This window comes from Paenibacillus allorhizoplanae, from assembly GCF_927798215.1.
Lineage (GTDB): Bacteria > Bacillota > Bacilli > Paenibacillales > NBRC-103111 > Paenibacillus_E > Paenibacillus_E allorhizoplanae.
Genome location: NZ_CAKMMW010000020.1, coordinates 1 through 115343 on the forward strand (window position 1 = coordinate 1; position 115343 = coordinate 115343).

A 115343-nucleotide genomic window follows, 5' to 3' on the forward strand; every position below is an offset into this window, starting at 1 on the left:
ACAACAACAACAGTCGAGTGACAATAACTTTATCTCATTAATGGCCGCGCAAATCTGCGACACCAATTCACCTATTTATAGTATATTTTTAAATTTTGGATCGAATCACAAAAAAATCTCCGTTTGCCGACAGACGTAAAGAATATAATAAAGGTCTTATAAAAAGAGACACACAGCCCGTTGTTGTGTGTCTCTTTTTGTTATTAAGCTAATGGTCAGGATAACGTAGTTAACAAGCCGTATTAGCTTTAGTAGGAAGTAGTCTATAGGAAAAGGAGTGTTTGGAATGTCTACTACACATACACTCAACTACAGCGGGACGATGAAGTGACCCAATTCAGAGCTCCAATTCCGTATAAATCCGCCGATCACGATAAAGCAACGGATCAATTTAACGATGACCTGCTCAAAATTTATCAATTAATCTACAATTTAGGAACTGACGCTACGAGCGTTAATTGGACATGGAGGTAATCGATAAATTCTCGATATTAGAAACTTTTTCGATTTAACGAACAACTTTAATGTGAATTGATTGAAGTTGTTTGTAACAAGTGTTATTCTAACAACGGTAAACTCGAAATCTGTGCTATTCAATACATCTACTAATGGTCACTAATTTAGTTATAAAGAAAGGTAATACTATGATAAAAGTTGAAAACTTGTCCTTCTCATTTCCGCAAAAAGAATTATATAAAAACATTTCATTTACGCTTGAAGAGACACAACATTGCGCTTTTATAGGAACAAGTGGCAGTGGGAAAAGTACACTGATCGATATACTGATGGATCCAGAAAGATATTTGTTCGAGGGCATGTTAGAAATAGATCCGACTTGCAAAATTAGGCATGTAAGTCAATTCCCACAATTCGACAAAACGAAAGAAACAACCGTTTTTGAATATATTGGGGAAGAATTTATTAAGCTACAAAATGAAATAACATCTATTTGTACGGAGATGGAAACATCATCGGATATGGATGCGTTATTAGAAAAGTATCAATTAGCTTTAGACACATTTGATTCAATCGGTGGGGCTGATTTTGAAAGCAACATTAATAAGAAACTAAATTTCGCAAACCTCATGAAGCTAAAAGATCTTAGGGTATCCGACCTGAGTGGTGGGGAATTCAAACTTATTCAAGTGATGAAGGAAATGCTTAGTAGTCCAGATTTATTGATTATGGACGAACCCGATGTATTTTTAGACTTTGAAAACCTAAATGCGCTTAAAAATCTGATTAACTCTCACAAAGGAATGCTGCTAGTCGTTACGCACAACCGATATCTATTGAATCATTGTTTTAACAAAATTCTACACCTTGAAAACATGGAGATCCAAGAGTTTGATGGGCGGTATATTGCGTATAATTTCTCATTACTTCAGACAAAAATTGAGTTGCAAGAAATCGCAGTCGCTGAACAAGAAGAAATTGAGAGATACGATAACATTATTGATAATCTTAGAGCTATTGCAACGTATAATTCAGAAGCATCTAGAGGTAGAGCATTAAAAGCTAGAGTTAGGTTTCAAGAAAGATTAGAAGCGCGTAGAATTAAAGCGCCATTTGTTGATATTAAGCAACCGAATATTAGTTTTGGTATTGAAAATGAGATTGAAGACACCATTGTTGTAAATGTCAATAATTATCAAGTTTCGTTTGATGAGTTGCTTCTAGACAATGTTAACTTTGAGATAAAATCTACGGATAAAGTAGCCATTATTGGTCCAAACGGTACCGGGAAAACGACTTTACTTCGAGATATCTTTAACAATAATCATGCTTCAATTGAAATAAATGCTGATGTTAAAGTAGCTTATCTATCTCAAAATCAAGGAGAAGTACTAAAGGATTCTAATACAATACTAGAAGAATTCATCGATGCTGGGTTTAAAACGTATGATGAGGTCAGATCGTATATGTCAAACTATGGCTTTGAAGGAGAAATCGTTAATCAAAAGATAGCCTCTTTATCTGGCGGAGAAAAAAACATGCTTCAATTGGCTAAAGTATCTGCCAGTAAAGCAAACGTATTGCTTCTTGATGAACCGACAAGCCATTTGGACACCTATACACAAATAGCGCTGGAGAAAGCCATTGAAGACTATAAAGGTGCGATTCTCATGATTTCTCATGATTTCTACTCTGTTGTAAATGGTATGGATTATGTGTTAATCATTGACGATAAGACGATTAGAAAAATGAGTATGCGAAAATTTAGACAGATGATTTATGCTAGTCATTTTGATAGAGACTATTTAGAAAATGAACAAAATAAAAAATCGCTTGAAATGAAAATAGAATTGGCTTTAAAAGATACTAATTTTGAACTTGCAAAAGTATTGGTTGATGAGCTAGAAAAGCTGATTAAGTTGCTTTAAATCCTTACGCTCGATTAAATCGATCCTGCAAACTAATTGTCGGTCGACAAGAACGTTGTCCGAATGAAGTCCGTGTAAACCGCGGGCTTTTTTAGTTATCCGATTGCAAACTAGCAGTAGACTGTCCTGTAAGTTTGAACTTGAGGGTATTTGGTGCTGCTTATTTTTGGATACTTTAAGCAGCTATTCTAAAGGTGTCATTCCTTTAAAAGGGAAATATATAATGGAGGCACATAATATATGAGTGAGAATAAAATGCGTTTAAGTAGGCAAAAATGGAGAATAAGGAAATGAAGGTGTACACATGAGACAACGAAATAATGAAATGTTGCTCCACGAAAATGACGCAATTTTAGCAGGAATAGTACTTAAGCATATCCGTCAAGGAAGTTACGAATTGAAGGCATTTTCAGAAGCCGCCGAGCGATTAGGAAGCAGTATCAGTGCGTGTTCATTCAGATGGAATTGTGTGGTTAGAGCAGAACATGAAGAGGCAATTGATGCAGCTAAAGCTGAACGTTTACAACAAAGAAATAGCATGCGAAATAAATCAGGATCCTTAATTCTAATAAGTAATCGGGGATAAGGTTTTAATGATTACAAAGCCACTTGCCAAAGTGGCTTTTTTCGTCTGACTAAATGGGAATTGATAGTTCCCCAATATCCATCATTACTGTTTGGTTGATTGACAAAATTTAAAATTATTTGTATCATTAATACAAGTAAACCAATCGGAATTAAAAGAAAGTGAGGTTGATTTCTATGTTATTTGTTAAAGAAATTATTTGCAGTTTTTTGTTATGCGTCGCATTCGTTTGTTACATTAAAGAGTTTAAACAAGGTGATTGGCGATCGGAAGTTTAATGGCAAGAGTGAGGCTGTTTTAAAACGAAAAAACGGCATACCATCAGATTGACGGCTACCGTTACTGTCGAACACCATTTGTAATTATAGATGAAAAGAATTAGTAAAAAACGGATACAAGTACCTGCCCCAATATAGTCAACGCTACAAATCCCACAATAGCCAAAACAATCGTGTTTCTTCCTACTTTTTTGAAATCCGTCATGTTGATACTCAGACCAAGTCCTGCCATTGCAATAGACATTAAGAAAACGCTTGCCGTAATTAAGAAGTGAATAAACGACGAGGGCAATAGACCAGTCGTATTTACCATACTCATAGCTAAAAAGCCGAAGATGAACCAAGGAACGGGTAGGTTTCTCCAACTTTTTTTAACCGCTTCTGTTCGCTCACCGGTACGATAGAAGTAACTCAATAGAAGAGCAACAGGGATCAGAAGAGCCACTCTGCCAAGCTTGACCAGAATAGCTGTCTCACTGCTTATATCTCCGCCGGGAACTCCAGCTGCTATGACGTGTGCTAGTTCATGCAGCGTAGAGCCTGCGAAAACTCCGTAAGTATAAGGATCAAGCCCAAAATAAGGGTATAAAAAAATATAAAAAACAGCGCCAATAGTCCCCAAAATTGCTATGCAAGCGACAGAAATTGCCGTTTGTTCTTTTTTTGCGCCTATTAAAGGTGCAACAGCGACAATGGCAGCCGCACCGCAAACCGCGGTACCAACGGCAATCAAAACCCCTAACGTCTTATCAACCCGTAACCATTTGCCCAAGAAGATCATAGTAATTAGAGTAAATGCAATCACGATGATGTCGATCAAAACGACTCGCATTCCAGCATTCAAAATTTGATTGAAATTTAAGCGAACTCCCATCAAAATAATCCCTGCGCGAAGCAAAAACTTGCTGCTAAACGTTATCCCGATACTGGCACCTACAGGAACATCCATCACGGATTTCCATAGGACACCAAGCATGATGGAAATAATCATAATACCCATTATGGAAAAGAAGGGGGCTTCTGCAATACGGCCCGCCAAAACAGCGAGCGTAGCTGTTAAAGCGATACCTTTTAGGGGCTTTTTCCAACTAGCCATATCACTTACAGCGGTTGTTCCGAGAGGACTCGGCTGTATATTAGGAATCTGCAATACTAACATCTCCCATCGCCAAATTTCTTTCAACAAAATAACTAAAGCGGCTTCATAGATATGTCTGTAGGTTCTTCGCTTTCATCCTTTAAGCTGACCGGTATTCCTGCAAGTTCGAGTTCAACGAGGAGTGTTCTTTCGACACTGCTTAGATGTTCGAACATTCTCGAGCGTGCTAGCTTTGCGTTGCGATCTTTAATGGCCTCTGCAATAAGCATATGTTCCTTTAGTGATTGCTCAACCCGCCCCGGAATTTTCATGGATTGCATCCTGCTTTCCCGCAGCAAATCAATCAAATTAGTCATGACCCGCATAACAACTTCATTACCTGCTGCCTCAGCGACTGTCAAATGGAACTGTTGATCGGATTCAGACATAAACTTATCACGTTCTTCTTTGGTTTGAAACTCTTGCTGCACGATGACTTTATTGTAACAATCGCGTGTCGTTTCGTAGATTTGTTCCAAGAAGTCAGACGTTCCTCGCTTAGCTGCTTTTGCGGCACTCTCCGTTTCAATCATCTTTCGAACTTCGAACAATTCATAGATCGTGTCGGTCTGCAAAAACAAATAGGAGGCTAAATTGTCAAGTCGCGCGCTTTGGTCTGCAACAAAAACGCCATGACCCTGGCGAATGTTAAGTAAATTCATTGCTGATAAAATTTTGAATGCTTCTCGAATGGTTGGTCGGCTGACATTCATCATTTCCGCCAATTCACGTTCGGAAGGAAGTTTATCACCGGGTTTAAGCTGACCGGAAGCGAGTAGTTCATGGATATGTTCGACCACTTTGCGCGAAAATGTTTTGCGTTCTTCATTTATCGATTTAAACACGCGTACCAACCTTCTTTCTCTTAACCCTCTACAAGGGACAGACTTCGTGAATGAACGGATTTATTATAGCAAAATAGTGATCTAAAGACATCCATTTCACGATTTTCGGAAGGATGAAGCTAACAAATACATGTATAGTTGGATACCCCGAAGGGCATCCAACTATGATGAATTGCTGCGTATTTGAACTCAGGGGTCTTAAGCACTTCGATACAGCTTGGTCATAACGAACTCTTTATGTCCAAGCGCTTCTGCTGCAGTCAAACGGCCGTTTACAACACGGCAGAGGTAATCCATCAGCAGATCGCCAGCTTCAGTTAAATTGATTTCACGGGATAATAGTCCACTGCAGTCAACATCGATATGTTCACTCATGGTGTTTACTGTTTTTGGATTTGCTGTAACTTTGATAACGGGTTCAATCGGATTGCCGATAATGTTCCCTTGACCTGTAGGGAAGAAATGTAGAACCGCTCCACCGGCGGCCATCAGTGTAATGCACTCAGCGGCTGCGGACGATGTATCCATAAAGTAGAGTCCAGGCCCATTTTGAGGCATTTCGCCTGGTTCAAGAGCACCAATTACTGGCTTACAGCCTGTTTTCTCGATATTGCCAAGAGCTTTTTCCTCAATCGTTGACAGTCCTCCAGCAATGTTACCTTGCGTAGGTTGAGAACCGAGTAGATCGACACCTTGGGATTTTATTTCAGTAATATAATCATCGTAAATGGACATAAACTTATTGCGGACTTCTGAAGTTGCACAGCGATCCGCAATCAGATGCTCGCCGCCTGTAAGCTCTGAGGTTTCCCCGAAGAATACAGTTGCACCGGCATCAACCAAACGGTCAACGGCCTGACCTACAGTAGGACAAGAGCCTAGTCCTGTTGTTGTATCGGACTCACCGCATTTAATGCTAACCTTTAGCTCTCTTAATTCGATAGGTTCACGCTGCAATTCAGAAGCCCATTGAACGAATTCTTTTGCTTTCCATGAAGCTTGGCGAATAATTTCCAGATCACCTGTTCCTTCGATGGAGAAAGAAGCGACTGGCTTACCGGTTTTGGCAATTCCATCAGCAATGACCTTCGTCCAATTCGGCTCAATACCAATGACGATCACGGCAGCTACGTTTGCGTTAGAACCTGTGCCGATCATAGTACGGAAATGAAGCTCAAGATCCTTCCCATATTGAAGGCGCCCATAGGCGTGGGGAAGGGACATCACACCTTGAATATTGCGAGCTACAGCTTCACAAGCCGTATTGGAAATATCGTCTACTGGAAGAATGATTACATGATTGCGAATGCCTACATCACCGTTTTCTCTACGATAACCATAAAGTTGTTTTGTCATCTTCTACCACCTCAAAGTTTTAATATTGTGGGTATGAACATAATCGCCGATTTTGAAACCGTCTGGCGCATAACCGATTGGCAAGCCGTATTCCAGAACATGAGCTTTAGGAGCCAATTGAGCAATGGATACTTTGTGACCAAGAGGGATGGAGCTATTGGCTATAACCTCAATGGTTGTTTCGTCATCCATATAGACACCGATCACTTTCTCGCCGAATTCAATGTCCGATGTAGCCACACCGACATGATCTCCTTGCTTGTGAATTAGAAACTTGTGCATCGTGTAAGCCTCCTTGAAGGTTAATTTTTGGTACCTATCATAAGGGTAATAGGTAAGTGGTATTACCAATTATGAACTCAGTATAATCTGACAATTCTATTTTGACAATAACAATTTCAAAATTTTGGTACAAGCCCATAAACGTGAAGCAGATCCGCCCAAAGTTTAATCGAAACGAGAATGAGCGCAACGGACATTACGGATTGAAGGGACCTAGATTTCATTCTATTTGCGAGTCGTGATCCGATTAGTCCGCCAGGGATAGCACCTATGGCTAAAATGAGACCTTCGATCCATGGGAAGCCAGTTCCAGCACTTCCAAACGTTTTTCCGATGAGAGCACCGACCACAAGAAGTAGTCCTAACGCCAGTCCAGTACCCACGGCTGTTCTAGATTCGATTTTAAATACATTCATCAAAACCGGTAACAACAAAAAACCAGCACCTAAACCAAACATACCGCCTAATAATCCGATACCGAGGCCTAAACTGACAGCCCATGTTTTATTTTGGTATGGAGGGGAGGTTGCTTTAACCCGCTGCAGAAACATGGAGGCCGTTGCAATCAGCGCAAGTATGGCAAAAATGGCGGTTAACAGCTCATGGCTCATCTGATTCGATAAAACACTGCCAATTGTACCGCCAATCAATGAGGGAGGTCCCATATATCGAAGCAGATACCAATCAATGAGATGGTTTTTCCAATACGTAACCAGACCCGAGCTTGAAGAAAAAAGAGTCTGGACGATTACCATCCCAGCAATCATATGCATACTGTATTCCTGTCCGAACAAAGGAGGGGTGAGCAGTAATAGAAAAGTGAGAATTAATCCTCCTCCAACTGACATCAGCCCCGTTAATATGCCACCGATTAATCCAATGAGAACCAAAGCAAATGACATGGTATCATCTCCGCATATGTTACTTATTTTTCCGGTTTCCTAATTCCATCAACTAAGAAGGAATTGCCTGGTACATTCATGTTCAGCTCACACAAGTCAGACCTCAAATAAAGCTTGATATGCTCGATTGGTTTTTCCTCTGCGGTAAAGCTAGTTCGCGACAACTGGATCAAAGGTTCCTTAGGATCAATTTTCAAGAGTTCAGATTGCTCTTTATTAGCAGAAAGGGCACGGATGGTTAGGTTAGCATTTTTCAATGTGTATCCGCCATGCTTTGTGAGAAGTGTGTAACCGGCATTCTGTTCGGCCAATTGCCAGGTTACGGTAGAAGCTAGTTCCCCTGGCAAATACATAAGGCTGAAACCATAAATCTCTTCGTCCCGGTAGTAGATCCGTTTTAAGAAAAGGGATTGTGTAAATTGTTCCCCTAATTGGCTGATGACATCATCAGGCGTATCCGTGAGTTTCATTTCAATGAGCTTAGGCTCCAAGTCTTTTTGCAAAAATGAATCATAAAATGCCTCCATGCCTCCTAACTCTTGTTTAAGCATTGGACCCGTGACGAAAGTTCCTTTCCCTTGCTTTCTGACAACTAACCCTTTTTCATGTAGAATTTCAATGGCCTGTCGGGAAGTCATTCGGCTAACATTGTATGTTTCCATAAGCTCTGCTTCCGTAGGAATCTTTTGATCGGGTTGAAGCTCTCCTAATTGAATGGCAGACTCGAGAATGGCTGCAATTTGAGCATACATGCTGATGTGACTAGTACGATCTATCATATGAATATAAGCCTCCTAAATTTAGAAATTAATGATTGACGTATTGTTCTATAACATTATAATACATATTATAACGATTGAATACATTTAAGGGAGAAAAGATTTTGAAATTGGGGGGATCCATGTGGCGGATGTGAAAATCAAAGTGCTTCGTTATCATCCAGATGTCGATACGGAGGCCAGGTATGATTCTTATATTGTGGATGCAAGAGAGAATATGACGGTATTAGATGCGCTATTTATTATTCTTACCGAACAAGATCAAACGATTTCATTTCGCTGTTCCTGCCGCCTTGGCATGTGCGGATCCTGCGGAATGATCATGAATAATAAAGAAGGACTCGCATGCCGGACGAAAATTGCAAAACTTGGTTCGGAAATTACAGTGCGTCCTCTGCGGAATTTGCCGATTATTAAAGATCTTGCCGTTAATATGGATCCTTTCTTTAAACAATGGCAGCGAATAAAACCTTATTTTGTTCCAACTGAAGAAGCAGCCAATGACTTTGCCGTTATTCCACCAGAATCGGACCGACGTGAAATAATTGATCAGAATATCGACTGCATTACCTGTGGAGCCTGTTATTCGGCTTGTACGTTAGTCTCTTTGGACGACAGCTATATTGGTCCGGCTGCATTAAATCGTGCTTATACACTTGTTGCGGATGAACGCGATCAAGGGACAAAGCAGCGGATGGAGGTGGCTGCAGGCGAGGATGGTGTTCTCCGTTGTCATACCCTTTTTAATTGCATGGAAGTTTGCCCGAAAAAGCTAGCACCTACTTGGTCCATTCAAAAGCTAAAAACGCGCGCAGTTACCGCTGCATTTAAAGGAGGGAGCAAATAATGGAACGTGTCCAATGTGATATTCTCATTCTTGGAAGCGGTGGTGCAGGACTATTTGCCGCCCATCATGCTTACGACAGTAATCCCAAATTGAAGATCATTGTAGCTGCAAAAGGACTGGTAGGGAAAAGCGGTTGTACCCGTATGGTTCAAGGCGGTTATAATGTCGTTCTGAATCCGAACGATTCCCTCGATATGCATTTCAAAGATACCCTTAAAGGCGGCGGTATGATTAATAACCAAGAATTGGCGTGGACGTTAGTCAGCGATGCACCCAAACGAATTCGCGAGTTGGAAATGAAGATGGGATGTTTCTTTGACCGCAATCCGGATGGAACGATACATCAGAAGGCATTTGCCGGACAATCGTTTGACCGCACGGTACATAGAAAAGATTTAACGGGAATAGAAATTATTAACCGATTAAGGGATCAACTTTATGCCAAGGAAAGTGTCATTTGTTGGGATGAAGTACGTGCTGTCGAGCTTTTATATAATGACAATCAGAGTGTTGTGGCAGGATGTCTAATGTTAAATTTACGTACAGGAAAATTTATTGTGGTAGAGTCTTTAGCTGTCATTATCGGAACTGGCGGCGGAGCAAGTATGTATCGAATAGCTGCTCCATCCCTGGAAAAAGCGGCAGACGGCATGGCAATGGCCTATCGGGCGGGCGCAAATTTCATAGATATGGAAATGATGCAATTCCACCCAACAGGATTGCTAGCGGAAAACTCGCGACTGAATGGCGGCGTATTGGAGGAAGGGCTGCGAGGAGCAGGCGGCCATCTATATAATTCACTCGGTGAACGATTTATGCAAAAGTATGATCCGGAACGGATGGAACGTTCAACGCGGGACCGTGTAGCGCGAGCAGCCTACATGGAGATTATGGCCGGACGCGGGACTCGATTGGGTGGCGTACAAGTATCGGTTGCACATTTGGGCCGTGAAAAAGTGTTGCAAATGTTCCCGGGCATGGTTGATCGATGCAAAGATGTTGGTCGCGATCTAAGTATGGAACCCGTAGATGTAAGTCCAACCGGACATTTTCATATGGGTGGAGTCACGATTAATAAGGATTGCTTTAGTGGGATACCCGGATTGTTTGTAGCCGGTGAGGATGCAGGTGGGATTCATGGTTCCAATCGACTTGGAGGGAACGGAGTTGCCGACTCCACGGTATTCGGTGCACGAGCGGGAGATGCAGCTGCTGAATATGTGATGGGAGTGAAACGTCATAGAATTTCTGAAAGCCAGGTGAATCTAGTTGTTGACCAAATGATGCAGCCTTTTAAACGGGAAAAAGGTGAGAACCCATTTCAATTGCGTAAAGAAGTTGGCGACTTGATGTGGGAGAAAGTAGGACTAGTACGAAATGGCCCGGATCTCAAAATTGCTATTGAAAAGTTAGCGGAATATGCAGATCGAGTGAAACGAATTAGCGTAGCTGGGGTAAGAGATTATAATCTCGCATGGCATGAAGTGTTGAATGTTAAAAACATCGTGGAGATCGGACAAATGATCGCGTTAGCTTCCTATTTGCGGACAGAAAGCCGAGGTTCGCACTTCCGAACTGATTGTCCGGTAACCGATAATGAGAATTGGTACAAAAATATTTTCATGAAAAAAGGTACGAAAGGGCCTGAGACAGAGATTCACCAAGTTCAATTTACTCATGTCCAGCCAGAGGAGATATTTGGGGAAGTTGCCAGAGTTAAGGTCGCAGCAAGTTAACTCAGCATTTGTTAGGAGAGTGAACCAGATGAGTGAAGTAAAAATAACGAAAGATCACAAATTAATTGATGTAGACCCGCGAATTTCTAAGGTAGATGTCTTGCGACGCCATTCTGTAGGGATGAAAGCTTGGCTTGTTCACCGCATTTCCGGTGTAGGGTTATTACTATATTTACTAGCACACATTGGTACAATGGGAACTGCTATGTTCATGGGGGAAGGAGCCTTCGATGGGGTCTTTCGGGTTCTGTTTCATAATCCGGTCTTTCTCTTTTTCGATTTAATCATACTTGCTGGTGTTATTATTCATTCTTTAAATGGTATTCGATTGGTGTTATTGGATATGGGTTTTTTTGTTAAAAGACAAAAAGAGTTGTTTGCGCTCATTTGTTTTCTTGCTGTAGTTATATTTATATGGCTGTTTACTCGAGCATTCCTTTAAAAAACCCAATAAAGTTATGCTTTTTAGCTTATCCCTATTACTTTTCGGGAACCCCATACCTAATTAGGAAGGAGATATAACCTTGGATTCGACATCTAAAATAAGAAGAAATGTTCTCACTTGGTTTTTTCAAAGAGTCAGTGGTGTCGCTCTTATTTTCTTGGTAGTGATTCATATGTGGAACTTGCATTATGCTCATCCTGACGTGCATCCAAGTTATCCAAATTTAGTAGATCGATTACGTACATTTGGGTATATCGCTTTGGATTTTAGCTTGCTTGCTCTTGCGTTATTTCACGGGTTAAATGGCGTACGCAATATCGTTCTTGACTATACAAGCAACAGTCGTATTATTAAACGCTGGAGTCTTAGTTTGATGATAGTAGGAATTGTATTTTCCCTTTGGGGCGGTGCAGCTTTAATCAAAATTATGACCATGGGTTAACAAAATGAGGGAGGCTATGGGAATGAGCAATATGCAAACGAGTTGGCAAGTCGAGGAAAGCACTTATAAGGAAATAGAGAACGCATGTAAAGAAATTTATATTCGGTCATTAAAAGATCTTCCTCCTGATATTCGGGCAGCCGTACAGCGGGCTTATGATAAAGAAACATATGCAACCGGAAAACAAATTTTGAGTACGATCTTAAAAAATATTGATGTGGCTGATGAAGAAAATATGCTAATTTGCCAGGATACGGGCATACCTGTTTTTTTCATTAAAATCGGCAGAAATGTTCGTTTCGATGGGATTCGACTGGAAGAAGCCATTCGCGAAGGCACGAAAAGGGCCACCTTGGAGCATCCTTTACGCTCAAGTGTATGCGATACGATTACCCGTAAAAATACAGGAACGGCAATCGGCAAGAAAGTTCCAGTGCTCAATTGGGAATTTGTGGAGGGATCGTCCATCGAGCTGATGGCGCTACCCAAAGGTTCTGGATCTGAAAATATGAGTTATCTCAAAATGTTATATCCAGCTGAAGGGCTTAACGGCGCGAAAAAATTCATTATCGACTGTGTCATCAATTCAGGAGCGAATCCATGTCCACCAACCTTAGTTGGGGTGGGAATGGGGGGGACGGCAGACCTCTGTACGGCATTGGCCAAGAAAGCAGCGGCCAGAGAGATTGGTAAGCCTAATCCAGATCCAACCATTGCGGCGCTCGAAGAAGAATTACTGGACGCGATCAATCTAACTGGAATCGGACCGAACGGATTAGGTGGGGCTGTTACAGCTCTCGCAGTTCATATCGAGACGGCTGATACACATATTACAATGAATCCAGTTGCCGTCAATATGATGTGCTGGCCAGCACGCCGGATAAGAGCTACATTTGAAGAAAGTCAATCGGTTGTAATTAGTTATTAAAGAGAGGGGGATTCCCATGGCACACCATCTTCTTCAAACGCCTATGACAGACGAATTCGTTAAACAGCTTCGAGTAGGAGATACCGTTACAGTCAACGGACATATCTTCGGTATTCGCGATGCAAACCTAATCCGAATATTCGATCATAAGACCGATCCGCCGGAGGATTTAATACCTCAACTTAGAGGTGCCGTAACGATTCATACAGCACCTGGGGTCAAGAAGCTGGAAAATGGTAAGTACGAAAAGGTATGTATTGGTACAACAACAAGTACGCGAATGGATCGTTTTGTAGAAGGTTTATTCGATCAATTTGGCGTTAAAGCGATCACTGGAAAAGGCGGTATGCTTGAACCTGGTGCACAGGCTTGTGTTGATCTTGGAGGCGTTTACTTCTCCATTGTCGGAGGAGCTGCAGCGCTCGAGACCATACAGATTGAAGAAATTGAAGATGTATGGTGGGAAGATCTAATGCCTGAAGCGATATGGAAGCTGCGAGTTAAAGATTTCGGTCCGCTGCTCGTTTCAGTAGATAGCTATGGTGGGAATCTGTATAAAGATGTAAAAACCCAAGCCATAAATAATCTCGATAAGGTTTATGGGCGTTTAGGTATAAAATAACGACAAACACGGAGCCTAGCGAGTTTACAGGCTCCGTTTCAACTTACTCCGTAGTATCCAGATTTTACCTATATGGAATGGGGTGCTTAGTATGCGAATTGTCGTTGTGGAAGATCAACAGGAATTGTGCAACGTATTGGCCAAACGAATTTCAAGGCTGCATGATGACTATGAGATTGTTGGCAAGGCGTACAACGGTTTGGACGGTTTGAAGATGATTCAAGTAACACGGCCAGATGCAGCCTTTATCGATATCCGTATGCCTTTTATGGATGGCTTGGAGCTATTGGAGCGGTTAAACAAGGAAGAGAAGCAGCAAACGAAATGCATTATTTTATCGGCTTATGCCGATTTTCCGTACACACAACGAGCTATTCGCAGTGGCGCATTCGATTACTTATTGAAGCCTATATCCAATTCTATTCTTGAAGAGGTGCTGGTACGGCTGGCGGATGATATGGATGCGCGAATCGGATTGATGACAACCGGCATATCAACAGTATACGGGTTTCCACAATATCCTTTGGGATCTTATGCAGAAAAGCAAGTAAATTTATTAATTCATGAGAAGAAAATTACGGATGAGGTCGTCCTACAAGTGCTAAGAATTATCAGTACTGAGTACATGCATGCAATAACACTAAACAGTTTGGCTGACAGATTACATGTTAGTGAGAGTCACTTGTGCCGCATATTCTCTAGAAAGGTAGGGATGAACTTAATTCAATTTCTAAACAGTTTTCGCATCAATCTTGCTAAAACCCTTATGGATGATACGGAAATGAAAATCGGCGACATCGCTAAAATGATAGGTTTTGGCAATATCACCTACTTTGGCCGGTTATTTCGTAAACTAACGAGTTTAACCGCTTCGGAATACAAACAAAGATTAATTAAACCCAATGAGTTTTCGATATGAGGGATTCCATATATCCATCCCATATGAAGTCGTCCCTACGCAAAAAAATTGTGATTGGTTTTATTGTTTTTATTAGCATTCCTCTCCTATTCTTTGAATTTGTCCTGTTTCAATCTTGGCTAGGCATTACTCGGGGGATTGTTGTTCATCAATATGAAACGATTCTAGGGGATTCCATACAAATTCTTCGTCAAAACCTCGTTTCCATAGAGAAAATGAACGATACCATTTACCGGGATTATCAGAGCGATAACTTGCTTTTCGACAAGCTGAAATTATTATCGGACAACCCTTCTCTAACAAATGACTCCTATGTGAACGCTGTATTTACGCAACTAAGCAATCAGTTCTTCAGTCAAATGAATGCTCAGATCATGTTCACCTACCTCTCTATGCAGGGTAATATTATTTATCAACGCTCCAATCAATCCGCGCAAGTATATGTTTCAGACTTCTTGTCATCCTACAAGGAACAACCCTGGTTTCAACAAATTAAGGCAAACGGTCCGGTCAATTCGGTGTTCTCTGCTCATGAATCCTATTTTCAAGCTGTTGATCCATCCACTTACATCTCATTTGGTCAAGTGATTCGTAGTCCTGTCGATCTGCGGCCCTTGGGTATTAGTTTGATATCCGTAAATACCTCCATATTCGAGCAATTATTAAAGTCGCCTTCAGATAACGAGTTGATCAAAACATTTGTAACCGACTCGCAAGAGAAGCCCATATATTCAAATGACCATATCGAGCGAATCCCGGTAGATGCTTCCCATATATTTAAACAAACGATCCAACCTTACAACTGGGAAGTCAGGGCCTATCTCTCTAGTGAGCGTCTTTCACGGAGTTACATCGTGCCTTTAATCCAGAACAACGGGTTATTTGTGATTGCAAATTTCCTCATGCTGGCTGTGATTATCGGGTTTGTAACTCGTCAACTAAAACCTTTGTACATATTGGCGGATAAGATGGAGAAAGCCAAGGAAGGTCATTTTCATGTGAAAATCGGAAAATATTCAACCGACGAGCTCGGGATGTTATGTGATATTTTCAATGAAATGACGACAGAGATTCAGCGTCTATTCGAAAATCAGAAGAAGGATTATCAGGAAAAGCTTTACTTCCAGATGAAGTCACTGGAGTCGCAAATCAACCCTCACTTTATTTATAATATGCTCGATTTGATCCAATGCCGTGTATACGAGGGAGATCCAGATAAATCATCCGATTTGATTGTAGCTCTGTCCGTAATACTACGGTATACGACGACCCGTCCTGGTGAGAAAGTGACATGTGCGCAAGAACTCACATGGTTGAGAGATTATATCTTTTTACAGCAGCAGTTGATTGGCAAGCAGGTGGGCGTTCAGATTGAATTTGAGGATCGGATTATGTCATTTAAGGTAAATAAGCTCATTCTACAACCCATTATCGAGAATGCATTCATTCACGGGTTCGAACAAATCAACATAAATGCCAAACTACTGATAAAAGTCTATGTGGATGCCGGCCGGCTTTGCTTTGAAGTTAGGGATAACGGCAGAGGCTTTTCGGAGCCGATCGATCTGCAATTGACCCGGGACAACGTAGACGAGTTGAAAGATTGGGGAACAGGGCTATACGTAACAGCACAACGTTTCTTACTTCAGTCTGACAATGCAACTTTCCATTTACACAGTGTCCCCAGTGAGGGTACGTACGTCGTAATGAAGCAAGATTATCTATCTCAGCAAATTTGTACGAATGATATGCTAATTCCGTAGGATAGTACGAAAAATGAAAGCCTTTTATAATAAGGATAATATATAAAAGGAGGTTGTGCCTTTGTTCCGTAAATCTATTTCATGGGGTGTCATCTGTGCGCTGCTGCTAGTGTTGTCGGTAGGGTGCTCTAGCAATGAATCGTCCAATCTCAGCACAGACAAGCCGCTGCCGCAAAGCAGCATAAAGCCCGAGGTGAAGAAGGATCCGGTTACGCTCACAATGCAGATCGCTGAAGGTTTGATCGTCAACAGGGATATGGTATTAGGCATGATTAACGAATTCAAGAAAGTGCACCCGGAAATCAATGTGGAACTGGAGACGCTTCCCGCCGATCAAAGAAATGCAAAGCTACAAACTATGATCACGACGGCTGAAATGCCAGACATATACCAGCTTAATGCTCTACAAGAGTTGACCGCACTGTCTAACAAGGCGGGATATCTATATGATATGAGTCAGTTAGAAGCAGCCAAAAATTTCTCTGATGATGTTCGCAGTGGTGTTACTGTAGACGGGAAAATGGCGGAGTTTCCAACTGGTCTAGGTTTCGTGGGATTTGCGTACAATATCCCCCTCTTAGAGTCCATCGGCTATTCGAAGCCTCCGCAAACTTGGGAGGAGTTGATGGATGCCGGAGAAAAGCTGAAAGCGAAGAACGTACCACTACTTGTTTACGCAGGCAAATGGGCTACGGCCATCGGCAATGTGTTCCACTGGACGTTCGGAAATAAAGGGCTTACAGATAAGGATTTCCAGACCGCCTATTTAAACAATAAAGTAGATTGGACAAAATACAGGGATGTCTTGTTAGAAGGCTATGATCGATTCAATAAATTGAATAAATACGTGCTGACCGGAAGCTACACATATGCCATCGAACAGGGTTATCAGGCTTTTGCAAAAGGCCAGGCGGCTATGGTGCTTGGTGGTACGTGGTCCATGCCGAATATCGAGCAGAATAACCCGAACTTCAAATGGGGCTTCATGAACTTGCCTTACTCGTCAGATAAGGATAACAGTTATATTTATACGATTGAGGACGGTTTGACGATTAATGCGAAGTCGAAGCATCTAGAAGAATCCAAAACGTTCATGAATTGGTTCTTTAGCAAAGAAAATTTTGCCAAGATTATTAAGGCTAAACAAAACATGTCGGCGATGCCTGGCATTGGCGAGGTTTCACCGGTATTTGCGGATACGCAAAACTGGCTGAAATCCGGAAGAGTCATTACATTCGCCAACCTGAAACCGATGACGAATCCGGTTTTCATCAAGTTGGCCGAGACGGCGCAAGGCGTTACATTCGGCAGTGATGTGAACAAAGCGGCAGACGAGTGGATCAAGGAATACAACGATAAAATCAAAAAATAAACCGTTGTTTCGGTTGGAGGGAAGACTTCATGTTTCTCTCCTTTTTTGCTAAAAGTTTGGAGGAATGCGCACATGCGAAGCAAAGGATCATTAAACCTCAAAACGTTTTGGATCGGCATTCTATTCTTGCTTCCTATTTCTATTATGATTGTCACATTTATGCTCGTCCCCGTATTTCAAACCATGTACTACAGCTTTACAAATTGGGACGGATTGGGCGAGTACCGTTTTATTGGCTTCAGAAATTATCAGCGAATATTTTCGGACGCGTCTTTCGTCAGGACAATGTATCGAACACTATGGATGGGAGTTGCAATTGCCTTACTGACGAATGCAATCGGTATGCTGCTAGCTCTCGCCGTCAATCAGGCATTCAAGACGAAAAATGTGATGCGGACGCTGTTTTATTTCCCTAAACTACTTCCAATCGTTTTAGGGGCTTACGTGTGGGGCTATATTTTGGACACGAACAACGGGTTAATGAACAAAATCCTCAGCAGTCTAATGGGAAAACCAATAAAAGTTTTATGGGTTGATTCACCCGACTTTGTGGCTTACACAATCATCCTGGTAGCGGTTTGGCAGCTGACCGGACCAATAATGATTGTCTACTTGGCTGCCCTGCAGTTCGTTCCCAATGAGATAAAAGAAGCGGCCATCATGGATGGGGCTTCACCCAGTCGAAAATTTTTCAGCATCATCCTGCCGATGATTGCACCAGGTATAACGGTAAACACCCTCATCGGATTGGCGTCCGGGCTCAAGCTATTCGACCTACCGTTTGCCTTGACGGGTGGAGGCCCTGCACGAGCTAGCGAGACGCTCGCGATCCGAATTTACAGAAACGCTTTTCAATCGCTTGATTTGGCTTACGGAATGGCGGCCGCTTGCGTATTGGTCATATTTGTACTAGCCATTACGCTGCTGTTCGTCGTTGTGACCAAGAAATATGAGGGGAGGGCATATGAATGAATCCGCGAATGAAAAAAAGAATGTTCGAAGGATCCGTCCTATTGTTAGCTCTTTTATACAGCATCCCATTGTATTTAATTGCGGTAAATTCTCTGAAGTCCAATAATCAAATTCAACAGCACCCATTAGGTTTCCCAGATTTCAGCATTGGGCTGGATAACCTTATTAGAGCATTTAAAGCAATGGAAATACTTAAAGCATATGCCGTCACTTTTTCCATTGCCATAATGAGTTTGACGTATATCATTTTCTTTTCTGCCATGGCCGCGTACGCCATCGCTAGGATCAATCATTGGTTTTTTCAGTCCGTTTATTGGTTTTACGTATCGCTCATTTTGATGCCAATTCAAGCGGCCTTCATCCCACTTATCTTTGTTTTGAAAAAATTCCATCTGTATAACAACTTGTTCGGCATCTCAGCAGTTTATATCGGGGTTCTTTCCTCGTTCAGCATATTTATGTTTGTCGGCTTTATCCGGGGAATATCTATTGAGCTGGAGGAAGCCGCCAAGATAGAAGGATGTTCAACGCTCCGTTTGTTCGTTCAAATAGTCTTCCCACTGATGAAGCCGATCAGCGCCACACTATTTATTTTTCAATTCGTACACATATGGGATGACCTGTTGTTGCCCCTTGTACTACTAACCTCGAATAAATATCCCACAGTTACATTGAGTTTGTACAAGTTTTTCTCAGACCTAGGCCAGACCGATCTAAGCTTGTTGTTTGGCGGATTTATACTCGTATTGGCCCCGGTTATCGTCATGTTCTTATTTTTGCAAAAATACTTTGTCAGCGGGCTGCAGGCGGGTGCTTTAAAAGGATAAGGCCAATGGAAGTGGTGTAAGGAAGCGATAAGTATCAAATGAATTCACGATAATTGGAAAGAGCAGCATGCCGAGAAAAGTTGGCAGCTGCTCTTTTTATACTGGAATTAACGTCCCAGTTCGTATTGATCCGAGATTTCGGTACTACTTAGTGCACGATTAAATACTTGAGTATCATCGATCCAGCCTTTCCAAAGGTTTCCGAAAGTTTTACTTGCGCCAATGATTATACCACTAGCTTCGGAAGTGACGCTTCTAGCAGCGGAATTCTCCAGAACACCGTTCATGTAGACTTTCGCCGTCGTACCATCGTAAGTTACTGCAAGGTGGACCCATTGATTAACTGGAATGTTGGTAGTACCAAGTAGCGGTAACCCGCCGAGGTAGGTTCCGACAACGCCTGTGCTATCACGATACAACCAAATTTTTCCATTTGTACCATCCTGCTGTATTACGTATTTAGCAGTACTGGCAGCACCATCATGTTTCACCCAAGCCGTTGCCGTGAAACTGCTTGTGCCTGGATTTGCAACGTTAGGTGTAGTAGCATAATCGTCTATGCCATCCAAGTAAAGGGCATTGCCAACTCGACCTGAAGCGAAGCTTGCGCCGTTAGTCAGAGTAGCTGATTGGCTATAGCTTGCTGAGTCGCTGCCTACAAAACCGGAAGTCTCGTTGAACTTCCACCAGGTGCTATTGTACTGGTCCTTCATTTCTGTTGCAGTGAGTTGGCGATTGTAGATGGAGACTTCATCGATCCCACCATTCCAGAGGTTACCGAAGGACTTACTCGCACCGAAAATCATTCCGCCCGTAGGCTCTGAATCAAGAGCAATAGTCCGGGATCCATCCTGCACCCCGTTCAAGAAAAGACGGAGGGTAGCACCATCATAGGTTACTCCGACATGTGTCCACGTACCAACCGGAATTGTACCAGTAGAGAACGTTCCAACGCCACCGAGAAAGGTTTCTAGTCGACCGTCAGAGTACCGATTAAGCCAAATCTTACCGTTAGTACCATCCTGTTGGATGATATACTGTGAGCCTGAGGCAGCATCTAACTTCACCCAAGCCGTTGCACTAAATCTGCCGTAGCCAGATGGAGAAACTGGGTTCAATATGTGTGGGGCCGTAGCATAAGTAGTTGTTCCGTTAAACTGTAAGGCATTATTTATTTGGCCGCTGATCCAACCCCCGCCATTTACTACGGTAGCATTGCGCGCATATTCCGTACTGTCAGCTGCGACCGAGCCACTTGTTTCGTTGAACTTGTAATAAGCTTGACGTTCCAAGTCCGTCACATTCAGTGTTGTAAAGACTGCAAAACTTTGCGGATTTAGACGTACTTGGGTATGCCCGATGAAGTCAGCGGAAACTGTACCTTTGTCGGTAATACCACCATCACCATTCTCATTCCAAACGAACAATCGGAACGCTGTATTTGCGCCAACGCCGTTAAACGAAATAGTTGTCGTAGCACCAGTGTCGTTCAGTGCATAGACTGCCAAATTGCTTGAGTTTGGATCCTTCAAGGCATTCACGATCTTGCCAGTAACCGTACCTGTTACACTCACAAGATTCCAGTGGCTGTTAGCTGTGTGTGTGAACAACCGAGTTGCATTGTACACTGGCTTCAAGGGATAGCCATCAGTCCCACTGCCAATTTCGCTGTGGTACTGTGTACCATTATCATACTTCGCTTTGTAAGCATCCCATTTCGTCAGGGCAACGAACTTCCGCTTCATGGCATTCATCGTAAATTCGGCATGCTCATAAGCACTGACTACGGTATCTGTGATAGGGATAGATGTGCCGTTCAAGCAACCTGGGTCGTAAGTGCAAGTGCTCTTATCACCACGCACACCATACTCCATGATGTACACTGGTTTCTGCCCAGCTGCTGATAAACCATTAATAATGGTGCGTACACCATCTAAACGATCTATCCCATACTGAACATCATCATAGTCCCAGTAAATGTGAATGGAGTAACCATCAAGGATATCGGTCATGTGGGCATCCATGTAATCGAACCAGGACTGTTGATTAGTAAGTAACAGATCGCCACCGATAAACTTGATACCGCTCTTAATCCCAAGCGCTGTAAGCTGAGTGTTCAGAGTTCGATAGAACGTCTCATAATCGCTTTGCGTAATCGAGGTTGAGTTGACTTCGTTCTGAATCGTTACGTACTTGACATTGGAATAACCCAGCGTGACTTTCAGACGATACAACTCATTCGCAAAAGTCTGCATCTGCGTCGTGATATTCGTGTAAGGACCATGCCAATAGGTGATATTAACTTCAGCACCGGAGCTTTGCGCCAACGCCACAGTTTGCTCGAAGGATGCCATGTAATCCGGATAAGTGACGGTATCTTCACCTTTGGAATCGTAGAAGATTCGAACGATCTGCGAATCAAGAGCCTTTACTTTACGCTCCAACAAACCAATGTTACTAGTAGTTATTCCGTCTACAGCGCTGATTGAAGCGTATAGGTTCTGATTGTACTCCGTACCGCTGCCAACAAAATCGGATTGCAACACGGTACCTGTATTTACTGTGAATTCGGATGCAGCAAGTGCGTTTTGAGAGGGGAGAGTTAGGACAGCGGAAGCAACAATTAGAAGAGTAACAGCAGCGGATATTATGGTCTTCTGAAACAACTTAACAGACATCAAACTCATCACCGTTTCACACTCCATTTCCGGATTTGTGATCGGGACATCCAGATGCAATCATCTCTAGATGGCAGTCAGTATAAATATACGATGACTACATACTTGATAAGCATCCGACCAGAAGGTAAATGGTACATTTGAAACCTTACCTTCAAAACTAGTTGTATTGCTGGAATTCTGATTCCTAATTAAAGACCTCCTTTATATAAAATGGGTTCCCTGCATCTCTAGATATAGAGGAAATGGAATGACATGTATATGTGTTTTTTTATAAATTTATGGCGAAATCAATTGTGGACGATGCAATCATAAAAACACATGATTTTTGATGTCTGTACATATTTCTTTTTTATCGCTCCCAGTACAATTAAGATAAGTGATTGATGAGGCGGAGCGCATGCAAATAGGAGTTGATACTTTTGAAATTAGCGGTCGTAAAACAAAGCATTACACCCGATACGCCTGTTTTTCTAGCCGGCTTCGGAACTAGGGATCGAAAGAGCGAAGGGGTGCTAGATGACATCTTCGTTAAAGTTGCATGGCTCGAAAGTATGGAGTCGCTTGTAGTAATTACTTTGGATGCACTTGGCGGGGATCGCAGCTTTGTAACAGGCATCAAGGAAGCTTTAAGAGAAGTCTTCGGGTTAAAGTCCGAGCAGGTGTTAATTAATTTTTCCCATACACATTGCTCTGTATTTTTGACAGGAGAGGCTAGTGAAGGGCGTAGAGGCGGGTACAGCCTTGGGCAGTCACAATGGCCAGAGAAGGACAAGGATATCAATTATGCGGAGGACATCCGCTATTTTCGCTTTATACGCGATACGATAATCAGCCTGTTGCAGCATTGTTCGCAAAATCTAACAGAAGGCACTCTTCTACTATTGAAAGGAAATTCCAATGCAGGGGTAAGTAGACGGCTCATGACGGAAGAAGGCCTGATGTTCAAACCGAATTTCCAAGCAGAAACAGATCAAGACCTTTTCGTGCTGCAATTGCTTGACTCACAAGGCGAGCTTAAAGGACTTGTGTTCAGCTACGGTTGTCATCCGACCTGTATTGGACCGAATATGATTTCAGCGGAGTTTGTTGGTCAAGCCTGCACGGAATTGGAAGCTTCGTTTCCTGACAGCATCGCGATCTTTTTACAGGGCTGCGGGGCGGACATTAAACCGCTGAAAACCGTAATCGACGACCGCTTTAAGTCATGCACGGTAGAAGAAATGCGAGAAGCTGGGGTGGAATTGGCGGAAGATGTTATGCGGACACTATCCAAGAGTGGAGCTCTGAAGCTTACAGGTTCCATGCAAACTGCTGAGGTTGGAGTAAGACTTTTCACAGAGCCTTGGGGGCTTACCGAAATGCTCTCCATCGTAGGGGACGAAACGAAAACTGATTACAGAAGACGAGCGGCCAGACGAACGGCTGATGCCATTAAAGAAGGCAGTGTGCGCCAAGTTCTTCCTTTTACAATCACAGTGTGGGGTTTGGGAGATGGTTTCCGGATCATTGCATTGGAAGGAGAAGTTCCCTCTTCATATGCCATATCTATCAAAAGGATATTTTCAACTATGAACGTCATGGTATTAGGCTACAGCAACGGGGTTCCTACCTATATTCCTACGGGTCAAATTCTGAAAGAAGGCGGATACGAAGCGGAGGCATTTGTTCTTCATGGGTATCGTGGTCCTTTCGTACCGGAGAATGAATGGATTATCCTTGGTGCCGTTAAAGAGGCAGAGGAAAGGCTTCATATACCAAAGGAGGAGTAAACATAGTAAATAAGTCATAAAAGCACATAACATGAACTATTTCTTCCATATTCGAATGTCTCTATTTCTTTTAAGCTAGAAGAAACGTAAAACGTTTAAGTATAGCCAATATGAAGTAAGGTAAAGGGGGAAAACGCATGAAAAAGTGGTTACCCGCAGCACTCTCAGTCACGGTAAGTATTTCCGTATTGCTTACAGCATGTAGCTCTAATGATGCGCCTTCAGCTACAGATACTAAAGCAACTGCAACAACAGAAACATCCAAGGCAACAGAGGCACCCAAGGTTCAGGCTACGTTTAACGTTATATCCAACGATGGTGGTTACGCATACTCCAAGACGGCGACAAAAGAGGATCCGTATCATACGGAAATGGCAAGATTATTTTCCGAATTTTCAGGTCAGCCGACTACGATTAAGTATGAATTCATCCCATCGGCCGATTATACACAGCAAGTGACTGTTCGTTTCGCGTCTGGTGACATTCCAGAAGTTGTAACATCGGACTCCATTCTTAACTCTGCACATGCTACTGCGGTGGAGAATGGCATATTTCTTCCATTGAACGATTTGATTGACAAGTACGGTAAAAATATTAAGGCAAAAGTTCCAGAAGCGACTTGGTCCCTTCCCGCTTTGAGCAAAGATGGCAAAATTTACGGGATTCCTAAACTGTTAACGCCAATCAACCCTCAAGCACTTCTGATCCGAAAGGATTGGCTCGATAAATTAGGCATGAAACAACCTGAGACGATGGAAGAGTATCTTGCTTTCTTCGAAAAGGTAAAAACAACTGATCTAAATGGTAATGGAAAAAATGACGAAGTCGGATATGAAATTCGTGGTATGTTTGGATTCAGTAACTTCTTCTTCTATGCTCAAGGCATTTCACCGGGTGAAAATGGTGCGCTTGTTTGGCATGATGTAAACGGCCAGTTCATCCCGGATATCATTAATCCGAAAATGAAAGAAGCTATGTTGTTTTACAAAATGCTATACGATAAAGGCTATATTAACAAAGACTTTATTAACGTGAAAGACGCGGACTGGGTTAAAGCGATTCAAGACGATAAAGTTGCGACTTGGAGTCATGATTTGCGGAATTTGAATAGTTGGACACCAGATAAATTTGCTGGAAAAAGCGCGAAAATCGACTTACTGCCAGGTGTGAAGCAAGCCGATGGCAAATATTTACTCGGTCCAAAAGGAACGGGTATCGCAAAAGTGTATATTCTGACCAAAAACGCGAAAAATCCAGAGCGCTTCATCCAATTCCTTGACTGGACCTACTCGGATAACGCGAAAAAGGACACTTTCTTCCGTTACGGTATCAAAGACCGCAACTACACAGAAGCCAACGGTCAAATTACTTGGGATCCTAAGCTACCTGCTAACGCGAATGAAAAACTGCAATACCAAACAATGGTGAATCCGTCAGGCGATACACGGATGGATCCTGAAGTGATTAAAAGAGAAGGCGTAATTGATCCTGAGTTAGTTAAAAAAGGCATGGGATACGAAGAGAAGAACTTGTTCGAGATCCCAAGTATGAGCATGCCAACGCCGGATTCGATCAAAACAAAACCAGAACTTGGTTTCGCTGCTGGTTCATTGTTCCTGGATACGCTTACTCAAATTATGATTGGCAAGATTGATCCTGACAAAGCTTTTGACAATTTCGTGGCTGATTGGAAAAAACGCGGCGGAGATCAGGCGATCAAGGAAGCAAATGACTGGTATGCTAAAAACAAAAAGAAATAATGTTGATTAACTTGAGGGGGGAAGTGAAAACTTCCCCTTTCATCTATAATTTCTATCATTTCGAACAATACGTTATACGCTGCTGAGTAATCAAGTAAAGGTGGTTTTCTGATGAGCAACACTTCCTTAACTAAAAATATCGCTCCAAATCGGAAGCTGTCACGTTTTAACATCACGTTACTAATTAACAAGATCGGTTCCAATCGCAAACTGGCTCTATTCCTTATTTGCTTGCCAGGGTTATTACATTTTGCAATATTCAAATATATCCCTTTGTTTGGGAATATCATTGTTTTTCAAAAATACGACATTTTCAAGGGTATTTTCGGCAGTCAATGGGTAGGCTTTTTGCACTTCAAGAACATGTTTTCATTGTATGATTTTTACCATCTCCTTAAAAATACCCTTATTATCAGTTTTTATAGGTTGTTTTTTAGTTTCCCAGCACCCATTATTCTCGCTTTGTTTCTGAATGAGATCAGGCACATGCTGTTTAAACGTACAATTCAGACCCTGTTGTATTTCCCTCACTTCTTGTCATGGGTAATCGTTGGAGGAATTTTCTATCAGCTGCTTGATCCTCAAGGGATTATTAATGATCTCCTCGCATGGTTCGGTATGGATAGAATTATCTTCCTGCAGGATTCACGGTTTTTCAGAGCCATTGTAGTCAGTTCTGCTATATGGAAAGAAGTTGGCTGGGGCATGATTCTTTATTTAGCAGCTATTGCTGGGATCAACCCTAATATCTATGAAGCTGCTACTGTTGACGGTGCGAACCGCTGGAAGCAAATGTGGTACATTACGCTGCCTAGCTTAATGCCCACACTTGTCATCTTGCTCCTGTTGCGGATCGGACACATCCTGGATACCGGTGTTGAAGAAATGTTGATTTATGCCAACTCACTAAACCGTAACGTTGCGGATGTGTTTGATGTCTATATTTATCGGGTTGGTATTCAAGGGGCCCAATACAGTTATACGACGGCCCTTGGCTTTTTCAAAGCAGTCGTGGGACTTATATTGATTTTTGGAATGAACAAGTTAGCTAAACGCGTAACTGGAGAGAGTATCTATTAAGAGGTCTTTTGGCGAAAGGAGGGACTATACATTGCCAATTTATAAATCTGAACGATTGTTTCATTTTATTAACGGTTTGTTTTTTACAGTGCTTAGCCTCTCTATGCTTGCTCCTATGCTGCATGTACTTGCAGTTTCTCTAAGTTCTAACGAATATGTGAAATTAAATCAAGTCTTCATTTGGCCTAAAGGGTTTAATACGTCTGTATATCAAATAATTTTTACTCAAGCCCATATGTGGAGGGCTATGGCCGTTACTTGCTTCATTACGATTATGGGGACTCTTGCCTATTTGTTTTTTACCTCAACGATGGCTTATTCGCTTTCAAGATCAATGATGCCTGGACGTAAACTAATATTGAAACTCATTATTGTTACCTTCATTTTCTCAGTGCCGCTCATACCTAAATTTCTAGTCATCAAAAACTTAGGAATGATCAACACGTACTGGGCTCTCATTCTTCCAGGAGCAGTGGGCGCGTTCGGCGTCATTATTATGAAAACATTCTTTCAGGGAATCTCATCCGAGTTGTTCGATGCTGCATCCATTGATGGATGTTCGGAATTCGGAATTTTTGCCCGAATTACGATCCCGCTGTCTCTGCCCGTGTTTGCGACTCTAGGACTTTTTCATGCAGTAGGCGAGTGGAATTCCTATTTTGATGCTTTGATCTACATTCGAGACAAACAGATGTATCCGCTGCAAATTATTTTGCGAGGCATCGTTCAGGATAGTCAACTTTCCCTTGAATTCGACCAATCACAAATTCTCGAACACACCGTCGAATCAATGAAGTCAGCTGTCATTATATTTGCAACAGGCCCCATTATTTTCGTTTATCCATTTATACAAAAATATTTTGTCAAAGGTGCCACAGTGGGCTCCTTAAAAGAATAGGAGGACTATCTACTCATGGTATTGAACAAAGAACATGTTAAAACAATGACGATTTCAACGTTACATGATCAACCTACAATCCATTTTGCCATTGAAGAGCTTTTGAAATATCTACTTCTCATGTCCCCCGAGTATCAAATAGATACACGCAAAGAACCTTTTTATACCGAGAGCGAAGCTGCTTACCTTTGGGTAGGCTTATTCGGTGATTTGGACATTTCCATGCCTGAATTGGCTAATCCCGAGTTGGACGATGCTATTTACATTGATGTCAAGGATGCGAAGGGACATATCGCCGGTTCCAATCCACGCAGCGTTCTGCTTGGTGTGTATAGGTTCCTCGAAGAGGCAGGATGCCGATGGCTGCGACCCGGAGCAGATGGAGATTATGTGCCCAGGAAAGCACTTGAGACCATCGATGTAAAAGTTAACGAAAAAGCAACCTATCGGCATAGAGGGCTTTGCATCGAGGGAGCCGTCAGCATCGAAAATATGCTGGACAACATACATTGGGCGCCGAAGGCAGGTTTCAATTCCTACTTCTTGGAATTCAAGACTCCTTATACATTCTTTGATCGTTGGTATGGTCATCGGCATAACAAGTACAAACAACCCGAGACCATTACCGTGGATCAAGTAGATGCTTTTACCGTCGAAATGGAGAAAGAAATAAAAAAGCGTGGTCTTATCTATCACGCTGTAGGCCACGGCTGGACAGGTGAACCGCTTGGACTTCCTTGTTTAGGTTGGGATGCAGTAGATTATGCGGTGGATGAAGATAAATCCCGTTTCTTTGCCTTAGTGGAGGGCAAGCGGGAGCTTTGGCACGGTGTACCTCTGAATACAAATTTATGCTTCTCTAATCCGGACGCAAGAAGGTTGATTGTCCAATACGCTGCAGATCATGCGCAAAATAACCCCCATATCGATATGCTGCATTTTTGGTTAGCTGATGCGTTCAATAACCATTGCGAATGTGAAAATTGCCTAAAGGCCTTGCCGTCAGATTTTTATATCTTGATGTTAAACGAATTGGACGAGGAATTGACTGTAAGAAATCTGAGCACGCGAGTCGTGTTCTTGCTTTATTTGGATCTATTGTGGGTACCCGAGAAGGAAACATTGACAAATCCGGGTCGATTCATGCTTTTATTCGCACCCATTAGCCGAACCTACAGCCGAAGCTATGATTCGGATACAACGGGTATCGAAATCCAACCTTTTGTTCGAAACCGTCTAAAGTTCCCGACCAATATCCGTGAGAATGTAGCTTTCTTGAAAGCGTGGCAGCAACTATTTGATGGTGATGGCTTTACTTACGAGTATCATCATATGTGGGATCATTATCTTGATCCTGGATATTTCCAAATCGCGGATATGATCAGCCAAGATGTCAAAAATTTAAAGATGCTTCGATTAAACGGAATCATCAGTGATCAAACTCAGCGTTCCTTTTTCCCAACTGGCCTCGGCATGTATGTCCTTGGAAAAACGTTATGGAACGATGAAGCAGATTTCAGGCAATTAGCCAAAGAATATTTCATTGCTTCATTCGGAGACGAAGGCGAAGTTTGTTTACATTATTTGGAGACAATCTCTGACCTTTTTGATCCGCCTTATATGAGAGGAGAGAAGCCGAGGATCAGCAGCGAAGCAGCTGACAAGCTGCGGTCTGTACAAGAGATAGTAAGCGATTTTCGACCTGTTTTGGAGAGAAACCTAGGCTCTGCGCTTCATCCGACTATTGCAAAATCATGGGAATATTTACTAATCCATGCGGAAATGATATGTCTTCTTGCTTCTGCGTTAGAGGCCAGGGCGGATGGTAGGGCGGAGGAAGCGCGACAACTTTGGGCACAGACGTCCGATTATGCTCAGCGGAATGAAGATTTGTACCAGACGGTTTTTGATGTTTTTCTGTATATTCAAACGCTGCACAAGATGTTTGATGATGAAACAAAAACTCATTTCGGCGGCGAAGTTACCTAGTGTTTGTTCGACGAAGTATTTTAAATCGAATAAACGCCTAAGACGTGAAAAGGTTGTCCAAAGTGAAACGCTTCCATGGTATAATAAGTTTTAAATGCTATTAGGTGGGATAAGGATGGTCCGAATTAGGAAACTATCGATGCATGTGAAATTGGCCATCCTGGTACTTGGCTTTGTTCTAATCCCTTTTTTAGTATCTGGCATGATCTGGTACGAAAAGTCTACCCAAAGTATCGAAAACAACGCGATAAACTACAGTCGTCAAATTGTGGAACAAATTAATGACAACCTCGACTCTTACTTCGTGGAGCTTGGCACCATCACATCACCCGTTTTAACTTCTCCATTAGTGAATCAGTTTTTAAATTCAAAAAATGCAGATTCTTACGACATGTACGTTATGAAAAGAAAAATAGATAATGAGTTATTTTTAAATATATTGTCAGTGCGAACAGACATTATAAATCTCTCCATTGTATCAGATGATGGTATGATCGTTAGCAGCTACGAGGACCGTGGTTCTCTTGAAGCTTTTAACGAATATAAGGGAAATCGTACAACAAACAGGACATTCAAAAACTTTAACATCGAAGGCGTTCGGAAAGTTAACTCCACGAATGTGCTTACAATCACGCGCGATTTGCGAGATATTTCAAAAAACAAAATAAGAGCAATGCTCATTATTGACGTAAACTATAAAGTGATACCCCGTTTGCTGGAAAACGTAAAGCTAGGCAATACCGATTTGATCTGGGCAATGGATTCGGAGAATCGAATCATCTATCACCCGGATGAACATTTGTGGGGAAAGTACATTAATGAGGCAGTTCCAACTTACACGGGTCTACAAGGAGAAGAGAAGAACGGCTATTATATTGATCAGTCATCAGGCAAGAAGAATCTTGTTATTTACGATGATCTAAAATCGACAGGCTGGACCATTGTGGATGAGTTACCGCTAGAGGAACTCATCGGCAGCTTGATGAATCTGCGTTATCTTACCCTTGCTATTGGTATCGTCTTAGTTGCTTTGGTTCTAGTTGCAGTCGGGACTTTTACACTATCCTTAACACGTTCACTGCTCCTTCTACAGAAACTAATGCGTAAAGCTGAAGATGGTAATTTGGATGTTCGTGCGCCAGTTCATAAAGGTAAAGAAATTGGCAGCTTGTTCGGCAGCTTTAACAACATGGTATCTGAAATAAAAAGGCTAATTGAAGTCGTACATATAGCAGAGTTGAAACAAAAGGAAAATGAAATCAAGCAAATGGAGTCCAGCCTCCTTATCTTGCAATCGCAAATCAATCCACATTTCCTATACAACACATTGGAGGTAGTGAATTCGTATGCCATTGAGGCTGGAGTACGGCCGATTAGTAAAATGGTGACCTCCATTGCCAAGATGTTCCGTTATAATGTCGGAAATCCACAAAAAACGGTCACACTTTTAGAAGAAATTGAGCATATGCAGACATATTTGTCTATTCAAATAGAGCGCTATGAAGGATTAAAAGTGGAGTGGGATGTTGATGAGGTTGAAGCGATGCAAGTTTCCACCGTACGTCTCATTTTACAACCACTTGTGGAAAATGCCTTTCAACACGGTTACGAAGATCATGATCGCAAGCCTGAGTATTTGAGAATCTCTGGATGTTTTACAAATGATCGGGCGTACGTCATTTCTTTAATTGACAAAGGGAATGGTATGACAGAAGAGACGTTGAACAGGTTGAACCGATTATTTACGGAGGTTACTATTCAGCAAATGGTTCGCGAGCATCAGTTTCAAGAGAAAAATCTTGGATTGTGGAACGTGCACAGCCGCCTTCGACTTACATTCGGAGAACCTTTCGGACTATACATCCGTGAGTCAGGGCGAAACGGTACGCATATGGAAATTACATTGCCAGGGAGGTAAAGGCATGTATAAAGTGATCATTGTTGATGATGAGCCATCTGTGAAACGCAGTTTAAAGACAATCATTGAAAAGGAAACTTCTTCATTTGTAGTAAGTGCATTTGCTGAGAACGGACAAGAAGCGCTGGATCTCATTAGCGAGTTCTTACCGGACGTTGTGATTACAGATATTCGAATGCCGGTAATGGATGGGTTGCGACTGGCTGAGGAGATCGGAAGCCGTGGATTCCAAACCGAAGTAATTATCATTTCCGGTTACAGCGATTTTAGCTATGCCAAACAGGCACTCCGACATGGCGTGTCCGATTATTTGCTTAAGCCGCTTGATGTTGACGAAGTACTAAGAGTGCTTTCTTTAACTGAGAAGAAACTCGGCAATGAACGTAAAGGCATCGTTGAGCGGAGTGAATGGATCGCTGTGTGTAAGGTAGAAGCGGAGTCGATGGCGAAGCACATGTGGGTCCTCAATATGACCGCTGTTTGGGAGCAGCTTGAAGGAATACACGAAAGATTGCAAACGTATCGAGCAAACTCAGCGAGACTCAAAGAAATGTATATTCACTTGTTTTACTTATTGCAAGCGGAAATTGCGGGTCTGAGTGGCAACAGAATACAATTAAAAGCTCTTCCCGACTATGAATGGAACGGTCAAGCCGAGCTATTGACTAGACATATTAAGCTAGTACTGCAATGTGCTATGGAAGAAATCCGACATATTCGGAATTGGGGTTCGCATAAGAATATGTTGGAATCCGTAAAACAGATTAATCAGAATTTTTCGAACGAATCATTTTCCATGATGAATGCTGCTGAACTTGCAGGGATGTCGCCTACGTATTTCAGTAAATCATTCAAAGAAGAAGTGGGCGTAAGCTACACCCAATATATAGCCAAATTGCGAATGGACAAGGCAATCGAGTTATTGAGTGATCCAAACAATAAGGTGTATGAGGTTGCTTATGCGGTCGGCTATAATGAATACGCTCATTTTGCTAAAGTGTTCAAGAAGTATTTCAAGTTTTCTCCGACGGAGTATCGTCATTCCTTAGAAATATGCCAAAACGGGCTTAATTAAGGATGAGGAGGTTGGAAATGCGAACGATGAAGCTAAGTGCTAGCCATTTGGAAGGCGTTTGTGAACTCTGGAATCGGGAGATTGGGAGTGATTTTCCGCTCCGCTCTCGTCTATTGTATCAAAACAGTTTGAACCACCCGGATTTTTTATCGGAGGGTTCTTTTGTCGTTGAGGGAACATCGTCCGACTATACGGTGGGGGTTGTCATAAGTAAAGTTCAGCAACTTGGTAAGGGTTATATTTCAGTGCTACTCGTTGATTCTTCCTATAGAAATTTAGGTATAGGCGGTACATTGTTAAAATTAGCTGAAAAAGCAATAAAAGATGCTGGAGTAAGCTCTATTTCCCTAGGCGGGGATTCTGGACACTTCTTTCCCGGAGTACCCTCCCAGTTTATGAATGTCAAACGCTGGCTTGAGAATCGTGGGTTCAATCAACGGGGAAACACTTACGATCTGTTAGGTGATTTTCGGGATAAGGTGATCGTAGAAGACGATATTGGTCCGGAAGTAAGGCTATCTGTTGCTGAAGAAGCAGATCTTGAAGATTTGCTCGCTTTCCTGAATCTATACTTTCCTGGGCGTTGGGAAGAGTCAACAAACCGGTATGTTACATCAGGGGGGACAGGCAGAGAATTTATCCTCATGCGAAAGTTGGGTAAGATAATCGGCTTTTGCCGTATTAATGACGAGTATTCACCCATTCTGGCTGGCAATCAATTCTGGAGTCCATGCTTTCAAGAGCGATGTGGTGGCATCGGTCCATTAGGCATTGCGGCTCCCTTTCGTGGTAATGGGTACGGAAAGGCCATTCTACTGGCAGGTATGCGGGTATTACAGGAGAGGAATCATCATCTGATGGTCATTGATTGGACGTCAGAAGTCGATTTCTATGCCAAAACAGGGTTCTCCATTTGGAAATCCTACCAGCTTTATGCCAAAGAAGATTACTCATGAAAAGACATATTTCCATATAAAATACCATCCCGATTCTGGGGAAAATAGAATAAAGTTAGGATATCTCCCAATGGGTAAAAAGGAGGAGTACCGGTGTTGAAAATGAAAGTATCCTGCCATTTAATTACGTGGGAAGAAGATTTCGTTAAAGGGATGGAGGAAGCGTCGTCTCTGGGCTACCGTGCTTGTGAAACTTTTACAAGAATCGCGCTGAAATGCGAAGATCGAAGTGATGAATTTAAAGCATTATTTGAAAAATATGGTCTTGTTTTATCCGCATTATACGGTGGGGGCCGATTCAGTGATGCATCACAATTTCATGAAACAGTGGCATATAATGCGCGTGTCGCTAGATTTGCCGCTCAGAACGGCAGCGATCGGATCGTTCTTGGACCACGAGGCCCGCGAACAGCAGGAGGTACGACATTAGAGGAGTTAAAGACCGCGGCTAGAGTGATTAATGAATCCGCCAAGCGATGCTTCGATTTAGGGGTAAAAGCCTGTCTACACCCGCATCTGAATACGGAAATTCAAGATGAAAACGAACTCGATGCCATTATGGAAATGACAGACCCGAACTTCGTTTTCTTTTGTCCAGATACTGCCCATCTAACGAAGGCAGGAATGGATCCTGTCACCGTAATGAGGCGATACAAAGATAGAATTGCTTATATGCATATCAAGGACGTCACTCCAGAAGAACCGGATCGCACTAAATTTCCTATTTTATCCGGAGATGAGGCACTTCCGATATTTTGCGAACTGGGGCTTGGATCCATTGATTTCCCGGCTGTCGTGCGACTTTTGGAGGAAATCCAATACGACGGCTGGATGACGATTGAAATAGATCAGTCAACAAGCACCCCTCGGAATAGTCTGATGGTCTGCAGGGACTATGTCGAGCAGAAACTCAGCATACCCATAAGTAACCGGATGTAAATGAAAGGAACGAACAAACCATGATGGAATGTGGCTTATGCGAAATAGATATTACACCCCCGATGGGTTTTGCCATACCAGGTTATTTTACACCGAGACCTGCCCTCGGGATTAAAGACAACTTGTACGTCAAAGCCGTAGTAATCGGTGACGGGCATAACTTCACGGCCATTATCGTACTTGATACGATAGGGATCGAGAAGGAGGAAGTGGATGCCATCCGCAATCGAGTAACAGAAGCTACTGAAATTCCTGCATCCCATATTTTAGTTGCCGCTACACATACCCATACAGGTGGACCTATATATAGGGATCGTGATTCAAATGGTGACGAGTATACGGCTTACTTAGTTAAAAAGGCTGCGGATGCAGCGGTTTTGGCTTATGGGAACAAGCGAAAAGCTCAAATTGGTTTCGCCAAAGGTAAAGCGGAAGGAATATCTTTCAACCGCCGTTATTTCATGCAAGATGGTAGTCTGAGGACGAATCCAGGCTTTAACAAACCGGACATTGTGAAGCCGGCAGGTCCCATTGATTCAGATGTATTCGTGATTCGACTAGATGCCGAGGACGGAAGTCCACTTGGAGTCATCACGAATTTCGCCTGTCATCCTGACACGATCGGTGGAAAACGCTATAGCGCAGACTTTCCTGGAGAAATTAGCCGTGTATTGAAAGCGGTTTACGGCGAATCGTTCATAAGTCTTTTTCTTAACGGGGCTTGTGGGAATATTAATCATCTTGATTTTATGCATAACGTACGACCCGAGCCTGACGCCTTCCGCCAATTGGGGAGAGTGTTAGCGGGTGAAGTTATCAAAACGAGAGAAAAAGCCATCAAGGAGAATTCATTTCATATAGAAGGAAGATCCAAGTTGCTTTCGCTAAATGTTCGTAAACCGTCACCAGAAGATCTCCTGAAAGCTAAAGAACTGATTCATGCGTCTGAACATCCTGAGAATAAGAAAGCAATACCGGAGGTGGACATCTTTTTTGCCAAACAGCTTCTAGCCCTCAGTGAACGGCAGGAAACGGAAGCATTCGTAGAAATTCAGGCTCTTCGAATTGGAGCGTCTGCAATCGCAGCCTTTCCATGTGAATTATTCGTCGAATTCGGTCACGACCTAAAACAAAGATCACCCTCCCCCCATACATTAATTGCTACTTATGCGAACGGTGTCAACGGATATGTAGCAACCCGAGAAGCATTCGTTCATGGCGGATACGAGACGCGTTTAACATCTCGAACTCGGCTAGCCCCTGACTCCGGAGAACGGATGGTCGAAACGGCGCTTGGGCTTTTACAACAACTATGCAGTTCGGATGGAGGGATTAAGATTGAGTAAAGTAATACTAATCGATCAAGATTTAGAAAACTGGGTACAGAATCAAAGAGACAATCTGGTGAAAATGCTATTGGAAATGGTTTGCATACCAAGTGAAAATAAACCTCCCAATGGGAATGAATTGCCTATGCAGAAATACCTTGAGAATGCGTTAAAGGGTCTCGATTTCGCTACTGAGCTATACGCATTATCTGATGTAGATGGACTAAGAACCCATCAGGCATTCTGGGGGGATCGCAATTATACGGATAGGCCCAATTTATATGCATCCAAAAAGGGAACAGGCGAAGGCAGGTCGCTGCTCTTCGCCGTTCATGCGGACGTCGTACCAGGCATTCCTGGCAAAACAGCGGAGGATCCCTTCCAACCTGTTATTATTGGAGGTCGTTTGTATGGTCGCGGTGCAAATGACATGAAAGGCGGTACCGCTGCCGTCTTGCTTGCTTTTCAATATTTGCAGGAAAAAGGTATCAACTTGCTCGGTGATCTCAGCTTCGAGAGCGTAGTCGATGAAGAAATGGGTGGTGCCAACGGAACTTTGGCGGGTCGCGTTCGCGGGAATCGCGCTGATGCTGCGATCATTCCCGAACCTACGAATTTGCGGGTCTGTGCTTCACATATGGGTGGAGTAGCTTGGAGGATCGCAGTTCGGGGCAAAGGGGGCATGGGATTTGGCGGTGAAGAGCTGCGAAATCCGGTTTATGGAATGGCGCACCTTATCCGAGCCATTGAGAGCTACCAGAATGATATGCAGATGCGAAAATCTTTCGTTACACCGACTGGAGAGTCCCAAAGTCCTGCGGTCGTGCTTTCGATGATCCAAGCAGGGGGCTTTGAGCCTGGGATGGCAGACGGGATCCCGGACACATGCATGATTGAAATTTGGGTCGAATGTTTACCAGGCGAGTCATTTGCAGCTTTGGAGTCCGAATTTATGGGTGTGATTCGCACCTTAAGTACACAACCGGAACTGGCTGGGCTTGAGGTCGATTGGGAGTTGATCACCCGTTTTATTCCCGGAAGCAGTACGGAAACACCTCTTACTACCATTTTGCTGCAACAAGCAGAAGAGGAATGGGGAATGCCAGTTGGAACCTATACAGCACCATTCGCTTGCGACGCTTTTATGTTCAATTGCCATTCAGATACGCCAGCAGTCATCCTTGGCCCAGTCGGCGAGAATGCCCATGCGGCAGACGAGTTTGTAGACATTGAGAGCTTGATTAAGCTAGCCAAAATTTATATTACCGCCATTGTTGAATGGTGCGGAGTAGAATCCGGGAGGTAAATTCAAATGGTAAACAAGTGGGTCAAAGTAGAGATAAACACAACCGGAGCGCCACAAAATACAGGGCCTTATTCACAAGGGATACGGGTAGGTAATCTTATATTTACATCGGGAGAGGGTCCGTTAGATCCCTTAACTGGAGAAATTGTGGAGGGTTCGATTGAAGAGCAGACAAGACTTGTGTTTCGCAACTTGGAAGCGATTCTACATGCAGCTGGCGCATCTTTGCAAGATGTCGTTAAAGTAACGGCACATCTTGCAGATTTAAATGATTTTGAACGATTTAATCATGTGTATAAAGAAATTTTCCCAGGACCCGTTCGCCCAGTTCGCACGACGGTCGGCAGCCAATTAACCGTACGCGTTGAAGTGGATGTTGTAGCTGTCTTACCGGAGGGGTAAGAATCGGCGGGATTAGGTCTTGACTAGGAGGAATTGCAATGAGGCTTGAAGGAAAAGTGGCGATCATTACTGGAGGTTCGCTCGGCATTGGACTGGAAACGGCCATTCGTTTTGCGAAAGAAGGTGCCAAGGTGGCGATTGCAGGACGTGGCCTTACCGCACTAGAAGAAGCGGCGAGCCTTATTCGAAATGTAAGCAGCGAGGTAATGACAGCCCAGGTTGATGTTCAGGCGAAGAGTCAAGTTGACAGGTTGGTAGATGAAGTCATCGAACGTTGGGGTGCTGTACATATATTGGTTAACAATGCAGGCATTTGTGGATTAAGCTCATTCTTAGACATCACCGAAAAAGATTGGGATGAGCACATGAACGTGAATTTGAAGGGCGCTTTTCTTGCCGGTCAGCGAGTCGCTCGAGAAATGATGGAACGGGGGACGGGCGGCTCTATCATTCATATGTCAAGCGTAAATGGCATTAAAGCTGAAGCCATGCAGGCACATTATAATGTGACAAAAGGCGGCATGAACCTGCTAAGCATGTCCATGGCGCTTGAGCTGGCACCATACGGAATCCGGGTGAATGCGTTATGTCCTGGTTTTATTGAAACCCGACTTACGAAGTCATTGATTGACGATCCTCGGGCCATAGCTGATTATGTCAAGACAATACCGATGGGCCGAGTCGGACAGCCAGAAGAGATAGCGGATGCTGCATTGTTTTTAGCATCAGACGAATCTCGTTACATGACAGGCCACAACCTTGTTGTGGATGGCGGCCAAGTCATCAAACTTGCGTAAGGGGAGGATCGATCATGACAACAACGGTCAACGCTTATCCTATTTATTTGGTACATGAACGCAACAGCTTCTTCGAAGCTCCCCGATCGGAGAAGTTTAAGGTTGCCGATCTGGGCTTCCGTGCGAAGATTGATAAACTAAAGGACTCAGATCACGCTATTGAGTTCCGTGCGTATACGGAATTAGATAAATTCTGTCTGAATTTGCGTTATGAGTCTGTCCCTCCCGAAGCCGACGGCGAAGTCGTGCTTTCTTTCGATTTTGGCCATACGCGCAGGAAACGCCATGGGGCATTTTCGATAAAGTTTAAACAGGATGGCAGCGTTATGTATGAGGAATTCCTCTATGAAATTGAACAACTGGAGATTCCTCCCGACATTGAATATTCAATTTCGACTTCGAAAGGGTTCGCAAACCTAACGTTACGAATGCCGCTCCGTCTCTTGCGTATCGAGTCATCAGAACAGCGAATCCTTGGGTTTAATGCGGTTCGCACGCTAAAAAGCGGAGATGAAACCACGCTGATTACATGGTCGGGTATTCCAGGTGATAGGCCGACGATGGGTTTAGGGATGGGTGATTTGCTGCTGACCCGAGGGCTGAAAGAAGAGGAGATCGAGACAAGAAAGCACCAGGTTCAATCGGAAAGCACGTTCTTTTTTACTCGATGGGAGAAGTGGAAGATTCCTCAGGAAATATACGGCTATGTAACGGAGAAACGTAAGGGCTTTACGGCTAGATTATCTAGAGACGACGTCGACCAAGCTCGAAAGTCTGCAAACACGACACTTTGGGGCGGACGAGTGAAAGAAGAGATCCTTCAAATTGCAGATTACTGGGCTGCCAAAAGTGATGATGAGCTGTTCGAGTTGGTACCCGTAGGTAACCCTAGAGCGCTATCAGTTGGCCAATATTTCGGGGATCCTCTCGCAGGCGGCAAACGGACTGCTTATCAGCTTTGTCTAGAGCGGCCTTATCAATATTATAACCCTGCTACCCAAACATGGTGGTATAACGGGATGAAGCTGCACAACCCAACAACGGGCGAAGAGATCGTAATGGATGACGACGGCCAAGGATTTCTGGCGCCAGAAGGATTTCCAAATCCAGGCGTACGGTATATGTTTACGGCCTCGTACCGTCTATTTATCCTTTCCATGTTGATGGGAAATCCGTATTGCTCCGTGTTGGAGGATAAAAATGTCTGTGAAGAGACAACCGGCATGCAAAACGCGGGTGCTATCAATAACTTGGCTTATGCTTATCTGCTGACTGGCGAAACGAAATATGCCTTCAAAGCGCTACTTTTAATTGGGCGAATTGCCGAGTTGGTTCCGTATATGAACGGAAACTATGGATCGGGGTACTACGATACGGTGCAAATATCGGAGCCGACAACGACGGAGTCCCACTGGCTTTCTAACTTCTTTGAAGCAGCAGACCTGCTTTATGAAGCAGGGGAAGTGTTTCGTCCAGATTTAGAACGCTTTTTTGCAGCCAAACCCGATGCAGAAAATAAGACGAGAAAGGTTCCATTCCATGTGAACACCGCAGTACACGAAATGATTCCTTACATTTTATATAGTTGCGAAATTGAGAAGACTCGCGATGCCGACTGGTCTCTGCGTTGGATTTATTTACAACTGCTTATCGCCTCGTATATGGGAAGCGGCAAGTTAATGCGTCATATTTTATATGGTGGAAAATATAGCTTGGAATCGAAGTTTCGTAATAACTTTTTCCGAGATGGCCGTTATATTTACGATTCATTGGGCTATATTGCAGCCATTTGCGAGCAAGTGTCAATGATGGCGAACAATAACTACAGGTTTACGGATGAAGAGCATTTTCCTATCGGAATCGATCTGTTTGAAGACTCAGATTTCAGTCTGAAGCAGGTGATCGGACTGTTTGCGAAGCTTCGTTCGGGAAGCCTGATCCCCATGTTTGGCGACACTCTCGCGGATAATGTAGAGCCGATATCCGAAGATCGTCGGAAAGGCAAAATCGCTTATACACCGTCCTATGAAATTATTTACCGCCGTTCGCCATCGCTTCGTTCGGTCATAGGCGGGCTTCTATCCCGATATGATCAGGAGGAGTTAACCGCCTATCGGCTCAGGAGCGTTCGAGAGACGAACAATAAGCACTCGTTTTTACTGCTCGCAACGGCAGCCGAATGGGAGGAGTACCAGCAGTATGAGGTGAATGCCGATCAGCTTCAACCTTCTTTCCTGCTACAAGACTCTGAAACGAGTATGTTCCGTGTTGGGACGAATGCTCACAATTGCAAGCATGTGATGTTATACGGACAGCCGTCCGCAGGACATCGTCATGGCGATAAGCTGGGACTTTGGATCGGGGGCTACGGGTATCATCTGCAAACCTCAGCCGGCAGATATCCGTTCACTTGGCTCAGTCCCAAATATGAGGCATGGGAAACTCATTCAGCGGCTTGTACAGTTGTAGTAGTCGATGGTAAGGATCAGGTGCCTTCCTATTCACGTCAAAAAAGCCACTACGAGGGTGACATACTTCAAATGGCGGGACTTGATAATACAATGGCTTACCCAGGAACGCTTTACGAACGTTGGTGTTGGATCGTGCAAGCTCCTGATCAAGAGAACGCTTATATTGTTGATTTTAATGGATTATCTGGCGGGAATACGTTCGATTATAACACGGTAGGAATGGACTGTAAGTCCGAATCCGTGCTATTCGAAGGCATTGAAGAATCAGACTGGCTGCCAATGGAAGGCACACTGGCAGGTTCGAATGTTCCTTTATACAGCAAGCCTGGCTACGGTTGGATGAAAGCTTTGCGCAAGGCTAAAGTGAACAGACCCATCTCATGGACTTTTCCATATGGTGCTGCATCCTTGAAAATCCATACGGTTCCAAAAGGAGAGCAGCGCGAACTCATCCTGTGCCTTGGAGAAAAGGGCGGGGAGGAAATGCGGAAATCCCATTGGGAACCCTTTGTTTTATGGCGGGATGAAGACAAATTGGACGCTGCCACTCATTCAACAGGCTTTATAAGCGTGTTGGAGCCCTTTGAGGGAACGTCGTTCTTGCAATCTGTTCGTCCACTAGAGCCGGACATGGACTCAGCCCCTTGTCACCCTATGTCGACTGGCATGGAAATTCGGTATGGGGACGGTAAGCATCGCGATATTGTGCTCAGTTCTTATACGGAAGGGGAGAAGGTACGTTACTGTGATTCCCAAGGTCGCATCTTTGAAACGGATGCTAAGGCATTGGTGCTGCGCTATCGGGATAACCAGCTTATTCAACTTGAAGCTGTCCGTTATTCACAAATACGAACTGCGGAGGGTGAATGGAAGGCAGGCATTTCTACGTATCGAGGGCTTGTAACTGAAGTCGATGCAGAAACCCGTACCATCGGAGTTAAGCTAGACCGAGTAAACGATAGCTTGGAACAAGCATTTCTAGGGCAGGCAGCGCTAATTGACTCAGCGGATTACTTGAAACCATCTGCTTACTACCTGTATGATCCGCAGATTGTTGGAGATTTACTGAAATTTCGCTCAGACATGTCGCTTATTAAATTGGAAGAAGGTTGGCCATCTCCGCATAAGCGGCTTGGATTGGGAAATAAACAGGTCATCGAATACCGTGGTAAAAAGGTGCACATGGACGTGAAGCTCGGGGATTCATTCGCGCTTTCTAATGTACTTCGCCTTGACTTAAGCTAGAGCGAGTTATCGGGAACATCGGAAGGCAGGAGCATTGCTATGGAGGGAACCGCATATGAACATCGCTAGAGTCGGAATTTTACTGGATCGACGCATAGAGGAACAACGGTTGAAATACGGTTTAAACGTGTTCGAACGGTACATTGGAGAAGTTCTCTCCCACGTTGGCATTCCGTTTGAATGGTTGGACAACGTACATCATATGATGGAAAGATTCTATGATTTGATTATCGTAGCAGCAGCTCCAAATGATGAAGTGACATCTCAATCGATTTGGGCTTACGCGGAGCGTGGCGGGATCGTAGTTAGTTATGCGGGGATCAACCCATTGGCGAAGCGGCTCGGCTATATGAAATCAGTCCCGCTCCCGACAGGGTACGCCGAATTGCCAGAGAGCCTCGGGGATACCCGACCGCTCCGATTTCTCGGCGCTGTTCCTTGGGTGCAACCCCAAAAGCATGCGGAAGGGGGCGATTGGGGACCCGGTGTCCGTGAGACGAAAGGATCGCATCACGGAAGTATGGAATGGGGCTCGATCGCCTGCGAGCCGAAGGGAATGAAGATTGGACCGGTATTACAGCAATTTCAGGTCGGCTCGGGCTCAATCGAACGTTGGGGTGTCGATCTACTAGGCACAATCGTCGGTCTGCAGCAAGGTACAGCACCTGTCTTCGACGACGGTGTTCCCGCTCCTGACGGCAGCGCACCTGTCGATGAAGGTCTTTGGAAGGCAGACGACCGTGTAGAGTTGGATTGGACGCATGACCGCGTACTAACGGAACAAGGGACTCCCTATTTCGCACATCCTTATGCTGATTTATGGCGAGAGGCCATCGTTTCCCACATTTTGCGGAGAATGGCGCAAAAAGGTCGCATATTGCCATTTGTCGACTATTGGCCTGAAGGAATAACAAAGATAGCCATGCTATCCCATGACAGTGATCGCAATTGGGACGAAGACGCCATTGCGACTTTGGAAATTCTCGCGGAACACAGGATCCACTCGACATGGTGCATGATGAAGCCAGGCTATAGCGCATGGGTCTATCCACGGATAAAGGAAGCCGGACATGAGCTTGCGCTCCATTTCAACTCAAACGTGAACGAAGGCGGAAGTTGGACGGAAGGGGACTTCAAGCGGCAAGCCAAATGGTTGCAGGATAACGTTGTACAAAAGGCGGTCACCAATAAAAATCATATGACCCTCGTCGAGGGTTGGGGAGAGCTGTTTCAGTGGTGTGAAGCTAGCGGCATCGAATCGGATCAGACACGGGGGCCGAGCAAGAAAGGGAATGCCGGCTTCTTGTTCGGAACGTGTCATCCTTATTTCCCGATTGCCTGGTCGGATGAACGGAATCGAATGTACAATGTTCTGGAAGTTGGTTTCCTTACACAAGACCTTCCTCAATTTACTGATACGGGTGTTATCGTACCTTTCTTGGAGCAGGTAAGCGATGTTAGGGGAGTCGCACATTTTCTGTTCCACCAGGGGCGTATTCAAAGGTTTCCAGAAGTGCGGGAAGCGTTTCGACAAGTCGTCAAGGAAGCGCGAGAGCGGGGCTTTACTTTCTGGACCGGCAGTCAGATCAACGAGTGGGAACGAGCACGAAGAGCCATTCGGATTATTGGCGTGTCTGAAGACGATTCCGTCATACTAGCCACTGCTGACCATGCAGCTCAGGCTGTTTTCTGGCGGCCGTTACGCGAGAATGAACAGGCATGCCCAGAAGACATCGTTGAAATGAAATTCGGAATTACGTGCAAACGAATGTCGAGGAGCAAATCGAAATAGGAGTTGAACAAACATGAAATTTGCTATTGTCGGTTGTCAGCACTATCATATCAAATCATTTATCGAAGAAATGATCAAAGATGGGCATCAGTTTGCAGGAATATTTGACCAAAGTGATTATCATATTCCAGGTCAGTATGCGGTCTCTTATGGAGTTCCGCTGTTCAAGTCCATGGATGAACTTCTAGAGCAGGGTGTAGGAATCATAGGCAGTGCCGGACCCAACGTTAGCAAAATCGACGTGATCGAATGGGCTGAGAAACACGAGATCCACGTCATGACGGATAAACCGGTTGTCATCGACCAGAACGGTTTAACCAGGCTCCGCCAGGTGATCGACCGGAAGCGAATCAAACTAGGGATGATGCTGACCGCTCGCTTTGCTCCAGCCCAATTTACGCTTAAATCAATGATCGATGAAGGGTTGCTAGGTGAAATCGAGGATTTTACTTTCTTGAAGCCGCATAAACTCCATCCGGCTACAAGACCTTCATGGTTTTTCGATAAGCAGCTGAATGGAGGTCTAATCATCGATCTAATGATTCACGACGTCGATATGCTGTGGTGGTTTACGGGCAAGGAAATCGTTGGGCACAATAGCATGTTGATTAAGAATAGGCTTCCAGAGTATCCTAGTCTTTTTGAGAACGCTGTTGTTAACGTTCTTCTGGAGGACCATATAACCGCGACGATGAAATCAGATTGGTTGATGCCGGAAGCGTTCGAATCTTGGGGAGACGGCCGCATCTTCGTTTCAGGTACGAAAGGCAGAGCTGAAATCCGAACGGCCGGAGACCCGCTTGGACAACCGGGACCATTCGTTGCTTTTACCGATCATCATAATAAGACGACGCGTTGGGAGATTACGACCCCTCCAGCCACACTGGCGGCAGATTTCTTGAACCAAATTGCAGGCAAACCGCACCGTTTGACAGCGGAGGATGTGTATCGCGCGAATGCGGCCGTATTGAAGATTGACCAAGCAAGTACAAAGTTAATTCGTATGTAACAACCACTTTGATATATAAAGTTAAAGGAGGAACTGAATATGGAAAAGTTAGCGATCGACGGAGGAAAGCCGGTTAGGAGCAAACCGCTGCCTCCACCTTTCAGAGGCTCGATGCTGATCGGTGAAGAGGAAATCGATTCAATCTCTAAGGTGCTGGCTGCCCAATCACCGTTCCGTTACTATGGACCGGATATGCAGTATGCGGTAAAAGCTTTGGAAGACATGATTGCACGGGACTTGAATATTCCGTATGTGCTTGGCGTCTCCTCCTGTACAGCCGGCTTGATAGTTGCTATGAAAGCTCTTGGAATCGGCTACGGCGATAAGGTGATTGTACCGGCAAATACGTTTATTGCTACGGCAGGAGCTGTCGTTAGCAGTAACGCGGTGCCCGTATATGTAGATATGGATGAAACGCTCAATTTGAATCCAGACGATCTAGAACGAGTTTATGATGACGAAGTCAAAGCGATCATCGTGGTACACATCAACGGCAGTCCATGTGACATGGATAAAATAATGGCGTTTGCTAAAAAGCGCAACATCTATGTGATTGAGGACGTAGCCCAATCCCAAGGCTGTACCTACAAAGGACGTATTTGCGGCACAATCGGAGACATTGGCGTGTTTAGCTTTCAAATGAATAAAATGTTGACGGCAGGTGAAGGTGGAGCGGTTATCACTTCGAACCCCGACCTGTTCGAACGTGCTGTCCGGTATCACGATCAAGGTATGTTTCGGGACAAAGAACGTTTCCAAATCGAACCTCAATACATCATGTCCGGACAAAATTACCGGATGAGCGAGCTAACAGGCGCAGTCATGATCGAACAGTGGAAGAAGCTCAATACCGTGATCGGAACGATGAGAAAGCATCACCGTAAAATTCGCTCGTTCATTGCGGCTGAAATGCCGAATGTGAAATTCCGAGCGGCCGTAGATGACGACGGCGATACGGGCTGTGTACTTGGCATCGTTCATTCTACACTGGAACGGGCCCAAGAATACGCTGCAGCGATGAAAGCCGAAAATGTGTCTACTCATGCAATGTACGATGGGATACCTTGTTATATGATTCCTTGTTTCTTCGAGCAACGAACCGCCGAGAAGGACAATTTTCCTTATAATTATCCATTTAAGAACCCGGTCGTATATACAAAAGACATGTGTCCAAAATGCGATGACCTGCTGGGCAGAATAACAATTACCTTGATCAGTCCGATACTCAGTGATGAAGAGGCAGACGAAATCGCTATAGCGGCTGTGAAGGTCTTAAAGGCACTGGAAGCCAAACAAAGCGCAAAGGCTCACGGTTAATTAGAAGAGTTTGAACTGTATCGGAGAGGAAGAATGACGCATGAACATAGCGAGAATCGGGATACTGCGGGACAAACGAGCCATTGAGCAGCGATTGACTTACGGGCTCAATACGTTCGGTCTTTATGCGGGCGAAGTACTTTCCCATGCAGGCATCCCGTTCGAATGGATCGATGACCTGCACCAGATTCTGGAGAACAAATTTGATCTCATCCTCATTGCTGCAGCGCCAAGTCATGAAGCCGCCAATGATACCATTTGGAGATATGCGGAGCGTGGCGGTATAGTCGTCACCTTCGCCGGGTTAAATGGGCTCGCACGTAAGCTAGGCTTTGCGGGAACAGAACCACTTACCGCAGGCTATGCTCATCTGCCGGAGGAGATGGGTGACACGAGACCGCTGCGGTTTCTTAGTGCCTCGTCTTGGGTGAAGCAGAAAGAGCCTGCAGCAGCATGCAAGGAATGGGGTACGATTGCCTATGTCCCACTTGGCATTTCTGCTGGGCCACTGCTACAACAATTTACAATCGGATTAGGAACAATCGAACGTTGGAGCGTCGATGTGATGGGTACAATTGTTGGTTTGCAACAGGGAACAGGACCCGTTCTGGAAGACGGTACACCAGCTTCTGATGGGACTGGTAACTTAAACGATGGTCTCCTTAAAGCGGAGGACGGATTAGAGCTGAACTGGGCGTATGATAGAAAAATGACAGAAACGGGAGTAGCTTACTTCGCACATCCGTACGCAGATTTATGGCGGGAAGCGGTTGTGTCACATATTCTCAGACGAATGGTTGAAAAACAAAAACCTGTGCCTTTTTCCGACTATTGGCCAGAAGGTGTAGATAGAGTAGCCATGATTTCACATGATAGCGACCGAAATTTTGACGAAGACGCGGTCACTACACTGCAAACACTAGCAAGCGCGGGTATTCACTCCACTTGGTGCATGATGAAACCTGGGTACAGTGGATGGCTTTATGAGCGAATTGAGGGAGAGGGGCATGAGCTTGCCCTTCATTTCAATTCGAATATCAATGAGGGTGGTCGATGGGATCAAGCGGACTTCAACCGGCAATTCGTGTGGCTTCGAGACACGGTGCAGGGGAAAGTAATCAGCAATAAAAACCATTTTACCCGATTTGAAGGCTGGGGTGAGCTATTCCAGTGGTGTGAAGCATGCGGAATTGAATCGGATCAAACGCGAGGACCGAGCAAATCCGGAGCGGCTGGGTTCCTTTTCGGAACCTGCCAACCGTATTATCCGATGGCTTGGTCGAATGAAGCCAACCGTCTTTATGATGTGCTGGAAATCGGATTTTTGACACAGGATATTCCACAGTTTACGGATGCAAGCGTCATTGTCCCCTTTTTAGAGGAGGTGGAGAAGGTTCGCGGTGTTGCGCATTTCTTGTACCATCAAGGACGCATCCACAGCTCTCCTGAGGTTCGAGAGGCTTTGCTCCAAACGGTGCATATCGCAAGAGAACGAGGATTCACATTCTGGACCGGGGGACAAATTAACAGTTGGGAGCGACAACGAAGGCAAATGAGAATTACCGGTTTGGATGAAAAAGGGAATGTGCTTATCAGAACCGAGCACAAAGATCATGGAGCTGAGAAGGCCGTTTTTTGGCGTCCCATTCTATCAGAAGAAGTACTAGGGGCAGATCAGCTTAACAATGAACGTTATGGCATTAAGTGCGTACAACTGAAAAGAGGGTGAACCTATGCTAACGATGTTTAATAATCGAAAAGATTTTCAGAATGCCGAATGTGATACAGCGATTTTGCCAGTTGGCGCACTGGAACAGCATGGAAGTCATCTTCCTTATGGCACAGACACTATTATTGCCGGGGAGCTGGCAGAGCGATTAGCCCTGACATTAGATGCCTACCTTCTCCCTCCTATTAGTATTGCTTCTTCCATTGAGCACCGGGCCGACAAAGGTACCGTTTATCTCAAGGCAGATACACTCGCGCTTGTGATAAGAGATATTGCTGAATCCCTGCTATACTCTGGCTTCAAACGCCTTCTTCTCATTAACGGACATGGTGGCAACTGGATACTAAAGCCAACGATTCGGCAGCTTAATCGCGACTTTACAGACCGCTCCGATGAGATGGAAGTCATACTTATCCATACATCGGTCGCGCAGGGAAGGCAGCATGAAGTGATGGAACATACGAAGCTCGATATCCACGGAGGGGAAAAAGAAACCTCTCATATTTTGCATCTGTGTCCTGAACATGTCAAGGATTATGCACCTCAATCTGCACCAACAAATGTGCCTCAGGATTTCATGGATTATTTTGACGTGACAGAATTGACAGAGGATGGATACTGGGGTTATCCCGAGGCAGCTAGCGCCGAGAAGGGCGAGAAAATGATGGACTTAATGGTAGAATGCTCTTTAGGTTATTTGCAACAAATAGAGAGGGAAAAGGAAAGAATCCGTAAACTGAAGAACTAAAACTTATACCAGCTAATATACGCTTTTTGGAAAAGGCTGAAAATTCAAATAAATATGTTTACCAAATGATTACTTATTCGTTAGTATAAGAGGAGATGAAGATCGCTTTCTTCGAAGGGGGAACGAAGGGATCATGAATAAACGTCTTCTTATGTTGTTGATCACAGTAACGAGCGTGAGCAGCATGCTAACATCTTGCCAAGGGACGGATAATGCAGCACTTACACAAAATAAGATTTCGAAAAAGCCGATCGATATCACCATTCTCATGCAGGATGGCGGCAATCAATACGCACAGAACATTACAGAAGACGATAAGTATTTTAAGGAAATGTCGAGGCTTTTCAGCCAATATACCGGTACCCCCTACAATGTTAAATTTGAAATGGTTAGCTCGAGCATTTATGACAAACAGCTTGCTATTCGATTTGCTTCAGGTGATATTCCCGAAGTTATGTGGTCGTCCCGCATCGATAATCCGAGTCATCCGAACGCGGTCGACGACGGTGTGTTTCTAGAACTTGGTCCTCTCATTGACAAATATGGTCCAAACTTGAAAAAGGATATTCCGCCTGAGGCATGGAAAGATCCGCGTGTAAGCAAAAACGGAAAAATTTACGGAATTCCCAAAATGTCAGCGCTCCCGAACATGCTTGTTTTGTTATACCGCAAAGATTGGCTGGACAAGTTAGGCATGAAAGAACCGAAAACGATGGATGACTATTTGGCGTTCTTTGATGCAATTAAGAATCTCGATATGAACGGCGATGGAAACACGAACGATGAAGTACCTTTTGCCATGCGTAAAGGACTTGCTTTCTCCGAAGCCTTTTTCGGATATTTCGGTGCCCATCCAGATGCCTGGCAATTTCGAGACGGACGCTTTGCACCGAATCTAATTATACCTGAAATGAAGGATGCGATTCGTTTTTATAAAATGCTCTACGATAAGGGCTACGTAAACCGAGACATGTTCACTATGAAGGAAAATGATTGGGGAGACTTGATTCATCGAGGCAAAGTGGGCATGTGGTTTCATCAAGTGCAAGTACTGACTAGTGGAGGTCAAGATTATTTGTTCACCGATCCGAACGCCAGTGTGGGGGTACTGCCAGGCCCGATGAATGCGCAAGGGAAAGTGAATTTGGTTCCTGAACGAACAGGTGTAAACAACGTCTATACCGTATCGTCCAATGCTGCGCACCCAGAGGATATCATTAAGTTTTTTGACTGGGTCCACTCCGGTGACCCAGCTAAAAATAATTTTTTTGCTTATGGGATTGAAGGTCTCAATTATAAGGTAACGAATGGAACTGTAAACTGGGATCCGAATTCGAAAGTCAATCTGGACAAAGGCACAAGGGCCTTTTACCAAGTTATGATTAACCCGGCAGGTGATTCAAGGATGTCTCCGCTAGTCATTAAAGCCGGTAAATTTGCCGACTTGACTCAGAAAGGGATCAACTATACGAAAATGAATTTCTTTAAAGATGAGTCCATGTATATGCCGACCCCGGCCTTACTGAAAGCAAAGCCTGAGTTAGGATATCGAGACGGTTCATTATATATGGACATGTTCATAAAAGTGTTGACAGATCGGGAACCCCTCGATTCTGCCTTTGACAAGTTCGTTACGGACTGGAAAAGGCAAGGCGGGGAACAGGTCATTCAAGAGGCAACAAAATGGTATAAAAGCTATTATGAGAAAACCTCTATCGGAGCCATTCAAAGATGAGCGACCGCGTTTAAGCAGAGAGACTTTGGTCTCTGACCAAAGATCCCTATATATGGTTTTATCGCCAAATAGAAAGACGTTTTCGGTAACCGAAAACTTATAATTTCTATTGTGGTAAAAAATAATCTTAGTAACAGCCCGTTTATGCTCTCGATAAACGGGCTGTTTATTTAGGAGGAGAACGCTATGCAAGAGATTATGGGTACGCATTATAAAACCGGTGAATCAATTAAGGTTATTGTGAATAAGGGCATCATTACAGACATCTGTACCGTACCTGATGAAAGTGAATACGAAGACCAGTGGTTGATTGCACCAGGGCTTGTTGATTTGCAGATGAATGGCTGCATGGGTATTGATTTAAACGTGTTCCCAATAGATTCAGAGCGAGTACATTCAATTGTTCGGGAGGTTTGGAAAGAGGGAGTTACAACATTTTTTCCAACGATCACGACGAATTCGGATGCTAACATTTGGGAAGCGATGACTGCGATTGCTAAGGCTTGTGAGGAAGATTCTTCAACACATACTACTGTAGGTGGCATTCATCTGGAGGGACCGTTCATATCACCTGAGAATGGCCCTCGAGGAGCCCATAAACTGGAATATGTATGCCAGCCCAATTGGAATACTTTCGAACGTTGGCAGGATGCGTCAGGGGGACGAATAAGGATTGTTACTTTGTCCCCAGAGTGGCCAAACGCCACGGACTTCATTCGTCGATGCTCAGAAAGCGGAATTATAGTCGCAATCGGACATACTGCCGCATCTCCGGAGCAAATTCGGGATGCGGTCTCAGCAGGTGCCCGGATGGCAACCCATTTCGGAAACGGCGCCCACTTAACACTTCCACGTCACCCTAATTACTTATGGGAACAGCTGGCCCAAGACTCACTTTGGGTTTCTTTAATTGCCGATGGGTTCCACTTGCCTGAATCTTTTCTTAAAGTCGTTATGCAGGTGAAGCAGGAATGTGCCATTCTCGTGAGTGATGCGGTGCATCTCAGCGGGATGCCGCCTGGCAAATACTTCTCTCACAATCGCGTTCATGTTGTGAAAACAAACGAAGGCCGTCTGCACTTAGCGGATGAACCTCAGCTATTGGCCGGTTCAGCACAGATGCTTCCATGGGGGATTGCACATCTGACACGTAAGAAGCTGAGCTCTTTGCAAGAGGCCTGGGAAATGGCTTCTGTTCGTCCGTCGACTTTGATGAATTTGCCATCGAGGAGCGGGTTACAAGTAGGAGGTCCCGCTGACCTTGTGCTGTTTAAAAAAGAGAGGGATGGAGGAATATCCATCTGTGAGACATATAAACAGGGAATTTCCCGATATGCAATTGAAGCACAAAAAGACATGTTTTAACGCTAAAAACCATGTTCAAAGCCGCTTAAATTGACTAATCTGAATATGAATTTAGGGAAAGGGTGCTTTGTATAATGTTGAACCTAATGAGAAGTGGCAGTTAACATGAAAAAATGGGGTATCGGGCTTATAGGCTGCGGTTCTATTGCTGACGTTCATTTAGAAGCTTTAAGGGGTATCGATCACGCAAGGATTGTCGCAGTTGCCAGTAGAAATGAGCAACGTGCACGGGAGACTAGTGATCGCTATGCTTGCGGATGGACAACCGATTACCAAGAGATTTTGGAGAACCGGGATATTGATATCGTCTGTATTACGACAGGAAGTGGCAGTCATGGACGCATCGGTACGGAAGCCCTACAGGCGGGCAAACATGTGCTGGTTGAGAAGCCAATTGCCATGTCCGCTAATGAGGCTTCGTCGATGATCCGTTTAGCGAATGAGAAACAACTGACTTTATCTGTCGTGTCTCAGACACGATTCTTTCCGCATCATCAGCTGCTTAAGCAGACGATTGAAGATGGCCAAATCGGCAATCTGCTGCTTGTGGAGGTTTCTCGGCCGTTTTACCGATCGCAGGCCTACTATGATGAAGCGGCATGGCGCGGTACAAAAGCCAATGATGGTGGGGCCCTTCTTAATCAAGGTATCCATTCTATTGATCTGCTGCTCTGGCTTGCCGGTAAGGTGAGGTCTGTAGCTGGGCGAGCAGCGACGCAAACACATCATATGGAATCCGAAGACATGGGGCTTGCGATGTTGACCATGGAGAACGGAGGATTTGCTACCCTTATGTGCACAACCTCTGCAATACCTGGATTTCCACCTAGCATTAACGTTTACGGAGAAAAAGGAACGATTAAAATCGTAGGTCAAGAGATCACCCATTGGACGGTACCTGGCATCCTTCTTCCAAACTATGAGAATGACAATAAAAGTGGAAATGCCGGTGCTGATCCCCGAAATCTGAACTCCGCTTATCATAGAATGCAAATCATCGATTTTATCGAATCTGTGAGTCAAAAGCGAAAGCCAGCCGTAACAGCTGAAGCTGGGAGAGAAGCGGTTCGCTTGATTGAGCTGATACACCGCTCATCGGAACAGGGCGGAATACCCATATCATTCGATTTATAACCAGTCAAGGAGGAATAGTATGAAAGAACAAATGGCTATTAATGGTGGAGAACCGGTTCGTAGTAAACCGCTGCCGCCGATGTTGAGAGGTGCAATGGTTTACGGGGAAGAAGAGACGGAGCATGTAGCTAAGGTCGTGACCGCAGGCTCGCCGTTCCGTTATTATGGGCCGAATCTGCAGGGAGCAGTTGAGGAGTTTGAACGGCTTATGGCTGAACGGTTGAATGTTTCCTATGTTCTTGGCGTTTCGTCTTGTACAGCGGCACTCATTGTTGCATTAAAGGCTCTTGGTATTGGCTATGGGGATAAAGTGATCGTTCCAGCGAACACTTTCACAGCAACAGCAGGAGCAGTCGTGTGTGCGAATGCTGTTCCGGTATTTGTGGATATGGACGACACGCTAAATATGGACGTGGACGACTTGGAAAGAGTCATGGATGACGAAGTAAAGGCAATCATTGCGGTTCATATCAATGGCAGCGCTTGCGACATGGATCGGGTAATGGCATTTGCTCGTAAGTACGATCTACCGGTTATTGAAGACGTCGCACAATCACTTGGCTGTACTTATAAGGGACGGTACTGCGGCACAATCGGGGATATCGGCGTATATAGCTTTCAAATGCAAAAAATTCTCACTGCTGGTGAAGGCGGAGCAGTGGTCACGAATTCGCCGGAACTGTTCGAAAGGGCAGCCCGATATCATGATCAAGGTAATTTCCGAGATAAAGGAAAGCATCAAATTACGCCTAAGTTTTCGTTCATCGGTCAAAACTACCGGATGAATGAAATGACCGGGGCCGTCATGATCGAGCAATGGAAAAAGCTTGATACGGTCATCTCTGCTATGCGTAAGCATCACCAAACTATTCGCGAAGCTTTGAATACGCAATTGCCAGGCATTAGAATTCGTCCGTCGATTGATCTGCAAGGCGATGTCGACTGCGTTTTTGCGCTGCAGCATGCTACGAAAGCGGCTGCGGATTCTTTTGTGAAAGCAATGAACGCAGAGAACATTTTCTGCTTCAAAATGTACGGAGGAGAGCCTATTTACATGCAATCATTTTTTCTTCATCAGCGAACAACGGATAAAGATAACTTTCCATTCAACTATCCGTTCCAAAAACCAGTTATCTACAGCAAAGGAATGTGCCCGCATGCGGAAGATTTGCTTCAGCGGACTACGCTCCTACCCGTGAGCCCGGTTATGACGGATGAGGACACGCAGGATATTATCAAAGCTGTGGTTAAAGTGTATAAAGGTCTGAATTTGGAGGAAATCTCATGGCCGAACTCAAGCTTGGCTTAATTGGCTTAGACACTTCTCATTGTAAAGTGTTCTCCAAAATTTTGAACGATTCGAATGATCCTAATCACATTTCGGGGGGCCGCATCATTGCGGCTTTTCCCGGTGGATCACCAGACTTTAAAGCGAGCGCAACACGCGTGGAGGGATACACAATCGAGCTTCGAGATGGGTTGGGGGTTCATATTGCGGAATCTCCGGAAGAAGTGGCCTCGAGCTGTGACGCGATACTTATTACCTCAGTTGATGGTCGAGTGCATCCTGAGCAATTTGCCAAGATTGCTCCTTTTGGGAAGCCTGTTTTTATTGATAAGCCTTTTGCAGTCAGTCTAAAGGAAGCCCAAACCATTGCCCATACCGCAGAGCAGTTCGGTGTTCGATGGATGAGCGGCTCGGTACGCCGATATGCAGATGCTTTGAACGCGTCGCTGAACAGAGATGACAGCAGTAACATCACTGGAGCTGACTGCTATGGTCCGATCGAGTTCACACCTACGCAGCCTGGCTATTATTGGTATGGGATTCATCTTGTTGACGTGCTGTATCGGGTACTTGGAACCGGCTGCCGTTCTGTCACGGCCTTCTCAGGGAAGGGTCATGAAACAGTTACTGCTGTCTGGCATGATGGTCGTATCGGAACTTTGCGGGGGAATCTGCACAATGGCACACATGGAACTTGGATTCACCGGGACAAGGCCTCGGAGTACGTGGACACGGCCGCTGACGGGCTGCGTAAGTATGCTAACTTAATGCAGGATATTCTGCATATGTTTCGGACAGGAGAGCCCCGCATTAACCCACAGGAGACATTGGAAATTATTCGGTTCATAGAAGCGGTCAACGAAAGTCGAGTTAGTGGAAAGGCTGTAGCGCTATGAAACATCCCCTCAATATTTAGCAGGGAACCTTTACTCTTGAGATAGGAGAATCGTTCATGTCCAACGAAGAGAGCATTCGTATTCGAACGATCGCTTGGCACAAGGCTTCCGAGAACGAAATGTCCGCACGAATACGCCGCATTTTGCAAAAGTGGCTTCCCTTTGCCAACAAGCAGTTTGCAGATTGGGCTTGGCGTCCTTCGTGCGGGCATTTTTTTGGCGGTGCCTATTGGTATGGGCTTGAAACTGCCTATACGGCATCCGTCTTTGCTTTGCTTGCGAAGCATCCGAATTATGAGGAAATGATGACTGGAATCCCTCGAGCTGAGGTCAAGCGGAAAGCTATTGCAGCGATCCGCTATTTAGGTTTCACCCATGATACAGGCCCGGAGGATTGTGTACGTGCTGAGGGGAGAAACCGTTTTTGCAGCTTGACGAAATGGGGCGGGAGAGGGCAAAAGTTTTTTCCCGCCAGCCAAACCGGCGTGACCATTGCTTCCTTCGGTTTATCAGCATGGCTGTTATGGGACGATCTAGATAAAGAAACACGCTGTTTGGTCCGAAACGTGCTTATCGAATATGCTGACCGATGGTGCGAAGAGGACCCGAGAAATGGCGCATATCATGACACACAGACCGAGGAAAATGCTTGGACGGCAGGCGGAATTGCCGCAGCGCTTGCGCTGTTTCCTAACCATCCTCGGCAGGATAGTTGGAAGAAAGGCTTTGAAGCCTGGTCACTCAACGCCATTACGACGCCAATCGATCGAGCTAGGGAACCGAAGTCGATACAAACCGTTACATTTCACCCAGACTTTACAACGGAAAACCACGGGTTCGCTCACCCAGGATATCTATGTGCAGGCATTAATCTTCGAGGAATTCATGCCATATTTTCCTTAATTGGGGATGAGGTCATATCGGAAACAGTGCTGTATAACAACGAACATCTCTACAATAAAACGATTAAAGTGTGGGCGCAGTTTGACGGTTTGGCTGTCCCTATCCAGGGTCAGGATTGGTGGTATAACAGGCAGCACGAACGTCAATTTACTCATGCGTTTATGAATGTGATACATGGAGACAGTGATGCATCTTTGTTAGAACGAAGAGCTCTTACCGTTATCGAAGGTATTCAGAATAGTAATGAACAGGGATGTCTACTAGAGGAAAATGGAGAGCAGTGCATCATCTCCGGTTATCAAACGGCCAAAGATATGGAGCATACATCCGCCAAGGATTTGGTCGCTTCCTGCCTGCTTCATTTGTTTGGAGGGGCTGGTGCAGCACCCAGTGATGGTGATGAAATGAATGCTAGGCTGAGAGGCGTTTATGTGTATCCGTATGGCTGCTCGGTGATACACAGGACGCGTAACAGCTTTTCCAGCTTCAGTTGGCGTAACCGTGTGATGGGACTTACGATCCCTGCAAAAGGATGTTGGAGCATTACGCCAATACCCGCTAGTTACACGGGTACGGTTGAGTTTAAGGTGAATTCACAGCGGACCATTCACTCAAACGAACGTTATGTTCTGCAAACCGAAAGGGAAAACATTCGTGACTATGAGGATGGTTTCGGTGCCATGGCTTCGCTAATGCGGGGGGTCGAAGAACTTCGCCAGGATGTGGCTTTCGTATCTTTGCCGGATGGGAAAACTGTCTATGTAGAATGTATTCAGGTGTTGAAATCTTGTAGTATTGCTGAAATGAATACGGGGATGATCGGAATCCGTAATGAGCAATTCAGCGCAATGCCTGACTTGGCCCAAGGACATAAGACGATATATTTCCCAAATCAAACTGTTTCTTACGAAGGATTTTATGGACGTGAACCGAATCGAACTACAGATTTTGCCCCTGTAGAATGGGTACAGGTGGATGATGATATCGGATTTGTTCTGTTTGGTTCACAAGGAATACGTTATATCAATCAGCATGAATACAAGAAGTGGAAGGGAGTCGAGGATTTTCTTATTTTAAACCGGCGCAATGTAGGAACGTTCAACGGTCCGAGTAAATTGGTGCCTTTCATAGTGGTAACCTTGCCAAATCGAACCAAGGAAGAAACGAAATCCAGCGCGAATCTCACGCACCTTTTTACTTGTGATAAAGAGGGTATAGTGTTGCTCAGTTGTGAGAGGCAGCTCATCTTTGCGAATTTCAATGCGACTGCTTTGATTGTCCGTGCCGAAAGTGAAAGTAAGTTGAATCTAAACAAAATGCCCTTATACGAAGGGATTAATCGGATTGAAGGGCATTCATACTTTTGGAGCGGTAGTTTGGACGCGTTTACGAGCGGATTTCTACTTTGTGAATGGACGCTGGAAAATTTGGGAGATGAGCAAGAGGGTACATCCATGATAGAGATTTCATTGCTGCCTAATCGCCTTTATGTGACGAATCGGGGTGAGGAAAGCGTATCGATTGTACTCCAACATACGGATGACGGACATCGGCACATGATGGCGCTTGCGCCAAACATAACGGAAATTTTGAACTTTTAAATAAACCGTACAAGAGGGAAGTGATTGGATAAACAACAAAAGAAGCCCTCGAATACCTCCTGATGGAAGTATCGAGGGCTTTTCGTTAGTTATAACGGTTTAACGGTAGTCAGCACGTATAGAGAGACTGCCCGTAAGTCCAGTCAGATCAATCGTCTCTGTACTAGCATTGAATTTGTTGTAAGGTTGACCGTTCACTTTGACGCCGATGAGCTGCTTGTCTGCAGGAACACGTAGTCGCAGTTGGAGGTTACCGATAGGTCTCGTGCTAGGTATATCAAGGTCAGCCATAACTTGATTATGCTTGATGTTGGACGTAATGGTATAGCTAATAGGTCCGAATAGGGATGGGGCATTGTTAATTTGAATTTTCTTCCCATTTTCAAGCCAGCCCCTCGGCGTGGAAAAGGCTAGCTGCAAGCTTTGCGGTTCTCCTTTGTTGTTGGTCACATCATTGAGCAGCATAAGCCGTAAGAGCCGCAAGAAGAATCCGTTGTTAGCGGTGTTCGGCGAGAGGTACATCCCACGGTAATACTCGCCTGGCTTCCAGCCGGTATCAAAGCTAGGCGGTGGGCAGGGGTCTTTTGCACAAATGCCGAACTGCTTTGGCCATTTGGAGGCAAGTGGGCCAACGTTAGCTGCTTCACCGGTAATAAAGGTGTTTCTTGTCATGCCATGGGCCAGTTGATTGTAAAGGCTCAGAACCATCTGATCGGGTTGGTCGTTATCTGCCAAAAACTTGATGTGCTCAGCCTCGTAAACGGTGTTGATCGCGCCGTCCCGAACCTTTAGCAGCCCCAATAGACGAGAACCATGGTTATAGAGATATCGGAGCGTTGCTTTCGCCTCAGGAGTACCAGGAGCGTATGCTTGAGCTGCAAATCCATAATGAGCAACCAGATTCCAATAACTGCCCAGTACAGTTACTGGCAGATGGTCATACGGATCTTCATTATCCAGCAGCATCGCCTTCGTGAATAGGCTGCCATCCGCCATTAAAGTGCTAGATTGTTTTATGGCTTTATCAAACCAGACCCGCAGATCGTCTGCAATTGGGCCATATTGGTTGGCCAGATCTGTTTGACCCAGTTCTCTCCATACGGAAACCACATTTTGCAAACCGAAGAGCGCCGTCCCGATTTGGTGCAGTCCATACACTTTGTTCGGAACATCACTGGAGTATTGCTGACGTTCCAGCAAATGATTAGGATCGTTAGCATGTTGGGTTGCCAGATCGACGGCATAAGCTTTGTACGCCTCTAGATTTTCGATAATCAGAGAAGGGTCTCCCGTTAATCGGTAATAGTCAGAAGCATAAGAAAGTTTCTCGCCAATTTCCCAGTTGCGCCGGGTGATGCCTTTGGATTTGGGCAATAAGTCTTGCAGAGCTTGTTTATAAACGTTGGTGAATCCATAGCGTCCAAGTGTCCCCATTGTGGTACTGCTTTCCGGCTGATAAAAGGCCTCGTAAGCATTTCCCAAGCTATAGCGCCAATTCATAAGCAGGTCCTGAATCAAAAGGTTACGCTGGGCATCCATAATAGTACTTTCAGGGACTTGGAACAGATTTCCTTCCGACAACCTATTCTCCCAGTATGTCGTAGAATCGACCCGGGCCTGATCCTGTCCGCTTTTATTCGCTTGGACCGTGGGTGCATTGGCGATCGGGGTGACCGGCCGCACGATGTAGACGGAATCACCAATTCCATTATTTAGTTTATCAAAGTTGTAGACCAGATCAGAATTGCTGAACGTGGCACCGGGGCTAAAATACAAATAGGTGCGACCCTGATCGTCGATTAGCTGATTCCCCTCTTGGTGAAGATTACAGTTGCTACATACTTGGAATCTGATATTAATCGGCTTGTGTTCCGTTTTTCCAAGGCCGCGTTGGGCTGTAATTTTTATATAGCTGGCTACAAGGTTGGTATCTGGAAGGTTGGTCGCGAGTGACTCCTGTTGATACTCAATTCCGTCATGATCGCGATATTGCAGCTCAAGGATCGGAAGATATCCTTTGTACAATTCAGGAGTCCCTAAGTTGGTTAAACAAGAGCCGAATTGTTCTTGACCACCCGCACCGACAAAAATTTTAGTGCTAAGACTAAGGTTATCGGCTTTATTCGAGATAATCTGACTGCCATCGGCTGAAGTCAAGGCCAAATCTCCGCGGTCAGTAAGCTGTTGCGGCTGCCCGAACGGGATGTAATAGACGCCCGTATCCGTCAAAAAACCTCCCTGCGCAGCAGGGGCAATTGCGTACATAATAGGTGTAAAGAAGTCCTTCACGTTCTCAAAAGTGGGACCCTCAGGCTTGTCAAGAATCTGTTGACCGTAAACATCCTGTGTTGTAGTCAATGCATCAACTACTCGGTTCTTGTACTCGGCGCTGAGAGTCGGTTGCTCTGTATCGGGCGGGCATCCGATTGTTCCGGGGTTAAGTCCTATCTTGATTGCCGATTCTGAACCTTCTGCATAAGCCGGAAGAAGAGCAGTCGTTAGGAATAGGCACAGAATCATGAAGCTCATGAACATTGGTTTGATTAATTTTGGCATTAGCTATAACTCACTCCTTTACATATTTAGGGTTGCAGTTTATAGACATAACCGACCAAATTCACATGAAAATCACATCCCTTCATCAAAACACGATGAATTTAGGAACTGACGTCTGTTGCAAGAACGAGTAGAAACATGAATCGCCGGAACTTTTTGCTTATTCTGTTATGGGAGGTCTGTCGAAGTAGACGGTCTTGACTTGGGTGTAGAACTCACGAGCCGACTTCCCTTGCTCACGTGAATTGGAGCTTGATTCCTTCATGCCACCAAATGGGACATGAGGTTCTGCACCGGCTGTTTCGGAGTTCACATGCACAATACCGCATTCAATCTCATCGACGTAACGCATGGCTTTACCGAGATCACGAGTGAAAACAGCTGTACTTAGGCCAAACCGACTTGTATTTACGAGAGAGATGGCATCACTTAGATTAGCAGCAGGCACGACCGAGACTACAGGTCCAAAGATCTCTTCAGTAGCTAAACGACTGTTAGGATCAACATCAGTGAATACCGTAGGTTTTACAAAAAAACCTTCTGATCTGATAGCTTCTCCTCCTGTGACTAGTCTAGCTCCTTCTTGTTTTCCAATTTGGATGTAGTCCAATACGGTTCGCTGCTGATCAAGGGAAGCAAGCGGACCCATGTAGGTTTGTGAATCTAAAGGGTTACCCACGGCAAGCTTTCGGCAACGCTCGGCCAGTGCTTCAGTAAATGCGTTCAGCAATGGAGCTTCGACAATGACTCGACTGGTAGCTGTACATTTTTGTCCGGTCGAACGCATGGCTCCACGGATCGTCATTTCAACGGCTAACTCCAGGTCGGCATCTGCTAAAACGACGGCGGCATTCTTTCCACCCATTTCGAGCTGATACTTCTTACCAAGCTCGGCACATGCAATAGCGATGCTGCGACCAACACCATTGGAGCCAGTGAAGGAAATTCCGCGTACTTGATTGTCAGTGGAAAGAGCGGGTCCGAGAACGGATCCACGGCCAAACACGACATTGAGTACGCCTTTTGGAAGCCCCGCATCAACCAAAGCACTCGTCAGATGATAGGCTGTCAAAGGAGTTAAATCTGCCGGTTTCCAGACTACACTGTTACCGTAAATGAGGGCGGGCGCGATTTTCCATGCAGGAATTGCGATAGGGAAGTTCCATGGTGTTATGACACCGACTACGCCAATAGGATCACGGCGTGTGTAGAGGAGTGTACTCGGATCGGATGCACCGTATACTTCCCCGGTTTCCTGACGGGCTTCTCCCGCATAGTAACGGAGAATCGCTGCAGCCCGCATCGTTTCTCCAATGGCTTCGGGTAATGTTTTTCCTTCTTCCAAAACCAAATCTTTGCCAATGATTTCAGCACGGGCTGTGAGCAACTCGGCTGCGCGAAATAGAATCTCACCGCGAGCGACGATACTCATGCTGCGCCATTTGGGGAAAGCAGCTGCCGCAGCAGTTGTGGCATTCTGAAGATCTTGGACATCGCTGTCTGGAAACTCAGCCAAAATCTCTGATGATTTCGTAGGGTTTACATTCGGACGCTGGCGTCCGGATTGGGCTCCGACCCAGTGGCCAGCAATTAGATTATGATAATTTTTCAACGATTCCAACTCCTATTCGTAGTGGATAATCATTTTAATTATTAATTTAGTTCAGCTTAAATTGATGGAACCTAACAAATTCAGCAGCAAGGGTTCGGGATATGATTTCGAGAAGTTTTTGCCCGCTTTCCGCGCTTGCGGAGCCCGCATCGTCGCTGTAGCCGTCAATCTCTGCCCAGCTACCGTGGCGTTGAATAAGTGGGCCTGTAGATGGATCTCTAGGTGTTGAAGGGATTGGGCGGAGGTTCGGTAATGGCAGCAACTCGGTTCTTACCAAATCGGGACGTAATGCAAGAAGTAAAGAAGTTTCAAAACCACCGGCATGGCCAGGGACGATTCCTAAACGCCCAGCTTGCCCTTCCTGTACAATTTGGTCCCAAGCGATTGTCCAATAGGAGACGGCTCCAGCTATAACAGGGTGTCGTAGTGCTAGTTCACGGGCCGCAAGTCGTACGCATTCTTCATTTCCGCCATGGGAATTGATCAAGTAAATCCGGCGAAAGCCGCTGCTCACCAAGGAATCAGTCAGGTCGCGCAACACGCCAATTAACGTATCATTGGAAAGTGACATCGCTCCTGGATAGATGAGATGATGGTGAGAGGAACCATAAGTCACGACGGGGCACACCAAGATTGGAATCTCTTCATTAGCAAGTGCTGCGGCTTGAAGGGTAATGCTTTCTGCTAAAAGGGAGTCAGTCCAAACGGGCAAATGCGGTCCATGTTGTTCTATCGCAGCCACAGGTAAGATGACAGTTGCGTCAGGAGCCCATCTCCCGATTTCATCTCGGTTCAATTCTTGAAAAAGCAGGCTTCCTGGTCGTTCTGAAAACGTATACAATTGGAAAAATCCTCCTTTACACCCGAACTCACTCCTATTATACTTGGATTATCATCATTTTTGAAGTGGGTTTCAATATACTGAACTAAATTAATTTGTCAGATCTATTTACAATAAATTCGGGGGTGCTGTTATGAAAGAAACGCGGGAGTTTTTGGCGAAATTAGGTTATCCAACGGGGGATGCTCATCATCATCCGACTTCATCCAAACGTTTTGCAGATGGAGCGCAAGTTCGATTTGAAATTCCGAGTGTAGAAGGACCTAACGCTCTCGCGGCTACTTTGGAAACAGCCAAGGAATATGGTGTAACCATTCACCGCGTTTCGCAAGGCAGCGGAATCATGATGCACACCGATTCTGAAATTCGCGAGATGCTCGAACTTGCAGCAGCTGATGGTGTGGAGGTCAGTCTGTTTGTCGGACCTCGTACTACATGGGACATTACGGCAGCTAGTCATACCCCTGCAGGTAAGGGTCAAGCATTGCGACATGAAGGGATGGATCAGTTGATCTATGCCGTCGAAGATATAAAGCGGGGCTGTCGTTTGGGACTGAGGGGCGTACTTATTGCAGATGAAGGCCTTCTTGCCATTGTTGGTCAAATGAAGAAGGCGGGACAACTGCCAGCTGAATTGGTCGTAAAAGGCTCTGTTTCACTAGGAGCAGCAAACCCTGTTTCTATTAAGCAAATGGAGACGCTCGGCGCAGACACCTATAATGTACCAACGTCACTTACATTAGCCCGTTTAGGAGCAATCCGTGAAGCTGTCGATATGCCAATTGATATTTATGTGGAGGCACCGGACGATTTTGGCGGTGCTGTTCGCTTTTACGAAATTCCGGAAATTGTCCGGGTTGTTTCACCGGTTTATGTAAAATTCGGACTACGAAATGCGGCTAATGTGTACCCAAGCGGTATGCACATTGAACAAATGGCAATAGCCCAATGTAAGGAGAAGGTTCGACGGGCTGCATTAGGGTTGGAAATTTTACAGCGCTATTACCCTGATGCCATCATATCTAAGCCGGGAGCAGCTGGCTTAGCTGTGCCGAAACTCAGATAATGATAGCTTCGTCTCATATGTAAACAATAGGGGAGGGGAATTCAATTGTCCGGAAACCTTGTAAAACTAGCCGTAATCGGATGCGGAGATATTGTGATGGGGCAGCATCTTCCGACTCTCCTTGAGAACCCGTCTGTTCAGGTAATTGCGGTATGTGATAAAGACCCTGTTCGAGCGGAGACAGCTGGAGCTGCTTTCGGCAGCTCCTATCATACAACCGACCATAAACGAATTTTAGATGATACAGAAGTGCAGGCCGTTTTGGTATGTACGCCACCTTGGGCAACACCTAGTATCACAATAGAAGCTCTACATGCTGGTAAAGATGTTCTCTGTGAAAAGCCTATGGCCACTTCGCTCGATGCTGCTGAACAAATGGCTGAAGCAGAACGATTGAGCGGGCGACTCCTACAAGTCGGTTTCACTTATCGGCACGGCCCATTAATGGATGGTTTACGGGGATGGATAGAGAGCGACAGACTCGGGCATCCGCTGCAAATTCGATTAAGCACTTTTGATGAAGTGTGGGATCCTGAGGGGAATCAGGAGCACTACGAGCGAATATTAAACACCTTGCGTCACGGGCCGCCATGTATACATGACGGAGCTCACGCAGCTGATCACCTTGCTTTCTTGACTAGCTCATCTCCAGTTAGGATCACTGCTCGGGGTCTGACTAGCAGACCGGAGTTTCCTTCACCAAATTACAATTCAGCTCTGATTGAATTCGCTAATGGAGATCAAGCTAAATTGGAAATTGGCTGGTTTTTTCCTGGGTTTCCGTTAGGTGAATTTCAGATTCTTGGTCCTAAAGGAATGGCCTATTTAGATCGAGCCAAAGGAGAAGCCGTTTTGATTAGTGATCGGTTAACCGAGCGCATTCAACTGTCCGAGAACCGAGTAAGCTCCTGTTTTCGGGCTCAGCTACAGAAATTTCTGACATCCATAACGTTTCGCCAAACACCTGTACCTGGCAGCCGGGAAGGCATCTCAAGCCTGCGTCTAACGCTAGCCTTCGCTCAAGCTATGGAAACAGGGGAGTCGGTACGGTTAAGTGAGGAGAGTGAACAGTGATTATTGACGCGCATGTACTTGCTGGTGTAGGACAGTATCATCAGGTAGATCCAGAACAATTGATCGATCAGATGGATCGAAGCGGGATTGACATGGCCTTAATTAGCCCGATAGATCGAGAGATGGCGATATATAACCGAGAAGGCAATGATCGAGTGCTAGCACTTTCTCGTAAGTTTGCAGGGAGGTTTCTCGCATACGCCACGGCGAATCCATGGTATGAGGGTGGGGCAGTTGCTGAACTTGAGCGAGCGTTAGGAGAAGGTGCGGCAGCGGTCAAGCTACATCCACCTTTGCAAGGTTTTATGATTCTCGAGAAGCTTGTCTATCCACTGATCGAAGTGGCAGCACGTCACCGTGCGCCGGTGTATGTGCATACAGGAACTCCGGCATATGCGCTTCCATTACAGCTTACCGAATTGGCTCTAATTTATCCTGAAGTATCTTTTATTATGGGAAAAAATGGGAAGTCGGACTTCTGGATGGATGTCATACCAGCGCTTGAACGGGCAACAAACATTTACGGGGATACCGCCCATGACTTTCCGGAACGGGGGATGGCGCGCATGTATGGCGGAATTGGTTCACATCGAATGATATTTTCCAGTAATCACCCTATTGCTCGCATGGGGCTTGAAGTCGAAAAGGTACGAGACATGGATGTATCTGACTCCGATAAGTCAGCCATCTTAGGTGGAAATGTAGAGAGATTGCTAGCTGAACGATTCCGCAAATAAGCGAATTCCCGGACAGGAGGCAAATGCATGAAAATAGACTTTCACGTACACCAACCCGCTAGGCGGGAGGACGGTACCTATCCGTTTTCGGCTGCAGAGTATGTTGCGTATATGAACGAGCTGAGCATCGACATAAGTGTCATATTTACGATTGACGGCTTTTGGCAAAACGCCAAAGCGTGCAACGATTATTTAGCCGAGTGGTGCTCGCCATTTCCGAATCGTCTTGTTCCCTTCTGTACGGTAGACCCTAGGCGGCGAGGAGCAGCTGAGGAAGTATATCGCTGTGTAACTGAATTAGGGATGCGTGGTGTGAAACTGCACAATTGGCTGCAGGGGTTCAGTCCTTTAGAAGCCTTCATGGCACCAGTTTGCGAAATAGCCTCAGAGCTAGGTATTCCTATTCTTTTTCACGACGGTACGCCACCCTACGCTTCCTCACTTCAAATTGCTGAGCTGGCTGTTAGGCATCCAAAGCTAAAGGTGTTGCTTGGACACGCAGGGTTGCATGATCTATGGCTGGAAGCGATAGCAGCAGGAAAACGGCACCGTAACGTATATTTATGCATGTGTTCAACGCCTCCTTTTGCCATGGAACAGATTGTGGCTGAAGTTCCTTTGGAGCAGATCGTATTCGGCACTGATGGAGGTTTGTTTCATAAACCGAAACAACCGTATGTCGATTACAGGTTCCAAGAATTCAATTTGCTCGATTTACCTGAAGCAACGAAAACGCAGATCCTAGGTCCGAATGCCCTCCGTCTATTAGGGATAGATGGAAAGGAGGCCTCGCAAAGATTATGAAAATCACCAGCATCGAAACTATTCCTGTACAGGTTCCCATACATCCGGAGCGTGCGATCCGATCAGGTCGGGGAAGCCACTTGGTTTCGCCATTTTTATTGGTTAAAGTTCATACGGATGAAGGGATCACCGGACTGGGTGAAGTGTCCTGCACACCGGGTTGGAGTGGGGAGGATAACATTACTGCGGCTCATTTTATACGCAATTTTTTGGGTCCCTTGCTGATCGGGGAAAATCCGTTACATATTGAACGATTAACACAAAAAATGCAGAAACGCATTGCGCATAACGTCTTCACGAAGGCTGCTCTCGAAATGGCTTTATGGGATATTTTAGGTAAAACCGCTAATTTGCCGATCTATCAACTTTTAGGGGGACCCGTCCGAGACTTCGTGCCTACTAAATTTTCTATAACTGGTGTGGAACCCTCACTGGCGGCAGAAATCGCTGTATGGGCTGTAGAGCAAGGTTTTCGCACCATGAAAGTCAAAGTTGGAACAGGACCAGAGAATGATATTGCTCGAGTGAAAGCAGTTCGGAATGCGATTGGACCATCCATCCGGTTGGGTGTTGATGCAAATGGTGGTTGGACGCCCCGTGCCGCAGTTACTACGATTAGACATCTATCCGAAGAAGGCATATATTTTGCTGAACAACCGGTACCATCGCTGGATATGTCTTGGTTAGCCGATGTCCGAAATCAAGTGAACGTGCCGATCATCGCAGATGAGAGTCTGTACTCACTGCAAGATGCCATGGCCTTGGCACGAACTGGAGCTGCGGATGTGTTCTCCCTCTATATCGGAAAAGGCGGAGGCATCGGACCTGCGAGAAAAGCCGCCGCAGTTGCGGAAGCAGCCGGTCTCACCTGCACGGTAGGCAGCAATTTGGAGCTTGGCGTAGCAAGTAGCGCGATGATTCATCTTGCCATGGCTACTCCGGGGATCGGCGCGGAAGAGTATCCTTGTGATATTCTGGGACCTTTTTTCTATGCTGACATGCTCTTAGCGGATCCGTTACCAATCCAAGGAGGCGAGGCGCGACCTCATGAGCGTCCTGGGTTAGGCGTAGAGTTGGACGAAGAGAAGGTTGAGCATTACCGGGTCAAATAACGACAGAGGGACTAGGAGGAGAAACCGTGTACTTACCAAGGAGCAATGGAGCGCGTATCAGCTGTGATGTTATCTATCAGGGGCATCGAATGGCTGTTCTGGAGAATGAACTTTTATCCATCACGCTGTTATTAGATCAGGGGGGCAGTATTGTAGAATTTCGTTACAAACCTTTGGATGTCGATGTGATGTACCGGGCTCCGTGGGGAATGCGGACATGGGGAAATTGGGTTCCAACCACATCCAACCCTCGCGGCAACTGGATGGATCATTATCCAGGCGGCTGGCAAGTGATCTTTCCGGCTGGAAGTACAGCTTCCACGTATAAGGGGGCTGAGCAAGGTATGCATGGCGAGGCCAGCCTAATGGCTTGGGAGTATGAAGTGATTATGGATACGCCTGACGAGGTCGCATTGCTGATGCGTATAGAGACGCAGCGTTTGCCTTTCCGAATGGAAAGAGAGCTGCGGCTCAAGCGGGGAAGCGGTGCTCTGCAAATTCGGGAAACGGTCGAAAATGTTAGCCCCGTAGAAGTTCATTGCATGTGGGGGCAACATCCAGCACTTGGTGAGCCTTTCCTCGGTCCGGAAATGGTGCTGCATTTGCCGCCTTGCCGTATTACTCGTTCGGCAGGCGGAGAAGACTTGCCGGGACGAGTTGTGCCTGGGACGTCCGGTGAATGGCCTTATCTGCCAGGAAGGGACGGACAGCCAGTCGATTTAAGACGAATGCCGCCTCGCGAGCAGCTGGCTGCCGATATGCTTTTCGCTGCCGAACTGGAAGAAGGTTGGGTAGCAGCATGTAACCCACAGCTCGGGATGGGGTTTGGCATGAGCTGGCCTCTCGAAATTTGGCCGCATCTGTGGATTTGGCAAGAATTTGGCGGAACGACCGGCGCTCCATGGTTCGGTCGAGCTTACACCATGGGGATCGAGCCTTTCAGCAGCATTCCAGGACCGGAATTGCCTGGACTTAGTGGCGCGGTCGCCAATGGCACCGCTTCGGCTTTTGCCCCGTTCGAAAAGAAATCCATTACTTTTAACGCAGTAGCTTTTGCCTATGAAGGGAATTTGCAACGGATTACGCCTGATGGGAACGTACAATGGCAGGATGGAGGTAAGGGCCAATGATTGATTATCACACTCACTTGGGTGAGCCTAAGCATTACAGCCCAGCGTATTTGGCAGAGGGTTTCAAAATGAGAGGCAAGCCAGTACAACGCACGACGCCAGATGAACATTATGAAGCGATGAAAGCTGTGGACAAATGTATTGTGCTCGCTTTTCGGAGTCGGCATCTGGGCTTTAATGTCCCTAACGAGTATGTAGCGGAATATTGCCAAAGGGACCCGCAGAAGCTGATCGGATTTGCTTGCGTCGACCCCCATGATTACAATGCGTTGGATGAACTGAAGGAATGTTATTTCAATCTGGGTATGAAGGGTCTGAAGACTAGCCCCATCTATCAAGCCTACGATCCTATGGATGAACGTATGCTGCGCATTTATCGGTTCTGCGAGGATAATGGGCTTCCGATTCTTACGCATCAAGGCACAACTTTTCCGCAAAGGGCTCCCATGAAATGGGCTCACCCCGAACAATTGGAACAAGTAGCACTGGCCTACCCTGAGCTGAGGATCATTATCGCTCACCTAGGTCATCCGTGGGAAGCTGAAACGATCAGTGTGATTCGCAAGCATCCCAATGTGTACGCGGATGTATCGGCACTATACTATAGACCTTGGCAGCTTTATAATTCCTTAATGCTTTGCAAAGAGTATGGGGTATGGAAAAAGCTGATCTTCGGAACGGATTATCCAATTTGCAACTTTGAAGACTCGGTTAAAGGCCTTCGTAAAATGACGGAGTACGCCCAGCAGATGCCCTTTCCGGGATTTACGACAGATGATATGGAAGCGCTACTGAACAACGATATTCTGGCACAGCTAAATTTAACTTAAAAATGTAGTTTTGTAGGAGGCGGCAAGATGAAGAAACAAGCCATACTAACCGATGGAGCACCGTCACCCGTTGGGGCTTATTCGCAAGGATTAAGGGTGGGAGACTTTGTATACGTTTCCGGTCAAGTCGGGCGTCATCCGGTAACCGGAGAGCTTGCAGATGGCATAAAGGCGCAAACAGCGCGTACATTGGAGAATGTCCTCGCTATTCTTCAGGCAGGCGGAGCGACTTTTGAAGATGTGGTGAAGTCGACCGTTCACCTGAAAGATATGAATGATTTTGCTCTTTTTAATGAAGAGTATGATCGCTATTTTCCGGATCCCAAACCCGTAAGGACAACAGTAGGCAGTTATTTGCCCAAAGCATTGGTGGAAATTGACGTCGTTGCCTATGCACCGATTCAAAAATAGCTCCTAAAGCAGGAATGGGGAGGTGCGTTGATGGAACCACTCACGAAAGAATCACTAGTTGCGTCTTTTAGAAGCTTAGGAATTACGGATGGGACTCGTCTTGTCGTTCATAGTGCTTTACGCAATTTAGGGCCTGTTGAAGGCGGTGCGGAGACTGTCCTAGATGCGCTATTATCATGTATAGGCAGCGAAGGCTTGCTTGTTATGCCTACGTTTACTTATCAGAACGATGGATTTCATCCAGCCATTTCCCCGAGTAAAACAGGTATATTATCCGAAATGCTTCGCAAACGTCCTGAAGCCGTGCGGTCCCTACATCCTACACACTCCATCACTGCGGTAGGGGAAGGGGCTGTCGCTCTTTGCAATGAGCATTATTTGAAACCGGGCCTTGGCATAGAAAGTCCACTAGATCTTTTGGCCAAAATGGGCGGCGGTATTCTATTGCTTGGAGTAGGTCATACGAGTAATTCAACGGTCCATGTTGGTGAGGCATATGCTAAAATGCCGTATTTGGACATTCCTTTTCGTCCGAGTGATTCTAGGCATATCCCTATAATCGGATCTGTTCATATGGAGGTAGAGTTAATCGATCCGCCTGGCTGCAGCCGAGCCTTTGGAGTCATTGAGGCTTTACTGCGGAAGCGCGGAGTTATTCAAGATGGGCTAATTGGCAAAGCTCTAGTCCAGTGGCTACCAGGCGAAGAAGTTATTTCAGCGACAACAGAACTTTTACGTTTGGATGAGGCAGCCCTGCTCTGTAATGATCCTATTTGTTATCGCTGCAGCAAGAGCCGTGAGAGACTATGGCAATAGAACGTTGGTATAATCAGCATCAAAGATAGAGAAGGTGGGTTCGAATGAATAAACGAGTAACCAAATCCCAATTAATACCAAACGTCGATCGCGCGTTTAAAATTCTGGAGCTTTTAAGTGCATCCCCCGACGGTCTTCGGTTTATTGATATTTATGAACGACTATCTTTGGCCAAAAGCAGCGCTTTTGTTCTCTTAGATAACTTGGAGTTAAAAGGGTACGTCGAGAAAATGTCCGAGGGTAAATATCGGGCGACACTGAAGCTTTTTCATTTAGGCAGTCAAGTTTTGAAAAATATGGATATTCGCGCGATCGCGCTTCCTTTTATGACCACTTTACGTGACGATACAGGTTATCCGGTCCACTTAGCTATGTTGGACGGATTGGATGTTGTATATTTGGAAAAAGTCGAGGGCACGAGCTTCATCCGCTTCGACACTTATATCGGCAAGCGCTCTTCTTTGCACTTAACGGCAGTAGGCAAGGCAATCGCCGCCTTTTTACCCGAACCGCAAACGGATGAGATCCTTGCGGCTCGAGGTTTAAGTGGAGGAACGGGAAAAGCGGCCGCTACTTTGGCGGAATTCAAGGCCATGCTGCAAACTGTACGAGAGAACGGCTATGCGATTGAGGATGAGGAAGAAGTACTTGGCGTACGCTGTATGGGAGCACCGATTCGGAATCACGAAGGCAATGTAACGGCTTCCATCAGTATCATCGCTCTTACTCATGAGATGCCGGCATCCCGTTTCTCCGAGCTCAGCACAAAGATTATTCATACGGCAGGATTAATTACATCGGCACTTGGAGGCTCAAGATGATTAAATTAGGTTTTTCCGAGTGCACGGTTACACCCCCGGCAGGGATTTGGCTGGGGGGATTTTCCAATCGGACGGAACCGTCAATTGGGGTGCGAGACCACCTTCGTGCCCAAGTCATGTGGCTGCGAAGCACGGAGAGTGAGGAAGAGCATGTAGTTGTTGTAGTCGATCAAGTTGGTTTAACCCGAAGCTGGACGGATTCGCTGCAGGAGCGGATCCAATCTATATGGGGGCTTCGTTCTGATCAAGTGTTGGTTCACTGGACTCACACCCACTGTGCACCGCTATATCGGGAGCCGACTCCAGGCTTTGAGCACGCGGTATTTTCAGCGGATTATTTCAATGCTCTTCTAGATGCAATCATTGAAGTATGCCGGGCCGCTAGGGACGATTTGGAACCAGTCTCCTTATTCTTCGGCACAGGCAGCAGCGATTTAGCAGTCTCCAGACGTCTCATTGTGGACGGTCAAAATGTATTTGCAGCAAATCCATACGGTGTCATAGACCATGAAGTTCCCGTAGTGAAAGCTAGCCGTTCCGATGGGAGTTGCAAGCTTGTCCTGTTTAGCTATGCCTGTCATCCGACAATGACGAATGCGCTTCTCATTTCTGCAGAATTTCCGGGAGTGGCACGGAGTTTGATTGAGAAACGCCTTCCGGGGACCCGAGCGATGTTTCTTCAAGGCTGTGGGGCTGATGCTGTTGTTGGCGTCCTCAGCAGCGAGAAGGAACGCTATCTTCTCCAAGATCAATGGGAGGATGTAGAGGCTGCTGGACGGAGTTTAGCTTGGAAGGTGCTGCTCACGCTAGCTCACCGAATGGAGCCTATAATTGACGATACGCTGGCAGGCTGCACTGAAAGCTGTTATCCGACCTTTGAACACTTTCCCACGAGAATGGAACTTGAAGAACGTGCAAAAGGCGAACATGTGGGAGATTCCCGCTGGGCGAACTATCTACTGCAGCGTTTCTCAGGTGAACCAGTTTGGCCATTAAACATCGAAGCACGCGTTCACGGACTTCGACTCGGCGATATCTACATCCTTGGCCAACCAGGTGAGGTCGTTGCTGCATATGGCTTGCGGTTAAAGGAGCGTCACCCCCGACTCCGTATGATCACCTTAGGTTATTGCCACTCTCAGATCGGATATATTCCACGTCGATCTATGTACGATGAGGGGGGCTATGAAGTGGATGCTTGGCGGACATGGGGCTATCCTTCCCGTTGGGATCGTAGCATCGAGCTAATGTTTGAATCTACAGCGGAAGCCGTATTGTCAAAATTGAAAATGGGGGAGACGCCATGAATATCACGGCTGAACTTGCTGTTGACGCACATTGTTTCTTAGGGGAAGGGCCTGTCTGGGACCCGTCCGGGCAACAGGTACTATGGATTGATTACGATAAAGGAACATTGCACGATTATATACCTTCAAGCGGGGTTCATCGTATACGAAAGCTGCCGATGAAGGTCGCTTCATTTGCATTAAGGGAGGGCGGTGGTATCCTCATTGCAGGTGACCGCGGATTGGCTTTGTACAATCAGGAAGATGAAACCATGGAGATCATATGCGATCCGGAAAGCCACCTTCCTCAGACCCGATTCAACGACGGAAAATGTGATCTTAAAGGCCGTTTTTTTGCAGGTACTGCATCTAAAGGAAATGCGCGAGACGGGGCGCTTTATGTTTTCTATCCGGATGGGAGTTACAGCCAATTGGATTCAGGGATTGGTTGCTCCAATGGCATTACCTGGTCAAATGACGGAAAGACGATGTACTATATCGATTCACTTGCCTACCGAGTGGACGCATTTGATTTCGACACGGAAACGGGACTCGTAGCCGGTAAACGTACGGTGATCCCCTATCAGGGAACGGAGATATTGCCCGATGGGATGACCTCTGACGAGGAGGGGATGATCTGGGTAGCAGAATGGGGCGGGTGGAAAGTGAGCAGGTGGAATCCTGCTACGGGAGAACGATTGGCCGTCATAGAATTGCCGGTAAAATATGTGACATCTTGCGTTTTCGGCGGTAAGGATATGGACGAATTGTATATTACATCGGCCAGTTCGCCCTTATCGGAGGATGCCCACGCAGAACAACCATCAGCAGGCGGCTTGTTCCGTGCGAAGATCGGTATCAAGGGCCGTCCGACCTATCGCTTCAGAGGGTAGAATTCTTAGCTCATAATGAGGTAGCAAAGGAGCAACGGGAATGAACGAGAAACAGCAAAATATTTTGTTGATTTTGACCGACCAACAGCGCATAGATACAATGAAATGCTATGGGGGCACGGTATGTCAGACCCCTCATCTCGACCAATTGGCGGAAGAGAGCATTATATTTGATAATGCATATGCAAGCTGCCCTATCTGTACGCCGGCCAGAGCGTCTTTGCAAACTGGATATTATCCATTCAACGTCGGCATGCAGGCCAATACTTATGGTGCTCATTGTCTGATCCGCGAGCTTCCTGATGACCCGATGCTGCTCAGCCGTCAGCTTTTGAAGCAAGACTATAGTGCTGGATACACAGGTAAATGGCATCTAGGCCACGGAAAAGAGATTGTCGAAACCGAGGATTTCCGGAGATATGGCAAGAAATCGATCACGTTCCCCGAATTTCAGTATAATATCCGCAGCCTGCCCACCGATTTGGGGTACGAAGGCGATGATTTCCCTGGACATGGTGACGGCGGTTACGAGTATCCGGAATATCTTCGTTACTTGGAGGAAAACAATCTTCGCTTCGAAACAGTGAACACTTTATCCGGCAATTTTGACGTACACACCGCATCAGAAGTTGTATCTCCCATCGAAACGACAGTGGAGTATTATTTAACCGAGAGGGCTATCCATTACATTGACCGTTTCCGTAGACGCAGGCGTCCGTTCTTCTTCGCCTTGAATTTTTGGGGTCCTCATGAGCCCTATATGGCCCCTACGAAGCATCTCGAACTGTACCGGAATCAGCACCTGGAACCCTGGCCTAATTTTTATGATAACAACGAGAATAAGCCGTCGATTCATAAAGCTAGAATGGCTAATTCCAAGGAATGGTCAGCTTTTGAGCCTTATGTCAAACACTATTTCGGTTTTATGAGTTCGATTGATGAACAAATCGGGAGACTTCTTGATTATCTGAAGCAAAATGATTTGTATGATAATACGACGATCATCTTCTCAGCCGACCATGGCGAATCGCTTGGCATACACGGTGGTTTGAGCGATAAAGCTTTTTTCATGTATGAAGAGACTTGCCGCATTCCACTGGTCGTAAAGCAAGCCGGTCCTAAACAAGAGAAGCGAAGAGAAAATCGGTTCATCGGCTCCTGCGATTTGTATGCCACGATTCTGGAGCTGTCTGGGGTACCTTGTGAAACGGCAAACTCCCGTGACGGTCGTTCGTTCGTGCCGCTAATGGATGGAGAAACCGTCACCGATTGGCCGGATTGCGTCGTGACGGAATGTTCCGGTCTTGAAAATGTACTGTTCACGCAGCGAATGATTCGGCATAGCAATCTAAAGTACGTTTTCAACTGCGGGGACTTGGACGAACTATACGACCTTAATCTGGACCCACATGAAATGTCCAATCTGGTCGCTAATCCGACATACGTATCCTCGCTCACATTCATGAGAGGAAAGTTAGCGGAGTGGATGAACGAGCATCAGGACGGGTTGCTAAAGCTTTTCAAACGAATGAGGGACGTGTAAGGATGTACAACATAAAGAAGTCCTCGACTACCTCCTGGCGGAAGTAGCGAGGGCTTTTCAAATTTATTTATAAAATAACATGCTTTCTGCAATTTCGCCCATACCTCAAAATAAGAGGGAGATTTATGATTAAGATCTTGCTTCTATTACTAATTAATACGAGGAGGGTTAATCGTGAGAAAAGGTTTCACTCGTAAGGCGATTAGTATTATCCTTGCAATTGCTATTGTAATGACGCTAGTCATACCAGTCTCTGCACATCCTAGTATTTCCAACGAAGATGGCATAACGAAGCATATCCAGCAAGTGGGTATGAACACTTCGAACTCCTCCGCTACATTCGGCAGTACGTCGCTTTTGGTTGATGGAGGCGTGTACATGCTTGGCGGAAACGGGAACGGTCAACTTGGCAACGGGACGACAGGCGGCTCAAGTACTGTCTTTACTAATGTTTTAAACAATGCAGGTACGCCGATTACCGGTATCATGCGTATTTACCAAAACAGCGGCACAATGTACGCATGGAGTCAATCCGATGGCAAACTCTATGGATGGGGGCGCGCTTACGGAGGTAAATTAGGTATACTCGGTGGAACGGGTTCAACAGTGACAGATGTTACCTACGCTACCGAATTAAAGTTTTATGGCAATAAAACGCTTTCGGAACTTGGAATTAACTTTGACGGCTCTCACGAACAGACTCTAGGCGGTATAGCTGGTTCCGACGGCGCCAAACCAAGCACGTTATTGGCAATAGCAACCGACGGGAAAGTTTATTCCTGGGGATCCAGCGGCAGCAGTAACCTTGCGTCATATGACTTTCGTCTCGGCCGCGATATCAGTGTTGATCAAGCTGTTTACGCTATGAACGGGATGCTTAGCAGTGTATTGCCAACTCAAGTTTTCTTCAACACTGAAAATCCAAACGAACGGGCGATAGCGGTTGCCGGTACTGACGAGACGCCAGGCGTCAATTATATACTCTCGGAGACAGGTGTCTTATATGGTTTTGGAAAAGGGCTTTCAACCTCAGCTAACGCAATTTTTGTAAAAGTCGAGCATCCCGACAAAACTGCAGGCAGAAAATTTGTGAAAATGAGCGTATCATCCAGTGGAATCGTTATTCTGTTGGACGATCAAGGATATATCTATACGGTATTTAACACAGGAAGCGCCAATCATGTATATTCGGCTGTCGCGAGTTTCGCAACCCGCCCTTCAGCTGTCTATGGCAACGGGACGACAGGCGGTATAAACGGGAATGCTGCTTCAGGAATTACATTTAAAAATGTTTACGCTATCGGTCCAACTAATAACCATGTCATGTTCGCCATTGCACACGATGGCACAGTTTATGAGTGGGGTTCGTCAACAAATGGCGGAGCTCCGCATGGTGTGCGCTTCGGCGATGGGACAGCGGCAAGTAAAGACGTAGTAACTGCGGTTAAAAACGATTATTTAAAAGATGTTGAATACATGAGTATGTTCCGGACTACCGGTGCCGCAGTAAAGGGCAATGTCATTTATACGTGGGGGTACAACGCCGGAGTCGATCAGCTGGGAAACGGCTCCGGTATAGGCCAGACGGCTTCACAAGGCACACCGAAACCAATTAACGAAGCGGCGCTCGTTCATATTCCAGCACTCGCCGCACATGTGAATGATGAATTGCCGCTAACTGTCTCTTATTTGCCTGCAATTAGTTCAACTGGAGTTGCTCTTACTGCTACCCCGAGCATTACTTTTAATAAGATACTTTATCTTGCAGGCGGCAGTTCGATCGCCGATACGGTAAAGGTATACAAGGGCACGAATAATTCAGGCACATTACTTAATCCAAGTATATTTACGGTAACCAACACCGGTAAAGTACTTACAGTTACTTTTGCAAACGCGCTTGAAGAAGAAACCGATTACTACATTGAAATTCAAGGGGGGACGCTCAAGGATTTCAAAGGGACAGCCGTCCCAACACAAGGTGCAACCTTTAAAACAATCGGCCAGTTAAAAGCTACACCTACGCCTGCCGATCATGCTACAGTAGTTTCGAACAGTGTAAAGCCTACAATTACGTTCTCAAAAGCGGTAACCAGCGTTGGCAGATTGGACGCATCGGTCGAGCTGCATCAGGGATCGGCTGCCGGCACGCTTGTCCCCTCAACGGCTACGTTTGAAAATCAAAATACCGTAGTGAGAATTTCACCGGGATCGTCACTTTCTTCTAACACCGATTATTATATTGTTCTTAAGGCTAACGCATTTACAGACCAAACAAATGTCATGTATCCAACCACAGACACGGCTTTCAAATTTACAACAGGAATCTCATCATCTATTATCAAGCAGGCTGTTACCTTTAGCGGCTCGGACTCGGACGGAAACGCAACTGCACTTTTAACAACCGACGGCAACGTATATGTCAACGGAAATAACATAAACGGAATCTATGCAAACGGTTCGCTAACCATGCCAGGCGGCGGACTAACCGGCGTATTCAGACCAGCTTATACAAGTGAGGGCGTCGAACTTAGCAGCATTGATAAGATTTACACCTCTCAGGGCAACCTTCTATATGCTTGGGATGATGAAAACAATAAACTGTATGCTTGGGGCAAAAACGGCTTTGAGCGTTCAGGTGTTCTGAACTCCGCTTTATCGGTTCAGTGGGCTACCCAATCAACCTTTCACGAAACCCCAATTTATTTTGCGGGCGGACGCCATTCGCTTACTGCAAACGTCGGCAGTACTTATGTAATAGACAAGGACGGTGCAGTATGGTCATGGGGGCAGGCATCAGCCGCCAACGCTAGCAATGAGTCGACTGGCTGGACGAATGACTATCGGCTTGGACGCGATCTCACAGGTATAAATGTAAGTGGAGGCATTCTAAGGCCGGTTTGGGAAGCACAGTCGGCTAACGGGATTAAATACCTGGATGCCGGCAAGGCATGGTATTCGGCAAAGCCTGATAAAATTTTATTCACTTCCGATCCCAATGAAAAAGCAATCGAGGTCGTGGGTGCCGGTACAAACGCCGCTATTATTCTAACTAACTTCGGAAATCTATACGCATTTGGGGGTACGACAGCTGGTCAGTTCTCATCCAATACATCAAATCGCTTTGCGAAAGTAGTTCACCCTGTTTCGGGGCGCAAATTTGTCGCGATCAGTGCGTCAGTCAACGGGACGGCGATCATGCTTGACGATATTGGCCAGGTTTATTCCTTGTTTGGCGCTACCTTCTCAAACAATAGTACAGCTCTTGCTCCCCAGAAGCCTATTGCAATCTACAACGCTACAAACGGTATACCGAACGCGGAAAACATAATTTTTGACGACATTCTGGCATTTGGCTCCGGTGCTACTGTCACTTATATGGTTAAGACTTCCAGCGGCAAAGTCTATGTATGGGGCAGCAACCAAAACGCCAATCTTGGCCTCGGTATCGCGGACACCGCTTCATCTGTTCAGTTCGCTACTGAAAACACTGCGCTTCAGGGCGTAGAAGGTTTCTATGGACTTAACGGTACGGCTATCGCTTGGAAAGGCGATGTCCTTTACACATGGGGTTTTAACCCTTACAACACCTTGGCAAACGGCACCATTGCATCGGACTTCAGCTTGACGCCATTGCCGATTACAAAGCCTTATCTTGCGAATATACCCGGCCTGCAGGCTGTCGCTCCTGACGGCGATTCGCCGGCTGCACCCGATTCAGCCCTTGACGGGACAAATGCAAACTTTGTTTACAAACCATCCTTATCGCAGGGCAATAACAACAACATTCTGGTTCAAGACTTTATGGGCTGGGGCGGCCAATATAACCACCAGCTGTTCTCCGACCTTAACAGGACGGTTTACGACGTCACCGACGCCAATCTTGAAAATCTCAAAGATAAATTGATCAATTTGAATCCGAAATATACCCGTATTTTCTATGACCCAGACCCACAGCGGGCAATTCCGTATGTTAATACTGCAGCGGGCGGCAGTTCTGCGTATACCTCGCTCTACGGCGACTTAAATTTCGAGTCGCTCGAAAAAACACTTCAGCTTGCGATGGACACCCACTCGTCCGTTAATTTAACTTATTGGCATCCGGCTGATGAGGTAAACGGTCAGATCGTGGCAAGCGGTAGTCTTGATTGGGATATCAGATCGGGTATGGCTCGCTGGGCTAAGAATCTAAAGACACTTATTGTAGATAAGGGATACACCAACATAAAAGCCCTTACGATTTACAATGAGCCGAACGACGATACACCGATCGCCATGGATAAATATGTGCAAGTATACAGGGCGCTTGACACAGCCTTGAAGAACGAGGGCATAAGAGAGAGCGTGAAGATTGTAGGAGGTGACCTGCTGACAGGTAACCAGACGGCATGGTTCAAGCTTATGGGTGATAATCTTAACGACGCCGTGGATGAATACTCGGTTCATCGCTATTGGTTTGACGGCTCGACGAGATATAATATGCTGCTCTCCGTGCAGGCGAGTTTAAATGCTCTGCCCGAAAACGAGCGCAAGCCGGTGCAAATCACCGAGTTTGGTCCGAACAAGGGCTATATGAACCCAAGTTACAGCGGAAGCACGGCCAATCTTATCAAATACGCTTACGAAACATCAGGCTTTAACATTATGTCGGCTTCACTAGGCTTTGATGGCACAAGCAAGTGGGACATCTACCATGCCAAATATGACGGAGACATCCAGGACCACAGCATGATTATGGACGCAAGGAATGGGTATGCGCTGCGTCCTGAGTATTGGGCCTTCTTGCTTCAATCCATGGCGGCGGAAACGGGTTGGAACAACGTAAAAGTTCGTGCTGGCACTGGCGACGGCGGTTCCAACAACAAGATTGTCGCGGAGCTTGAGAGCCCGAACGGTTCTGAGCAAAGTTTCTTCCTTCTCAATCAGTCAACAACTGCGGCAACAGATATAAGCGTGGAAGGGCTTGATACTTCCAAAACTTACTACGTGTATATGTGGAATGAAAATGGCGACGGCAAGATAACCGAGAAGGGAGTACTTGGTTCGTCCGGTACAGCATCGGCGCAATCGTCAAATGCTTCCGGAGGTGTATACAAGGTTTCGGGGATCAAGGGAAACTCGTTTGCGGTCTTGACTACAAGACAGTTAGACCCGACAAGATGGGCTGATGTTTGGCAATATGACGATACTCCCGATGTGTTTATAACCCCATCTAACAATACGACTGACGTATCGGTTCTATCGGACGTCGAAATCGGCTTTAATGTCGAGTACCTGAACAGGGCTGGAATTGGCGACATCAACAAGATCGATCCGTCAATCACTCCTCAGTTTTTGGAAGGGACTAATTTCACGGGTATCGTGAAGGTTTACAAAGGAACAAACAATAGCGGTACTGCGCTTGAAGAGGGGACTGAGTTTATAGTTAAGTTCAAGACCGGAGTAGGCTATACCTATAAGGATAAGAAGCTGGTTGTCAACTTCCCGAACGGACTTGAACCGAATACCGACTATTATGTTGAAGTTCAGCCAAACGTGTTAAGACATGTCAGACCCAATCCGACATCTATCCCGTATTCGTTTATTAACACAGTGCCGGTCGGTTCGACTTTTAAAACGGAATCGTTGACTCCCGTTGTGGACACATCGCCGCCAATCCTTTCCCTTCCTGGAAATATGACAGCTGAGGCTACTTATCCTTCAGGTGCTGCAGTATCATTTACAGCAACTGCCACCGACAATCCAGATGTTTCTATCCCTGTAAGCTGCACGTGGAGCCCCGGTTCTACTTTTCCCTTGGGGATTACAACCGTGAACTGTTCAGCTCAAGACTATGCTGGTAACGTAATAAGAGGTAGTTTTACAATAACGGTCAACGGGAACCTCATCAGTAGTAAGGATAGCTATTTACGGCAAGGTTCACCAAATACCAACGAAGGTGGCAATCCAAATCTGAGAATTCAAGCTAGTGGTAATAACCGCGTGCTGGTTGGATTTGATGGCACAAATCAAATTAGTGCGGTTGGTTTGAAAAGTGCCACCCTCGTTCTTACCATTATGGACAATTCAGATAACTGGGGTAGAAACGACATTCGCAGTGTAGATGCACATCGCCTCCTAGTGAATTGGACTGAGGGGAATGGTTCAAATGATGAAGTTAAGCAATTAGTTCGTGGGACCGATAGTGGCGTTACATGGAACAGCTCAAGTGATACGGATATAAGCAATCAAAATGATGATGGAAGCAAATGGGATATACTCAATCCAGGAAAAGTGAGCAAGCAAGGCGGAAAATATGCGGACGCTACAGCAGCGGGTTTTAGTCATTATAATGGTCTAAGTGGCAAAGTCACATGGGATGTTATGGAAGATATAAGGGCTGGAGCTGACTTTGGGTGGCTTATTAAAAAGACAGATGAAAGTGCAAGCGGAAAAGTAATTTACTATTCCCGAGAATATGCTATTGACCATAATAATTTGGATTTAGCTCCACGATTAATACTGGAATATGGTCCTTAAGATGAAAAGGGTATAGTTCATCACCGTGCTCAAATGAAAAAACAACCGCGTCATGGCAGAGCCAATGGCGTGGTTGTTTTGTTTGCACATAGTATTAGCTGTTTTGATTGTAAAGGTCTTTAATTTCGCTATCGAGCAGGCGCGCAGTTGTGCCGTCGTAGGAAACGGCTACGTGTGTCCAAGTTGATAACGGAATGGTTCCGGTGGATACAAGTGGTGTATTACCGATATAAGTCTCAAGGTTACCGCCTGTCGTCCGGCACAGCCAGATGCGTCCGCTCGAATACAAAGCCAAATTAAATATTGATATGAACAAGAAAATGGATTGACGCAGAAATTTGCAAGATGTTATAGTTATACTAATAGTTAATTCTTAGTATTTGCATCGGATATATGTAAATTAATAAAAACATTGAATGATCTACCAGATGACTGGAGATGCATTCCCCATTTGGGGGTGCATCTATTTTTTTTTATGAAAAGAGGGAAACGAATGAACGTACAGTTTTATTGGTTTGCGCCATCCAATGGGGATGGCAGTCAACTAGGATTGAAAAAACCGGAGCGAGCGCCGACACTAGACTATTTAATTAAGGTTGCGCAGACCGTGGAGGAGCAAGGCTTTGACGGTATTCTAGTACCCGTGGGGATACCATTTCTCGATTCCTGGATGATGGGGTCAGCCATCGTCCATCACACCAAACGATTGAAACCGCTGATTGCTTTTCGACCTGGATTTATAGCTCCTTCTCTGGCAGCGAAGATGGCGTCAACTCTGGATCAGTTCAGTAAAGGAAGATTAACGATCAATGTGGTCACCGGGGGATCCCCCTATGAATTGGGTCAAGATGGTGACTTTACGGAGCACGATGAGAGGTACCAGCGGACAGATGAGTTCTTGAGCATTATCCGAAAGCTATGGGAGCAAAGCACAGTGGATTATGACGGTGACTACTTTAAGCTTCGGCAAAGCACACTCATTCCCTCACATGTTGATGGTCGCAAGCCACCTATATATTTCGGTGGTTCCTCACAAGCAGCGTTGGATGTAGCTGCAAAACACGCAGATATTTATCTCCAGTGGGGCGAGCCGGTCGCCATTGTTAAGCAGCAAATTGCGGAACTGAGACGAAAAGAGCAAACCTACCAACGAGGCCCAATCGAGCTGGGTATCCGTATACATGTCATTGTTCGTGAAACAGAAGAAGAAGCATGGGAGGCAGCGGAGCAATTACTGGAGGGCATTGAGCCGGAAGTTGAGGCCAAGATGGCGGCTTAATTCAAAGAAGCTGATTCGGTTGCGCAGAATCGAATGAACGTATTACTTAATGGCGATTATCGCTTTGATAAACATAAATGGGCGGGTATCGGTCGAGTGCGCAAGGGGGCAGGAACAGCCGTTGTTGGCACCCCTCAGCAAGTATGGGAAGGTTTGAAGGAATACATCGACCTTGGTGTTACACATTTTATTTTATCCGGATTTCCACATGTTGAGGAAGCTGAACGATTTGGTAAAACAGTTCTCCCACTTATACAAAAAAACTTAAAAGAACTTGTCTAACATGAGAAAGCCTTCTTCACAGTTGAAAAGAATTTCCATTCTGAAGGCTGTGAGGACGAATCGCTGGAAATATGCGATATCGGCACCGAATCGCAGCGGAGATTTGGCTATCCGTTCTGCTTCGCCTTGAGCCAGTAAGGGAGGTAAAGGCATGTATAAAGTGATGATTGTGGATGATGAGCCATCTGTAAAACGCAGTTTAAAGACAATTATTGAGAAGGAAACTTCTTCATTTGAAGTAAGTGCATTTGCAGAGAACGGACAAGAAGCACTGGATCTCATTAGCGAGTCTTTACCGGACGTGGTCATTACAGACATTCGAATGCCAGTGATGGATGGTTTGCGACTGGCTGAGGAGGTCGTAAGCCGTGGCATCCAGACTGAAATGATTATCATTTCTGGATACAGCGATTTTAGCTATGCCAAACAGGCACTCCGACATGGCGTGTCCGATTATCTGCTTAAGCCACTTGATGTTGACGAAGTACTAAGAGCGCTTTCTTTAACCCAGAAGAAACTTGGCAATGAACGTAAAAACATCATTGAACGAAGTGAATGGATTGCTATGTGTAAGGTAGAAGCAGAGACAATGGCGAAAAACTTGTGGGTCCTAAATATGGCTGCAGTTTGGGAGCAGCTTGAAGGGATACACGAACGGTTGCAGACGTATCGAGCCAATTCAGTAAGACTCAAGGAGAAGTTTCTACACTTGTTTTACTTGCTGCAAGCTGAAATAGTGGGTCTGAGCGGCAATAGAATTCAATTAAAAACGCTAACCGAACATCAATGGAACGGTCAAGCTGAGCAATTGAAACGACATTTTGAACTGGTGCTGCAATGTGCAATGGAAGAAATCCGGCTTATACGGAATTGGAGTTCGCATAAAAATATGTTGGAATCCCTGAAGCAGATCAATCAGAATTTTGCAAACGAATCGTTTTCCATGATGAATGCAGTTGAACTCGCAGGGATGTCGCCAACATATTTCAGTAAGTCGTTCAAAGAAGAAGTTGGCGTAAGCTACACACAATATATTGCCAAACTACGAATGGACAAGGCGATCGAGCTCTTGTGTGATCCGAAAAATAAAGTGTACGAGGTTGCCTATGCGGTTGGCTATAATGAATATGCTCATTTCGCTAAAGTGTTCAAGAAGTATTTCAAATTTTCTCCTACGGACTACCGTCATTCCTTAGAAGGACGAAGAGGCTAGCACCGGTAATTAAATGTATAATTTGATTTTAATGTGGCAATGAAAGATGAGGTTCTACGATAATATTCCAGGAGGGACACTTCTAGCTTAATAACAACTTGAAGAGGCAGCCAGTCCAGGTGGATTGGTTGCCTTTTCTCAAATAACAGGCAGTAGTGCGGATTCAACTTAGAATTATAATTCTGTAAAATCATGGAACTTCCTTGAGTATTGAGCGTCTAAATAATTAGTAGTAATTACCGGAAGATGGTTCACGAATAAATAATTTTCAAAATAAAGATATGAGTTGTATGTTATATTTGCTGGCTTTTTAAGGGCGATTTTCTTTTGGTCAAAATCAAAAACAAGGAGTTTGGACATGAAAAAAAGAACGGTGTTCCGATTTACTTGATTTCTACCTGGCTTGGAAATGCATGGATTATGCCAAACAACGCGCTTCTGGGGAATCAAAAGTCAGTTGATACGAGATTAGAAATTTTCGGTGTGGAGTCGCTCTATAAGGATCCGGGTCTTATCAAGCCTACAGGGATGCAATTAGCGCCGCAAACTGTAAAAGTGAAAGCAAAGTGGGCTAGCCGCTACTTGATTGAGACATTGAATGGAGAAAGATGGATCTCACCGCGTTACACTGCTTTATTCGAGGTAAAAGAGGCCCGGCACGACAAGGAGTATGCGGTACTTAATTATCAAGGGCACGCTTACGTTCCTGTCCGATTTATAGCTGAATGGCTAGGGGCTTTTGTTGATTACACAGATCAAGGTACATACAAGGACATTACAATTAATCATTTCCCTTCAAATATTCCCATACTTAAAGATGATAAATATGCCAATATTCACTTTGGTTTGCTCGACTTATACTTAGATGGGGGATATACGGGCATTCGAGGATTATTAGCTTTAGATCATGACAAGGATTCGATTACCGAACATGAAATTGAGTTTAAATTGCATTTTTATGACGAGAACAATAAGGTGATTGGGATTGCATCAGGCACGTCAAAACCTAGTAGCTCTGCCCAAAAGATGACCATAAGCACGGGCGAAATTAAGTATGTTTCGGCTGGCGAAGTCGGGGATTTCTCTAAATATAAAAAAGTGGATTTTGAAGTCACAGGGTATAAATAACCCTCCGTTCATTAAGTCCTATATAAATGGTGCCAATAAATGACTATTACTCTTGATCAATTGGATGCCGGATTTGATCCTGATATAGATCAACAAATAGTTTACCATGTGTTCCCCTGATAGCGTAACAGACTTCTTCTGCTGTAACACCCCGTTGCTGTAGCTGCTTCGAGAGCCATTCTTTGGATAAACCAATTTGCTGTAAATTATCTGACATAATCTTTCCGTCCATAACTAGTTCAACAGGAAACTGGATCTTTGTTGTTTCTGTCAAAAGCAAATCTTTTTGTATAAGGGGACGATATTCTGGCTTTTTGAGCACCGAGAGTTTACCGTTAAGCTCTAGGATGGCATATTGTACTTCTTCGATATCAAAAATGTCCTTTTCTCGCAATTCTTGATTTAAAGTGTCGAGTGTAAATTGAATTTTCCTTAAGTTCTGTTCCATAATTTTGCCGTTTTCGATCACTACCGTCGGTTTTCCGGCAAACCATTTCCTGATTTTTCGGCTCTTCATGGAAATAAACGAGATGAGATAGGCAATGCCACTGAAAATCAAAAAAGAAGTGATAAGATTCCAAGTCTTCAAATGAGTATTAAATGCTAAATTACCGATTATGGCACCTAGTGTGATCGAAGCGACAAAATCATTGTAAGTCATTCGCGCTATCGTGTGTTTTCCTAGAACTCGCGTAATTAACATAATAAGAACGAAAGCAACCACAGTCCGGAGAATTGTTTCCGATAACATATCAACTATCCTCCCTGCTCAAATAAGTATTTTGTTATTTTATTCTTTTCCTAGAAAAAAATACATGGCCATGATGCATTCCATGATATGGCATTAGGTGATGGGGATGATGTTGAGTTGGATGAATTATCACATGATGGAAGTGTGATGGTGATGTATTTGGTGAGGATGATCGATAACGTTGTTCAATAAATACCAGGCCGATGCTGCCTGAAACAATCAGCAGCATCGGTGAAGTAACAAGCAACATAGTTAATAATACTTAATGAAAGTATGACGTTCACGGATTCTTAGCAGGGACTGCCTTGCGATAGGTTAATAACTCCGAGACGGTAACAAACCGATACCCTCTCTTTTCCAATTCCGGTAAGATTTTTTTAAGAGCCTCAATAGTCTGAGTTTGTCCTTCCACGTAATCGTGGAACAATACGATATCCCCGCTGCTCGAATTGTTTAATACTTTATTTACAATTTTACTGACCCCTGGCGTACTCCAATCCTTCGTATCTAAATGCCAAGACCACATTATCATTTGATAACCTTCTTGTTTGACAATACTGACTAACCTCTCGTTATAAAAGCCTCCAGGGGGACGAAATAAATGACATCGAATCCCGGCGACGGAGAAAATGGTTTCCTCTGCTTTATTAATTTCATTCTTCATGTTTATCCGTTTAGAAAGAAAAGCATGGCTATATGTATGATTGGCTATCTCATGTCCTTCGTTTACTTCTCGTTTGAGCACGTCAGGAAAAAGTTTTATTTTATTCCCAACCACAAAAAAAGTGGCTTTAGCATGATACTGCTTGAGCAAGTCCAAGATCTGAGGTGTATATCTCGGATGAGGACCGTCATCGAATGTTAAGGCGATCACTTTCTCATCGGTAGATATTTCCCAGACGACTTCTCCTCTCGTTTCATAATATGACCGGTCTTTTTGGGGGGCGGCGTATCCAACAGACTGAAATAACAAAAAACAAATACAAAAATTTAGGATCGTTCTCATTGTTACCTCCTGATTTTAGTTCAATTTTCAATATTAGGATGCACCAATTGTTCAAATTAACTCGGTCAAAAAACGGGTATCAATTGTGGATTTGGGGAAAAGGGAATCGATAGCTTACAGCCGGCTATGACGATCGGTTGGCGATCTTATATTCTAGCTTAGTCAAGCTTTACTTTTCTTTATCTGGTTCGGATTCAATAAATTTTCTGTTAGATGAAATACAAAAATATATGAAATGAAAATTACTATATAAATGAAGGGGGAATACCATAGCTTCCAACCTTTATATGTAAATACGTGACAAAGGTGAGCTAACCACTCAAAAAAAACAGATATTAATGAGAACCCGATTATATATAGATTGCGATAGATTCCTTTCAGCTTCCACTTATCATAAAACCATAAAAAAATGTATGTGAATGGAGGGTAATTTAAATAATAAATGACAATATCCATTACCTCATATTTAGAACTATCGTTTACGTCATACAAATCAAATGGTTTAACAGCTATTAACGAATCAACTGTCTGCGAAATAAATACAGTAAATACCGTATAGACTATAATCGATAGTGGGGAAAAACGTTTTGGAAGCAATATTGCTACGGTTAATAAAACAGCCAATGAAATTAGAGTAAACCATTCATTTATGTCAAATCGTTCAGGGGGATACAATATCACGGTGATCACACTTCCCATGCATTTTTCTGAATAATAAGCTGAAGCAAAATGATTCAACCAAGACGATATACCAAACAACGATGGCATACCCGAAATTCCAGCCCGTAAATTTCACTATACCTAGTATTTTAAATAACATATACGATTCGATCAAAACTGCAAACCATATACCTAAGAAAAGCATTTTGAGGAGGAACCGTGGTTTACTGTGGAAAAACGAAAAAAGAAGCCACATGGTTGAGATCGGAAATACAATTAACTGATTCATTTTATAGAAGAAAAGTGCGGAAAGAGCTTCCGAAAACTCAAGCAGCTTATAATTATCAAGAATCGCCGAATGGATCTGCTCAATGGTAACTACAATGACCATGTAGTAAACTATTTTTTCAATTGGTAGGAATATTTTCTGCATCCTTCGTAATGTGTACAGAACCCCAATGCTTATTAAAAACATAATCATGTTCAAAGTGACCACCAATATACCTCCAATTTTAGGAAAGAAGATGTCACAATTAAAATTCCCATTTGTAGTTTTTGTATACTATTGAATAATTAGTACATTGTCCTACCTTAACCCGCAATATTTGAAACATAACAGCAGTGGCCGTTTAGGTTCCGAATTAATGAATAGGATGACAGCTCTTCAATAATTGGTCGATAGACCTAACACAACGTCTGCCGATAATTAATAAACTACTCTTGAAGTGACTTGACTCCAAGGGGATGACATTATCAAATGAAAAAAAAGGCGACGAGAAAGAGTCAGAAGCATGTTCATGAATTTGAGGGAAGCACGAAGCTGGCGGAGGAAGGCGCGGACAGACACAATCATCGATTTGCAGGTGTAACAGGGCAAGCGATTCGGAGCGGCAAAAGCCATATTCATGAAATCGATCTATCGAATACGGACTTTTTAGATCATTTTCATAATCTCAAAAAAATCAGAACAGGGCCCGCCATTCCTGTCGGCAATGGCAAGCATGTGCACTTCGTCACCGGGATGACGACACAGAATGATGAGCATAGACACCAATTCAATTTTGCTACGTTAATTGATAGACCGCTTTTATAATCAAGCTAGCCAAAAAGGCCGGCCCAGAGCTTTCTGGGCCGGCCTTTTTTGTTGATACAAACCATCCGCTGCTACCTCAGGAGTGTTATGGCTTATCCGGTCAATGCTTGCATTGGTGCATTGGTGTGTGAACATGGCAAAGCAGTGTCACTTAACATTACGAGCAGCGATACATTGACAAGTTGGGATCGAATTGGCTTGAGGGTGGCGTCTGCAAATGGCTGACGATGCTTTTGCTCAGCTCGTTCGTAACGAATAGAGCTCCACCTCCTTTACTGAGGGGAGGCTAATCTATCTCTATCAGATGCTTGTGGTGGTTGTTCTAACCAGCCGTTATCAATCATAATATTGGCCCCATCCTCGGCATAGTTTAAAATTTCAGAAGTTAGACGAACATAAAGTGCTGCAAGATCTCTCCTTGGACTAAGCGCTAAGCTTCTTCCATAGTGTGCAATTCCATCAGCAATTAATGAAGTAGCGTGAAACATCATAAGTTTATCGGAAAATGTCGTAGTTGTGGAGGTTGTGGGCATTGTATCCCATGCACTTGCAGAAGGAAGGAACTCTTTACTAAGAAGGGAACCGAAAATTTCGACATGTTTATCTGCAATATCTCTACCTCTGACCAAGTAGTCACGAACTTTTTGAGAACCGGCTACTTGGCTAAACCCCATAAGCAAAGTCCGGCCTAACTGATTTTGTATAAGATTATAATAAATGTTAGAAATCTCAATAACATTTAATGTTCTATGTTGACCAAAGAAACCTGCCATGTAACTTTGTTTTTGAACATATTCATTTTTCGGGGGGATCGGAATAAATGGAGCTCTAATGAAAGTACCCTTCAATAACATGATTTCTGTGGCTTTATTTAATAAACGTGCTGATTCATTTAAACATTCAGTAAAATACTCACAAATATCAAGACGAGCGGCATTTGATAAAGCTGTTGTATAGAATTCCAAACCAATCTTGCCCATATTTTGAATGTAGAATAAACAGAAATCGTCTGTAAACAATCGTGGGGCTTCTGTTATAACGTCATGTTCCTGTTGGAATCCGTCAGGTACTGGATATTGCTCTTCGTTAAAAAGGGATATTATTTTTTGAAGATGATTATTTGATAGGCTAAGGGCGAATTCTAGAACTGACTGAATTTCACGGTCTTCAATGTGACTTATAAATGATGCTATTGTACAAACACCTACAGAATCATTCATGTAAGCTGCCCAAAGTGCAGCAATTTCAGCAGCATTTAAATAGATTTTGTGTTCAGTTATCATTAATTGTTCTCCTTGGGATATTTTTCTCTTATTTTGTTTTAGTTTCTTCTATATTATTCAATTTCGAAAGAATAAAAGTCATTAGTGAGCAGCCTGTGGAATAAGAGAGTAGGAGAATTGATGAACAACTGAATATCAAAGATTTGTGAGGGCTTTCAAGTGCAAACAAGGATATACTAGCTTATCTGGAGACTTTCGCTTGATGGTCCAGCTTCAAATCTTCAGTTAAACCGAACCTCCTAGGCTCCATCCAAAAGAAAATTCGATCCTTCGGGATTTATTCTTGTAAACTTTTAAATTTGTAATTTAACTTAAACTTTGAAGCTAGGGAAAGAATTCTCGTTCAGTGGATATGGCGATTGAAATGATTTTTTGATTATAATGTATAAGTAATGAATGGACTATAACCTAGTGAGAAAAGGAAGAGTGATATGACGAAATTTCAGCTACTGTTTATTAGGCAATTCGACGAAACGATTGCTTCGTGGCGTTCCGCGAACGAGCCGATCCGGGAAGCTGACCTTTACGGGTTGCTGCATAGGATTAAAGGAACAGCGGCTACAATTGATTTGCAAGAATGGACGGAAGTGGCCGAACAGTTGTTGATTGATCTTACAGAAGATGGTTTGCGTTTATGGACATTGGCGGAATTTGAACGCTTTATCCAATCAATTATGGCGTTAAGAAAAGCAACTGATACACTAGGCGAACAGAATATTTCTAATCGCGCTATGGAATCGTTTCGGGAATCCGCAGCAGCCGTGGAAGCCGAACCCCTGGCTCCCGTTATGATTTCCGAGGTGCCTGGCCCGCTCGTCCTGCTGATCGATGACGATGTGGCCTTTCTTCAATTGATAAAAGAGCGGTTGGAACAAGAGGGATGCATCGTCCTGGCGACACCTTATCCGGATAAGGCGATCAAATGGTTCTATGAGCTTAAGCCAGATTGTATCGTATTGGATGTCGTCATGCCAGGCCATAGCGGTTTTGATTTACTAACCATTCTGCAGGAGAGGTCGCAACGCTTTATGGTGCCTGTCTTGCTAATAAGCGCTCAGAACGACACGGATGTACGCATCAGAGCATACCAGTCGGGCGCGGACGACTTCATTTCCAAGCCCTTCGATCTTAATGAGTTTGTCGTACGCGTCCTGAACAAGCTGCGCCGGAAGCAAGCGATCAGCCGAATGATCCTGACGGACGAGTTAACTGGACTTTATAATACTCAATATTTACGAATCCGGTGGCAGCAAATCAGCCAGGAGGCAATTGCTGAAGGAAAGTCGTATTGGGCGGCACAATTCGATATTGATGCATTTCGCAGCTTGAACGAGAGATATGGCCATGCGGCGGCAGACGGTTATTTACATCATACCGCCGGGTGGCTGAGAGCGCATATCCGGACGGACGAACTGCTTGTCCGATGGGAGCGGGACCGTTTCGTACTTCTCGGAAGAGAAGGCACGTTGGAAACCATATCGCTGAGATTAAATCAGTTGTCGGAATTGTTTACCGCCCATACATTTGAGATCGCTGGGGATGCCGTCAACATGTCGCTGTCGTATGTTTTCACGACTTTGGATGGGGCGTATGACCCTGATGCTTGCATTGCCGCACTGGGTGAAGCAATGAGGGATATGAAGCTTGGCCTTCGCAATCGCTTGAGCGGTGCCCATACAGTTGTAGACATTCAGCGCAAAGGAGCTTGCCGTGTAGCCGTCATCGACGACGACCCGCTAATCCGTAACATGCTGGAGCGACGCCTACGCGATATGGAAATTGTTGGAGGAGAAGGGCTGGAAATTCGTACATTTGCGGACGGGGAAGCTTTCTTCTCGGACGTATGGCATAACGGAGAGCATGCGTACTTGCTCATTCTTGACCGAATGATGCCGCGTATGAATGGTATGGAAGTGCTAACTCGTTTGCGCACAGACTATCCGGCTGATAAATATCGCATTCTGATGCTGACTGGTAATGGCGACGAGACGGAAATCGCGCAGGCCATCCGGGCGGGCACGGATGATTACGTCACGAAACCGTTTCGTCTGCCAGAGCTTGAAGCTCGTATACGGCGTCTCTTGCAGGGGAGAAGCCGATGAACGATTCAACAGCCTTTAATGCAGTCCTGCTAGTTTGCATTTGTTGGATCTGTTTGCTACTCGCCCTTTATTGTTATTTGCTTACCCGAAAATGGATGTTTAACAAAAGACGAAACAAGATAGCAGTATGGTCGTCAATCGCTTCGATGCCGGATTCACCGATCGAACGCTATGTGACGATGGGAGAGCCGTCGCGTCGGATTTCACCGCATCATCCGTGGCAATGGCGCGCCCTTGAAGCGTATTTGACCCATCGGCTTCGCGTTGGGGGAACGCAATCGGAACACGAGCGGGTGTATCGTCTCGCTGAAGAGTTGTATGGACCGTTATATCGAAACCGTTTGAATGACCGTAAGGAAGAAGTACGGCTGCATACTCTTGCTCAAGTCGGTTTGTTTCGAATGAAAGGACTTCATGAGGAAGTTTCCGCAATTGTGAAAGGCAAACGGATTAAGCCAGAGGAGTTGTTTGCGGCTTTGCGGGTGTTAGCGGTACTCCAGGACAAGAAGTTGCTGGATTGGCTGGTCGGTGTACACGGACCGCTGCCGTTGTTATCCGATCACCGTTACCGACAATTGTTAATGGCGCTAGGAACGGAACTGCTTGAGGAGCTGATTGATCGGTTCGATATGGGGAATGACTTGTTGCAGCGTAACCTTCTCGATGTACTGCGGACCCGTAATATTCGTACGGAACATTATCTTGCCCTGATTGAGCGCCTGTTGTGCTCGCCGTCCGATGAACTGCGCATTCGTGCGCTAAAAGCGGCAGCGGGTTTCGGGTATTTGAGTCAGGAAGCGGAGGAAGCTCATTATGTTCGTTATTCCGATTGGCGTCAATATCCATGGGAGGAACGGCTGATGGCCGCACGGTTGATGGGGGAGGTAAGGAATGCGGAGTACCAAAAGCTTCTGGAACAAATGATCGGTGACGATCGGTATGCCGTCCGTATTGAAGCTGCCCAATCAATTGGTCGTTATTCGAAAGGCGATGCACATCTCGCACGCATCGCTTCGATGCATGCCGATCGTTATGCACGTGAGGCGGCGGAAGAGATGCTGGAAAGGAGAAGCTATGAACGAAACGTGGAGTGAATGGATCACCTTGGCTTCAGTTATTGGATCGGTTGTTATTGTCATTTACATCCTTATGGTTATGCTCTTTTACATATTACTGTTCTTCGTCGCGATTCGTACAATTCGTACAAAAGCAAATTCACTGTCTTTTCAAAACGAAGAAATCCTGAACTCATCCTTCAGTCCACCCTTGTCCATCCTTGTGCCAGCTTATAATGAAGAGCTCAATATCGTCGATAGTGTCCGCTCTTTGCTTGGCATCAATTATGAAACCTATGAGATCATCGTCGTGAACGACGGCTCCAAAGACGCGACGAAACAGAACATGATCGATGAGTTTGATATGTTCGAAGTTCAGCATCAAGTACGTTGGTCAGGATTAAACAAAGAGACGAAGCTGGTTCGCGGCATATACCAGTCACGCATTCATCCAAACCTCAAGTTGGCCGACAAGGAGAACGGGGGCAAGGCCGATGCGTTGAATGCGGGAATCAATCTTGCACATTATCCGTATGTCGTTTCGCTAGACGGTGACACGGTGCTCGATCCGGACGCTTTTCTGAAAATTATGAAGCCGATCGTGGAAGCAAAGCCTGGAGAAGAAATCATTGCTTGCGGCGGTAGTGTCGGCATCGCCAACGGAAGCGTCGTCGACCGTGGATATCTTGGTGAAGATGTTCGTTTACCTCGCAACACTATCGTTGTTATGCAGGTAATCGAATATTTTCGGGCATTCCTTATGGGACGTATCGGATTAAGCAAGATGAATATGCTGCTGATCGTTTCCGGCGCGTTCGGCGTTTTTCGCAGAGATTGGCTGCTGGAAGCGGGTGGCTACGAGACCGGTACGATCGGAGAAGACATGGAGCTAATTGTACGGCTGCATCGCTTGATTCGCCAAAAGAAGAGCAAGGCGCACATCGCCTATATTCCCGATCCTGTGTGCTGGACGGAAGCGCCGGAGCAATTGAAGTATTTGAAGCGGCAGCGTATACGTTGGCATCGTGGTTTGTTCGAGAGTCTATGGCGACATCGCGGTATGATGCTCAATCCGCGTTATGGCCGTATCGGACTTGTGTCGATGCCTTATTTTCTGTTCGTCGAGTTGCTCGGTCCTGTTGTCGAATTGTTTGGTTATGTGTTCCTTGTCGTTCATTTGTTGATCGGCGACGTCAACATCGCTTTTAGTGCGCTGCTGCTCGCCGCCATGATTTTGTACGGCTCATTTTTATCGATGGGTGCGGTACTGCTTGAAGAATGGGGAATGGGTAGATACAACCGAGTGGCAGATGTATCACGGTTGTTCTGGTGGGCGCTGTCGGAATCATTCTGGTATCGGCCAATCCAAACGATATGGCGTTGCCGAGGGCTTGTGCAAGCGATTTTCGGTAAACGGCAAGAGTGGGGAGATATGGTTCGCAAAGGCATTTCCGTAAGTCAAGGAGGCACCGGCAAATGAGAAAAATACGTAAAGCTGGGTACAGTGCTCTTATGAAACGGAAAATTATTATTGCATCTGCCGTCATTGCGCTGCTTGTAGGGGTTACCGCGACGGTTTTGGTGTCTGGAATATTCGCTCCGCGCGAACATGTGGAGACGGTGAAGGTGGATGGATTAACGATTCCAGCAAACGTCGGGAGCCAATATTTGCAGGTGTACCACAATGGCGTGCCGCAAGATTTGCTGCTTAAGGGCGTCAATATGGGCATCGCCAAACCGGGGCATTTCCCAGGTGAAACGGCGATAACGAAAGCCGAGTATTTGCGCTGGTTTCAGCATATCGGCGACATGCATGCGAATGTGGTGCGTATTTATACGCTGCATCCGCCAGTTTTTTACGAGGCGCTTAAAGCGTACAATGACAAGGCGGCAAATCCGCTTTATGTCCTGCAGGGCATTTGGATGAACGAGGACAAGCTTCTCGCGTCAGGAGATGTGTTTGCTAATGAGAATTCACAAGATTTCGCCGAGGAAACACGACGCACCATTGACGTGATTCACGGGAACGCCAAAATTCCTGACAGGCCTGGCCATGCTTCCGGCTCGTATACAGCGGACATTTCGCAGTATGTACTCGGCTGGATCATCGGGGTCGAATGGGATCCTGATATTGTTATCTCTACGAACGCCAAGCATGTGAATGCGCCAGATTTCGAAGGTACATACTTCCGGACGGAAATGGCATCCCCATTCGAGACGTGGCTAGCGAAAGCGATGGACGATACGGTCAAGTATGAAACGGAAAAATACACATGGCAACGGCCCATTAGTTTTACGAACTGGGTGACGACCGATCCGTTGAAACATCCGGCAGAACCGAGTGCTAAGGAGGATGCGGTATTCATCAATCCGAACGTCATCTGGCCAACACCGTCCCTCAAAGCCGGCTATTTCGCATCCTATCATGTATATCCATACTATCCGGACTTCATGAACTACGAAACGAAGTACACTGGTTATATCGATGAATGGGGACAAAAGAATAATTACGCAGGTTACCTAAGGGATCTGAAACAGGTACACCGGATGCCTGTCGTCGTTGCGGAGTTCGGCGTTCCCGCATCTCGCGGTATGACGCACCGCAATGTCAGCGGCTGGAATCAGGGCTTTTTGTCCGAGGAGGAGCAAGGGGAGATCGATAGTCGATTGTTCGAAGATATCTATCATGAAGGGATGGCCGGCGGACTCGTATTCTCTTGGCAGGACGAGTGGTTCAAGCGTACTTGGAACAACATGGACTACGACAATCCAGATCGCCGTCCGTTCTGGTCGAACGTTCAGACGAGTGAGCAAAACTTCGGATTGATGAGCTTCGATTCTGGCGCCTCGGAGCTAATTGTGAAAGTGGATGGGAATACGGAGGACTGGGAGAGAGCCGGTATTCAACCGCTTGCTGTTGCTGGAAAAACTGGCGCAAGCGCCCTGCGGAAATATAAGGACGGTTATGACGAGCAGCGCCAAATCGACCGTCTGTATATGGCGAGTGACGAACGGTATGTATATTTCCGCCTCGATTTCGGTAAGAGCGATAAGTCGCTTGATTGGACGAGAACTAATGCGACGTTCCTGCTCAATACGGTGCCAGATCAAGGGCAGACGGCGATGTCGGGAGGAGGACTGACAAGCGATGCCGGATTTGATTTTGCGATCGATGTCAAAGGACCGAACACCTCCCGGATATGGATTGACAGCTATTACGATCTGCACGAACTGCAGTATGGCCGCATGCTGGCCATGATTCCGCAGACCGCATATGCGGACAAGAAAAACAATGGCGTATTCCACAAACAGATGCTGACGTTAAATAAGCCGTTGACGATTCCGAATCGGCAAGGTGACGCTGCGTTTATTCCCTTCGAATCCTACGAAACGGGTTTACTTCGCTTCGGCGATGGTGACCCGGACAGTCCGCAATACGATTCTCTTACGGATGTGGCTGTGAATGCCAAGGATGCAATTGTCGAGCTGCGCATTCCCTGGCAACTACTCAATATCAAAGATCCCAGCATGCATGAAGCGGTAGGAAACATTAGGGAGAAAGGCCTTGATGCAAGCGTGCAAACTCCAGGCTTCCACGTTGCAGTCGTCACCTATAGGCCAGAACCGGACGAAGACACCACCCAGCATCCAGGGGGGGGCGCAATTGCTGACTTCCTGCCATCTGCAAACAACGGCGTGCTTCGCGCCAATGACATGCCGTTCTATCAATGGAAAGGGTGGGACTATCCTCAAACACACGAACGGTTGAAGAAATCGTACTACAAGCTGAAAGAAACATTTGCTGCCGTGCGGTTTCCAACGGATAAGCTCTGAATTATGAGCGTGCGATTTCCTTTTTACTTTTCTGTCAGATATGAATTTCAAATCTTTAGTCTTTGGGTCAGCTATGTTATGAAATGACTCATTTTTGTCTTGCTTATTAAGAAGCCCAAGCAGTTTTTGCACGGTCCACATAAAATAAATCTATCAATCTAGTAGAAATAGGGGGGGCCGATGATGCGAAACATGTGGGGTGGATATACCGTTGATCTTAACTTGATAGGGTCCGGAGCTTTAGGCAAGGTCTATAAAGCTTATGATTCGAAAGGACGTCAGCTGGCAATCAAAGAGACTTCCAACCGTGAGGCGGCAAGACGCGAAGCGCGAATTATGCAGAGTTACCGGGTTGGTGAGTTTTTGCCACGCTATTATGATTATTTTGAAATCGGGGAAAAAGGCTATTTGGTCACTGAGTATATCCGGGGGACGACTTTGGGCGATGACTTTCATAATACCTTCACCAATAAGCGGGATCAGGACTTAAGTGTAGAGATTACAATCAACATCCTCAAGGGTATTAGACAACTCCACAAAACGGGCTATATCCATAATGATGTACTGCCCAAGAATGTAATGATACTTCACAATAAGCCAGAGACGGTTAAAGTAATAGATTTCAACATTGCCAAGAAGATTGTGAGTCCCGCTGTTATGAAAAAGGAGCTGCAGGATGTGTGCAAAATATGCGCTTTCCTCATGAACGGGACGCTAGCTGATATCCATAAGGCGGAAATTCGCGATAGAGATCTTAGACATGTGTTATTAAATCCCTTTGACGTAAACGATAAGGACAGGTATCCATCGACTGACGCACTCATTGCCGCATTGCGACCATTTTGCTAAGGCTTGCACTACTGATGCCGGGGAAAAGAATGCTAAAGCCGCATGAATATGCGGCGGCAACTCCAGAGAATAGTTAATCTGACATGCGGCGGAGGTTTTTTAGGCAAGACATAATCATTCGATGAAATGAGGAGTGGGCGCAAAGATAATGTCAAATAGAACACGTAAAAAATCTTTTTTCTGGGTGTGGCAGTTCACTTCTATAGGTAATTTATGGAGGCGGATTTGAATAAAATCAAGCTATATAGATAATTTTAAAAAGTCAGCAAGATCCCACTGATGTTAAGGGATCCTGCTCACACTTTATTAAACTTAGTCCTTAAGCATTAATAGTCTCAGGTCTTTTTATTTGTAGTGGAGGAGGAATAAGCCAACCTTTTTCTTTACTCATTTCTAATATTTTTAATCCTAAGGCTGTTTTAGTTATATGATACTTCGCAAAAAGAGCGCCAATGTCTTCTCTAATAGCTTGTCCCATTGCTTGACTACAAGCAACTAGTCCAAGTGAAGTATCAGATGCAATTTTGGCGGAAATTTCAGGATCTGTAAATCTTGCACCAACTGGAATTTCTTCAAGTTTAACTGACGGTCTTTCAGGAAGCATAGGAATTGGTGAAATTCCGTTATCAATAAGAATTTTATCCAGCTCTTTGATTTCCAACTTTGCTTGATCAATAAGATCGTCCAGAACCTTTTTTAGTTCTTTGTCGCCTGAGTGATTTGAATAAGCTTGATAGCAAGATAATGCGCCTTTTGCTACTGTCGAAGCTTGCCATACACTAAAAATTTCGCCGTAGTGCAGAGGTTCATCTTTTGGATTTCCACTTAAAATTCCCATTTTATAAGCTCCTTCTAATATTAATTATTTACTAACTGTACTATTATGTCTGAATGCACCCTTAAAATTCATGGATACTTATAAAAGTTGAACTAAACAGTGACTCCGCCATAGTGTTCCTATCACACAATCCATGCATGTAGATACCCTTTTCATTTTTGTAAATATCACCGATGAGTGGCAGAACAATGGGAAAGCACCTGCGAATAGAAGGTAGAACGGGAATCAACATGGAATTTCCCAACGTCATAATTAATGGAATGGACGCAGTAGAAACACGTTATCATCTCTTGCATTAAGTTACGCAATCGTTATTGATATAATCCTGTTTATATGTACCATTATTCATCGAGGAATTATAACTGAGACTTATTTTTGAGGAGTAGTAGTCAAAATTATAAAATCACCTATAATAAAAAATTTATAGGTGATTTACATTAGCCTGTCCTATTATTAAGTATAAAAAGTTAGATAAAAGGTCGAATAGAGGTATTTCTTCATTAATAAAAAAATAGGATATTATTTATAGCTTTCGTTTCTGCCGCGATTATTCCCTCTAAGTCCTACAAGGCCTAATAGTCCTACTAAACCAAGCCATCCCCAATCCATATCATTGTCGTCTACCTTAGTGGCCTTAGCACGATAGGATGACATATCATAATTGCTGCGGTTAGTGTTTGATACGACGCCTGAACCGTTGGTGCTTTGGCCAGTGTACGTATTGCCTGTCGTCCCGTATGTTGGTGTTGTAGTTGGGGTAGTCCCAGTCACTGTTCCGGCCGATTTTCCGTCAGTGGTCCTAGTCCCCGATATTGTATCGTAATTGCTCCCCGTATAGCCCGATGTTGTGGTAGTACTGGTCCCTATTGTCCCCGAAGTACCTGTATTTGCATACGCACCAACTGCACCAAAGCTCAATGCTGCCGTAAAAGCTACCGCCAATGTTAACGTACGAAACTTTTTCACTTATGTCTTTTCCCCTCTCAGCTTATATTTGTCGTACAAAACTTATCATGCTCCGTTTCGTTCCGTATTAACTTAGAAGTTGGTGGAAAACAGGGGCTACGAGGAGGGCAAATCGTACCATCTTTGAGATCCGACGCTGCTGTCGGACAACAAGATATTAATGCGCGTAAGGGCGGCACAAATAAGAGGCATTTATTTAAAGTTTCTGATCATAATGAAGATATTGCTGCAAGTGGTAGTAAGATGCAAATTTTGAAGGAAGATCATGGACTGATAAGGAAGGGGAAAACAAATTTATTATCGAAGTGTATGTAAACTCAATTTATTAAGGCACTTCTAAATTGGTCTTTCACCTACTTTTATTAATCATATACTGAATGAGCTAGAGGAATATCATCGAATTCCTCAGGCGCTTTTGGCAAATGCCCTGGATTGAAAACCCTCCTGAGAATACTATATATCTACTATTTCACAATCGTTTTTGAATACTTGAACCGCTATAATCATATCGAAAACCATTGATCTGACTATATATATCCTATTACTGAATCTTGTTATCTACATATCGTCCATGGCCGGGGACAGCTATCCGTTTAAAATCGGCCGCCAATTGAGACAATCCGCTTGTAAGTTCCTCGCCAGACATAGGTACTCCATGACCGGTAATAGCTACACTCGGCTTTAAAACCTCTAGCTTTTTAACGGATTGCTCAGCCGCATGCCAATCGGTTGTAAAATATACCGGAGGACCTGTTAACTGCTTCTTCTGAGTGATAACCTTGTATAGTGAATCTTGCTCAACCGTTACAAAGGCATCACCTGCAATAAGTGCTCTATCCATATCCCTAAACAGTGAAACATGCCCAGGTGTATGTCCTGATGTATGGATCCATCGCCATCCTGGCATGCCGGGGATACTTCCATCAGAGGGTAAAGCCCGAACATGACTTCCAAGATTGATGGGTTCATTAGGAAAGAAAGGTGATATCTTTGCTAAAATACCACCTTCAACGGAACCGTCAGGTTCCGGATAACTGGTTTGTCCTGTTAAATAAGGTAATTCTAACTCGTGAGCATAGACGAATACATTCCAAGCCACTACTAGGTCAATAACAGCGCCAACATGATCAAAGTGACCATGTGTTAAAATAATTGCCTTTGGTCTTGACTCTGCGCCAAAACGATCTTCAACTATTTTCAATACATGGTTTGCGGATTGTGGCATACCTGTATCAACTAACACCCAATCTTCGGCAGTGCCCACTAAGCTTATATTTACGATCTGATTAGTATAGCAGAAAAGATCGTGGCTAACCTCTTCGCCAACACCGCTTCTAATGGAAGTCATCGGTATATAATTATCTGCCAATGTATCTTTCATATCTCCGTTATGAGTATGTTCCATGACCTTCCCCTTATTTTAGAATCTTTTCATTCTCGATATTATGTCCAATCTAACTCGATAGTTATAACTGAATATAGAAGAAACTAACTGAAAAGTGAATTTTTGATTATTTCTTTTGGACATAATACAACAGAGGTGATCACATCACATGCGCTGTTTACTTTGCGAAAATGAGCAAGTCTTAAAAGGTAAAAAAACGAAGTGTTTTATATGTACCATTATCAAGCGTCGATTTTCACCTGAAATTTAACTAAATTTAACTATAACGACAATCTCATCATTATCGACTGTGGATCCAAATTTCCAGATGAAAGCTAGTTGGGCATAGATCTGATTATTCCTGATAGCTCTTACTTACTTAAAAATAAAGATAAAGTAAGAGGCTATAGTTATGGATGGTCTGATTTTTTTGGATGTTTTGCAGAGAAGATTAGAGCGTCTTTTAGGGACTTTACGAATCAACTGGGATAAAATACAAGTTAAATTCTCATACTAACTTCGAGACGATGGAGGTGAAATCTATGCCCAAAAATGACGCAGATCCCAAATATGACCGCGAAGATAACCGAGCAGATAGTAAAAACAATCAGCAAAATCATGCCAATTTCCTTGAGGAAGCACAAACGTTGACGAGCGAGAAGGCCGCTGATTATGTTCCAAGTTTAAATGGTATCCCCAAAAATCAAGTTTGAGTAACTGGCTGTTCTTCTCATCATAATTGATGAGAGTGCAGCCTTTTTAGTTGTTCTATCAGCACACAAAAATATGGAGCAGTTCTGTCGCTTCGGAAACTGTCGGGCTATACAAACATTATGAGCATATTCGCAATTAGGAGAGTGAGGGATTAATATATTGACGAACATAATTTATATAAGTGGTGATGATGCCTCACCGATATATACGGGGTATCTCAAGGGTAAGAACTCGGAATGGAAGTTGGGTATCTTGACTAATTTTAATGAAAAACAAGTTGGATTAATCCAATGAATTTCTTAACCGGGGATGTGTCTGGTGCGGGGCTGAGTTTGGTCCGTGGATAATGAATAGTATGTTGAACTGAGGAAGAATGATAATTCCCGGTATTTCAATAAACTACGAGGCCGCCGGATGACCAAAAACCAACCAGCGGCCTATACATATTTGTTTACTTCGATTTCTTCTTAGCTGCAGATCTACCCTGCTTCTTCGGATCATCCGATGGTGGTGCGGCATGCTGTGAGCCGTTGGGTTTTATCGAATCAGACATGTTCAAATGCTCCTTTATTGAGAATTGTGATTAGTTATACGCATTTTTAAATTTTGACCGGAATCGTATCAGCTCTACTTCGATTTCTTTTGTTCTCCTGTTTTACCTGATGATACTGTATGCTTTGGGTTGTTGGTGTCTTTAGTTTTGCTCATGTTTATTGTGCACCTCCTGTCTTATTACATAAAAGTATTTCTCTAAACCGCAATCCTTATTAGAAAAATGGTTGTAATTCGGAATACGTTTTTTGTTTATCCCGCCATGCTGATTGAGATAGATACATGTTTGAGCACACCCCTAATGAGTCGAATGGATTGAATAGTTATCATGCTACTCATTCTAACATTGGGAAATTTTTTCTAACTGTATATTTTTAGTGGGATGTTGTGTTTTAGATAGGCTATCAGCATAATTGAGGATGAAAACGGGGTTTACGTGGACTTTACATTAAGAAACAACTTCAGAAGTATGAAATCATGGAAGAGTTTATTTTAGGTAATAAGGATCAAAAGAGTAGAGAAGAACTGTATGACTCCATACAAGGAAGAGGAGCTTTTCGAAGATTTAAAGATAGAATAATAGAACTTGGCGTTGATAAGTAGTGGTACACATTCAAAGAAAGTAAAATAAGGAAATTAGTAATTGAATGGTGTAATGAGCACAACATAGAAATCAAGGATTAAGAACGGATCCTGATTGGCCGCCGTGGTGAATATCGGCAGCTTCATTACGGTAACGGGCACCATGTATCCGCCACCAATTTATCTGCGCCGAAAGGCAAATGTAACATCCTGCATGAAGCCAGGCTGCAGATCAAGTCTTATCATACTTACGTAACTTGGGTAACCGTAGGGATACTGGTTTACGGATTTGCTAATTTTGATTAGGGGATCATTAACATGACTTCAATATAGAGGCAAATACGAATCCGGAGGCACTCGCCAGATTCGTATTTGTTTTGAAAGGTACTCGGGACATAAACAAAGGTTCTTACTATTCACGAGGAATTACAATGAATTTCGTAATTTGATAAAGAGTATTCTTTACAAAAGAATTCGAGCCAACGAGGAGCAAATGAAGAAGGCGCTAACCAAAGTAGCTCCATGCTATTACTATTGCTATTTTTGGACGGCTTCAACTTTAGCAGGAGGGATTGGGGCCTTCTTATGAATCATTTCTCCGCCAAGATGACCAGTGTATGCTACAAGAATCACCATGACAAGAGCTCCAGCTAAATAAAAAGGATTCTTCCCGATATCCAACGTTCTCCAAAAGCGGAAGACTAATCGAGTCAATAGGAGGAGAATAGCTGCAACCATCGTTAACTGTCCGAATAATTGGTGGTCTGGAAAAAGTGGATTTTTTGTCCAAGCAGGTCCAGTGAGTACTGCTGCAGTTGCTCCCAAAGCGCCTACAGCCAAGCAGAGTAACCCCGCGAAATTCCATTCCTTTCTCTTAAATAATGCAGCGGTTAGGTCAAAGATAAAACTGAAAATTAACATTGCTACAGGTACATGGTTAAAAACGTTGTGCAGATTATTTAACATAAAATCCATAATAATTAATACCCCTATTCCCATTAATTTACTTACATTTAAAAGTATCGCAGAAGAATATATAAATATCAATAATTTTTTTACATAATTCGACAAAAGACTTTTTTTCTATCTGGCGTAAAAATATTACGACTAATCTATTTTTGCTATCGCTAATTTATATAAAAATAGGTTATTTGTGATTGATTATATCTTTGGGGGAACGCTAATAGCCTTCATGATGACCCACAAAGTTCCAGTATTGTACTGGAACAATTAAAATACTTAATGCGTTATAATCGTAGGAAGGTTGTTTTTTATAATAGGGGGAGAACATTTTGAAAAAGAAGCTAGTCATAACTACAGTCGTTCTTGCAACAGTTATCGGTTGTGCCACTGCATATGCATTCTCAGAGTACAAAATAGAAGCGAAAGTAGTGCCATTCGCATATCACCTTGCAGGTGAAAACAGAGACACACTGAAGGGTGATAACTATTATGGTGCAGGTGATAAGGTCGGTCTTCCTCAAAGCATCCATTATCAAGGAACTCAATATGTACCTATTCGTGATATTGCTAATACCCTATTTCTTGAGATAGACTGGGATAGTGCTAAAAAAGTCGCAATTTTAAAACCGGTAACAGGTACAGACGCGATACCTCAAAATCTCGATGCACTAATAGAAGTGTATAGTCAACAATTACAGGTACTTCAGGGTATAAAAGCGAGCCACCGCGAAGTAGCTCTTACAGAAATCGAAGATGGATATATCAACAAAGATACTGCAATTAAAATTGCAAAAGAAACAGAACCAAATGCAAACGTAAAATGGGAAGCAACTTTCAATAAGGAATGGCAGATTGATGCTGGAGTTAAATTGCCAGGTCAACCAGCCTGGGTTGTAAAAGGCGTTTTCCCTTTGGGTAATCAAATATTAGTAATGATCGACGCTGTTTCAGGAAAACAACTAGCCGTCACTGAAATAGAAGTTAGTCCAAAATAAAAAGTGATTTTGAACTGGCAAAAAACAATAATTGAACAAAACAAGGAGCAGTTCTGCCTCGGCAACTGCTCCTTGATTTTTTTACTGTTTGGAAGAAATGAATGAGAAATTGGAGTTGAGAAAGTGCTCAAAGAAGAATTAAGAATAATCGTGGGAAATAATTTTTCTCTACCACTAGGAATAGATGAATATTCGATGGTTAAGCAAGTTGTTGATTTACTTGCTTCTACAGATCCAGAATTACGTGATAAGTTAGCGTATAGGATACTAGATAATTGGCTATTGGAAAAAAAGTTACTTCCAGATGAACAATTAGTGAAATTGCTCGATAATGCTATGTCTCATAATATGTTATTCAATAGGATTGGGGAAGTAGGCACAGATAGTATCTTTTTCCGTTCGTTCTCCTCATTATTAGTTGCTTTGTTGCTTATCCGTGATAATAGGGATCAATACTTAACTGAAAATAAAGTTCGTAACATAATGAATTCGCTAATCACCTATTGTAAGAGCGAAAAGGATTTTCGTGGCTATGTAGAAGGAAAAGGTTGGGCACATGCAGCAGCCCATATTTCTGATGCCCTTGTAGAATGTGTCCGCAACAGGTTCGTAGGGTTAGAAGAGTGCAAGTTGGTGTGGAGTGGACTAAACTCAATACTTGAAAGTGCTCCAGAAGTGTTTAGTTCAGAAGAAGATGAGCGCATAGCTACTACTGTAACTGCAATGGTGGAGTTGGGGAAGGTACATCTCTCGGTAATATGTGAGTGGCTTATGAATGTAAAATTACCTACAATAAATGAAGTAACTAGAAGACATATTCGAATTAATTTCAAGCATTTTACACGATGTCTTATGATACGGCTATCAGAAAAAGGATTGTTAGTTGCAGGAAATGATCTGATAAGGGTTGAGAGGAGATTTAATCCGTACAATGAATAAAATCTTTCCGCAACAATTGATAATTGACAGCGTAAACATTAGGAGAACAAAAAAATGGAAATGAGTGAGGGAGATAATGCGTAAATTGAGCGTCTTTGTAATGGTCGCCAGTATACTTTTGGCAATTTACTTTATTGGTCTCACTGCCCAAATAACTAGTGGAGACCGAATTTGGTGGGGGTTATCTAAAGATAGTGCGGAATATTTTTATTTACCGTGTATTGTATTAGCATTTATTAGTTTGATTGTTTATTTAAAATCTAAAGATTAAACATTTCACTCTATACTTATAGACGAACACCAACTGGAAACGATAGCTGAATAAGATAAAGTTTGCATTGAAAGGTGAAGTCTATATTGGCTGGTAAGGTATACGAAGTCATTACGCAAACGCAGAACGATAGATTAACATCCGAGGGGGTGCGTGGCAGCCCTCCACTCCGCTAACGGGGCAGTTTAGCTCAACATTGTTGTCTGCAAAAAAAATCAGCTTTCCCCTTGAACCTTACGTTACGTAATGATTTATAATGGACGTAACAGCAGGACAAAACACACAACAGCCAAAGAATCAAACAACATAAATTCGAGATCGGAGGAGAACCGGACATGAGAAAACTCGTTTTAATTAGCAGTCATATGTGCAGGATTACGAATGGGCAGTTTAGATGAGTAGTTAATGAATAATGTAGATATCCCTCATGAAAAAAGGAGAACTGAAAATGAGAAAACTCGTTCTATTTCTGCACGCATCGCTTGACAGTTTTGTAGAAGGGCCGAACGGTGAAATGGACATTGGCTGGGTTTCCTACGATGCTGATTTGGAGAAACACGCGACAGAAATTCTGAGTACTGCCGACACTGTCATTTGGGGACGTGGGACTTATCAGATGATGTACAGTTACTGGCCATCTGTGCCTTCGAACCCATCATCTTCACAGCATGAACGGAATCATGCCGAGTGGATCGAAAAGACAGCCAAAATCGTTTTTTCCACGACGCTGGAGAAAGTCGAATGGAATAATTCTAGACTGGTGAAAAAAGATATCGAGGAAGAGATCAAGAACCTCAAACAGCAGCCAGGCAAGGATATCATCATCCTCGGCAGTCCTAGGTTAGCACAGTACCTTATGCAGCTTGATTTAATAGATGAGTATAAAATTACGGTTTCTCCCGTCCTGATCGGCAGCGGGTTGCCGTTATTCCAAGGTCTCAAGGAGAAGATCAAGCTAAAACTTATCGAAAACAAGACATTTGATTCTGGAGCCATAGGCCTCGTTTACCAGACGGTTAGATGACCTTGTCTCCTAAAGTAGTTTACGCTAACCGGCAACTATAGCTCAAGAGCTGCATTGAAGCAGCTCTTTTTTGATTCCATTAAAGTAACGGGCAGATTAACGGGGTAATCCTCTTTGAAAGAAATAAGGAGGAAATTAATCATATTTCTCGAATAATTCTTTGAGCTTCCACATTATTGACTTGGAATTCACCTGCGAGGAGGACTTAAAATTGTCGAGACATCAGCAATTGAGTACACATAAGGCGCAAGAAAAAAGCCATATCCCGAATATTACACCCCCATCTAAATCGAGTCCGTTCAGCCCTATGGCTGGACATATCCAAACGCTGCAAAGAACAATAGGAAACCAAGCCGTTCAGCGTATGGTTGAAAGCGCAACCAGTTCTTCTATCCAACGTAAGGTAATCGATATCATTATCGAGCATCTCGATTTTAACGAAAGTTTTGTAACACCAAGCAGCAGCTTTGTCGACGATCTGGCCGTAGATGAACTATCAATGACGGAGATCGTCGTGGCTTTCGAGGAGGAATTCGGCATCAAAATCCCTGATGAGCAAGCGGAACGCTTTCGTACGGTAAAAGATGCTATCAGTTTCATCGCTTTTAGGAGCAAGTAATAGCGGATATAGCCGCCCTCTGGCTACAACTGTTGCTGGGAATGAGCTTAAGAATCTAACCTCACTTGTTTCTACTCCTTCCGTTTCTTGTCGGTACGCACCCTCAGATTATAGAACACCTGTGTCCTTTAGAAAGGCTCTTGCGTGGGGTAACGCCTGGGCTTTAGCAGATCTCCCTTACGGTTGGGAAGATACGAGGTCTGTCTATTTAATTAAGAATGGCAGCATGGGCTTTGATTTTGGCGGCGTCTACGATGTCGTGAGTCGGCATGAGGCGATCGGCTACACCATGGAAGACGGAAGAAGAGCGGATATTGCTTTTGTCGATCAAGGGAATAAGACGAAGGTCATTGAAACGTTCGACGCGGAAAACTCCAATCCCGTCGAGTTCCAGCAAGCAGGCTGGCAAGCGATCATGGACAATTTCAAAGCCTTTACCGAACAAAACTAATCATCGCGAAGAAGACGCCGGGGAAGATGCCCGGCGTCTTTATTTTTGTACCCTAGTACGAGGGCACTCTCCGTTAGCCTTAACCTTGTGCTGCATCCATGTTCATGTAGTTAATGGCCCACAGATGACCGTCCAAGTCCACGAAGCCCCAATGATACATGGACCCATAATCTTCAGGTTCAGCGTGCAATTTCCCGCCTAAGGAGACCGCGGTATTCACGATTTCATCGACCTTTTCCCGGCTCTCGAAGGCCAGTGCGATCGTCATCTGCGCATACTTGCTCGTATCGACGGATTCCTTCTCCGTGAGCGTATTAAAGAATGCTTGATTGATCAGCATGACCTGCAGGTTGTCGCCGATCACGATGGCTACCGAATTCTCGTTCTCGGGGAATTGCGGGTTGATCTCGAATCCGAGTCCGGTGAAGAACGCTTTCGATTGTTCTACGTTTTTTACAGGCAGGTTGAAGCTCGTGAATGCGGACGTTAATGCCATTATCAAAACACCTCTTCGTCAAATTAGTTTGTGTTTATTTATGCCTTCGTTTATATAGACGACAGCCGATCCGGGAATTCATCGGTCTCATGGATTCGGAAGCGTAAATTTTGAAAATTAATGATAAAACCGAAGTACGAAAGAAAAAGTTCGAATCCGTCGCCATTCAGTATTAGGTTAAATGTCTTTTTAATGCTTACATTTCTCCTGTTCTCTTCACTAATCGTACGTTTTGCTTATCTACAGTTCGTCGAGGGTCCGAGTCTCTAGGAACGTCAGACAAGCAATGATTGCGAAGGGCGTATCCATCCCGCCCATCCGCTCCAACATTTACGATTCGGCGGGACAGCAGATCGCATATTCATTCTCAACTCAGTCCCTATAGTTTACTTTCAAAACAGGCTTTAAGCAAGAAGCGGCGGAGGCGCTGGCTGCAAAACTCGTACAGCTGTTAACGAAAAAGGCGAAGCGAATTCCAAGCTGTTGACGACTGAGGAAGTTATCGAGGCTATGGACATTAAAGGCAGAACGCATCTGCCATTCCAACAACGACGGATCAAATTGGGACTGTCAAAAGAAGAGATCGCCTATCTTTGGGAGCACCGCGACGAGTATCCGGGCATGGAGATCGTGGAGGAGCGCATCCGCCACTACAGTCCCGACCGGGTCGCAGCTCAATTGGTCGGCTATGTGAGCAAGATGAAGGGAGCCAAGTCTCAATACATACGAAGAACGGCAGCCTGTGCATTGAACTGCACCCAATTACTAAACACAACTAACAATTGGGGTGCAGTTCAGATTACAGGAATGGCTGTACTTAGTTAATGAATTGCAAGGGTTGAAGCATGCGCTTGAGCATCGTAGCTGCTTGCGCCCTCGTCGCATTGTCTTGCGCAGCAAAAGTGGTTGCTGTCGTGCCTTGCACAATACCCGCTGCGAGCGATTGTTCAACGGCATCTTGGGCCCACGCTGAGATGGAAACGCGATCCGTAAACTTATACAGGGTGCTGCCGCCCGGTTGAATTTCTTTTCCGCTGAATTTTAGTGATCAAACGATCATGGTGACCATTTGTTCGCGTGTGATATTGGCGTTCGATTTAAATGAATCGTCTTCGAAGCCGGTAACGAGCCCCGCTTTTTGGGCTGCACCTACAGCCCCGGCATACCAGTCTTGATCTGTGACATCTGTATAAGCATTGTCCTTGTCATCTTGCAGTCCGAGCGAACGGACGAGGAGTGCGGCAAATTCCGCTCTTGTAATTTGGCGATCTGGGGCAAATTGGTTATTACTCCAGCTATTAACAATAAGCTTATTCGCAAGCATTTCCACGTCCTCTTTAGCCCAGTGTCCGCTTAAATCGGCAAAGGATCGATTGGATTTGATGACCGTGTATACACTGTTGTGTGGGGAGTGGATTAATACTTCCGCAGAGTCGCTGCGGTTGGTGAACACGGAAGGGATGAAGTGCATGTGCTGCTCCGTATCTATCCACACAGCTGTTGATTTCGTAGGATCAACGAAAGAATTGAAATGTGATAACAGCGTTGTCTACTTGATCTTGCGTGTCAATATTGGGGTATCATCATCCATATCCGTTAATATTGTACAGCTATAATCATTTTCTCATATCTTGTTAGTTACAAAGCGTATCAAGGTTTGGCGAGATGCAGATAGTCATTTTGAGGCTATGTTTGGAGGGGCGAATAATCATTTTTGTAGTAAATCCTTTGAAAAGGGGAGGGTGTGATAGTCAATTCTTGTTCGGTCCTTTGATCGCGATCCGCCAAGTTTAGCCTGAATTATTCAACATCTGAGCAAATGATTATAGCGGAAATAAGTGTGCCACTTGTATAATCTGAGTATATTTTTCGAAAAAGTATAGGAGGTTGAGAGACTACATGATGATGAAAGCGCTTCGAATTATGTTGTGTCTGCTGTTTCTTTCTTCCTACGTGCCGCTTATCGGTGCGTCTGAAATCCAGGCGGCAGCGCCGGTTACATCTCTTGTCAATGATAATTTTGAAGGCAATACATTAGGAGTATTAACTGTAGGGTATATTCCACCTTTTGGCAGCGGTGTGATTACTGCTTTTACAGCTACGAACAATTCTACGGTAATTAATAGTAGTAACCCTAGAAATAGCTATGGCCAAACATCGACTGCTTTAGTCGGAAACACAACCAATGTATTATGGATCAGTGACGGTGCAGGCAGAGGCGGCTTCAATAAAGCCTTCACGCCAGTAACCGCAGCGAGCGGCAAAGGGATGACTGCGCAGCTCGACTTTATGGAAGGCGCTATGGTAAGCGACTCATACGTTTTGGAATTGCTAGACAGTAATAAGAAAATAGCGCTTTCCTTAAAGGCCGATTATGCCTTTCCGGATCCTCTAACAGGCGGCACACAAAAATTCCAGGCGAAAACCTGGTATACGGTGAAGTACGTTGCCGATGTAAAAGCCAATACGGCAGATCTTTATATTAATGGCATCTTCTCCGGTAATTTCAAATTCGCAAGCCCGGTTACAGATATCGCGTCTATCAATTTTAGAATGGCGGGTACATCGACAGGGAATGCGTATGTGGACAACATCATCGTTTCTCAACAGGAAGCGGTGACACCACAGAACTTGACAGCCGAAGGCGCAAACCGCAGGGTTGAGCTTAGCTGGGATGCAACAAGCGGAACAGATACTTATAACGTGTATCGCAGTGAATCCCCTGATGGCATCTATGAAAAGCTTGCAGAAGGAATGCCGTCAAACAGCTACACGGACACTGCCGGTCTGACTAACGATAAATACTACTATTATAAGGTAACATCGGTGAACTCGTCTGGTGAAAGTGAGTATTCGTATTATGCGTCTGGCTATCCTAATAACGTGGAACCCCCTTCAGACGAGATTACAGGTCTTAACGCCATTGTCAGAAACGGGCAGCTTACAGTCGCCTGGAATCCTGTTAATAAAGCAACCTTCTATACGCTTGAGAGAAGCACAACACCAGAAGGACCTTTTGTCCCATTATTGACGAACGGAAAACCCAAGCTTACCAGCACCTCCTATCTGGATACGAACTTGCGTTCGGATACGACGTATTGTTACAGAGTTTCAGCCGGGAATGTCGGCGGTATGGGTGAGCCCAAACTGCTCGAGAAAGCATCCCCTGCAGCACCGTTAGGTACACCGACGCTATTGAGCATCGAGCCTGGAAATAACCAAGATCAGCTAAACTGGACTTCAGTAACGAAGGCATCGTCATACAGCGTAAAAAGAAGTTTGGTAAACGGTGGACCTTACACAGCTCTAGCTAATGTTAACGGAACCAGTTACTTAGATACCACAGCGGAGAATGGCAAGACTTATTATTATGTAGTAGCTGCTGTGAGTGATAGACAAGAAAGCATGATTTCAAATCAATTAAAAGCGAAGCAATATGCTCCGGTTAATGGTGCACCAGCTAAACCGACAAGCTTCCAAGCAGTCGCAAACGAAGGCAGCGTAAGCCTTTCCTGGAATGCGGTAATTGGCGCTTCTTCATACAATGTAAAGAGAGCTATTTCTGCTGAAGGGCCATATACGGTCATTTCTTCAACTTACGGTGCCACATTTGGCGATTCGAGCGTGACAAACGGGATCACTTATTATTATGTTGTTTCTGCTGTAAATTCGAACGGCGAAAGCCCAGAAACGGATGAACTTGTTGTTCTTCCAGCGGCCGTGCTGACGGTTGATAAAAATGTAACGGCTGATGGAGTAAAAGTATTCAATACGATTCAAAGCGCTATTAATCAGGTTCCGATAAATAATACCACAAGAACGATTATTAATATCGCTTCAGGTGCGTTTACCGAAAAGGTTAAGGTTGATCGTCCTTATGTAAGTCTTGTAGGCGCGGGCATGGATAAAACAACCATTATGTATAGCGATTACGCAGGGACAGCGGTTACACAGGGCAAGCCTGGTCACACTGGAAACACGTTCCTGAGCCAGACGGTGGATGTAACGGCAGACTTCTTTAACGCTTCCAATTTAACAATCGAGAACAGCGCTGGACCGCGCAATGAAGTGGCACAAGCGGTAGCTCTGTCACTCAAAAGCGATATGGCGGTATTGGAATCTGTAAGATTGAAAGGCTTTCAGGATACGCTGTACAACGGCTTAAATGCCAAAAGTCAGGGACGCCATTATTTTCACAATAGCATTATTGAAGGAGACGTCGATTTCATCTTCGGTGAAGCTCCCGCTGTCGTTATGGACAATGTGAAATTAGTGCTTGTGAGCAATGTCCCGACCGGCGCGAGTGCAGGAGGACATATTACGGCAGGAGCGCAGAAAAATACGACGGACAAGGGTTATGTATTTTTTAATTCTCAAGTGGTTGATGGCCCTTCTGCACAAGGGATCTACGACTTGGGACGCCCTTGGAAGGACTACGCAAGAGCTACATTTATCAACACTTTAATCGATTCAAAGAAATTTCTTCCAGAGGGTTGGGCGGCTTCATGTGCGGGTTCCTGTATAACTAGCTATTTTTCTGAATATAACAGCTATGGATACGGAGCGAATGCAACCGCACGTCAAATTTCCTCCCAGCTCACGGGACAGGAAGCGAGTTTGACGATTCCGCAAATTTTAGGTGGCTGGGATCCATCGATTCCGGTTATCATGCCGAAAGTAAACTATGCGCCAGCAGTAGTGGTTACATCCTCCAACTTTGATAAGAACCCAGCGAGTCAGGCAGATATTAACGTAAGCGTCAGGAGCAACGGATTTGCTTTGACGAATATCACGAATGGCACAGGAGTTCTTGGATCGTTGGACTACACCGTTACCAGCAATGTATATACCCTCAAGAAAGATTACCTTTCCCGACTACCTGTGGGATCAGTGACACTGGGCTTTAACTTCGGAGACATTGACGTGCCATTGATTGTAAATGTGATCGATAGTGGGGAGAACGACATTGGCAGACAGGTTCTGACGCCTAATGACGGATGGGGAGCCCATACCACAGGAACAACCGGCGGATCGACGGCTAATCCGGAACAAATTTATATTGTGAGCAAGCGCAGTGAACTAGTGAAAGCATTGCCAGGCGGCACTATGCCGAAGATGATCTACATCAACGGCACGATAGATATGAATGTGGATCAAAACGACAACCCGATAGGTATAGAATTCTACAAAGACCCACTTTATGACTTTGACGCTTATCTCCGGGTATACGACCCGGCCGTTTGGGGTAAAACATTGCCTGGCGGCGCTTTGGAAGAGGCACGTGTAAGATCGGCAAGTAATCAGAGCAAACAAATCAAAGTTAATGTCGGTTCAAATACGACGATCGTCGGTCTGCCAGGCACCAATGCGAAGATTCTCGGCGGCAATCTGAACGTAGAGAATGTGGATAATGTCATTATCCGGAACATCGAATTCCGGAACACATTCGATTATTTCCCGCAGTGGGATCCAACGGATGGCGAGGCGGGGAATTGGAACTCCGCTTATGACAGCATCTCGGTTAAAGGCTCCACTCATGTTTGGATCGACCACAATACATTTAGTGACTTAGGTGGCCTTGATGATCCGAATCACACCTATTTTGGACGCAAGTATCAACAACACGACGGTGCTGTGGATATGACGAATGCCTCCGACATGATTACCGTATCTTATAACTACTTCCATGATCACGACAAGACGACGCTTGTAGGTGGAAGTGATAGCTTTAGTGGGGATGCTGGCAAAGAAAGAATTACTTTCCATCACAACTTTTATCGGAATGTAGGTCAGCGTGCACCACGAGTACGTTACGGTCAAGTTCATGTGTACAACAACTATTACGAAGGAACAGCGAACCATCCGAATAATCCATTCCTCTATGCAATCGGGGTAGGATACCAATCGCAGGGCTATGCTGAAAATAATTATTTTGCGAATGATGCGGGGACATTGCCTTCATCCCTGATTCAAGTATCCAGCGGCACTGCATTTACAGACAAAGGCTCCGTATTGAATGGCGAAAATGTTGAAATTGCCGTTAGCAACGGTACTTTGCAGCCTGTAAATTGGACGCCAAGACTTTACACTTTTGTGGATCATACGGCAGATGTTCCAGCTATCGTTATTCAGCATGCGGGTGCAGAAAACACACAAACAGGCGACACCTTTGCACCGCTTTGGAACTCTGGCAATATGACCGCAACGAATGTAACGAAAACCAGCTTGACATTAAATTGGCATGCAGCGGTAGATAACATTGGAGTGACCGGTTTTAGGGTTTATCTGGTGAGCGATACTTCTGCAAGGGAAATCGCAGTTTTGGGCAACATTACAACGTACAATGTCACTAATTTGCAAAAAGATACAAATTACAAGTTTATGATTCGAGCAGTAGACGCAGCTGGAAACT

Annotated in this window: 95 protein-coding genes and 1 pseudogene (1 of these 96 running past the window's edge); 73 read left to right on the forward strand and 23 right to left on the reverse strand. The window is 44.7% G+C overall.

From position 1 onward, the window contains the following. The first annotated feature begins 327 nt into the window (after nt 1–327). The 3 genes from L6I86_RS25630 to L6I86_RS25640 all read left to right on the forward strand — a co-directional run bounded on the left by L6I86_RS25630 (nt 328) and on the right by L6I86_RS25640 (nt 2970). Nucleotides 328–474 carry a hypothetical protein gene (locus L6I86_RS25630; RefSeq protein ID WP_236291240.1) on the forward strand — a complete coding sequence of 49 codons (147 nt, stop codon included), beginning with the start codon at nt 328–330 and terminating at the stop codon, nt 472–474. A gap of 170 nt (nt 475–644) precedes the next feature. Further along, nucleotides 645–2384 carry an ABC-F family ATP-binding cassette domain-containing protein gene (locus L6I86_RS25635; RefSeq protein ID WP_236291363.1) on the forward strand — a complete coding sequence of 580 codons (1740 nt, stop codon included), beginning with the start codon at nt 645–647 and terminating at the stop codon, nt 2382–2384. Between the two features lie 304 nt (nt 2385–2688). Then, a complete protein-coding gene (locus L6I86_RS25640; protein ID WP_236291241.1) occupies nt 2689–2970 on the forward strand; it encodes a hypothetical protein in 282 nt (93 codons plus the stop codon). Nucleotides 2971–3348: 378 nt separating this feature from the next. On the opposite strand, the gene L6I86_RS25645 is transcribed toward L6I86_RS25640, so the two are convergent. From L6I86_RS25645 to L6I86_RS25670, 6 genes are all read right to left on the reverse strand, one after another. Beyond that, nucleotides 3349–4398: a YeiH family protein gene (locus tag L6I86_RS25645; RefSeq protein WP_236291242.1), complete on the reverse strand. Its 1050-nt coding sequence runs from the start codon at nt 4396–4398 to the stop codon at nt 3349–3351. Nucleotides 4399–4439: 41 nt separating this feature from the next. Beyond that, the gene (locus L6I86_RS25650; RefSeq protein ID WP_236291243.1) at nt 4440–5231 is read right to left on the reverse strand and encodes a FadR/GntR family transcriptional regulator; all 792 of its coding nucleotides are present in this window, start codon (nt 5229–5231) and stop codon (nt 4440–4442) included. Nucleotides 5232–5429: 198 nt separating this feature from the next. After that, nucleotides 5430–6587 (reverse strand): UxaA family hydrolase, encoded by a 1158-nt coding sequence (locus L6I86_RS25655; protein ID WP_236291244.1) that lies wholly within the window; start codon nt 6585–6587, stop codon nt 5430–5432. 3 nt (nt 6588–6590) lie between these two features. After that, nucleotides 6591–6869, reverse strand: coding sequence for a UxaA family hydrolase (locus tag L6I86_RS25660; protein ID WP_236291245.1), 279 nt, complete (start codon nt 6867–6869; stop codon nt 6591–6593). A gap of 116 nt (nt 6870–6985) precedes the next feature. Further along, nucleotides 6986–7771 (reverse strand): sulfite exporter TauE/SafE family protein, encoded by a 786-nt coding sequence (locus L6I86_RS25665; RefSeq protein ID WP_236291246.1) that lies wholly within the window; start codon nt 7769–7771, stop codon nt 6986–6988. 23 nt (nt 7772–7794) lie between these two features. After that, on the reverse strand, nt 7795–8550 hold the full coding sequence (locus L6I86_RS25670; RefSeq protein WP_236291247.1) for a GntR family transcriptional regulator: 756 nt from the start codon (nt 8548–8550) through the stop codon (nt 7795–7797). A gap of 124 nt (nt 8551–8674) precedes the next feature. Between L6I86_RS25670 and L6I86_RS25675 the strand changes: the two genes are divergently transcribed. From L6I86_RS25675 to L6I86_RS25725, 11 genes are all read left to right on the forward strand, one after another. After that, nucleotides 8675–9397: a succinate dehydrogenase/fumarate reductase iron-sulfur subunit gene (locus L6I86_RS25675; RefSeq protein WP_236291248.1), complete on the forward strand. Its 723-nt coding sequence runs from the start codon at nt 8675–8677 to the stop codon at nt 9395–9397. After that, the gene (locus tag L6I86_RS25680) at nt 9397–11133 is read left to right on the forward strand and encodes an FAD-binding protein (RefSeq protein WP_236291249.1); all 1737 of its coding nucleotides are present in this window, start codon (nt 9397–9399) and stop codon (nt 11131–11133) included. Before L6I86_RS25675 ends, L6I86_RS25680 begins: the two co-directional genes overlap by 1 nt. 28 nt (nt 11134–11161) lie before the next feature. Continuing rightward, nucleotides 11162–11575 (forward strand): succinate dehydrogenase, cytochrome b556 subunit, encoded by a 414-nt coding sequence (gene sdhC / locus L6I86_RS25685; protein ID WP_236291250.1) that lies wholly within the window; start codon nt 11162–11164, stop codon nt 11573–11575. Nucleotides 11576–11657: 82 nt separating this feature from the next. After that, nucleotides 11658–12020, forward strand: coding sequence for a succinate dehydrogenase/fumarate reductase transmembrane subunit (locus tag L6I86_RS25690; protein WP_236291251.1), 363 nt, complete (start codon nt 11658–11660; stop codon nt 12018–12020). Nucleotides 12021–12042: 22 nt separating this feature from the next. Beyond that, the gene (locus L6I86_RS25695) at nt 12043–12948 is read left to right on the forward strand and encodes a fumarate hydratase (protein ID WP_236291252.1); all 906 of its coding nucleotides are present in this window, start codon (nt 12043–12045) and stop codon (nt 12946–12948) included. 16 nt (nt 12949–12964) lie between these two features. Next, nucleotides 12965–13570, forward strand: a complete 606-nt coding sequence (locus L6I86_RS25700; protein ID WP_236291253.1) for a FumA C-terminus/TtdB family hydratase beta subunit — start codon at nt 12965–12967, stop codon at nt 13568–13570. Nucleotides 13571–13661: 91 nt separating this feature from the next. Continuing rightward, a complete protein-coding gene (locus tag L6I86_RS25705) occupies nt 13662–14489 on the forward strand; it encodes a response regulator transcription factor (protein ID WP_236291254.1) in 828 nt (275 codons plus the stop codon). Nucleotides 14490–14512: 23 nt separating this feature from the next. Beyond that, complete coding sequence (locus tag L6I86_RS25710; RefSeq protein ID WP_236291255.1) at nt 14513–16252, forward strand: cache domain-containing sensor histidine kinase; 1740 nt, start codon at nt 14513–14515, stop codon at nt 16250–16252. A gap of 61 nt (nt 16253–16313) precedes the next feature. Further along, the gene (locus L6I86_RS25715; protein ID WP_236291256.1) at nt 16314–17624 is read left to right on the forward strand and encodes an ABC transporter substrate-binding protein; all 1311 of its coding nucleotides are present in this window, start codon (nt 16314–16316) and stop codon (nt 17622–17624) included. A gap of 72 nt (nt 17625–17696) precedes the next feature. Next, on the forward strand, nt 17697–18596 hold the full coding sequence (locus L6I86_RS25720; RefSeq protein WP_236291257.1) for a carbohydrate ABC transporter permease: 900 nt from the start codon (nt 17697–17699) through the stop codon (nt 18594–18596). Then, nucleotides 18593–19423 carry a carbohydrate ABC transporter permease gene (locus tag L6I86_RS25725; protein WP_236291258.1) on the forward strand — a complete coding sequence of 277 codons (831 nt, stop codon included), beginning with the start codon at nt 18593–18595 and terminating at the stop codon, nt 19421–19423. The genes L6I86_RS25720 and L6I86_RS25725 overlap by 4 nt, the downstream gene beginning before the upstream one ends. Nucleotides 19424–19530: 107 nt before the next feature. Here the strand turns inward: L6I86_RS25725 and L6I86_RS25730 are convergent, their stop codons facing one another. Next, complete coding sequence (locus tag L6I86_RS25730; RefSeq protein WP_236291259.1) at nt 19531–22101, reverse strand: LamG domain-containing protein; 2571 nt, start codon at nt 22099–22101, stop codon at nt 19531–19533. Nucleotides 22102–22523: 422 nt separating this feature from the next. On the opposite strand from L6I86_RS25730, the gene L6I86_RS25735 reads away from it, so the two are divergent. From L6I86_RS25735 to L6I86_RS25855, 25 genes are all read left to right on the forward strand, one after another. Then, on the forward strand, nt 22524–23873 hold the full coding sequence (locus L6I86_RS25735; RefSeq protein ID WP_236291260.1) for a hypothetical protein: 1350 nt from the start codon (nt 22524–22526) through the stop codon (nt 23871–23873). A gap of 137 nt (nt 23874–24010) precedes the next feature. After that, nucleotides 24011–25633 (forward strand): extracellular solute-binding protein, encoded by a 1623-nt coding sequence (locus tag L6I86_RS25740; RefSeq protein ID WP_236291261.1) that lies wholly within the window; start codon nt 24011–24013, stop codon nt 25631–25633. Between the two features lie 363 nt (nt 25634–25996). Continuing rightward, on the forward strand, nt 25997–26713 hold the full coding sequence (locus L6I86_RS25745; RefSeq protein ID WP_420851932.1) for an ABC transporter permease: 717 nt from the start codon (nt 25997–25999) through the stop codon (nt 26711–26713). Nucleotides 26714–26744: 31 nt separating this feature from the next. Next, nucleotides 26745–27611: a carbohydrate ABC transporter permease gene (locus L6I86_RS25750; RefSeq protein WP_236291263.1), complete on the forward strand. Its 867-nt coding sequence runs from the start codon at nt 26745–26747 to the stop codon at nt 27609–27611. 15 nt (nt 27612–27626) lie between these two features. Continuing rightward, a complete protein-coding gene (locus L6I86_RS25755) occupies nt 27627–29600 on the forward strand; it encodes a DUF4838 domain-containing protein (protein WP_236291264.1) in 1974 nt (657 codons plus the stop codon). A gap of 115 nt (nt 29601–29715) precedes the next feature. Continuing rightward, nucleotides 29716–31518 (forward strand): sensor histidine kinase, encoded by a 1803-nt coding sequence (locus L6I86_RS25760; RefSeq protein WP_236291265.1) that lies wholly within the window; start codon nt 29716–29718, stop codon nt 31516–31518. Between the two features lie 4 nt (nt 31519–31522). Next, nucleotides 31523–32593 carry a response regulator transcription factor gene (locus tag L6I86_RS25765; protein ID WP_236291266.1) on the forward strand — a complete coding sequence of 357 codons (1071 nt, stop codon included), beginning with the start codon at nt 31523–31525 and terminating at the stop codon, nt 32591–32593. Between the two features lie 17 nt (nt 32594–32610). Beyond that, complete coding sequence (locus L6I86_RS25770; RefSeq protein ID WP_236291267.1) at nt 32611–33549, forward strand: GNAT family N-acetyltransferase; 939 nt, start codon at nt 32611–32613, stop codon at nt 33547–33549. Between the two features lie 102 nt (nt 33550–33651). Next, entirely contained in the window at nt 33652–34488 is an 837-nt protein-coding gene (locus L6I86_RS25775; protein ID WP_236291364.1) for a sugar phosphate isomerase/epimerase family protein, read from the forward strand. Between the two features lie 62 nt (nt 34489–34550). After that, nucleotides 34551–35834 carry a hypothetical protein gene (locus L6I86_RS25780; RefSeq protein ID WP_236291268.1) on the forward strand — a complete coding sequence of 428 codons (1284 nt, stop codon included), beginning with the start codon at nt 34551–34553 and terminating at the stop codon, nt 35832–35834. Then, nucleotides 35827–37122: a M20 family metallopeptidase gene (locus L6I86_RS25785; protein WP_236291269.1), complete on the forward strand. Its 1296-nt coding sequence runs from the start codon at nt 35827–35829 to the stop codon at nt 37120–37122. Before L6I86_RS25780 ends, L6I86_RS25785 begins: the two co-directional genes overlap by 8 nt. Nucleotides 37123–37128: 6 nt before the next feature. After that, nucleotides 37129–37524: a Rid family detoxifying hydrolase gene (locus L6I86_RS25790; protein ID WP_236291270.1), complete on the forward strand. Its 396-nt coding sequence runs from the start codon at nt 37129–37131 to the stop codon at nt 37522–37524. A 38-nt stretch (nt 37525–37562) separates the two neighbouring features. Next, nucleotides 37563–38321, forward strand: coding sequence for an SDR family NAD(P)-dependent oxidoreductase (locus tag L6I86_RS25795; RefSeq protein ID WP_236291271.1), 759 nt, complete (start codon nt 37563–37565; stop codon nt 38319–38321). Nucleotides 38322–38335: 14 nt separating this feature from the next. Beyond that, entirely contained in the window at nt 38336–42037 is a 3702-nt protein-coding gene (locus L6I86_RS25800) for a hypothetical protein (protein ID WP_236291272.1), read from the forward strand. Between the two features lie 55 nt (nt 42038–42092). Further along, complete coding sequence (locus L6I86_RS25805) at nt 42093–43829, forward strand: polysaccharide deacetylase family protein (protein WP_236291273.1); 1737 nt, start codon at nt 42093–42095, stop codon at nt 43827–43829. A 13-nt stretch (nt 43830–43842) separates the two neighbouring features. Further along, nucleotides 43843–44838, forward strand: coding sequence for a Gfo/Idh/MocA family protein (locus L6I86_RS25810; protein WP_236291274.1), 996 nt, complete (start codon nt 43843–43845; stop codon nt 44836–44838). A 39-nt stretch (nt 44839–44877) separates the two neighbouring features. Then, nucleotides 44878–46155 (forward strand): DegT/DnrJ/EryC1/StrS family aminotransferase, encoded by a 1278-nt coding sequence (locus tag L6I86_RS25815; RefSeq protein WP_236291275.1) that lies wholly within the window; start codon nt 44878–44880, stop codon nt 46153–46155. 40 nt (nt 46156–46195) lie between these two features. Then, entirely contained in the window at nt 46196–47884 is a 1689-nt protein-coding gene (locus L6I86_RS25820; RefSeq protein ID WP_236291276.1) for a polysaccharide deacetylase family protein, read from the forward strand. Between the two features lie 4 nt (nt 47885–47888). Continuing rightward, nucleotides 47889–48632 (forward strand): creatininase family protein, encoded by a 744-nt coding sequence (locus L6I86_RS25825; protein WP_236291277.1) that lies wholly within the window; start codon nt 47889–47891, stop codon nt 48630–48632. A 133-nt stretch (nt 48633–48765) separates the two neighbouring features. After that, nucleotides 48766–50367, forward strand: a complete 1602-nt coding sequence (locus L6I86_RS25830) for an extracellular solute-binding protein (RefSeq protein ID WP_236291278.1) — start codon at nt 48766–48768, stop codon at nt 50365–50367. Between the two features lie 186 nt (nt 50368–50553). Continuing rightward, complete coding sequence (locus L6I86_RS25835) at nt 50554–51732, forward strand: N-acetylglucosamine-6-phosphate deacetylase (protein ID WP_236291279.1); 1179 nt, start codon at nt 50554–50556, stop codon at nt 51730–51732. Between the two features lie 105 nt (nt 51733–51837). After that, nucleotides 51838–52866 carry a Gfo/Idh/MocA family protein gene (locus tag L6I86_RS25840; RefSeq protein WP_236291280.1) on the forward strand — a complete coding sequence of 343 codons (1029 nt, stop codon included), beginning with the start codon at nt 51838–51840 and terminating at the stop codon, nt 52864–52866. A gap of 19 nt (nt 52867–52885) precedes the next feature. Beyond that, nucleotides 52886–54175 (forward strand): DegT/DnrJ/EryC1/StrS family aminotransferase, encoded by a 1290-nt coding sequence (locus tag L6I86_RS25845; RefSeq protein ID WP_236291281.1) that lies wholly within the window; start codon nt 52886–52888, stop codon nt 54173–54175. Beyond that, a complete protein-coding gene (locus L6I86_RS25850; protein ID WP_236291282.1) occupies nt 54151–55050 on the forward strand; it encodes a Gfo/Idh/MocA family protein in 900 nt (299 codons plus the stop codon). The genes L6I86_RS25845 and L6I86_RS25850 overlap by 25 nt, the downstream gene beginning before the upstream one ends. A 56-nt stretch (nt 55051–55106) precedes the next feature. After that, the gene (locus L6I86_RS25855) at nt 55107–57554 is read left to right on the forward strand and encodes a hypothetical protein (RefSeq protein ID WP_236291283.1); all 2448 of its coding nucleotides are present in this window, start codon (nt 55107–55109) and stop codon (nt 57552–57554) included. 99 nt (nt 57555–57653) lie between these two features. On the opposite strand, the gene L6I86_RS25860 is transcribed toward L6I86_RS25855, so the two are convergent. The 3 genes from L6I86_RS25860 to L6I86_RS25870 form a co-directional block, all read right to left on the reverse strand. Beyond that, entirely contained in the window at nt 57654–60110 is a 2457-nt protein-coding gene (locus L6I86_RS25860; protein WP_236291284.1) for a hypothetical protein, read from the reverse strand. Nucleotides 60111–60270: 160 nt separating this feature from the next. Further along, nucleotides 60271–61722, reverse strand: a complete 1452-nt coding sequence (locus L6I86_RS25865) for an aldehyde dehydrogenase family protein (protein ID WP_236291285.1) — start codon at nt 61720–61722, stop codon at nt 60271–60273. A 46-nt stretch (nt 61723–61768) separates the two neighbouring features. Next, complete coding sequence (locus L6I86_RS25870) at nt 61769–62563, reverse strand: creatininase family protein (protein ID WP_236291286.1); 795 nt, start codon at nt 62561–62563, stop codon at nt 61769–61771. Between the two features lie 133 nt (nt 62564–62696). Between L6I86_RS25870 and L6I86_RS25875 the strand changes: the two genes are divergently transcribed. The 14 genes from L6I86_RS25875 (at nt 62697) to L6I86_RS25940 (ending at nt 81602) form a co-directional block, all read left to right on the forward strand. Then, complete coding sequence (locus tag L6I86_RS25875; RefSeq protein ID WP_236291287.1) at nt 62697–63629, forward strand: U32 family peptidase; 933 nt, start codon at nt 62697–62699, stop codon at nt 63627–63629. A 45-nt stretch (nt 63630–63674) separates the two neighbouring features. Beyond that, nucleotides 63675–64703 (forward strand): Gfo/Idh/MocA family protein, encoded by a 1029-nt coding sequence (locus L6I86_RS25880; protein WP_236291288.1) that lies wholly within the window; start codon nt 63675–63677, stop codon nt 64701–64703. After that, the gene (locus L6I86_RS25885; protein ID WP_236291289.1) at nt 64700–65440 is read left to right on the forward strand and encodes an amidohydrolase family protein; all 741 of its coding nucleotides are present in this window, start codon (nt 64700–64702) and stop codon (nt 65438–65440) included. Before L6I86_RS25880 ends, L6I86_RS25885 begins: the two co-directional genes overlap by 4 nt. Nucleotides 65441–65467: 27 nt before the next feature. Continuing rightward, a complete protein-coding gene (locus tag L6I86_RS25890; protein ID WP_236291290.1) occupies nt 65468–66244 on the forward strand; it encodes an amidohydrolase family protein in 777 nt (258 codons plus the stop codon). Continuing rightward, nucleotides 66241–67356: a mandelate racemase/muconate lactonizing enzyme family protein gene (locus L6I86_RS25895; RefSeq protein WP_236291291.1), complete on the forward strand. Its 1116-nt coding sequence runs from the start codon at nt 66241–66243 to the stop codon at nt 67354–67356. Before L6I86_RS25890 ends, L6I86_RS25895 begins: the two co-directional genes overlap by 4 nt. A 26-nt stretch (nt 67357–67382) precedes the next feature. Further along, nucleotides 67383–68486, forward strand: a complete 1104-nt coding sequence (locus L6I86_RS25900) for an aldose epimerase family protein (protein ID WP_236291292.1) — start codon at nt 67383–67385, stop codon at nt 68484–68486. Further along, nucleotides 68483–69316 (forward strand): amidohydrolase family protein, encoded by an 834-nt coding sequence (locus L6I86_RS25905; protein ID WP_236291293.1) that lies wholly within the window; start codon nt 68483–68485, stop codon nt 69314–69316. Before L6I86_RS25900 ends, L6I86_RS25905 begins: the two co-directional genes overlap by 4 nt. Before the next feature lie 27 nt (nt 69317–69343). Beyond that, the gene (locus tag L6I86_RS25910; protein ID WP_236291294.1) at nt 69344–69727 is read left to right on the forward strand and encodes a RidA family protein; all 384 of its coding nucleotides are present in this window, start codon (nt 69344–69346) and stop codon (nt 69725–69727) included. 30 nt (nt 69728–69757) lie between these two features. Continuing rightward, nucleotides 69758–70543: an AAC(3) family N-acetyltransferase gene (locus L6I86_RS25915; RefSeq protein WP_236291295.1), complete on the forward strand. Its 786-nt coding sequence runs from the start codon at nt 69758–69760 to the stop codon at nt 70541–70543. A gap of 44 nt (nt 70544–70587) precedes the next feature. Then, the gene (locus tag L6I86_RS25920) at nt 70588–71364 is read left to right on the forward strand and encodes an IclR family transcriptional regulator (RefSeq protein ID WP_236291296.1); all 777 of its coding nucleotides are present in this window, start codon (nt 70588–70590) and stop codon (nt 71362–71364) included. Next, nucleotides 71361–72671: a neutral/alkaline non-lysosomal ceramidase N-terminal domain-containing protein gene (locus L6I86_RS25925; protein ID WP_236291297.1), complete on the forward strand. Its 1311-nt coding sequence runs from the start codon at nt 71361–71363 to the stop codon at nt 72669–72671. The genes L6I86_RS25920 and L6I86_RS25925 overlap by 4 nt, the downstream gene beginning before the upstream one ends. After that, entirely contained in the window at nt 72668–73543 is an 876-nt protein-coding gene (locus L6I86_RS25930; RefSeq protein ID WP_236291298.1) for an SMP-30/gluconolactonase/LRE family protein, read from the forward strand. The genes L6I86_RS25925 and L6I86_RS25930 overlap by 4 nt, the downstream gene beginning before the upstream one ends. 40 nt (nt 73544–73583) lie before the next feature. Next, nucleotides 73584–75086: a sulfatase-like hydrolase/transferase gene (locus L6I86_RS25935; RefSeq protein WP_236291299.1), complete on the forward strand. Its 1503-nt coding sequence runs from the start codon at nt 73584–73586 to the stop codon at nt 75084–75086. A gap of 174 nt (nt 75087–75260) precedes the next feature. Further along, nucleotides 75261–81602, forward strand: a complete 6342-nt coding sequence (locus L6I86_RS25940; RefSeq protein ID WP_236291300.1) for an Ig-like domain-containing protein — start codon at nt 75261–75263, stop codon at nt 81600–81602. Between the two features lie 94 nt (nt 81603–81696). Here L6I86_RS25940 and L6I86_RS25945 read toward each other — a convergent pair whose 3' ends face one another. Further along, nucleotides 81697–81897 (reverse strand): LamG domain-containing protein, encoded by a 201-nt coding sequence (locus L6I86_RS25945; RefSeq protein WP_236291301.1) that lies wholly within the window; start codon nt 81895–81897, stop codon nt 81697–81699. 198 nt (nt 81898–82095) lie between these two features. On the opposite strand from L6I86_RS25945, the gene L6I86_RS25950 reads away from it, so the two are divergent. The 5 genes from L6I86_RS25950 to L6I86_RS25960 all read left to right on the forward strand — a co-directional run bounded on the left by L6I86_RS25950 (nt 82096) and on the right by L6I86_RS25960 (nt 85504). Next, the gene (locus L6I86_RS25950; protein WP_420851930.1) at nt 82096–82881 is read left to right on the forward strand and encodes an LLM class flavin-dependent oxidoreductase; all 786 of its coding nucleotides are present in this window, start codon (nt 82096–82098) and stop codon (nt 82879–82881) included. Nucleotides 82882–82914: 33 nt separating this feature from the next. Next, on the forward strand, nt 82915–83163 hold the full coding sequence (locus L6I86_RS35975) for a hypothetical protein (protein ID WP_420851931.1): 249 nt from the start codon (nt 82915–82917) through the stop codon (nt 83161–83163). 1 nt (nt 83164) lies between these two features. Next, nucleotides 83165–83293, forward strand: coding sequence for a hypothetical protein (locus tag L6I86_RS35720; protein ID WP_276574895.1), 129 nt, complete (start codon nt 83165–83167; stop codon nt 83291–83293). 21 nt (nt 83294–83314) lie between these two features. Continuing rightward, a complete protein-coding gene (locus L6I86_RS25955) occupies nt 83315–84376 on the forward strand; it encodes a response regulator transcription factor (protein WP_236291302.1) in 1062 nt (353 codons plus the stop codon). 327 nt (nt 84377–84703) lie between these two features. Continuing rightward, nucleotides 84704–85504, forward strand: coding sequence for a hypothetical protein (locus tag L6I86_RS25960; protein ID WP_236291303.1), 801 nt, complete (start codon nt 84704–84706; stop codon nt 85502–85504). Nucleotides 85505–85550: 46 nt separating this feature from the next. On the opposite strand, the gene L6I86_RS25965 is transcribed toward L6I86_RS25960, so the two are convergent. From L6I86_RS25965 to L6I86_RS25975, 3 genes are all read right to left on the reverse strand, one after another. Next, a complete protein-coding gene (locus tag L6I86_RS25965; protein ID WP_338113444.1) occupies nt 85551–86255 on the reverse strand; it encodes a DUF421 domain-containing protein in 705 nt (234 codons plus the stop codon). Nucleotides 86256–86535: 280 nt separating this feature from the next. Next, entirely contained in the window at nt 86536–87261 is a 726-nt protein-coding gene (locus L6I86_RS25970) for a polysaccharide deacetylase family protein (protein WP_236291305.1), read from the reverse strand. A 661-nt stretch (nt 87262–87922) separates the two neighbouring features. Then, nucleotides 87923–88312, reverse strand: coding sequence for a hypothetical protein (locus L6I86_RS25975; protein ID WP_236291306.1), 390 nt, complete (start codon nt 88310–88312; stop codon nt 87923–87925). A gap of 366 nt (nt 88313–88678) precedes the next feature. Here L6I86_RS25975 and L6I86_RS25980 point away from each other — a divergent pair, with 366 nt between their 5' ends. Then, nucleotides 88679–89014, forward strand: a complete 336-nt coding sequence (locus L6I86_RS25980) for a YmaF family protein (protein ID WP_236291307.1) — start codon at nt 88679–88681, stop codon at nt 89012–89014. A gap of 272 nt (nt 89015–89286) precedes the next feature. On the opposite strand, the gene L6I86_RS25985 is transcribed toward L6I86_RS25980, so the two are convergent. Continuing rightward, nucleotides 89287–90297: a DUF3231 family protein gene (locus L6I86_RS25985; protein ID WP_236291308.1), complete on the reverse strand. Its 1011-nt coding sequence runs from the start codon at nt 90295–90297 to the stop codon at nt 89287–89289. Nucleotides 90298–90728: 431 nt separating this feature from the next. On the opposite strand from L6I86_RS25985, the gene L6I86_RS25990 reads away from it, so the two are divergent. The 5 genes from L6I86_RS25990 (at nt 90729) to L6I86_RS26010 (ending at nt 98137) form a co-directional block, all read left to right on the forward strand. After that, nucleotides 90729–92399, forward strand: a complete 1671-nt coding sequence (locus L6I86_RS25990; RefSeq protein ID WP_236291309.1) for a response regulator — start codon at nt 90729–90731, stop codon at nt 92397–92399. Continuing rightward, on the forward strand, nt 92396–93493 hold the full coding sequence (locus L6I86_RS25995; protein ID WP_236291310.1) for a HEAT repeat domain-containing protein: 1098 nt from the start codon (nt 92396–92398) through the stop codon (nt 93491–93493). Before L6I86_RS25990 ends, L6I86_RS25995 begins: the two co-directional genes overlap by 4 nt. Next, nucleotides 93474–94934 (forward strand): glycosyltransferase family 2 protein, encoded by a 1461-nt coding sequence (locus L6I86_RS26000; protein WP_236291311.1) that lies wholly within the window; start codon nt 93474–93476, stop codon nt 94932–94934. The genes L6I86_RS25995 and L6I86_RS26000 overlap by 20 nt, the downstream gene beginning before the upstream one ends. Next, nucleotides 94931–97288: a hypothetical protein gene (locus L6I86_RS26005; protein ID WP_236291312.1), complete on the forward strand. Its 2358-nt coding sequence runs from the start codon at nt 94931–94933 to the stop codon at nt 97286–97288. The genes L6I86_RS26000 and L6I86_RS26005 overlap by 4 nt, the downstream gene beginning before the upstream one ends. Nucleotides 97289–97471: 183 nt before the next feature. Further along, nucleotides 97472–98137: a protein kinase domain-containing protein gene (locus L6I86_RS26010; RefSeq protein ID WP_236291313.1), complete on the forward strand. Its 666-nt coding sequence runs from the start codon at nt 97472–97474 to the stop codon at nt 98135–98137. Between the two features lie 319 nt (nt 98138–98456). Here the strand turns inward: L6I86_RS26010 and L6I86_RS26015 are convergent, their stop codons facing one another. From L6I86_RS26015 to L6I86_RS26030, 4 genes and pseudogenes are all read right to left on the reverse strand, one after another. Beyond that, nucleotides 98457–98975, reverse strand: a complete 519-nt coding sequence (locus tag L6I86_RS26015; protein ID WP_236291314.1) for a DUF3231 family protein — start codon at nt 98973–98975, stop codon at nt 98457–98459. A gap of 199 nt (nt 98976–99174) precedes the next feature. Next, nucleotides 99175–99237 (reverse strand): annotated as a pseudogene (locus tag L6I86_RS26020) (MFS transporter); the annotation flags it as partial. Between the two features lie 257 nt (nt 99238–99494). After that, on the reverse strand, nt 99495–99941 hold the full coding sequence (locus tag L6I86_RS26025) for a WGxxGxxG family protein (protein ID WP_236291315.1): 447 nt from the start codon (nt 99939–99941) through the stop codon (nt 99495–99497). Between the two features lie 541 nt (nt 99942–100482). Further along, entirely contained in the window at nt 100483–101322 is an 840-nt protein-coding gene (locus tag L6I86_RS26030) for an MBL fold metallo-hydrolase (protein ID WP_236291316.1), read from the reverse strand. A 545-nt stretch (nt 101323–101867) separates the two neighbouring features. On the opposite strand from L6I86_RS26030, the gene L6I86_RS26035 reads away from it, so the two are divergent. After that, nucleotides 101868–102038, forward strand: coding sequence for a hypothetical protein (locus L6I86_RS26035; RefSeq protein ID WP_236291317.1), 171 nt, complete (start codon nt 101868–101870; stop codon nt 102036–102038). 1030 nt (nt 102039–103068) lie between these two features. Continuing rightward, nucleotides 103069–103194 carry a hypothetical protein gene (locus L6I86_RS35725; RefSeq protein ID WP_276574896.1) on the forward strand — a complete coding sequence of 42 codons (126 nt, stop codon included), beginning with the start codon at nt 103069–103071 and terminating at the stop codon, nt 103192–103194. Between the two features lie 516 nt (nt 103195–103710). Here L6I86_RS35725 and L6I86_RS26040 read toward each other — a convergent pair. Then, the gene (locus tag L6I86_RS26040; protein WP_236291318.1) at nt 103711–104244 is read right to left on the reverse strand and encodes a DUF2231 domain-containing protein; all 534 of its coding nucleotides are present in this window, start codon (nt 104242–104244) and stop codon (nt 103711–103713) included. Between the two features lie 221 nt (nt 104245–104465). Here L6I86_RS26040 and L6I86_RS26045 point away from each other — a divergent pair, with 221 nt between their 5' ends. From L6I86_RS26045 to L6I86_RS26065, 5 genes are all read left to right on the forward strand, one after another. Further along, complete coding sequence (locus L6I86_RS26045; RefSeq protein WP_236291319.1) at nt 104466–105131, forward strand: PepSY domain-containing protein; 666 nt, start codon at nt 104466–104468, stop codon at nt 105129–105131. Nucleotides 105132–105254: 123 nt separating this feature from the next. Beyond that, entirely contained in the window at nt 105255–106070 is an 816-nt protein-coding gene (locus L6I86_RS26050) for a DUF2785 domain-containing protein (RefSeq protein WP_236291320.1), read from the forward strand. 719 nt (nt 106071–106789) lie between these two features. Further along, nucleotides 106790–107365 carry a dihydrofolate reductase family protein gene (locus L6I86_RS26055; RefSeq protein WP_236291321.1) on the forward strand — a complete coding sequence of 192 codons (576 nt, stop codon included), beginning with the start codon at nt 106790–106792 and terminating at the stop codon, nt 107363–107365. A 211-nt stretch (nt 107366–107576) separates the two neighbouring features. Next, complete coding sequence (gene acpP, locus L6I86_RS35595; RefSeq protein ID WP_253074979.1) at nt 107577–107984, forward strand: acyl carrier protein; 408 nt, start codon at nt 107577–107579, stop codon at nt 107982–107984. A 121-nt stretch (nt 107985–108105) separates the two neighbouring features. Beyond that, complete coding sequence (locus L6I86_RS26065) at nt 108106–108435, forward strand: SRPBCC domain-containing protein (RefSeq protein WP_338113445.1); 330 nt, start codon at nt 108106–108108, stop codon at nt 108433–108435. Between the two features lie 79 nt (nt 108436–108514). Here the strand turns inward: L6I86_RS26065 and L6I86_RS26070 are convergent, their stop codons facing one another. Further along, a complete protein-coding gene (locus L6I86_RS26070; RefSeq protein WP_236291322.1) occupies nt 108515–108931 on the reverse strand; it encodes a VOC family protein in 417 nt (138 codons plus the stop codon). Between the two features lie 483 nt (nt 108932–109414). Between L6I86_RS26070 and L6I86_RS26075 the strand changes: the two genes are divergently transcribed. After that, on the forward strand, nt 109415–109756 hold the full coding sequence (locus tag L6I86_RS26075; protein WP_276574897.1) for a hypothetical protein: 342 nt from the start codon (nt 109415–109417) through the stop codon (nt 109754–109756). Here L6I86_RS26075 and L6I86_RS35980 read toward each other — a convergent pair. Together L6I86_RS35980 and L6I86_RS26080 are read right to left on the reverse strand one after the other, a co-directional pair. Then, the gene (locus L6I86_RS35980) at nt 109749–109955 is read right to left on the reverse strand and encodes an S-layer homology domain-containing protein (protein ID WP_420851933.1); all 207 of its coding nucleotides are present in this window, start codon (nt 109953–109955) and stop codon (nt 109749–109751) included. The genes L6I86_RS26075 and L6I86_RS35980 overlap by 8 nt on opposite strands. Before the next feature lie 24 nt (nt 109956–109979). Continuing rightward, nucleotides 109980–110426, reverse strand: coding sequence for an S-layer homology domain-containing protein (locus L6I86_RS26080; protein ID WP_236291324.1), 447 nt, complete (start codon nt 110424–110426; stop codon nt 109980–109982). A gap of 404 nt (nt 110427–110830) precedes the next feature. On the opposite strand from L6I86_RS26080, the gene L6I86_RS26085 reads away from it, so the two are divergent. Continuing rightward, nucleotides 110831–115343, forward strand: the 5' portion of a protein-coding gene (locus L6I86_RS26085; RefSeq protein WP_236291325.1) for a pectinesterase family protein. The gene runs 86 nt beyond the window's last position; the window shows 4513 of its 4599 coding nt (coding positions 1–4513); its start codon is at nt 110831–110833; the stop codon falls past the right edge of the window.

Coding starts and splice junctions, on each gene's coding strand:
- L6I86_RS25850 (WP_236291282.1), top strand. CDS start 54,151: ATGGCCGAACTCAAGCTTGGCTTAATTGGCTTAGACACTTCTCATTGT.
- L6I86_RS25815 (WP_236291275.1), top strand. CDS start 44,878: ATGGAAAAGTTAGCGATCGACGGAGGAAAGCCGGTTAGGAGCAAACCG.
- L6I86_RS25855 (WP_236291283.1), top strand. CDS start 55,107: ATGTCCAACGAAGAGAGCATTCGTATTCGAACGATCGCTTGGCACAAG.
- L6I86_RS25825 (WP_236291277.1), top strand. CDS start 47,889: ATGCTAACGATGTTTAATAATCGAAAAGATTTTCAGAATGCCGAATGT.
- L6I86_RS25810 (WP_236291274.1), top strand. CDS start 43,843: ATGAAATTTGCTATTGTCGGTTGTCAGCACTATCATATCAAATCATTT.
- L6I86_RS25795 (WP_236291271.1), top strand. CDS start 37,563: ATGAGGCTTGAAGGAAAAGTGGCGATCATTACTGGAGGTTCGCTCGGC.
- L6I86_RS25930 (WP_236291298.1), top strand. CDS start 72,668: ATGAATATCACGGCTGAACTTGCTGTTGACGCACATTGTTTCTTAGGG.
- L6I86_RS25860 (WP_236291284.1), bottom strand. CDS start 60,110: ATGCCAAAATTAATCAAACCAATGTTCATGAGCTTCATGATTCTGTGC.
- L6I86_RS35720 (WP_276574895.1), top strand. CDS start 83,165: ATGAGAAAGCCTTCTTCACAGTTGAAAAGAATTTCCATTCTGAAGGCT.
- L6I86_RS25705 (WP_236291254.1), top strand. CDS start 13,662: ATGCGAATTGTCGTTGTGGAAGATCAACAGGAATTGTGCAACGTATTG.
- L6I86_RS25935 (WP_236291299.1), top strand. CDS start 73,584: ATGAACGAGAAACAGCAAAATATTTTGTTGATTTTGACCGACCAACAG.
- L6I86_RS25720 (WP_236291257.1), top strand. CDS start 17,697: ATGCGAAGCAAAGGATCATTAAACCTCAAAACGTTTTGGATCGGCATT.
- L6I86_RS25895 (WP_236291291.1), top strand. CDS start 66,241: ATGAAAATCACCAGCATCGAAACTATTCCTGTACAGGTTCCCATACAT.
- L6I86_RS35975 (WP_420851931.1), top strand. CDS start 82,915: ATGAACGTATTACTTAATGGCGATTATCGCTTTGATAAACATAAATGG.
- L6I86_RS25760 (WP_236291265.1), top strand. CDS start 29,716: ATGGTCCGAATTAGGAAACTATCGATGCATGTGAAATTGGCCATCCTG.
- L6I86_RS25770 (WP_236291267.1), top strand. CDS start 32,611: ATGCGAACGATGAAGCTAAGTGCTAGCCATTTGGAAGGCGTTTGTGAA.
- L6I86_RS35725 (WP_276574896.1), top strand. CDS start 103,069: ATGGAAGAGTTTATTTTAGGTAATAAGGATCAAAAGAGTAGAGAAGAA.
- L6I86_RS25820 (WP_236291276.1), top strand. CDS start 46,196: ATGAACATAGCGAGAATCGGGATACTGCGGGACAAACGAGCCATTGAG.
- L6I86_RS25695 (WP_236291252.1), top strand. CDS start 12,043: ATGAGCAATATGCAAACGAGTTGGCAAGTCGAGGAAAGCACTTATAAG.
- L6I86_RS26010 (WP_236291313.1), top strand. CDS start 97,472: ATGCGAAACATGTGGGGTGGATATACCGTTGATCTTAACTTGATAGGG.
- L6I86_RS25680 (WP_236291249.1), top strand. CDS start 9,397: ATGGAACGTGTCCAATGTGATATTCTCATTCTTGGAAGCGGTGGTGCA.
- L6I86_RS25915 (WP_236291295.1), top strand. CDS start 69,758: ATGGAACCACTCACGAAAGAATCACTAGTTGCGTCTTTTAGAAGCTTA.
- sdhC (WP_236291250.1), top strand. CDS start 11,162: ATGAGTGAAGTAAAAATAACGAAAGATCACAAATTAATTGATGTAGAC.
- L6I86_RS25725 (WP_236291258.1), top strand. CDS start 18,593: ATGAATCCGCGAATGAAAAAAAGAATGTTCGAAGGATCCGTCCTATTG.
- L6I86_RS26035 (WP_236291317.1), top strand. CDS start 101,868: ATGCCCAAAAATGACGCAGATCCCAAATATGACCGCGAAGATAACCGA.
- L6I86_RS25955 (WP_236291302.1), top strand. CDS start 83,315: ATGTATAAAGTGATGATTGTGGATGATGAGCCATCTGTAAAACGCAGT.
- L6I86_RS25640 (WP_236291241.1), top strand. CDS start 2,689: ATGAGACAACGAAATAATGAAATGTTGCTCCACGAAAATGACGCAATT.
- L6I86_RS25830 (WP_236291278.1), top strand. CDS start 48,766: ATGAATAAACGTCTTCTTATGTTGTTGATCACAGTAACGAGCGTGAGC.
- L6I86_RS25910 (WP_236291294.1), top strand. CDS start 69,344: ATGAAGAAACAAGCCATACTAACCGATGGAGCACCGTCACCCGTTGGG.
- L6I86_RS25660 (WP_236291245.1), bottom strand. CDS start 6,869: ATGCACAAGTTTCTAATTCACAAGCAAGGAGATCATGTCGGTGTGGCT.
- L6I86_RS25965 (WP_338113444.1), bottom strand. CDS start 86,255: ATGTTATCGGAAACAATTCTCCGGACTGTGGTTGCTTTCGTTCTTATT.
- L6I86_RS25700 (WP_236291253.1), top strand. CDS start 12,965: ATGGCACACCATCTTCTTCAAACGCCTATGACAGACGAATTCGTTAAA.
- L6I86_RS25950 (WP_420851930.1), top strand. CDS start 82,096: ATGAACGTACAGTTTTATTGGTTTGCGCCATCCAATGGGGATGGCAGT.
- L6I86_RS25670 (WP_236291247.1), bottom strand. CDS start 8,550: ATGATAGATCGTACTAGTCACATCAGCATGTATGCTCAAATTGCAGCC.
- L6I86_RS25665 (WP_236291246.1), bottom strand. CDS start 7,771: ATGTCATTTGCTTTGGTTCTCATTGGATTAATCGGTGGCATATTAACG.
- L6I86_RS26070 (WP_236291322.1), bottom strand. CDS start 108,931: ATGGCATTAACGTCCGCATTCACGAGCTTCAACCTGCCTGTAAAAAAC.
- L6I86_RS25800 (WP_236291272.1), top strand. CDS start 38,336: ATGACAACAACGGTCAACGCTTATCCTATTTATTTGGTACATGAACGC.
- L6I86_RS25835 (WP_236291279.1), top strand. CDS start 50,554: ATGCAAGAGATTATGGGTACGCATTATAAAACCGGTGAATCAATTAAG.
- L6I86_RS25890 (WP_236291290.1), top strand. CDS start 65,468: ATGAAAATAGACTTTCACGTACACCAACCCGCTAGGCGGGAGGACGGT.
- L6I86_RS25975 (WP_236291306.1), bottom strand. CDS start 88,312: ATGGTCATTGTAGTTACCATTGAGCAGATCCATTCGGCGATTCTTGAT.
- L6I86_RS25775 (WP_236291364.1), top strand. CDS start 33,652: ATGAAAGTATCCTGCCATTTAATTACGTGGGAAGAAGATTTCGTTAAA.
- L6I86_RS25990 (WP_236291309.1), top strand. CDS start 90,729: ATGACGAAATTTCAGCTACTGTTTATTAGGCAATTCGACGAAACGATT.
- L6I86_RS25635 (WP_236291363.1), top strand. CDS start 645: ATGATAAAAGTTGAAAACTTGTCCTTCTCATTTCCGCAAAAAGAATTA.
- L6I86_RS26000 (WP_236291311.1), top strand. CDS start 93,474: ATGAACGAAACGTGGAGTGAATGGATCACCTTGGCTTCAGTTATTGGA.
- L6I86_RS25710 (WP_236291255.1), top strand. CDS start 14,513: ATGAAGTCGTCCCTACGCAAAAAAATTGTGATTGGTTTTATTGTTTTT.
- L6I86_RS26030 (WP_236291316.1), bottom strand. CDS start 101,322: ATGAAAGATACATTGGCAGATAATTATATACCGATGACTTCCATTAGA.
- L6I86_RS26055 (WP_236291321.1), top strand. CDS start 106,790: ATGAGAAAACTCGTTCTATTTCTGCACGCATCGCTTGACAGTTTTGTA.
- L6I86_RS25995 (WP_236291310.1), top strand. CDS start 92,396: ATGAACGATTCAACAGCCTTTAATGCAGTCCTGCTAGTTTGCATTTGT.
- L6I86_RS25755 (WP_236291264.1), top strand. CDS start 27,627: ATGGTATTGAACAAAGAACATGTTAAAACAATGACGATTTCAACGTTA.
- L6I86_RS25875 (WP_236291287.1), top strand. CDS start 62,697: ATGAAAGAAACGCGGGAGTTTTTGGCGAAATTAGGTTATCCAACGGGG.
- L6I86_RS25920 (WP_236291296.1), top strand. CDS start 70,588: ATGAATAAACGAGTAACCAAATCCCAATTAATACCAAACGTCGATCGC.
- L6I86_RS25970 (WP_236291305.1), bottom strand. CDS start 87,261: ATGAGAACGATCCTAAATTTTTGTATTTGTTTTTTGTTATTTCAGTCT.
- L6I86_RS25985 (WP_236291308.1), bottom strand. CDS start 90,297: ATGATAACTGAACACAAAATCTATTTAAATGCTGCTGAAATTGCTGCA.
- L6I86_RS25780 (WP_236291268.1), top strand. CDS start 34,551: ATGGGTTTTGCCATACCAGGTTATTTTACACCGAGACCTGCCCTCGGG.
- L6I86_RS25980 (WP_236291307.1), top strand. CDS start 88,679: ATGAAAAAAAAGGCGACGAGAAAGAGTCAGAAGCATGTTCATGAATTT.
- L6I86_RS25790 (WP_236291270.1), top strand. CDS start 37,129: ATGGTAAACAAGTGGGTCAAAGTAGAGATAAACACAACCGGAGCGCCA.
- L6I86_RS25805 (WP_236291273.1), top strand. CDS start 42,093: ATGAACATCGCTAGAGTCGGAATTTTACTGGATCGACGCATAGAGGAA.
- L6I86_RS25845 (WP_236291281.1), top strand. CDS start 52,886: ATGAAAGAACAAATGGCTATTAATGGTGGAGAACCGGTTCGTAGTAAA.
- L6I86_RS25765 (WP_236291266.1), top strand. CDS start 31,523: ATGTATAAAGTGATCATTGTTGATGATGAGCCATCTGTGAAACGCAGT.
- L6I86_RS26005 (WP_236291312.1), top strand. CDS start 94,931: ATGAGAAAAATACGTAAAGCTGGGTACAGTGCTCTTATGAAACGGAAA.
- L6I86_RS25740 (WP_236291261.1), top strand. CDS start 24,011: ATGAAAAAGTGGTTACCCGCAGCACTCTCAGTCACGGTAAGTATTTCC.
- L6I86_RS25905 (WP_236291293.1), top strand. CDS start 68,483: ATGATTGATTATCACACTCACTTGGGTGAGCCTAAGCATTACAGCCCA.
- L6I86_RS25745 (WP_420851932.1), top strand. CDS start 25,997: ATGTTTTCATTGTATGATTTTTACCATCTCCTTAAAAATACCCTTATT.
- L6I86_RS25730 (WP_236291259.1), bottom strand. CDS start 22,101: ATGTCTGTTAAGTTGTTTCAGAAGACCATAATATCCGCTGCTGTTACT.
- L6I86_RS26015 (WP_236291314.1), bottom strand. CDS start 98,975: ATGGGAATTTTAAGTGGAAATCCAAAAGATGAACCTCTGCACTACGGC.
- L6I86_RS25925 (WP_236291297.1), top strand. CDS start 71,361: ATGATTAAATTAGGTTTTTCCGAGTGCACGGTTACACCCCCGGCAGGG.
- L6I86_RS25840 (WP_236291280.1), top strand. CDS start 51,838: ATGAAAAAATGGGGTATCGGGCTTATAGGCTGCGGTTCTATTGCTGAC.
- L6I86_RS25655 (WP_236291244.1), bottom strand. CDS start 6,587: ATGACAAAACAACTTTATGGTTATCGTAGAGAAAACGGTGATGTAGGC.